The organism is Bacillota bacterium, assembly GCA_013178125.1.
GTDB lineage: Bacteria > Bacillota > SHA-98 > Ch115 > JABLXJ01 > JABLXL01.
Map to the genome: position 1 here is coordinate 1 of JABLXJ010000012.1, position 115,343 is coordinate 115,343.

The 115,343-nt window shown below is 56.7% G+C and carries 116 protein-coding genes, 1 other RNA gene, 1 pseudogene and 1 riboswitch (1 of these 119 running past the window's edge); of the genes and pseudogenes, 20 read left to right on the forward strand and 98 right to left on the reverse strand.

Features of this window, described 5'->3' with window-relative positions; genetic code table 11:
* Positions 1 to 490 precede the first annotated feature (490 nt).
* Entirely contained in the window at positions 491 to 754 is a 264-nt protein-coding gene (locus HPY71_10605) for a metal-sensitive transcriptional regulator (protein ID NPV53960.1), read from the forward strand.
* 237 nt (positions 755 to 991) lie between these two features.
* Here HPY71_10605 and HPY71_10610 read toward each other — a convergent pair whose 3' ends face one another.
* Positions 992 to 1,483 (reverse strand): nitroreductase family protein, encoded by a 492-nt coding sequence (locus HPY71_10610; GenBank protein ID NPV53961.1) that lies wholly within the window; start codon positions 1,481 to 1,483, stop codon positions 992 to 994.
* A 589-nt stretch (positions 1,484 to 2,072) separates the two neighbouring features.
* Here HPY71_10610 and HPY71_10615 point away from each other — a divergent pair.
* Together HPY71_10615 and HPY71_10620 are read left to right on the forward strand one after the other, a co-directional pair.
* Positions 2,073 to 3,137, forward strand: a complete 1,065-nt coding sequence (locus HPY71_10615) for a 3-isopropylmalate dehydrogenase (GenBank protein NPV53962.1) — start codon at positions 2,073 to 2,075, stop codon at positions 3,135 to 3,137.
* Positions 3,138 to 3,299: 162 nt separating this feature from the next.
* Positions 3,300 to 4,298, forward strand: coding sequence for a hypothetical protein (locus HPY71_10620; protein ID NPV53963.1), 999 nt, complete (start codon positions 3,300 to 3,302; stop codon positions 4,296 to 4,298).
* Between the two features lie 295 nt (positions 4,299 to 4,593).
* Here the strand turns inward: HPY71_10620 and cobO are convergent, their stop codons facing one another.
* Entirely contained in the window at positions 4,594 to 5,211 is a 618-nt protein-coding gene (gene cobO / locus HPY71_10625) for a cob(I)yrinic acid a,c-diamide adenosyltransferase (GenBank protein NPV53964.1), read from the reverse strand.
* 425 nt (positions 5,212 to 5,636) lie between these two features.
* On the opposite strand from cobO, the gene HPY71_10630 reads away from it, so the two are divergent.
* From HPY71_10630 to HPY71_10650, 5 genes are all read left to right on the forward strand, one after another.
* Positions 5,637 to 6,293 (forward strand): methyltransferase domain-containing protein, encoded by a 657-nt coding sequence (locus HPY71_10630; protein NPV53965.1) that lies wholly within the window; start codon positions 5,637 to 5,639, stop codon positions 6,291 to 6,293.
* Positions 6,294 to 6,494: 201 nt separating this feature from the next.
* Complete coding sequence (locus tag HPY71_10635; protein ID NPV53966.1) at positions 6,495 to 7,025, forward strand: BON domain-containing protein; 531 nt, start codon at positions 6,495 to 6,497, stop codon at positions 7,023 to 7,025.
* Between the two features lie 169 nt (positions 7,026 to 7,194).
* Positions 7,195 to 7,421: riboswitch (cobalamin riboswitch) on the forward strand.
* 242 nt (positions 7,422 to 7,663) lie between these two features.
* Positions 7,664 to 8,128, forward strand: coding sequence for an ECF transporter S component (locus HPY71_10640; GenBank protein ID NPV53967.1), 465 nt, complete (start codon positions 7,664 to 7,666; stop codon positions 8,126 to 8,128).
* Between the two features lie 134 nt (positions 8,129 to 8,262).
* On the forward strand, positions 8,263 to 9,108 hold the full coding sequence (locus tag HPY71_10645) for a hypothetical protein (protein NPV53968.1): 846 nt from the start codon (positions 8,263 to 8,265) through the stop codon (positions 9,106 to 9,108).
* A gap of 111 nt (positions 9,109 to 9,219) precedes the next feature.
* The gene (locus HPY71_10650; GenBank protein NPV53969.1) at positions 9,220 to 10,212 is read left to right on the forward strand and encodes a fibronectin type III domain-containing protein; all 993 of its coding nucleotides are present in this window, start codon (positions 9,220 to 9,222) and stop codon (positions 10,210 to 10,212) included.
* Positions 10,213 to 10,335: 123 nt separating this feature from the next.
* On the opposite strand, the gene HPY71_10655 is transcribed toward HPY71_10650, so the two are convergent.
* From HPY71_10655 to HPY71_10665, 3 genes are all read right to left on the reverse strand, one after another.
* Positions 10,336 to 11,094 carry a cell wall-active antibiotics response protein gene (locus tag HPY71_10655; GenBank protein ID NPV53970.1) on the reverse strand — a complete coding sequence of 253 codons (759 nt, stop codon included), beginning with the start codon at positions 11,092 to 11,094 and terminating at the stop codon, positions 10,336 to 10,338.
* 144 nt (positions 11,095 to 11,238) lie between these two features.
* A complete protein-coding gene (locus HPY71_10660; protein ID NPV53971.1) occupies positions 11,239 to 12,333 on the reverse strand; it encodes an ABC transporter permease in 1,095 nt (364 codons plus the stop codon).
* A complete protein-coding gene (locus HPY71_10665) occupies positions 12,330 to 13,244 on the reverse strand; it encodes an ABC transporter ATP-binding protein (protein ID NPV53972.1) in 915 nt (304 codons plus the stop codon). Before HPY71_10665 ends, HPY71_10660 begins: the two co-directional genes overlap by 4 nt.
* A 376-nt stretch (positions 13,245 to 13,620) precedes the next feature.
* Here HPY71_10665 and thiD point away from each other — a divergent pair, with 376 nt between their 5' ends.
* Together thiD and HPY71_10675 are read left to right on the forward strand one after the other, a co-directional pair.
* On the forward strand, positions 13,621 to 14,553 hold the full coding sequence (gene thiD / locus HPY71_10670) for a bifunctional hydroxymethylpyrimidine kinase/phosphomethylpyrimidine kinase (protein NPV53973.1): 933 nt from the start codon (positions 13,621 to 13,623) through the stop codon (positions 14,551 to 14,553).
* Positions 14,554 to 14,685: 132 nt separating this feature from the next.
* Positions 14,686 to 16,110: an ATP-binding protein gene (locus HPY71_10675; protein NPV53974.1), complete on the forward strand. Its 1,425-nt coding sequence runs from the start codon at positions 14,686 to 14,688 to the stop codon at positions 16,108 to 16,110.
* Between the two features lie 74 nt (positions 16,111 to 16,184).
* On the opposite strand, the gene ssrA is transcribed toward HPY71_10675, so the two are convergent.
* The 4 genes from ssrA to HPY71_10695 form a co-directional block, all read right to left on the reverse strand.
* Positions 16,185 to 16,538, reverse strand: a transfer-messenger RNA (tmRNA) gene (gene ssrA, locus HPY71_10680).
* Between the two features lie 31 nt (positions 16,539 to 16,569).
* Positions 16,570 to 17,037 (reverse strand): SsrA-binding protein SmpB, encoded by a 468-nt coding sequence (gene smpB / locus HPY71_10685; GenBank protein NPV53975.1) that lies wholly within the window; start codon positions 17,035 to 17,037, stop codon positions 16,570 to 16,572.
* Between the two features lie 61 nt (positions 17,038 to 17,098).
* Positions 17,099 to 17,275 carry a hypothetical protein gene (locus HPY71_10690; protein ID NPV53976.1) on the reverse strand — a complete coding sequence of 59 codons (177 nt, stop codon included), beginning with the start codon at positions 17,273 to 17,275 and terminating at the stop codon, positions 17,099 to 17,101.
* A 20-nt stretch (positions 17,276 to 17,295) separates the two neighbouring features.
* The gene (locus tag HPY71_10695; protein ID NPV53977.1) at positions 17,296 to 17,847 is read right to left on the reverse strand and encodes an HDIG domain-containing protein; all 552 of its coding nucleotides are present in this window, start codon (positions 17,845 to 17,847) and stop codon (positions 17,296 to 17,298) included.
* Positions 17,848 to 18,327: 480 nt separating this feature from the next.
* Between HPY71_10695 and HPY71_10700 the strand changes: the two genes are divergently transcribed.
* From HPY71_10700 to HPY71_10710, 3 genes are read left to right on the forward strand one after another with little or no spacing between them, the layout of a single operon-like run.
* Positions 18,328 to 19,446 (forward strand): LacI family DNA-binding transcriptional regulator, encoded by a 1,119-nt coding sequence (locus HPY71_10700; protein NPV53978.1) that lies wholly within the window; start codon positions 18,328 to 18,330, stop codon positions 19,444 to 19,446.
* A 59-nt stretch (positions 19,447 to 19,505) separates the two neighbouring features.
* Positions 19,506 to 20,432: a sugar phosphate isomerase/epimerase gene (locus HPY71_10705; GenBank protein NPV53979.1), complete on the forward strand. Its 927-nt coding sequence runs from the start codon at positions 19,506 to 19,508 to the stop codon at positions 20,430 to 20,432.
* Positions 20,433 to 20,486: 54 nt separating this feature from the next.
* Complete coding sequence (locus HPY71_10710; GenBank protein NPV53980.1) at positions 20,487 to 21,572, forward strand: Gfo/Idh/MocA family oxidoreductase; 1,086 nt, start codon at positions 20,487 to 20,489, stop codon at positions 21,570 to 21,572.
* Between the two features lie 177 nt (positions 21,573 to 21,749).
* On the opposite strand, the gene HPY71_10715 is transcribed toward HPY71_10710, so the two are convergent.
* From HPY71_10715 to whiA, 9 genes are all read right to left on the reverse strand, one after another.
* Complete coding sequence (locus HPY71_10715; GenBank protein ID NPV53981.1) at positions 21,750 to 23,768, reverse strand: sodium-translocating pyrophosphatase; 2,019 nt, start codon at positions 23,766 to 23,768, stop codon at positions 21,750 to 21,752.
* An 89-nt stretch (positions 23,769 to 23,857) separates the two neighbouring features.
* Positions 23,858 to 24,085 carry a preprotein translocase subunit SecG gene (gene secG, locus HPY71_10720; protein NPV53982.1) on the reverse strand — a complete coding sequence of 76 codons (228 nt, stop codon included), beginning with the start codon at positions 24,083 to 24,085 and terminating at the stop codon, positions 23,858 to 23,860.
* A 266-nt stretch (positions 24,086 to 24,351) separates the two neighbouring features.
* The gene (gene eno, locus HPY71_10725; protein NPV53983.1) at positions 24,352 to 25,638 is read right to left on the reverse strand and encodes a phosphopyruvate hydratase; all 1,287 of its coding nucleotides are present in this window, start codon (positions 25,636 to 25,638) and stop codon (positions 24,352 to 24,354) included.
* A gap of 75 nt (positions 25,639 to 25,713) precedes the next feature.
* Positions 25,714 to 26,484 carry a triose-phosphate isomerase gene (locus HPY71_10730; GenBank protein NPV53984.1) on the reverse strand — a complete coding sequence of 257 codons (771 nt, stop codon included), beginning with the start codon at positions 26,482 to 26,484 and terminating at the stop codon, positions 25,714 to 25,716.
* Between the two features lie 25 nt (positions 26,485 to 26,509).
* Complete coding sequence (locus HPY71_10735) at positions 26,510 to 27,694, reverse strand: phosphoglycerate kinase (GenBank protein ID NPV53985.1); 1,185 nt, start codon at positions 27,692 to 27,694, stop codon at positions 26,510 to 26,512.
* A gap of 111 nt (positions 27,695 to 27,805) precedes the next feature.
* A complete protein-coding gene (locus tag HPY71_10740) occupies positions 27,806 to 28,813 on the reverse strand; it encodes an ArsJ-associated glyceraldehyde-3-phosphate dehydrogenase (protein ID NPV53986.1) in 1,008 nt (335 codons plus the stop codon).
* Positions 28,814 to 28,893: 80 nt separating this feature from the next.
* On the reverse strand, positions 28,894 to 29,952 hold the full coding sequence (locus HPY71_10745) for a hypothetical protein (GenBank protein NPV53987.1): 1,059 nt from the start codon (positions 29,950 to 29,952) through the stop codon (positions 28,894 to 28,896).
* 240 nt (positions 29,953 to 30,192) lie between these two features.
* Positions 30,193 to 31,701, reverse strand: a complete 1,509-nt coding sequence (gene rpoN / locus HPY71_10750) for an RNA polymerase factor sigma-54 (GenBank protein NPV53988.1) — start codon at positions 31,699 to 31,701, stop codon at positions 30,193 to 30,195.
* Between the two features lie 93 nt (positions 31,702 to 31,794).
* The gene (gene whiA / locus HPY71_10755; protein ID NPV53989.1) at positions 31,795 to 32,817 is read right to left on the reverse strand and encodes a DNA-binding protein WhiA; all 1,023 of its coding nucleotides are present in this window, start codon (positions 32,815 to 32,817) and stop codon (positions 31,795 to 31,797) included.
* A 414-nt stretch (positions 32,818 to 33,231) separates the two neighbouring features.
* Between whiA and HPY71_10760 the strand changes: the two genes are divergently transcribed.
* From HPY71_10760 to HPY71_10770, 3 genes are all read left to right on the forward strand, one after another.
* Positions 33,232 to 33,738: a hypothetical protein gene (locus tag HPY71_10760; GenBank protein NPV53990.1), complete on the forward strand. Its 507-nt coding sequence runs from the start codon at positions 33,232 to 33,234 to the stop codon at positions 33,736 to 33,738.
* A gap of 301 nt (positions 33,739 to 34,039) precedes the next feature.
* Positions 34,040 to 34,639, forward strand: a complete 600-nt coding sequence (locus HPY71_10765; GenBank protein ID NPV53991.1) for a spore maturation protein — start codon at positions 34,040 to 34,042, stop codon at positions 34,637 to 34,639.
* 36 nt (positions 34,640 to 34,675) lie between these two features.
* Positions 34,676 to 35,218, forward strand: coding sequence for a spore maturation protein (locus HPY71_10770; GenBank protein NPV53992.1), 543 nt, complete (start codon positions 34,676 to 34,678; stop codon positions 35,216 to 35,218).
* A gap of 31 nt (positions 35,219 to 35,249) precedes the next feature.
* Here the strand turns inward: HPY71_10770 and HPY71_10775 are convergent, their stop codons facing one another.
* From HPY71_10775 to HPY71_10800, 6 genes are all read right to left on the reverse strand, one after another.
* Complete coding sequence (locus HPY71_10775; GenBank protein NPV53993.1) at positions 35,250 to 36,518, reverse strand: YvcK family protein; 1,269 nt, start codon at positions 36,516 to 36,518, stop codon at positions 35,250 to 35,252.
* A complete protein-coding gene (gene rapZ, locus HPY71_10780) occupies positions 36,515 to 37,444 on the reverse strand; it encodes an RNase adapter RapZ (protein ID NPV53994.1) in 930 nt (309 codons plus the stop codon). Before rapZ ends, HPY71_10775 begins: the two co-directional genes overlap by 4 nt.
* A 24-nt stretch (positions 37,445 to 37,468) precedes the next feature.
* Positions 37,469 to 38,236, reverse strand: coding sequence for a PHP domain-containing protein (locus tag HPY71_10785; GenBank protein NPV53995.1), 768 nt, complete (start codon positions 38,234 to 38,236; stop codon positions 37,469 to 37,471).
* Positions 38,220 to 39,440: an N-acetylglucosamine-6-phosphate deacetylase gene (gene nagA / locus HPY71_10790; protein NPV53996.1), complete on the reverse strand. Its 1,221-nt coding sequence runs from the start codon at positions 39,438 to 39,440 to the stop codon at positions 38,220 to 38,222. Before nagA ends, HPY71_10785 begins: the two co-directional genes overlap by 17 nt.
* Positions 39,441 to 39,560: 120 nt before the next feature.
* Positions 39,561 to 40,307 (reverse strand): phosphatase, encoded by a 747-nt coding sequence (locus HPY71_10795; GenBank protein NPV53997.1) that lies wholly within the window; start codon positions 40,305 to 40,307, stop codon positions 39,561 to 39,563.
* Positions 40,308 to 40,573: 266 nt separating this feature from the next.
* Positions 40,574 to 42,379, reverse strand: coding sequence for a DUF1957 domain-containing protein (locus tag HPY71_10800; GenBank protein NPV53998.1), 1,806 nt, complete (start codon positions 42,377 to 42,379; stop codon positions 40,574 to 40,576).
* Between the two features lie 456 nt (positions 42,380 to 42,835).
* Here HPY71_10800 and HPY71_10805 point away from each other — a divergent pair, with 456 nt between their 5' ends.
* A complete protein-coding gene (locus HPY71_10805; protein ID NPV53999.1) occupies positions 42,836 to 43,822 on the forward strand; it encodes a DUF4912 domain-containing protein in 987 nt (328 codons plus the stop codon).
* 120 nt (positions 43,823 to 43,942) lie between these two features.
* Positions 43,943 to 45,541: a DUF1957 domain-containing protein gene (locus HPY71_10810; protein NPV54000.1), complete on the forward strand. Its 1,599-nt coding sequence runs from the start codon at positions 43,943 to 43,945 to the stop codon at positions 45,539 to 45,541.
* 121 nt (positions 45,542 to 45,662) lie between these two features.
* On the opposite strand, the gene HPY71_10815 is transcribed toward HPY71_10810, so the two are convergent.
* Positions 45,663 to 48,176, reverse strand: coding sequence for an NTP transferase domain-containing protein (locus tag HPY71_10815; protein ID NPV54001.1), 2,514 nt, complete (start codon positions 48,174 to 48,176; stop codon positions 45,663 to 45,665).
* A 108-nt stretch (positions 48,177 to 48,284) separates the two neighbouring features.
* Positions 48,285 to 49,595 carry a glycosyltransferase family 4 protein gene (locus HPY71_10820; GenBank protein ID NPV54002.1) on the reverse strand — a complete coding sequence of 437 codons (1,311 nt, stop codon included), beginning with the start codon at positions 49,593 to 49,595 and terminating at the stop codon, positions 48,285 to 48,287.
* A 245-nt stretch (positions 49,596 to 49,840) separates the two neighbouring features.
* Between HPY71_10820 and HPY71_10825 the strand changes: the two genes are divergently transcribed.
* Entirely contained in the window at positions 49,841 to 50,521 is a 681-nt protein-coding gene (locus tag HPY71_10825) for a Crp/Fnr family transcriptional regulator (protein ID NPV54003.1), read from the forward strand.
* A 236-nt stretch (positions 50,522 to 50,757) separates the two neighbouring features.
* On the opposite strand, the gene HPY71_10830 is transcribed toward HPY71_10825, so the two are convergent.
* The 22 genes from HPY71_10830 to nifV all read right to left on the reverse strand — a co-directional run bounded on the left by HPY71_10830 (position 50,758) and on the right by nifV (position 78,879).
* Positions 50,758 to 52,473 carry an IS1634 family transposase gene (locus HPY71_10830; GenBank protein ID NPV54004.1) on the reverse strand — a complete coding sequence of 572 codons (1,716 nt, stop codon included), beginning with the start codon at positions 52,471 to 52,473 and terminating at the stop codon, positions 50,758 to 50,760.
* Between the two features lie 88 nt (positions 52,474 to 52,561).
* Positions 52,562 to 53,569: a DUF362 domain-containing protein gene (locus HPY71_10835; protein ID NPV54005.1), complete on the reverse strand. Its 1,008-nt coding sequence runs from the start codon at positions 53,567 to 53,569 to the stop codon at positions 52,562 to 52,564.
* A 92-nt stretch (positions 53,570 to 53,661) separates the two neighbouring features.
* On the reverse strand, positions 53,662 to 54,723 hold the full coding sequence (locus HPY71_10840) for a bile acid:sodium symporter family protein (protein NPV54006.1): 1,062 nt from the start codon (positions 54,721 to 54,723) through the stop codon (positions 53,662 to 53,664).
* 137 nt (positions 54,724 to 54,860) lie between these two features.
* Positions 54,861 to 56,699 carry a hypothetical protein gene (locus HPY71_10845; protein ID NPV54007.1) on the reverse strand — a complete coding sequence of 613 codons (1,839 nt, stop codon included), beginning with the start codon at positions 56,697 to 56,699 and terminating at the stop codon, positions 54,861 to 54,863.
* Positions 56,700 to 56,754: 55 nt separating this feature from the next.
* Entirely contained in the window at positions 56,755 to 57,984 is a 1,230-nt protein-coding gene (locus HPY71_10850; protein NPV54008.1) for an MFS transporter, read from the reverse strand.
* 212 nt (positions 57,985 to 58,196) lie between these two features.
* Positions 58,197 to 59,141 carry a hypothetical protein gene (locus HPY71_10855; protein NPV54009.1) on the reverse strand — a complete coding sequence of 315 codons (945 nt, stop codon included), beginning with the start codon at positions 59,139 to 59,141 and terminating at the stop codon, positions 58,197 to 58,199.
* 171 nt (positions 59,142 to 59,312) lie between these two features.
* On the reverse strand, positions 59,313 to 60,275 hold the full coding sequence (locus tag HPY71_10860; GenBank protein ID NPV54010.1) for an ROK family glucokinase: 963 nt from the start codon (positions 60,273 to 60,275) through the stop codon (positions 59,313 to 59,315).
* 132 nt (positions 60,276 to 60,407) lie between these two features.
* The gene (locus tag HPY71_10865) at positions 60,408 to 61,484 is read right to left on the reverse strand and encodes a bifunctional phosphoglucose/phosphomannose isomerase (GenBank protein ID NPV54011.1); all 1,077 of its coding nucleotides are present in this window, start codon (positions 61,482 to 61,484) and stop codon (positions 60,408 to 60,410) included.
* Between the two features lie 241 nt (positions 61,485 to 61,725).
* Complete coding sequence (gene ugpC, locus HPY71_10870) at positions 61,726 to 62,826, reverse strand: sn-glycerol-3-phosphate ABC transporter ATP-binding protein UgpC (protein ID NPV54012.1); 1,101 nt, start codon at positions 62,824 to 62,826, stop codon at positions 61,726 to 61,728.
* Between the two features lie 724 nt (positions 62,827 to 63,550).
* On the reverse strand, positions 63,551 to 65,074 hold the full coding sequence (locus tag HPY71_10875) for a hypothetical protein (protein NPV54013.1): 1,524 nt from the start codon (positions 65,072 to 65,074) through the stop codon (positions 63,551 to 63,553).
* Positions 65,075 to 65,306: 232 nt separating this feature from the next.
* Positions 65,307 to 65,474: a hypothetical protein gene (locus HPY71_10880; GenBank protein NPV54014.1), complete on the reverse strand. Its 168-nt coding sequence runs from the start codon at positions 65,472 to 65,474 to the stop codon at positions 65,307 to 65,309.
* Positions 65,475 to 65,573: 99 nt separating this feature from the next.
* Positions 65,574 to 66,767, reverse strand: coding sequence for an aspartate kinase (gene dapG / locus HPY71_10885; protein NPV54015.1), 1,194 nt, complete (start codon positions 66,765 to 66,767; stop codon positions 65,574 to 65,576).
* Between the two features lie 51 nt (positions 66,768 to 66,818).
* Positions 66,819 to 68,207 (reverse strand): argininosuccinate lyase, encoded by a 1,389-nt coding sequence (gene argH / locus HPY71_10890; GenBank protein ID NPV54016.1) that lies wholly within the window; start codon positions 68,205 to 68,207, stop codon positions 66,819 to 66,821.
* 48 nt (positions 68,208 to 68,255) lie between these two features.
* Positions 68,256 to 69,464: an argininosuccinate synthase gene (locus tag HPY71_10895; protein NPV54017.1), complete on the reverse strand. Its 1,209-nt coding sequence runs from the start codon at positions 69,462 to 69,464 to the stop codon at positions 68,256 to 68,258.
* 135 nt (positions 69,465 to 69,599) lie between these two features.
* Complete coding sequence (gene argF / locus HPY71_10900) at positions 69,600 to 70,577, reverse strand: ornithine carbamoyltransferase (GenBank protein NPV54018.1); 978 nt, start codon at positions 70,575 to 70,577, stop codon at positions 69,600 to 69,602.
* A gap of 33 nt (positions 70,578 to 70,610) precedes the next feature.
* Positions 70,611 to 71,822, reverse strand: coding sequence for an acetylornithine transaminase (locus tag HPY71_10905; protein NPV54019.1), 1,212 nt, complete (start codon positions 71,820 to 71,822; stop codon positions 70,611 to 70,613).
* A 90-nt stretch (positions 71,823 to 71,912) separates the two neighbouring features.
* On the reverse strand, positions 71,913 to 72,713 hold the full coding sequence (gene argB, locus HPY71_10910; protein NPV54020.1) for an acetylglutamate kinase: 801 nt from the start codon (positions 72,711 to 72,713) through the stop codon (positions 71,913 to 71,915).
* A 113-nt stretch (positions 72,714 to 72,826) separates the two neighbouring features.
* Positions 72,827 to 74,023 carry a bifunctional glutamate N-acetyltransferase/amino-acid acetyltransferase ArgJ gene (gene argJ, locus HPY71_10915; protein ID NPV54021.1) on the reverse strand — a complete coding sequence of 399 codons (1,197 nt, stop codon included), beginning with the start codon at positions 74,021 to 74,023 and terminating at the stop codon, positions 72,827 to 72,829.
* Positions 74,024 to 74,145: 122 nt separating this feature from the next.
* Positions 74,146 to 75,246, reverse strand: a complete 1,101-nt coding sequence (locus tag HPY71_10920) for an N-acetyl-gamma-glutamyl-phosphate reductase (GenBank protein NPV54022.1) — start codon at positions 75,244 to 75,246, stop codon at positions 74,146 to 74,148.
* A gap of 513 nt (positions 75,247 to 75,759) precedes the next feature.
* A complete protein-coding gene (locus tag HPY71_10925; GenBank protein NPV54023.1) occupies positions 75,760 to 76,275 on the reverse strand; it encodes a 3-isopropylmalate dehydratase small subunit in 516 nt (171 codons plus the stop codon).
* A 141-nt stretch (positions 76,276 to 76,416) separates the two neighbouring features.
* Complete coding sequence (locus HPY71_10930; protein ID NPV54024.1) at positions 76,417 to 77,685, reverse strand: 3-isopropylmalate dehydratase large subunit; 1,269 nt, start codon at positions 77,683 to 77,685, stop codon at positions 76,417 to 76,419.
* Between the two features lie 3 nt (positions 77,686 to 77,688).
* On the reverse strand, positions 77,689 to 78,879 hold the full coding sequence (gene nifV, locus HPY71_10935; GenBank protein ID NPV54025.1) for a homocitrate synthase: 1,191 nt from the start codon (positions 78,877 to 78,879) through the stop codon (positions 77,689 to 77,691).
* Between the two features lie 252 nt (positions 78,880 to 79,131).
* Here nifV and HPY71_10940 point away from each other — a divergent pair, with 252 nt between their 5' ends.
* Entirely contained in the window at positions 79,132 to 80,223 is a 1,092-nt protein-coding gene (locus HPY71_10940; protein NPV54026.1) for a flippase-like domain-containing protein, read from the forward strand.
* Between the two features lie 72 nt (positions 80,224 to 80,295).
* Here HPY71_10940 and amrS read toward each other — a convergent pair whose 3' ends face one another.
* The 50 genes and pseudogenes from amrS to rpoB form a co-directional block, all read right to left on the reverse strand.
* A complete protein-coding gene (gene amrS, locus HPY71_10945; protein NPV54027.1) occupies positions 80,296 to 81,291 on the reverse strand; it encodes an AmmeMemoRadiSam system radical SAM enzyme in 996 nt (331 codons plus the stop codon).
* Between the two features lie 238 nt (positions 81,292 to 81,529).
* Entirely contained in the window at positions 81,530 to 82,951 is a 1,422-nt protein-coding gene (amrA, locus tag HPY71_10950; GenBank protein NPV54028.1) for an AmmeMemoRadiSam system protein A, read from the reverse strand.
* Between the two features lie 110 nt (positions 82,952 to 83,061).
* Positions 83,062 to 84,339 carry a hypothetical protein gene (locus HPY71_10955; GenBank protein ID NPV54029.1) on the reverse strand — a complete coding sequence of 426 codons (1,278 nt, stop codon included), beginning with the start codon at positions 84,337 to 84,339 and terminating at the stop codon, positions 83,062 to 83,064.
* Between the two features lie 138 nt (positions 84,340 to 84,477).
* Positions 84,478 to 85,074, reverse strand: a complete 597-nt coding sequence (locus HPY71_10960) for a class I SAM-dependent methyltransferase (protein ID NPV54030.1) — start codon at positions 85,072 to 85,074, stop codon at positions 84,478 to 84,480.
* On the reverse strand, positions 85,067 to 85,831 hold the full coding sequence (locus HPY71_10965) for a hypothetical protein (protein ID NPV54031.1): 765 nt from the start codon (positions 85,829 to 85,831) through the stop codon (positions 85,067 to 85,069). Before HPY71_10965 ends, HPY71_10960 begins: the two co-directional genes overlap by 8 nt.
* Before the next feature lie 173 nt (positions 85,832 to 86,004).
* Positions 86,005 to 86,400: a 30S ribosomal protein S9 gene (gene rpsI, locus HPY71_10970; GenBank protein ID NPV54032.1), complete on the reverse strand. Its 396-nt coding sequence runs from the start codon at positions 86,398 to 86,400 to the stop codon at positions 86,005 to 86,007.
* Positions 86,401 to 86,419: 19 nt separating this feature from the next.
* Positions 86,420 to 86,866: a 50S ribosomal protein L13 gene (rplM, locus tag HPY71_10975; protein NPV54033.1), complete on the reverse strand. Its 447-nt coding sequence runs from the start codon at positions 86,864 to 86,866 to the stop codon at positions 86,420 to 86,422.
* Positions 86,867 to 86,932: 66 nt separating this feature from the next.
* On the reverse strand, positions 86,933 to 87,670 hold the full coding sequence (gene truA, locus HPY71_10980; protein NPV54034.1) for a tRNA pseudouridine(38-40) synthase TruA: 738 nt from the start codon (positions 87,668 to 87,670) through the stop codon (positions 86,933 to 86,935).
* Between the two features lie 92 nt (positions 87,671 to 87,762).
* Positions 87,763 to 88,554, reverse strand: a complete 792-nt coding sequence (locus tag HPY71_10985) for an energy-coupling factor transporter transmembrane protein EcfT (GenBank protein NPV54035.1) — start codon at positions 88,552 to 88,554, stop codon at positions 87,763 to 87,765.
* Between the two features lie 9 nt (positions 88,555 to 88,563).
* Positions 88,564 to 89,436, reverse strand: a complete 873-nt coding sequence (locus HPY71_10990; GenBank protein NPV54036.1) for an energy-coupling factor transporter ATPase — start codon at positions 89,434 to 89,436, stop codon at positions 88,564 to 88,566.
* Positions 89,436 to 90,299, reverse strand: coding sequence for an energy-coupling factor transporter ATPase (locus HPY71_10995; protein NPV54037.1), 864 nt, complete (start codon positions 90,297 to 90,299; stop codon positions 89,436 to 89,438). Before HPY71_10995 ends, HPY71_10990 begins: the two co-directional genes overlap by 1 nt.
* A 62-nt stretch (positions 90,300 to 90,361) precedes the next feature.
* A complete protein-coding gene (gene rplQ, locus HPY71_11000; protein ID NPV54038.1) occupies positions 90,362 to 90,700 on the reverse strand; it encodes a 50S ribosomal protein L17 in 339 nt (112 codons plus the stop codon).
* Between the two features lie 43 nt (positions 90,701 to 90,743).
* The gene (locus tag HPY71_11005; protein ID NPV54039.1) at positions 90,744 to 91,685 is read right to left on the reverse strand and encodes a DNA-directed RNA polymerase subunit alpha; all 942 of its coding nucleotides are present in this window, start codon (positions 91,683 to 91,685) and stop codon (positions 90,744 to 90,746) included.
* Between the two features lie 65 nt (positions 91,686 to 91,750).
* A complete protein-coding gene (gene rpsD, locus HPY71_11010) occupies positions 91,751 to 92,380 on the reverse strand; it encodes a 30S ribosomal protein S4 (GenBank protein NPV54040.1) in 630 nt (209 codons plus the stop codon).
* Between the two features lie 21 nt (positions 92,381 to 92,401).
* Positions 92,402 to 92,791: a 30S ribosomal protein S11 gene (rpsK, locus tag HPY71_11015; GenBank protein NPV54041.1), complete on the reverse strand. Its 390-nt coding sequence runs from the start codon at positions 92,789 to 92,791 to the stop codon at positions 92,402 to 92,404.
* Between the two features lie 23 nt (positions 92,792 to 92,814).
* Positions 92,815 to 93,186 (reverse strand): 30S ribosomal protein S13, encoded by a 372-nt coding sequence (rpsM, locus tag HPY71_11020; protein NPV54042.1) that lies wholly within the window; start codon positions 93,184 to 93,186, stop codon positions 92,815 to 92,817.
* Positions 93,187 to 93,204: 18 nt separating this feature from the next.
* Complete coding sequence (gene rpmJ, locus HPY71_11025) at positions 93,205 to 93,318, reverse strand: 50S ribosomal protein L36 (protein ID NPV54043.1); 114 nt, start codon at positions 93,316 to 93,318, stop codon at positions 93,205 to 93,207.
* 117 nt (positions 93,319 to 93,435) lie between these two features.
* Positions 93,436 to 93,654, reverse strand: a complete 219-nt coding sequence (gene infA, locus HPY71_11030; GenBank protein NPV54044.1) for a translation initiation factor IF-1 — start codon at positions 93,652 to 93,654, stop codon at positions 93,436 to 93,438.
* Positions 93,655 to 93,721: 67 nt separating this feature from the next.
* A pseudogene (locus HPY71_11035) lies at positions 93,722 to 93,967 on the reverse strand (RNA-binding protein).
* A gap of 49 nt (positions 93,968 to 94,016) precedes the next feature.
* Positions 94,017 to 94,766 carry a type I methionyl aminopeptidase gene (map, locus tag HPY71_11040; protein NPV54045.1) on the reverse strand — a complete coding sequence of 250 codons (750 nt, stop codon included), beginning with the start codon at positions 94,764 to 94,766 and terminating at the stop codon, positions 94,017 to 94,019.
* Positions 94,753 to 95,418 (reverse strand): adenylate kinase, encoded by a 666-nt coding sequence (locus tag HPY71_11045; protein ID NPV54046.1) that lies wholly within the window; start codon positions 95,416 to 95,418, stop codon positions 94,753 to 94,755. Before HPY71_11045 ends, map begins: the two co-directional genes overlap by 14 nt.
* Positions 95,419 to 95,437: 19 nt before the next feature.
* Positions 95,438 to 96,688, reverse strand: coding sequence for a preprotein translocase subunit SecY (gene secY, locus HPY71_11050; protein NPV54047.1), 1,251 nt, complete (start codon positions 96,686 to 96,688; stop codon positions 95,438 to 95,440).
* Positions 96,689 to 97,129 carry a 50S ribosomal protein L15 gene (rplO, locus tag HPY71_11055; protein NPV54048.1) on the reverse strand — a complete coding sequence of 147 codons (441 nt, stop codon included), beginning with the start codon at positions 97,127 to 97,129 and terminating at the stop codon, positions 96,689 to 96,691.
* Between the two features lie 31 nt (positions 97,130 to 97,160).
* Positions 97,161 to 97,484: a 50S ribosomal protein L30 gene (gene rpmD, locus HPY71_11060; GenBank protein NPV54049.1), complete on the reverse strand. Its 324-nt coding sequence runs from the start codon at positions 97,482 to 97,484 to the stop codon at positions 97,161 to 97,163.
* Positions 97,438 to 97,938 (reverse strand): 30S ribosomal protein S5, encoded by a 501-nt coding sequence (gene rpsE, locus HPY71_11065; protein ID NPV54050.1) that lies wholly within the window; start codon positions 97,936 to 97,938, stop codon positions 97,438 to 97,440. Before rpsE ends, rpmD begins: the two co-directional genes overlap by 47 nt.
* Positions 97,939 to 98,012: 74 nt before the next feature.
* Positions 98,013 to 98,381 carry a 50S ribosomal protein L18 gene (locus HPY71_11070; protein NPV54051.1) on the reverse strand — a complete coding sequence of 123 codons (369 nt, stop codon included), beginning with the start codon at positions 98,379 to 98,381 and terminating at the stop codon, positions 98,013 to 98,015.
* A 23-nt stretch (positions 98,382 to 98,404) separates the two neighbouring features.
* On the reverse strand, positions 98,405 to 98,956 hold the full coding sequence (rplF, locus tag HPY71_11075; protein NPV54052.1) for a 50S ribosomal protein L6: 552 nt from the start codon (positions 98,954 to 98,956) through the stop codon (positions 98,405 to 98,407).
* A gap of 36 nt (positions 98,957 to 98,992) precedes the next feature.
* The gene (gene rpsH / locus HPY71_11080) at positions 98,993 to 99,391 is read right to left on the reverse strand and encodes a 30S ribosomal protein S8 (protein ID NPV54053.1); all 399 of its coding nucleotides are present in this window, start codon (positions 99,389 to 99,391) and stop codon (positions 98,993 to 98,995) included.
* A gap of 18 nt (positions 99,392 to 99,409) precedes the next feature.
* The gene (locus tag HPY71_11085) at positions 99,410 to 99,595 is read right to left on the reverse strand and encodes a type Z 30S ribosomal protein S14 (protein ID NPV54054.1); all 186 of its coding nucleotides are present in this window, start codon (positions 99,593 to 99,595) and stop codon (positions 99,410 to 99,412) included.
* Positions 99,596 to 99,731: 136 nt separating this feature from the next.
* Positions 99,732 to 100,274 (reverse strand): 50S ribosomal protein L5, encoded by a 543-nt coding sequence (gene rplE, locus HPY71_11090; protein ID NPV54055.1) that lies wholly within the window; start codon positions 100,272 to 100,274, stop codon positions 99,732 to 99,734.
* A 31-nt stretch (positions 100,275 to 100,305) separates the two neighbouring features.
* Positions 100,306 to 100,635 (reverse strand): 50S ribosomal protein L24, encoded by a 330-nt coding sequence (locus HPY71_11095; GenBank protein NPV54056.1) that lies wholly within the window; start codon positions 100,633 to 100,635, stop codon positions 100,306 to 100,308.
* A gap of 22 nt (positions 100,636 to 100,657) precedes the next feature.
* Positions 100,658 to 101,026 carry a 50S ribosomal protein L14 gene (gene rplN, locus HPY71_11100; GenBank protein NPV54057.1) on the reverse strand — a complete coding sequence of 123 codons (369 nt, stop codon included), beginning with the start codon at positions 101,024 to 101,026 and terminating at the stop codon, positions 100,658 to 100,660.
* Between the two features lie 64 nt (positions 101,027 to 101,090).
* Entirely contained in the window at positions 101,091 to 101,324 is a 234-nt protein-coding gene (gene rpsQ / locus HPY71_11105; protein NPV54058.1) for a 30S ribosomal protein S17, read from the reverse strand.
* Between the two features lie 64 nt (positions 101,325 to 101,388).
* Positions 101,389 to 101,592 (reverse strand): 50S ribosomal protein L29, encoded by a 204-nt coding sequence (gene rpmC / locus HPY71_11110; protein NPV54059.1) that lies wholly within the window; start codon positions 101,590 to 101,592, stop codon positions 101,389 to 101,391.
* Positions 101,582 to 102,016, reverse strand: coding sequence for a 50S ribosomal protein L16 (rplP, locus tag HPY71_11115; GenBank protein NPV54060.1), 435 nt, complete (start codon positions 102,014 to 102,016; stop codon positions 101,582 to 101,584). Before rplP ends, rpmC begins: the two co-directional genes overlap by 11 nt.
* Before the next feature lie 2 nt (positions 102,017 to 102,018).
* Positions 102,019 to 102,678: a 30S ribosomal protein S3 gene (gene rpsC, locus HPY71_11120; GenBank protein ID NPV54061.1), complete on the reverse strand. Its 660-nt coding sequence runs from the start codon at positions 102,676 to 102,678 to the stop codon at positions 102,019 to 102,021.
* 3 nt (positions 102,679 to 102,681) lie between these two features.
* The gene (gene rplV, locus HPY71_11125; GenBank protein ID NPV54062.1) at positions 102,682 to 103,020 is read right to left on the reverse strand and encodes a 50S ribosomal protein L22; all 339 of its coding nucleotides are present in this window, start codon (positions 103,018 to 103,020) and stop codon (positions 102,682 to 102,684) included.
* A 20-nt stretch (positions 103,021 to 103,040) separates the two neighbouring features.
* The gene (rpsS, locus tag HPY71_11130) at positions 103,041 to 103,325 is read right to left on the reverse strand and encodes a 30S ribosomal protein S19 (protein ID NPV54063.1); all 285 of its coding nucleotides are present in this window, start codon (positions 103,323 to 103,325) and stop codon (positions 103,041 to 103,043) included.
* Between the two features lie 51 nt (positions 103,326 to 103,376).
* On the reverse strand, positions 103,377 to 104,204 hold the full coding sequence (gene rplB, locus HPY71_11135) for a 50S ribosomal protein L2 (GenBank protein ID NPV54064.1): 828 nt from the start codon (positions 104,202 to 104,204) through the stop codon (positions 103,377 to 103,379).
* Between the two features lie 75 nt (positions 104,205 to 104,279).
* Positions 104,280 to 104,567, reverse strand: coding sequence for a 50S ribosomal protein L23 (gene rplW / locus HPY71_11140; protein ID NPV54065.1), 288 nt, complete (start codon positions 104,565 to 104,567; stop codon positions 104,280 to 104,282).
* Positions 104,568 to 104,581: 14 nt separating this feature from the next.
* Positions 104,582 to 105,208 (reverse strand): 50S ribosomal protein L4, encoded by a 627-nt coding sequence (gene rplD / locus HPY71_11145; GenBank protein NPV54066.1) that lies wholly within the window; start codon positions 105,206 to 105,208, stop codon positions 104,582 to 104,584.
* Positions 105,209 to 105,222: 14 nt separating this feature from the next.
* The gene (gene rplC / locus HPY71_11150; protein NPV54067.1) at positions 105,223 to 105,861 is read right to left on the reverse strand and encodes a 50S ribosomal protein L3; all 639 of its coding nucleotides are present in this window, start codon (positions 105,859 to 105,861) and stop codon (positions 105,223 to 105,225) included.
* A 28-nt stretch (positions 105,862 to 105,889) separates the two neighbouring features.
* Positions 105,890 to 106,198, reverse strand: coding sequence for a 30S ribosomal protein S10 (gene rpsJ, locus HPY71_11155; GenBank protein NPV54068.1), 309 nt, complete (start codon positions 106,196 to 106,198; stop codon positions 105,890 to 105,892).
* A 128-nt stretch (positions 106,199 to 106,326) separates the two neighbouring features.
* A complete protein-coding gene (tuf, locus tag HPY71_11160; protein ID NPV54069.1) occupies positions 106,327 to 107,532 on the reverse strand; it encodes an elongation factor Tu in 1,206 nt (401 codons plus the stop codon).
* A 121-nt stretch (positions 107,533 to 107,653) separates the two neighbouring features.
* Positions 107,654 to 109,732, reverse strand: a complete 2,079-nt coding sequence (gene fusA, locus HPY71_11165; GenBank protein NPV54070.1) for an elongation factor G — start codon at positions 109,730 to 109,732, stop codon at positions 107,654 to 107,656.
* A 76-nt stretch (positions 109,733 to 109,808) separates the two neighbouring features.
* The gene (gene rpsG / locus HPY71_11170; GenBank protein ID NPV54071.1) at positions 109,809 to 110,279 is read right to left on the reverse strand and encodes a 30S ribosomal protein S7; all 471 of its coding nucleotides are present in this window, start codon (positions 110,277 to 110,279) and stop codon (positions 109,809 to 109,811) included.
* Between the two features lie 33 nt (positions 110,280 to 110,312).
* Entirely contained in the window at positions 110,313 to 110,729 is a 417-nt protein-coding gene (gene rpsL, locus HPY71_11175) for a 30S ribosomal protein S12 (protein NPV54072.1), read from the reverse strand.
* A 142-nt stretch (positions 110,730 to 110,871) separates the two neighbouring features.
* Positions 110,872 to 111,123 (reverse strand): 50S ribosomal protein L7Ae-like protein, encoded by a 252-nt coding sequence (locus HPY71_11180; GenBank protein NPV54073.1) that lies wholly within the window; start codon positions 111,121 to 111,123, stop codon positions 110,872 to 110,874.
* Between the two features lie 95 nt (positions 111,124 to 111,218).
* On the reverse strand, positions 111,219 to 114,902 hold the full coding sequence (rpoC, locus tag HPY71_11185; GenBank protein ID NPV54074.1) for a DNA-directed RNA polymerase subunit beta': 3,684 nt from the start codon (positions 114,900 to 114,902) through the stop codon (positions 111,219 to 111,221).
* Positions 114,903 to 114,956: 54 nt separating this feature from the next.
* Positions 114,957 to 115,343, reverse strand: the 3' end of a protein-coding gene (gene rpoB, locus HPY71_11190; protein ID NPV54075.1) for a DNA-directed RNA polymerase subunit beta. Its footprint extends 3,489 nt past the window's final position; the window shows 387 of its 3,876 coding nt (coding positions 3,490-3,876); the start codon falls outside the window, past its right edge; its stop codon occupies positions 114,957 to 114,959.

Below are 115,343 nucleotides of genomic sequence, written 5' to 3' on the forward strand. Positions count from 1 at the left end.
TCCTTATATGAAGGTTTTCAAGGGAATCTTAGACTATTTTTTGTCCCATTTCAAAGGTAACTCCTACACTCCCAGGAAGACCATGCCTCTCATGCCTTGTCCTTCTTCACTTAAACTTTATGCGCCCGCAGGCCTTGGCCGAGAATTTCCAGGTCAAGCGTCCCAGCTCAGTAACAGGGTTCCTCAATTCCACGGGAATTTCACACCCGGGCTTGACAAGCGAATCGTGAGAGCACTACACTAAAGGTGCACCAGAGATACCCCAGGGAGTAACTTGGTGGAATCAGGTCAACCGATCAAACAACCGATCAAGCAATCGGTCAGTCAAAGGGTTAAATCGGGGTTTTGTTGAAAATAGTTCTCATTATAGATAGTCGTTACAGATAGTTATTATAGAACGTAGGTCGGAGGTTTATAGAAAATCATGATGACCATAGGTGACGCGGACAGGGCACCGGGCACGGTCCCTGAAAACGAGAACGAGCGGAAAATGGACGAACTCCGGGAAAGCCTGATCGCACGTTTGAAGCGGATCGAGGGCCAGGCCAGGGGCATACAGCGAATGATCGAAGAAAAAAGGAGCTGCGACGAGATCATCGTGCAGCTCGCGGCGATAAAGGCGGCCATTGACCAGGTGGCCGTCAATATTCTTGGCCACCATATGGCCGAGTGCATTGAGAAGAACCTCGCCCAGGGCCGGGATGTGCAGGATGCCATCGCGGAGTTTATGCCGATATTCCGCAAGCTCTCGTAGCCCGAGATCCCGTGAGCTCTCGCAGCCTGGGATTCCGCAGGCTCTCACAGCCTGGACCGGCACCGGCCGGAATCTACGTGACGCCACGCCGCGACTAAAGCCCGGTGGCTTGCGGCGGCTGAATTCGGTCAATCCCGCAGCACCATCGATCCCGCATCACCCGAGCGAGCAGGCTACTTACTTGCCACATGGTGCATATATGTATATGCTGCCATATGCATGCATATTGACATCAGCCTAGAACCTCTCATAATGCACCTTGTTCGCCTCATAGCGGGTCCTCGGCTCCTTCTTCTCGGCCGGCCAGCCGATGGGTATCACGCACAGGACCCGTCGATTCGCTGGGATACCGAGGGCGGACCTTATGTGCTCCTCATACCTCGTGGTCGGGTAGATTCCCACCCAGAGCGCACCGAGCCCCATTGCCGAGGCCTGGAGCAGTATATTCTCTGTCGCCGCGCTGGTGTCGGCGATCCAGTGCTTGGAGCTTTCACTGCCGCACACCACAATAACCACGGGGGCTGAAGCGGCCATGCTGGACCAGGTATGAGTCTCCGCTATCTTCTTCCTCAGGGCGGCATCCCTCACTACTATAAAGTCCCACGGCCTTGCATCGTTTCCTGACGGTGCAGCCATCGCAGCCTCAAGCAGCATCTGAACGAGCTCGGGGCTCACATCCTGACTGGTGTAGGACCTTATACTCCTTCGCTTCTTAATCTGCTCGAACATGGTTTTGGCATCAGGCGCTATCTCCATCTTACTCTTATACCTCCTCGATATAATTCATTATAATTCATTTGTGGACTGCGTCTGCAAGCACCTCGAGGGGAGGGTGCCAACTATTCACCTCCTACCCTCTCATGATCATTAATGCTCATAAGGAGGCCTCTCCCGCCGCCCCGCCACTCCGTGAGCTGGATGTTCCACAAACATTCTGAAGCAAACATTCTGAAGCATAGCTCCGCATTATGGCTCCACATCTTAACTCCGCATTATAGAATCCATATTATAGAATTAGAAACTATCCCCGGAAATTCCTGCCGCTGAGATGAAATTCCCGGACTACCTATGAGGCAAAATTCTCGGATCACCTGAAGGATATTTCATTTCCGTATAGAAAATACCCTGGACAAACAAAATAGACCTTGTGAATCAGCCTGTAAACTGGGGTTAAAGGGCCTCGTAGAAGAGTTATTCAGTCGCGGAGACTGAATAACCGCAAGGCTTCATTATCACAAGGATTTACCACCGTAAGGGCAAGGGCTTCAAGGCCCCAATAACTCAATAACTCAATAAAAGGTAAGGGGGTTAATCTAGTTTGAACAAGGCACCATATAAGATCGCGGTCATACCAGGGGATGGAACCGGTCCCGAGGTTATAAGGGAGGGGCTGAAGGTCCTGACGGCCGCAAGTGGGAAGTACAATTTCAAGTTCGAGACGGTGACGTTCGATTTCGGAGGGGACCGATACCTCCGGACGGGGGAGACGCTGCCGGACAGCGCTGTAGAGGAGCTTAAAGGGTTCGACGCCATCTATCTGGGTGCAATCGGTCACCCCGATGTGAAGCCGGGCATACTCGAGCGCGGCATCCTCCTCAGGCTCCGCTTCGCTCTTGACCAGTATATAAACCTTCGACCAGTTAAGCTTTATCCTGGCGTTGACACCCCGCTCAAGGATAAGGTCCCCGAGGATATAGATTTCGTGGTTGTGCGTGAGAATACCGAAGGGCTTTACGCCGGGGCGGGCGGGGTGCTCAAGAAGGGCACACCTGACGAGGTCGCCACCCAGGAGTCCATCAATACCCGCAAGGGTGTAGAGCGATGCATCAGGTTTGCCTTCGAGTATTGCCGCAAACGCAATTGCAGGAAGACGCTCACCCTGTGTGGCAAGACCAACGTGCTCACATACGCCTTCGATCTGTGGGAGCGCACGTTCCACGAGGTGGGAGCGGAATACCCTGATATCAAGCGTGATTACGCGCATGTGGATGCAATATGCATGTGGATGGTTAAGAACCCCGAGTGGTTCGACGTTATCGTCACCGATAACATGTTTGGGGATATAATCACCGACCTCGGTGCAATGATCCAGGGGGGAATGGGCATAGCAGCGGGCGGGAATATAAACCCCGAGGGGGTCTCCATGTTTGAGCCTATCGGAGGGTCGGCGCCCAAGTACACCGGCAAGAACATGATAAACCCGCTTGCGGCCATCTGCGCAGGCGCCATGCTCATTGAAACCCTGGGTGAGACCGAGGCTGCCCAAAAGGTCGAGAATTCCGTGGCCACTGTGTGCAGCCGCTATCTCAAGAGCCTTGCGGCCGGCAAGATGGGCTATACAACGACCGAGGTTGGCGACCTTGTTGTGAACAACCTCCCATAAACTCCCATAAGCGGATCTTCCGGGATCACCAGGGAAGCCTCCCGGGATCACCGTGTAGTTGAAACTTGAGACCATTCCCTCAAAAACTCATGTATGTGAAAGGAGGAGAAGCCGCGATTCCTCTCGCCCCACAAGGGGCGCAGGACCCTGCGCGGCGGCATCATGGCCCGAGTCTCTATCGAAAAGGTCCAGTATCAGGGGTGGCCCAACTGTTACAGAGTGTCCGACGGTGAGGTCGAGCTTATCGCGACGACCGATGTTGGGCCTCGAATCATCAGGTTTGGATTTGTGGGCGAATCAAATGAGTTCTGTGAGTTCGAGGAACAGATGGGGAAAACCGGCGGCGACGAATGGCGGATTTACGGTGGGCACAGGCTCTGGCATAGCCCTGAAAGCAGAGCCCGGAGTTATTACCCCGATAACCGGCCAATCGAGGTGGATGAGATCGATGGCGGTATAAGGTTGCGCCAGTATACCGAGCCTAGCACCGGCATAGCCAAGGTGATGGAGATCCGCCTGAATTCGAACTCGAACGCGGGTATCGCAGGGGCGGTCGGCCCTGGCGACGATGGAGCGGTAGTAACAGTCAGGCACACCATGACCAATAACGGCGTCTGGCCGGTGAATCTCGCGCTCTGGGCCCTGAGCGTGATGGCTCCGGGAGGCGTCGCCGTGGCTCCCCAGACGACCAGGGCCCATCCGGAGGGGCTCCTGCCCAACAGGTGGCTGGCGCTCTGGCCCTATACCGACCTGACGGACAAGCGACTCACGCTGGGCAGGAGGTTCGTGCTCCTGCGGCAGGATACATCGGCCACAGGGCCATGTAAGTTTGGCCTCTCCGTCACGGATGGCTGGGCGGCCTACGCAAACAGGGGCCATCTATTCCTCAAGCGTTTTGACTACTTCGAGGGCGCTACATACCCCGATGGCGGTGCATCTGTCGAGGTCTATACAAATGAGCGCATGCTCGAGCTCGAGACTTTGAGCCCGCTCTTTGAGCTCGAGCCGGGTGATATGGCGGAACATACCGAGACATGGAGGCTTTACCGGAATGTGGGGCTTCCCGGGGATAATAGCGCTGTTACCGAAGATATCGTCGAGGAGAGAATCCTTCCCCTGGTTTCAGCGTCGGGTCGCAAAAGCAGGTGCTGTTGCTGTTAAGTCAGTGTGCATCGTCATGCTGTCATGCTGCGGAGTTCAGCATGTTTTCCCGGAGTATGCTGTAGGGCGCAGCACATTTTTCAAAGACGTGCTGCAGTTGGTAGCATCGTACCCCTCTGATGCTGCAAACTGCAGCATATTTTTCGAAGACATGCAGGAAGCAGCACATTTCTTGAAAATGTGCTGCAACCGGTAGCGTCGTAGCATCAGATAGCACCGGAGAGTACTAGATAGCATCAGAACCAGACAGTACCAGACCCCCCTCGATGCTGACCCGATCTCGATGCTGACCCGGTTAATACTCGATCCCCTTTCTCGCCCCTACACCCTCTTCATAGGGGTGCTTCACGGCCACCATTTCCGTTACAAGATCGGCGGCTTCGACCACCTCACTAGGCATATCCCGGCCGGTCAGCACCAGCTCCACATGATCCGGCTTCTTCTCGATTAGTCGCAGGAGTTCTGCCAGGGTTATCATGCCTTTATTTACCGCATGGCTCACTTCATCAAGGATCACGATGTCATAATCGCCGTTCAAGAAGTCATCCGTGGCCCTCTGGAGTGCCCTACGGGCGAGCTCTTTTTCAACGTCTCCGGGTTCATCTTTCAGGATGAACCTTCCTGTCCCAAACTGTGTTATAGTGACACGTGGCTCCAGAGGCTCAATACCTCTCACCTCGCCTGTAATCCCGCGCCCCTTTATAAACTGGATGATATCAACCTTGAGCCCCCACCCTGCTGCCCGCAGGGCCAGCCCTAGGGCTGCTGTCGTCTTCCCCTTGCCCGCTCCTGTATAGACCTGGATAAGGCCTCGTTCCAGGCGCTTTTCAGAAGCCCCCCTTCCCCTCCCCCCGATGTCAGCAGGTTCAGATTCCCCCTGTGGCCCGCTTGCAGCTGGCCCGGCTGGTCGCATCCTGGTAGGTTTCATGGCTGCTTTGCCCCTCCCTGCTCTTCCCTTTTATTTTTTAAATCATATCATCAAAGCTTGCGGGTTTCAACCCTCTTGGGGTCTGAGGGCCGGAGAGTCAGGGGCCTGAGTGCTGGAAACCGAGGACCGGGGGTTGGAGGCCAGATAGGGTCAATGGAAGGAATCGAGCCGGTGCTCAGAGAATAATATAATATTCATTCAATTTAAAACGGATAAAACGGATCGGGGCTTCAAGATTAATTGGCGCTGCGACCCGCCACGCCAGCACCCACCCGCAATTCCGCCGGGAGACCTCAGTGGTGGACCCTATAATCAGTCTTGATTTTGAATCAGTTTTGAATCGGTATTAAGTCAGTATTGAGCCAGTATTGAAGCAGCGTTGAAACACTATTGAGCCTGAAGCAGAGCCTATGCAGGGGAGTGAATTAATGACTATGCCCGGAGGCGCGGAAGGAAGACGCATCTTTGACAGCGAACGCGCAACATTCTTCGATACACTGGCGCACACATGGGATGAAAGGGTTCCACCCCGCTACGAGTGTTCTGTACGTAGGGTGATGAAGGCTGCCAGAATCGACCAGGACAGCGTCATCCTGGATGTCGGGACCGGGACCGGGCGCCTGATCCCATACGTACTGGACTGCGGGCCAAAGCAGGTCATCGCCTGCGACATCTCAGCGGAGATGCTTCGTTGCGTGCGCAGGAGATTCCAGCATAACGCGATGGTATCTACCCTCCTGGCAGACGCCCGCGACCTGCCCCTGGGCGATCGAAGCATAGATGTAATAATATGCCACGAAGTATATCCCCACTTCGCGGAGAAGACGGCAGCGGTAAGGGAGCTCTTCAGAGTGGCGCGCCCCGGCGGGAGGTTTATCATAAGCCACTTTGGCGGGCGGGACTTCGTAAACCGCGTTCACCTCGGAGTGAGTTACCCGCTGATAAGGAAGGATATTCTCCCACCGGTCAACGATGTGGCTGCGGTGCTTCGCATAGCGGGATTTACAGTAGAAGAGGCCCTGGACGAGGATGATCTCTACCTGATAGCGACTGTAAAGCCGATTTGATCTATGTGATCCGCGCCTTATGCCCGGCCTTATGCCCGGCTTTTTATTACTGTCAGCCTCACACCCATGACTTCAGCCGTGACTAAAGCCGACACTAATCAATCGGTTGCCCTGGCTCCGGCCGGGGTAAACTAAAAACACAGCCAGATGAAGAGCTAAAGGCAACAGGTTGAGCATAGAACGGGGGTTTACAGGACAGGTATGGTCAAAAGAAAGGTGAATGTGAATGATACGGACAGGGATACGACCAGGGACGGGGGTGAGAATAGGGACAGAGATAGGGCGACCCGGGCAGTTCAAGCCGCCATCGAGGCCGATGAGGGAATGCGTCCCTATGGGATCAAGGTGGAGGCCCGCGGTGATGACAAGGTGCGAATCTGGGGGGTCGTGGATACCCTCTCGGAAAAGAACCGGGCCGGGGATATAGCTCGAAGCATCCCGGGCATATCTGAGGTGGAGAATGACCTCGCGATCTCCACGGATGGAGAGATCAGCGACTCCGAGGTGGCTTTTGAAGCGCGGGAGGAGCTGGCCGCGGAGCCAGGGGTGGACCTGCGGGGTGTCGGAGTCCAATCTGGGGGTGGGACGGTTATCCTGAAGGGCGAGGTGGAAAGCGAGGGCGAGCGGGAGGCCGCTATGCGGGCAGTATCAAAGGCGCGCGGGGCGAGGATGGTTGTAAGCCAGTTAAAAGACAAAGGGACCGGGCCCAATAGGGGGAATAACGGGGCATAGACTCAGGTATTCGGTTTCGGTCTATCTGGCCGCGAGTCCATGTGCAGGGAGTCCCTGTATGCCCGGGAAGGAGATTTCAATCTGAGCGGAAGGATTTCAGCGCGATCCGTCGAATTATCTTGTCAAATCAAAAGTCAATATCCAAAATAGGTGCCGCGCAGCTGTGCTGTATTGGAGCACGCTTCATGGTCGTCCAGCGCCTGCGCGGAGAATAGGGAATCAGGTGCGAATCCTGAGCAGTCCCGCTACTGTAATCGGCGAGCAGCCTTGCTCGATGCCACGAAGCCACTGGGAGGAAATCCTGGGAAGGCGCAAGGCGGTGGTGATAAACCAGGGCCCAAACGGCCCAGCGATGACCCGGGAGCCAGGAGACCTGCCTATTTGGAGGCACACACCCTTCGCGAGAAAGGGGGGAGCTCACTGGACGATGGTAAAGTCCCAAGCTCGTAGAGATACCAGCCTGGGGCTTATTTTTATGCACGAACTTGCTTCTGAATATAAGTGATCAAAATCTACGAATCGAGATGTTGTAGGAGATCGAGATATATGAGATTATTGAGGAGGTTTTCTAAATGGAGGCAAGAAAGGATTTGAAAACCAGGGGCAATGATTTGCAGGGCTCCGTGGTGCTCAAGAAGATGATCAGGGTAGCCATATTCATTGCATTGAGCGCGATCGGGGGGTTCATCAAGATACCGAGCCCCACCGGCACCGTAGCTCTTGATTCTATGCCAGGCTACCTCGGCGCCCTCATTTGCGGTGGCAAGGAGGGCGCCATAATAGCCGCCCTAGGCCATATCTTCAGCGCAGCAACCGTCGGCTTCCCGATGACGCTCCCTCTTCATTTATTTGTGGCGATCCAGATGGCGGCATATGCCGCGGTCTTCGGCTACGTGGCAAAGCGCATCAATAGCATCGCAGCCGTGGTAATCGGCATACTCCTCAACGGAGTCATTGCGCCGGCGCTCTTCATCCCCCTACCGGGGTTTGGCACAGCATTTTTTGCTGGAATGCTCCTGCCCCTGATTCTTGGTTCCGCGATCAATGTCATCATAGCGGCCATACTATTCGGTGCGCTCAAGGGCGCCAGGGTGATAAGTTAGTCGAAATGCGATAAGCTGACCAACGCTAGCTGGTCGAGATAAGCTGGCTGAGATAACAGCACGGCAGACAACAAGTCGATGGGGCAGATAACAAGTCCTTGAGCGACCGGGCTCGGGTGGAGGGTCGCAGAGTTATGATAAAATCGGTTGAGAAGTGCAGGGATGTAACCATAATCAAGATGCGGGATGGGTCCACACTCGTGATCGCCTGCGATTCGCTCGGCGGGATCGGCCCAAAGGCGGGTGATGCTGTTAAGGTTCCGGGATATGTAGTGGGCCGCTTCACGGCCCGGGTCCCTCTGATGGAAGTCATGGCTACAGGGGCGACCCCGGTCCTCCTTGTGGATACGCTATCCGTGGAGATGGACCCCCTGGGCCTGGAGATTCTGCGCGGAATCCGTGATGAAGTGGCCGCGGCCGGCCTGGAAGGGGCGCTCGAGATTACGGGCAGCACGGAGGAGAACATCGCCACGGTCCAAACGGCGCTCGGGGTGACCGTAATTGGCTCCGCCCCAAACGCCGGAGAATTGAGGATCGGGACATCCAAGCCCCGCGATGTTGTTGTATGTATAGGCATGCCCAAGGTCGGCTGCGAGGTGAGATTGGGCGACCCGGAGCTGGCCGACCCCGGGCTCATCAGGCAGCTCTTGCAGCTTGACTACATCCATGACATCCTGCCGGTGGGGTCGCGGGGTATTGAGTATGAGGCAAATGTCATGGCCGGGACGGCGGGGCTTGGGTTTCGCCTTCTGGGTCGCCTTCTAGGTCGCGCCCCTGCCCCCGCTATGGGGCACCCCCAACCTATAGATTTGAAGAAGTCCGCAGGCCCGGCGACATGCCTGCTCGTATCCATGCCATGGGAACCATGCGAGAACGAACTATGCAGGAATCTCGCCCGCCTCCGGCAGGCTGTATCCAGGCCCGTAACCCCCCTTGGCTTTCTCATCGTGAGTGAGATGAAATCTCATCCCCGGGCATGAGGTTTTTACAGACTTCGGGCGATTGAACGCCCGCCTGCCCCGGGTTAAGATGGAATCAAAACAAACACCGGCATAAAAAGCATTGGTGTAAAGAGCGAGGAGGGGGATATTATGAAAACTCTTTTTCTCCTGGTCCTGGCCGCCATCATGGCAACGCTCCCGGGGTGTTCGGGGTCCCTGTCAGGCACGCCCCCATCCAGGGCGGGCACGGGGTCTGTAAAGGTGGCAATAGCCCTGCCGCAGCCAGCCTCATCAAGCCGGCAGGTGCTCGCATCAGAGGTGGAGGTCAGCCTCGTAAACGGGTCGACGGTGCTCACGCAAAGGAGCCCAATCGTAAATGGCGTGGCGGAAGCGTCATTCCCGCAGGTTACGGTGGGCGAGTGGACAGTGATGGTCGCGCTTAGGGACGAGGCTGGAGACGCTATTTACATGGGAACAGGCAGGGTAGCTGTATTTAAGGACCTGCAGGCTATGGCAAATATAGTGTTAAAGCCGGGCATGGGGAAACTCGATCTCTATATTGACATAAGTGGTATACCAAACCAGGAATCGATCATCAAGGCTAGGCTCTATAAGGATTCGACGAACCTGAGGAGCCAGGTGGATATACCGAGAGAGCCAGGCTCGACCGTAATACACGACCTGATCGAGAATATCGTCCCGAAGACTTATGATATGATGCTGAAGTTCTACCCCACCGAAGGTAATTTGCTATATGAGAGCCTGTGGATACCGGTAGAGATACGCCCCGGCAAAACCACCGTTGTACACTGGAATTTCCCGTCGGGCAGCGTGAATATAACGACGGCCCTGGATGCGGCCCCGCCCGCCCCAACCGGGCTCACGGCCGGGCGAACGCAGGATGGGGTGCAGCTCTCCTGGCAGGCCGTGGAGACGAGCGAGGGTGATCTCGCGGGCTATGTAATCTATAAAAAGGAACTGCCCGCCGGGCGCTATGAGATAACCGGAACGACAGGCGCAGAGACCGCGTTCCTGGACCCCGAGGTGGAGAGCGGGGCGAGCTATCAATATGCCGTTACCGCCCTTGATCTCGGGGGGAATGAAAGCCCCCGGAGCAATGAGGTCACAACAGGGAGTATATGAGCAAGTATATGAGCGTTAACCCCGGGCAACGCTGGGAGACCCCGGGGCAAGGTGGGGCTCCCTCCCACCTTGTCCGCGGGGTTATCGTCGCGCCCTGAGGCATTGGCCCTGAGGCGTTGCTGCCTAACTCTTAACCTCAACCCCGCCCATAAGCGTCCTGCAACGAATCCGGAGCCTCCGCCGCGAGCCCTCAGCGGCCCCGCCAGCATACCTGGCTATCCTGCTCGCGATTATGCCGCCGCCTTCCTCGCCGAAGAAATTCACGCCACCGAGGATGGCCGTCCCCTCGCACTCAACCTGGAGATCCGGCGGCACCTTAACGTCAACCCCGCCCATTATGGCCGTGAGATCCAGGACGGTCTCTTTCTCGGGAATGTCGGCCACAGTCAGGTCCAGGTCCACCCCTCCCATGATGGCGATGAAGCTACCATCCTGCAGCTTCCACTCCTTATTCTTGAACTCGACCCCGCTCATCACGGCCCAGTGAACGCCCCCGGAGCCCGCCGACGTCGTCGCCCTCAGGAGGCTCCACCCCACCAGGATCAAAATGACCGGCCACAGCACCCTCCAGACGATCGAGAGGTTTAACTGGTAGAGGCCTATATTCCGGCCCAAAATCACAAGGCCTATTATCAGGAGGATCCAGCCGGTGGGGTTGCTGCCCGAGGACCTCCCTCCACTGCGATCATCCTCTCCTCCCGACCAGGTGGATCCGCGGGTCAGGGCGTCTATGCCCCAGATTATCAAGAGAACGGGCCAATAAGTGGAAAATAACTCGCCCATATCTATGCTTGTGATCCCGAGGTTGTTCAAGAGCCAGATGACTCCCACTGCAACAATCAGAAGACCAAACAAAACCGAGCCCCTGCGAGACGAGCTCACATGAGACGCCTCCCTTCCCTTTCTATAATTTTCGCTATTTTGCTTATACCAATCTAACCCAAGAACCAGGTCAGACTAATCCAGGTCAAATTAATCTAAGAATCTATTCTCAGAGAGTCTATTCAAAGCGTATTGAGCCTTCGCTCACTCCCATCTCCAGAATTTGACCGCCAGGATCAAGGTCGCCACGGCCCAGCTACCCAGCACCAGGAGGTCGGTGGAGACGCTGAACGCGGGCGGGGCTCCAACCATGACCTGGCGCAAGAGGTCGCCGAGATACGTTAGGGGCATAGCGTTGATAACCGGTTTAAGGAAAGAGGGCATGATATCGATTGGAAAGAAGATGCCCGAGAGAAACATCATAGGGAACTGGACCACCTGGATTATCCCCTGGCCGCTCTCCTCAGTCCTCGCAAACGACACCAGCATGTACCCCATGCTCACGAAGGTTACAGCCCCGAGCAGCACAATCCCGAACACCGCGAGCCAGTTGCCAACTATATTCACGTCAAATGCAAAGTGCCCGATGACTATTATAGCACAGGTTTGAACCAATGCCATGATTATCCTGACAAGAACCTCCGCAGCCAGGAGGAGGCCTCGCGGGAGGGGCGTTGCCCCGAGGCTCTTGAGGATTTTCTGCTCCCTCAGGCTTACCGCTCTCAGAGAGCCGAAGAGGCCAAGCTGCATTATGGCCATTGCGAGGATGCCGGGGAGGAGATAGTCGATATCCTTGAGCCTGGCGTGCTGGACGGGTTCGGTAACAACATTAAATAACCTCGGCGCGCTGGTTATACCGCGCTCGATCTCATCCAGGACCTGGCGCACAACAGGAAGGAGAATGTGGCTCGCCAGCTGCTGGGTCTTGTCGTAATAGACGAGAATGTCCACATCCTCGCCACTGGTCGCCGCCCCTGCCAGCGCTGTGGCTGGCACATCCGGGATCTTGATTACCACGCTCCTGTTGCCCTTCTTCAATGCCCCCAACTCGTCTTCCTCCGTGCCGGTGTGAACCTTGAATGCAGGGACAGCCTTGAGTCCGGCGGTTATGGCCTGCGAGAGGGGACCGCCGGAATTAGAGACGATGCCGACATCATACGAAGGAGTGCCGCCACCAGAAAAGATCATGCCGAAAAGGAATATGAAGAGGACGGGAAACGCCAGGAACCAGAAAAGGCTCATCTTGTCCCGCACTATGTCCTTGGCGTTTGCCATAACAAGCTGCCAGAATGTTCTCATTCGCGTATCCTCCTGCCGGTAAGCTTCAAGAATACATCCTCCAGGGTTGCACGTCTCACCACAACATCGTCTATGGAAATGCCGCCGCCCCGGACGAGCTCCATGAGCGCCGCGATAGTGCGGGTAACATCCCTTGTATATAGTGTTGCCCTCTCCCCATCAAACTGCGCGCGGCTCACCCCGGGTAACGCTTCAAGTTTCCCACGGTCGTTTGATATGGAATTGGAGAACTCTACTGCCTGTTCCTGGAAGTGCTGGGAAATGAGTTGCGACGGCGAACCGAGCGCTATGACCTTCCCGTGATCCACCACCGCCACTGTATCGCAGAGCCTCTCCGCCTCATCCATGTAGTGCGTGGTGAGGAAAACCGTCTTCCCGCGGGCCTTCATGCTGCGTATTACGTCCCAGAGGCCCCGCCTCGCCTGCGGGTCGAGCCCGGTCGTAGGTTCATCGAGGAAAATCAGGTCCGCATCGTTTACCATGGCAAGAGCTACTGCAAGCCGCTGCGCCTGCCCGCCTGACAGGGATTTGACAATGGTCTTAGCCTTCGCCGTAAGACCGACCTGCTCAATGATTTCGTCCACCGGCAGGGGGTTTTGATAGAAACTCGCGAACAACCCCACAACTTCCCGCACCGTGAGCCTGGGATAAAGCCCGTGGGACTGCAGCTGGACCCCTATCCTCGACTTTATCTCCCTGCCCCGTCTGGCAGGATCATACCCGAGCACCGAGACATCGCCGGAGTCGCGACCCCTCAGGCCTATAAGTATTTCAACAGTCGTGGTCTTGCCGGCTCCATTCGGCCCGAGCATTCCGAAAATCTGGGCGGATTCGACTTCAAGGTCGAGGCCATCCACGGCCCTGACATTCCCGTATGACTTTCGCAAACCAGATACGACAATGGCATCCAAATTCCTCAATCCCTTCACAGGCCCGCACCCGGGCCCTTTATATATGCTTATATACAATTCTAATTATACATTATACCAACACCTCGTCGCAAAACTCTGTTTCCACCGTGTAAACAAAAGGTAAACATAATATGTCAGTCCAGTCATCCCGAGACAGGCGCGGCATGTTATCCCATGGCAAGCAACCAGACAATTGACGCGGGACTTGAGAATGGCTAGAATTCTTCTTGGGGGTATTGGAGGGCAACTGAGCCGAGAGCAAGGGATGGTGGAGCTGAGCTTCCGTGAACCTATTCTTCTGTGAACCTATGGGTGCTATGGGCGGCCCAAAGCGATAACACGCGGAGGCCTCAAAGGGTAAGAGGATTTGAATCGAATGCAATTGGATACATCACCAGAGCGTGAGGATAAAAAGGTCTCAGGACACGAGATAAAGGCGTCAAGATATCATCGATATCAAGAAAAGATATCAAGATATGAAGCGCCATATTATGCGAGAACTGAGCCGGAAGCTGTGCCGGTTGTTTTGACCATTGCCGGCTCTGATAGCGGCGGAGGAGCAGGGATCGAGGCGGATATCAAAACCTTCACGTCCCTAGGCGTGTTCGGCACCGTTGCCCTGACTGCCGTGACCGCGCAGAATACTGCTGGCGTGCCCGGGGTTTATGTTCTGGATCCCGGCTTTGTTGTGGCGCAGGTGGATGCAGTCGCTACCGACTTCACGCTAAGGGCGGCCAAGACGGGCATGCTGGCCAACAGCGCTATCATAGAGGCTGTGGCGGGCGCTGTAAAGCGGCACGCCATACCCAATCTGGTGGTCGACCCGGTGATGGCCAGCAAGAGCCGCGTGCCGCTGATGGAGAAAGAGGCAAGGAGGGCGCTTGTCAACCTTCTCCTGCCGTTGGCGGCTGTGGCTACCCCCAACATCCCCGAGGCTGAGGCGATCCTGGATATGAGCATCACCACCCCGGACGAGGCGAAGCTCGCCGCCCGGAGGCTGAGAGACCTTGGACCAGAGTGGGTCGTGGTGAAGGGGGGGCATCTGACGGCCCAACCCGGGTATGCTGTGGATATTGCCTTTAATGGCGAGGAATTCATCGAGTTATCCGCCAGGAGGTATGAGACTGTGAATACCCATGGCACGGGCTGCACGTTTTCCTCGGCCATAGCAGCCTACCTAGCCCTCGGCCTGGAGATGCAAGAGGCGCTATGCTCGGCCAAGGACTATATAACCTGGGCCATCGCCAACTCGTTATCCCTTGGTCACGGCTGCGGCCCAGTCAACCACTTCTATTTCCGGAGGCCCTAAGCAGGATGCAGCACATCCAGCCCGCCTGGAGGGAGGTGACCGGGGGCTTGATCCGGGATACCGAATAGCTTATAATAAAATAGTCTAACCATGGTTAGACTAATAGTGGGTAGATTAACTTGAGGTGATATAATGTTTTATGACCGCAGGAGAGAGCTTGATATTCTCGATAGACTCTACCAGTCCGAGAAAAGCGAGTGTTTCGTCCTATACGGCCGCCGTCGTGTCGGCAAAACTGAACTTATCAAGAACTTCATCCGGGGAAAGAAACACATTTACTTTATGGCGGACCTTCGCCTGGAACAGGACCTCCTAAGATCTTTCTCGGAACAGATCATTACCTCGGTCGGACAGTCTCAACTCGAAGGCGTAACCTTCCCCAGCTGGGATTCGGCATTTAGTTTTCTGGCACAGACAGCAAGGCAGGAAAGATATGTCGTAGTTCTCGACGAATTTCAATACCTCGCGATGGTAAACCCTGCATTCCCATCAATACTACAACGGCTCTGGGATGAAAAGCTGCAATTTACTAAGATTCTTCTGATTCTCTGCGGGTCCTATGTCAGCTTCATAGAAGAGCATGTTCTCGGGGCCAAAAGTCCGCTTTACGGGCGACGGACGGCTCAATTGCTACTTCAGCCAGTAGGTTTTCCGGATTTATCGGAGTTTTTCCCATCATACACTCCAACAACACTTGTTGAGGTATATGCCGTGCTCGGGGGTATGCCAGGTTATCTGCGACAGTTTGACCCCTCACGAGACCTCCAACAGAATATCCTGGACAATGTCCTTAGCAAGGAGGCATTTCTTTATAATGAAGTCAGATTCACACTGATGCAGGAGTTACGTGATGTCAGGGTTTACTTCTCCATTTTGAAAGCGATAGCCCATGGGAAGACGAAACTCAATGAAATCTACCTGGATTCTGGGTTGAGCGATAGAAATGTAATAAGCCGCTATATCGCCACGCTAGTCGGGCTTGGAGTAATAAGAAGGGAATTCCCTGTCACAGAAAAACACCCAGAGAAGAGTCGTAAAGGTATATACCGAATATCTGACTATTTTATAAGGTTCTGGTTCAGGTTTGTCCTACCCAATCTCAGCCTCCTGGAGGAGGGTTGCCCGGAACTGGTATTGCAACGAAAGATTATTCCTGAATTCGCCACTTTCGTCGGCCCTGTCTTTGAAGATGTCTGTAGAGAGGTGTTGATGAGGGCAAACATCCTGGGGAGGCTTCCCTTCGTATTCGATCGCATCGGCAGGTGGTGGGACTCCAGGGAGGAAGTTGATATCGTTGCTATAGGCCCTAATGTAGTTATCTTTGGCGAATGTAAGTGGAGGCAGAATGAGAGGGTGGGCACAGCTAATCTCGCCGAGCTCAAACGAAAGGCGGCGCACATCCGCCAGGCTTCCCATGGGAGTTGGTCAAAAGAGTATTATGTCCTTTTCTCACGCAATGGGTTCACGAGCGATCTAAGACATCAGGCGAAGGATGATAAGACAGTCCTACTATTTTCGCAGGATGAGCTATCTGATCTTGCGGCAGTCTCTTCATGAAGAAGGTTGGCCTTATTGTGTTTGCCGATGCCATTTGTCGAGTCGATATTGAATACTTGATACCAAATGTTAAATGGTGGAGGCGCCGGGAGTCGAACCCGGGTCCGAAGAGGCAGCTTAAGCGGCTTCTACGAGCGTAGCGTGGGATTTGGCTTTCGCCCCGGAGGCGCCCTCACGCCAGCTCCCCACGCGGGCTATCTCGATAGTCTTAGCCCATCCCTCCGAGAATTGGGACGAGAGCATCCTGGTTTATATGACGCCCGCACCGGTCTCCCAGGCCAAGCCCGGATTGGACGGCCGCTTTAATTAAGCAGCGTAAGCTAGATTATCGTTGGCACTTATCGTGCTTTCCACCGTTTAACGAGCTGGTGGAATCTCGGCTCGCTACCCCTCTCGCCACAGCTCCCCGTCGAAACCGTAACGCCCCCACAAAATCATACAAAAGCATAGGAACCGGGTTCAACCTTTGAGCCTCTCCTTCAAAGCCCGCTCAGCCTCGCGCCTCAAATCGCGCTTCGCTATATCCTCGCGGCGGTCATACAGCTTCTTGCCCTTTGCGAGGGCGACCTCCACCTTGGCGAGCCCGCGTTTGAGATACATCCTGAGAGGGATCAATGTATAACCACGCTCCTGAGTCTTGCCCAGGAGCCGCCTGATCTCATCCTTGTGGAGGAGCAGCTTCCTGACCCTCAAAGGCTCATGGTTGAACCTGTTCCCGTAATCATACGGGCTTATATGCATATTATACACCAAAACCTCGCCGTTTTCCACACGAGCGAAGCTGTCTTTCAGGTTGACCCTCCCCTGGCGCACGGACTGGATCTCCGTCCCGGTGAGCGCGATGCCCGCTTCGTATGTTTCATCAATAGCGTAATCATGATATGCCTTACGATTGGTTGCAACGACTTTTTCCTTCTCATCGGGCACCAGCCATCACCGCTCCCCGGCGGGGGCCCGCCGGACGCACTCTAGCATTCTCCAGTGCGCCCTAGAATGCGCTCTGGCGATCTTGCGACCCGTCCCGCGTTACCTCACCCGCCGCCTGCAGATTTATTATACCCACCCGGCCCTGAAGTGTCAACTCGTCGCAGCGCAGGACTGGCACAGGCTGGTCCTGGCAATGAACACTACGCAGGGCGCGGAGCCGGGGCCGGGCGGGTCTCACCTTTTCCGCGTCTATGTCATCTATAACCCGAGCTCGCCCGTTATCCCCCGCATAGCCTCGAGTCCGATGCCTATAAACTCCTCGAGATCGAGCCCAAGCTCTGAGCAAGACCGGATCTGGTCGCGATCTGCGCCGCGCGCGAAAGATGGCTCCTTGAACCGGTGCATTATGAATGGGACGTCGATCAACGCGAGCTTCTTTGAAGGATGGATGAGTGCGGCCGCGACAATCAGGCCTGTGAGTGGGTCGACGGCGTAGAGCGCCTTATCGAGCCTGCTCACCCTGGGCAGGCCATGATGTTCATTATGCACCTTCACTGCGTGAACTATATCGCCGTCGACTTTTAGCGATTCGAGCATCTCGGCGCCCACAAGGCTGTGTCGGGCGGGCGCGCCCGCAGTCTGCTCGTAATCGACATCATGGAGGAGCCCAGTCAGACCCCAGGTTGACTCGTCCTCGCCAAGTCTGGCGGCAAGAGCCTTCATTATAGCCTCGGTAGCGAGCATGTGCTTTATCAGGTTTTTGTTCTTGACGTATTTCCCAACTATGTCCAGCGCCTCAGAGCGTTCCACTTTAGGTACATACCTCCCATCTGACTGATTCTACCAAATCTTGACGCCCGGCTGGTGTGTGAAACGTAATGAAAGAGATTCTCCGCGCGCTCCCAAACTCCTTTCCCTCGAATCCGAAACCTGGAGACGAATATGCGCCGGTGACCATCGCCAAGTGTATACCTGCCATTAGCATCTGATGACATATTGTCTTGACAGACGCTCGGGCCCGTGCTAGAGTATATCATGGAAGGGCTTCCAAGTCTTTTATATTACTCTGCACATTGAGATTCATCTACCCTGAAAATAATCTTACAGAGGTCATTTTCATTCTCTGGTGGTGCCGCTTATGCGGCATGGGGGGTCTACCCCGAAAATAAATATTACCCCAGCTAAAGCCGTTTTCATTCTCTGATGGTGCCGCCTGGGCGTGGGCGGCATGTGGGTCTATCCACCAAGATTTGAAATTCACGATATTTCTTTCACAACGGGGGGATCCCCTTGGCAACCATATACGATATCGCAGATCGAGCCGGCGTTGGCGTCGGAACTGTATCAAGGGTGCTGAACAACAACCCACACGTCAAACCCGAGACCAGGGACAGGGTTATAAAGGCCATGGAGGAGCTCGGGTACTATCCCGCGGCGATGGCGCGGGGTCTGGCGCGACAAAGGAGCGACATAATCGGCGTGATCGTGCCGTTTTTCACGCGCCCCTTTTTCGTCGAAGTGCTCAGGGGCATCCAGGATGCGGCCCTGGAACACGGCAAAGACATTCTGCTATATAGTGTGTTACAGCGCGGCCAAAAAAATATATACTTCGAACGGATTCCCAGGGAAAGAAAGGTAGACGGCGCGGTAATCGTCACGCTTCGCATACATGACGAATACGTTGAAAATTTCACGCGGCGGGCAATGCCACTCGTGCTGGTCGATACGGAGAATGCCGCGGCCGACTCCCTGGTCGTCGACAACGTGCACGGTGCACAAACCGCGGTGCGGCATCTCTTAGGTCTAGGGCATCGTCGCATTGGCTTCGTAAATGGCCTCTTACGCTATCGGGCCAGCCAGGAGAGGCTGAAGGGCTACCAGGAGGGTCTCCACAGCGCGGCGATTACATATGACCCGGTCCTGGTGGTCGAGGCCGAATATGACCGCGAGTCCGGGCGCGCAGCGATGGCCAAGCTCTGGGAGCGGCTCTGGGAGCGGCGGTGGAGGCAACGCGCCGCGGGCCCCCCAACAGCCATCTTTGCGGCAAGCGATGTCCAGGCCATCGGGGTGATCGAATTCCTCCAAAGCAAAGGTGTCCGGGTCCCTCAGGACATGGCCGTGGTTGGCTACGACGATATCGAGCTCTCCAGATACCTTGGCATCACCACCGTACACCAGCCGATGTATGAGATGGGCCGGCGGGCGATGGATATACTCGTGAGCCGCCTGGATGAGCGCAGGAACCCAAGGTTCCTGCTGCCTTCCCTCTCGCCGGGGCGCCCAGCGCCGGAGCGGACCGTATTCACACCAGAGCTTGTGGTGCGCTATTCCTGCGGAAGCCGCCCTGCGCCAGATGGTGAACCCCGCCACATCCATCTGTTTTCAACGTCTGAGATGAATGGCCACTGAAATGAATAAAGAATATGGCAACCACCGACAAGAAAGGGTAAGAAAGGAGTAAGAGAGCAATGAAGCTCGGGTTTTTAACAGCATGTCTCCCCGGCGTGCCCCTGGAGGACCTGGTGAGGTGGGCGGCCAGCCATGGTTTCGAAGCCCTGGAGGTCGCCGCCTGGCCCATCGACAACGCGCGGGATTACGCGGGCAGCTCCGTCGACGTGGCCAACCTGCCCCCCGGGGGAGGCGAGAGGATTAAACGCCTCTTCGCAGAGAATAACCTCACCATCTCATCCCTAGCCTACTACGACAATAACCTCCACCGCGACCCCGAGGTGCGCGCGCGCTTCCATTCACACCTGAAACGGGTCATCGACGCCGCGAGCATGCTCGGTGTCGACCTGGTCGGCACGTTTGTCGGACGAGACATCGACCGGACTGTCGAGGAAAACCTCGAGGAGTATGAAAAGGTCTTCAGAGAACTCGTTTCCTACGCCGAGGGCAAGGGAGTCCGGCTCATGTTCGAGAATTGCCCCATGGAAGGCTGGCAGAAACCAGGCGTGCCTGGAAACCTCGCTTACTCGCCTGAGCTGTGGCGCGAGCTATTCCGCCTGATGCCCAGGGGCAGCGTCGGGTTGAATCTAGACCCGTCTCACCTGCACTGGCTCGGCATCGATTACCACGCCGTCATCCCCGAGTTTAGGGAATACATCTTTCACACCCATGCAAAGGATACTGAAATCCTGGAGGACGGCATGAACCAGTATGGCATCTACGGGCGGCAGCTTGGCCCCCACATCCACGGCGGGGGCTGGTGGCGCTATCGCATGCCCGGGCTCGGCGAGGTAGACTGGAGGGACTTCGTGGCTACGCTTGTGGAGAACGGGTTCGATGGAACACTGAGCATCGAGCATGAGGACCCCATCTACAGCGGGACGGAGGAGAAGGTAAAGAAGGGCCTTGTGCTTGCGCAGCGCCACCTGGCGCCCCTGATCATTTAGCACATCGGCCGGAGGTTACATACTAACTCGGACGAAAGGAGCCTTGGATGATTTATGGATAGGATTCGGGTCGGGGTCATCGGCACCAGCGGCATCGCCATGGGCGTGCACCTGCCGGCCTATGCCGAGCTCCCCGGCGTAGAGATCATCGCGGTATGCGACATCGATGAGAATAGCCTGCAGCGGGCGGCCCGCCAGTATAATGTGCCATACGCCTTCACGGATTATCGCGAAATGCTCGAGTTAAAGGACCTCGACGCGGTAACCGTGGCGACGCCCAATTACCTCCACGCCCCCATAACCATCGCGGCCTTGAATGCCGGCAAACACGTCCTGTGCGAGAAGCCCCTGGCCACAAACGCCACTGAGGCCCAGGCAATGGCGGACGCTGCCGAGCAGGCCAACAGGATCCTCATGGTGGGGGTCAACAACCGTTTCAGGGATGAAAGCCTCAAACTCAAGCGAGTGATCGATTCGGGAGGGCTCGGGCGCATCTATGCGGGGCGAACCGGCTGGGTCAGGCGGAGGGGCGTCCCATACTGGGGAGCATGGTTCATGGAGAAGGCCAAAGCTGGAGGCGGCCCCCTTATCGACTTGGGCGTCCACATGCTCGACCTCGCATGGTGGCTCATGGGCAAACCGGAGCCTGTATCAGTCGTAGGGGCTACATATCATGAGATCGAGAACTACCACATCGTCGAGTGGGATACGGGAGACCCCGTGCTATCGGGGACGTCAGCCGCCCGGGCGCAGGAGCGAAAGACATACGATGTGGAGGATGCCGCCTTTGCCTTTATACGGTTTTCTAACAACGCAACCCTCTCACTGGCCGTGACATGGGCCTTGAATACGAACAAGGAACACTATTATTGTGACCTCTATGGCAACAAGGCCGGCGCGAGCCTGTGGCCCCTGACCGTCTATGGCGAGCAGGATGGGGCCCTGACTGATACGCACATAAGGGTGGATGAGAAGGTGAAATCCCACAAAGCTGAGGTCGCGCATTTCATCGACTGCATAAGGCACGGCAGGATGCCGATATGCCCCGCATCCGATGGCGTCGCTGTGATGCGCATGTTGGATGCCCTTTATGAATCGGCGGCGACCGGCCGTGAGGTCCGACTAAAGGATGTCATGTAAGTGTAAATCCCGAAGGTTATCGCCACTTTTCCAGGGGTCGCCGGTGTTTGCGTGACGGGGCCTTTGAAATTTGGCAATGCCCTCGCGCCAAATTTCAACGGAGGCGCGCCGCAAGCGCGCCGTCCCCGGAGCGCAACACCGGCAACCCCTGGAGAGTGTGATGGTAAACCGGGTCACCTACGCAAACAACCCGATGAGCCAATTATGCAGGCTGATGATGAGCGGCGCGAGGACCAGCGATACGACCGTCATGAGCTTCAAGAGGATGTTCATGGCCGGGCCCGCTGTATCCTTGAAAGGATCGCCCACCGTATCGCCAATGACGGCTGCCGCATGCACCGGGGTCCCTTTGCCGCCGAGGTTGCCCGCCTCAATGAACTTCTTCGCATTATCCCATGCCCCACCGGCGTTGGCCATTTGCAACGCAAGCGGCACGCCCGTGGCGAGGGCACCCGCGAGGAGACCACCGAGAGCCTCCTTACCAAGGATCGCGCCTGTAGCGACGGGGATGATCACGGCCAGCAGGCCAGGCACCACCATTTCCTTGAGGGCACCGCGCGTGGTTATGTCCACGCACGTCGCATATTCAGCCCTGGCCTTGCCCTCCATCAAGCCCTTGATCTCCCTGAATTGCCGCCTGACCTCCTCAACAACGCTGAACGCCGCGCGCCCGACGGCCTCCATGGCGCCTGCAGCAAAGACGTAGGGCACCATGGCGCCTATGAAGAGCCCCGCGACAACCCTGGCGTCAAGCAAGTCCATAACGGAGAGCCTAGTGGCCTGAACGTAGGCAAAGAAGAGTGCGAGAGCTGTCAACGCGGCCGAGCCAATGGCAAAGCCCTTGGCGATTGCAGCGGTCGTATTGCCCGCAGCGTCGAGGGAATCCGTGATCTTCCGGACATTCGCCGGGAGATGCGCCATCTCGGCGATGCCGCCGGCGTTATCCGAGATCGGACCATAAGCGTCGACAGATACCGTCATGCCAGCGATGGCAAGCATCCCTATGGCAGATATGGCGATGCCGTAGAACCCGGCGAGATAGAAGGCCACGATGATCGATACCGCGATGAGGAGGAGCGGGATAACCACGCTCCGCATACTGAGCGCCATGCCGCTGATAATGTTCGTTGCGGCGCCCGTCTTGCACGTGGTTGCAAGGGCCTCGACCCGCCTTCCCGACGTGTAGAGCTCGGCGATGAGGCCTGTCACCACACCGGAGATGAGGCCCGCCACAGTAGCGTAGAATACATTCAGGTTTCCATAGTAGTATTTGCTGAGAAAGAATCCGCCGACCATCATGAAGATCGCGCTGAAGTAGGTTCCCATCCTGAGCGCTCCACCCGCATCGCCCTTATCGCCGCTCCTGACGAAGAAGGTCCCGAGGAGCGACGCGATAACGCCGATGCCCGCAAGCAGGAGGGCGAATAGTATGCCCTTGATCTTGGCCTCAGGAGTCGTAAACACTGCGGCTGCTATGACCATCGCCGACACGATAGACCCGACGTACGACTCATACAGGTCCGCGCCCATGCCTGCCACGTCCCCGACGTTATCGCCGACGAGGTCCGCGATAACTGCGGGGTTCCTCGGGTCATCCTCGGGGATGTTGGACTCGACCTTGCCGACCAGGTCGGCGCCGACATCTGCTGCCTTGGTGTAGATACCACCGCCGACCCTTGCAAATAGGGCCACGAAGCTGGCGCCCATGCTGAAGCCTGCGATGATACCCGTTGCTTTAACAGGGTCTGACATGTTCGAAAAGATGATATAAAGGAGGGAAAGGGCGAAGAGCCCTATGCTTACCACCGTCATGCCCATTACAGCCCCACCCGGGAAGGCCACGGCCAGCGCCTGACCGAAGCCCTTTGTGGCTGCCTGTGCCGTGCGCGTATTGGCCCGCGTGGATATCTGCATGCCGACAAAGCCCGCTGAGATCGAACAAACAGCACCGACTATAAATGCGATAGCTGTATAGATGCTAATACCGGCGGCAAGAATAATAGCAACTATGATGAGAATAATAGATATAACGCTGTACTCGCGCCTCAGGAAGGCCATGGCCCCCTCGTGGATCGCCTCGGAGATCTCCACCATCTTGGGATTTCCAGGTTCTTTCTTCAGCACACTGCTTGCAAGGTATACAACAAATAGCAGGCCGACCACGCCTGCAATCATTGACCACAAGACAGGTGACATACTCCCACTCCCCACTTTTTATATTCTGCGTCTTATTCTATATTCTGGATATATTTTTTCTATAGATCTTTACCCGCGTTACTGCGTAACTAACCCAGGCTAACCACGCTCAGCATTATAGACGACAAGAGGAAGAAGATCGCAGCCACAGTTGTGACCTTGCTGAGCAGGTCGTCCCATCCTTTATTCTTCGCAAAGAACAGCTGGGCCCCGCCGCCTATGGACCCCAGTCCCTCGCCCTTGCTCGACTGGAGGACAACCGCGACGATAAGAACGATTGACACCAGGAATTGGAAGACTATGAGCGCCGTCCTCACTGGCACACCTCCCCCCGGATGCTAGATGTAACTCCATCAAACCTATTCTGTTCCCGAACCTAGCGAACCTGGGCTTTGAACCCCTGCTATTCCGGCCAGTCCAGGTCAACCAAGGTTGATTTTATCACATCCGCCAGGGTCCCGCAAGTATCTTCGAAGCTGTAGAAGCTGTACAGACCGCGTCCCTGGCTCCATCCATGGAGCACCCATAAAGCATCGATAAAGAGTCCCGCCTTGATGAAGCCAGGGGCCTTCGGGACTTCCGCCTATCCCCTCAAGCTGCGGAAAGCCTTCTTGCCTGCATACTGGGCCACGTCTCCCAGCGAATCCTCGATCCTGAGGAGCTCGTTATACTTTGCAACGCGGTCGGTTCTCGACGGCGCGCCGGTCTTGATCTGGCCCGCATTGGTAGCCACCACGATGTGGGTTATCGTCGTATCCTCGGTCTCGCCGGACCTGTGGGATACAACGGCGGTGTACCCCGCCCGTTTGGCCATCTCCATGGCCTCGAGGGTCTCCGTGAGCGTGCCGATCTGGTTCACCTTGATGAGAACCGAGTTGGTAACACCCATCTCGATGCCCTTAGCTATACGCTCAGTGTTGGTAACAAAGAGGTCGTCCCCGACGAGCTGCACCCGCTTCCCGATGCGGTCAGTTAGCTTCTTCCAGCCGTCCCATTCGTCCTCGGCAAGGGCGTCCTCTATGGATATGATGGGGTACTTCTCAACGAGGCCCTCATAGAAGTCCACCATCTCATCGACCGTCCTGCTGACACCCTCGCCCGCGAACTCGTACTTGCCATCCTTGAGGAACTCGCTGCTGGCAGGGTCGAGGGCGATGAATATATCCTCCCCCGGCCTGTACCCCGCCTTCTCGATCGCCTCGATAATCACGGCTATAGCATCCTCATTCGACTTCAGGTCGGGCGCGATCCCGCCTTCATCGCCCACCGCCGTGCTCATGCCGCGCTTCTTGACAACACTCCTGAGGGTATGAAATACCTCGGCGCCCATCCGCAGGGCCTCAGCGAAGGAATCCGCCCCCGCTGGGACGATCATGAACTCCTGGATGTCGACGTTATTGTCCGCGTGCTTCCCGCCATTCAGGATGTTCATCATAGGAACTGGGAGGACCCTGGCATTCGTGCCACCGATGTAGCGATACAGCGGGAGCCCCAGGGATTCGGCCGCCGCCTTTGCACACGCGAGGGAGACCCCCAGGATGGCATTGGCCCCGAGCTTTCCCTTGTTGGGCGTGCCGTCGAGTTCGATCATCATGCGGTCGATCAGGACCTGGTCGGTGGCGTCCATGCCGACGAGCTCGCCGGCTATCGTCTCGTTCACGTTCTCAACGGCCTTGAGCACGCCCTTCCCGAGGTACCTCTTCCCATCCTTATCGCGAAGCTCTACAGCTTCATAGGCACCGGTCGACGCGCCAGACGGGACAGCCGCCCGTCCCACGCTGCCATCGGCCAGGGTGACCTCCACCTCAACAGTTGGGTTCCCCCGGGAATCAAGGATCTCCCGGGCGTAAATATCCTCAATAATCGTCATATATGCGCATCTCTCCTTTCAATCAATGCCTCACTTGGCCCTGTCAATGCTCACCTTAACCCCATTAAATAACACTCACTTGACCCCGCCTGCCGCGCTCTGGCAGATCTTGTAGAAAGTCTCGGCGTCCAGGCTCGCACCGCCCACAAGGGCGCCGTCGATATCGGGCTGCTCGAGGAACTCCGAAGTATTCTGAGGCTTGACGCTCCCGCCATACTGTATCCGTATCTCCTGGGCGATGCGCTCATTGAAGACCTCTGCCAGCGTCTGGCGGATCAACCTCGCTACCTTGTTGGCGTCCTCGCCCGTAGCGGCCCGGCCCGTGCCGATCGCCCAGATTGGCTCGTAGGCGACCACGATGTCCGCCGCGCCTGTCGTCTTAATGCCATCCATGGCCCCGAGGACCTGGCGCCGGATGAGCTCCTCGGTCTTGCCGGCCTCTCGCTCCTCTATACTCTCCCCGACGCACACGATCGGCATGAGGCCGTTCGCCATAGCCGATTTGATCTTCCTGTTCACGTCTTTATCGGTCTCTCCAAAATATTTGCGCCTCTCCGAATGCCCTATGATCACATAAGAGCATCCCAGGCTCTTCAACATGGTCGGTGAGACCTCGCCGGTGAAGGCCCCCTCCTCCTCCCAGAAGAGGTTCTGGGCCCCGAGCTCGATGTTGCTTCCCCTGAGGACCTCCTTCACAGGGTATAGCGCTGTAAATGGTGGACACACGAGGATATCTATATCACGCATCTCTGCGACGAGCCTCTTTAACTCCTCGACGAGCGCCAGAGCCTCGGGAACAGTCTTATACATTTTCCAGTTTCCGGCTATTATTCGCCTTCGCGCCACCGCATGGCACCCCCTGTTAATATACTTACTTATCCTTCAAAATCGCCACGCCAGGAAGCTCCCTGCCCTCGAGGAACTCCAGCGAGGCCCCGCCGCCCGTGGAAACATGGGTCATCTTGTCAGCGAAGCCCATCTGCTCGATGGCTGCAGCCGAATCGCCGCCGCCCACTATCGTGGTGGCCCCGGATTCCGCGAGGGCGGCCGCTATCTCCCGCGTGCCTTTGGCAAACCGCTCCATCTCGAATACGCCCATCGGGCCGTTCCAGACCACGGTGCGCGCCCCCTTGATGGCGCCCTTGAATAACTCAAGGGTCCTCGGCCCTATATCAACACCTTGCCAGTCAGGGGGAATCTCATCCACGGATACGATCCTGGCCCCGGCGTCCGGAGCGAAGCGGTCCGCCACAACCACGTCAACCGGCAGGAGAAATGTCACGCCCTTCGCCTTGGCTTTATCTATAAGCCCCAGGGCGAGTTCGAGCTTATCCGCCTCAAGCAGAGATTGGCCGATCTCCTTGCCCTGAGCCTTAAGGAATGTATAGGCCATGCCCCCTCCAACGATCAGCGTATCGACCTTGGTCAGGAGGTTCTCGATCACGCCTATCTTGTCCGAGACCTTCGCGCCGCCGAGTATAGCCACGAAAGGCCGGTCGGGGTTTGCCAGGGCCTTGCCCATTACCTCGATCTCCTTTTGCATGAGGAACCCTGCGACAGCCGGCAGGAACCTGGCGACGCCCGCAGTGGAAGCGTGAGCCCTGTGCGCCGTGCCAAAGGCGTCATTCACGAAAACGTCAGCCAGCTCGGCCAGGGACTTCGCAAACCCCTCGTCGTTCGCCTCTTCCTGCTTATAGAACCTCACGTTCTCGAGCAGAACCACATCGCCGGGCTTCATCTTTGAGAGCGCGGCCTTTGGCAGCTCGCCTATGCAATCATCCACCTTTGTTACAGGCTTCCCGAGGAGCTGGGAGAGCCTCTCTGCTACAGGATCCATGCGAAACTCGTCGACCGGCTTGCCCTTTGGCCGGCCGAGGTGGGAAACGAGGATCACCTTGGCGCCCTGGTCGATAAGGTATCTTATCGTCGGCAGGGTTGCGGCGATCCGCCTGTCGTCAGTGATCTCACGTTTTTCATTCATCGGGACGTTGAAATCAACCCTCACCAGGACGCGCTTGCCTGCAAGATCCACGTCCTTTATGGTCGCCTTAGCCATCGTTGTCCCTCCCCTTCATTCTCGAAGCTTGGCTTTTGCTTTCCATGCCAATAAGCCGGGCGGGGCGCTAGTGGGGGACAGGGGCCCACCCGGCTCGGAGATGATATCGCATTACAACCCCTTGCTGGCTATATAGACAACGAGGTCGACAACGCGGTTAGAGTAGCCCCACTCGTTGTCATACCAAGAGATGACCTTCACGAGGTTGCCCTCGATGACCATCGTTGAAAGTGCGTCGACAATCGAGGATCGCGGGTCATCATTGAAGTCCTTGGAGACGAGAGGCTCCTCCGTGTAGCCGAGAATGCCCTTGAGCTCTCCCTCGGCCGCCGCCTTCAAGGCCGCGTTGACCTCCTCGACACTGGTGGACTTCTCGGTCTCAGCGACCAGGTCTACAACGGATACGTTGGGGGTTGGCACGCGCATAGCAAACCCGTTCAATTTGCCCTTCAGCTCGGGGAGAACCAGGCCGACAGCCTTCGCTGCGCCAGTGGTGGTGGGGATGATGGACATTGCGCCGGCGCGGGCCCGCCTGAGATCCTTGTGGACCAGGTCCAGGATCCTCTGGTCATTGGTGTAGGAGTGAACCGTCGTCATCAGGCCCTTCTTGATAACGAACTTCTCGTGGAGGACCTTTGCCACAGGCGCGAGGCAGTTCGTGGTGCACGAGGCGTTCGAAACCACATGGTGTTTTGCCGGGTCGTAGGTCTTCTCATTTACGCCCATGACGAATGTGGCGTCCTCGTTCTTAGCGGGCGCAGTTATAACGACCTTCTTGGCGCCGGCCTTAAGGTGAGCGGCAGCCTTTGTAGCATCTGTGAATATGCCCGTCGACTCGATGACGATATCGACGCCCAGGTCCTTCCATGGCAGGCTGGCGGGATCCTTTTCGGCCAGTATCTTTACGCTCTTCCCGTTGACAACGATGGAATCATCTTGGGCCTCAACCTGCGCATCAAGCGTACCGTGAACCGAGTCGTATTTGAGAAGGTGCGCATTGGTCCTGGCATCCGCCAGGTCGTTTGCAGCCACTATGTCGATATTTGGATTTTTCATGGCCGCCCGGAATACTATCCTTCCTATCCTCCCGAAACCGTTAATTCCAACTCTTACAGACATTCCTATCTCCTCCCTTTAATCTCCGCATGAACTCCCCATGTTGGCTACCGGTATATCCGGTATATAATGCATCATCGGGTCTAAGCCCCGTTGGGGACGCTTACCTGAGACTGCGACCGTCTCAGGATTTCCAGGACCATCCTGGCCGTTCCCTCGTCGCAGATGAGGCCCTCCCGCGGCCGGTTGGCCATAACAGCGATAATGGCCTCCGCCTTACTCGCGCCGGCCGCCACGGCGATAACCTCCTTGCCGGCCATATCCTCCGGCCTCAAGCCCATACTCGGCGTGAGATGGACAATCTCACCAAATCTGTTGAAGTAGTAGCCAAAGGTCTCACCCACTGCGCGGCCGGACCGCAGGGTCTTCAGCTCCTCCTTGCTAAGGTTGCGCCGCCGCACCATTTCCTCGATTGTCCCGACGCCGTGCATCACGATCCGCGCCTTCTTGATCATATCCAGGATCTCGCGGATCCGCGGGTCGTCGGAGATCATGGACAGCGTCTCGGCGGGCAGGTCATCGGGGACGTTCAGGAGCCGGTAGACGCCTCCCATCCGCTTCGCCATGGTGGCTGCGATGGTATCCGCCTGTTTCTCCACATCCTCCCCGAGCCCGCCGCGAGCCGGCACGATCGTCACATCATGCCTGGGCCAGGGCGCAGGCACTGCTTCGGCAACTGCAGCCATGGTCGTGCCGCCCCCGACCGCTATGATATCGCCGTCGCGCACAATATCCCGGAGGAGCCTGGCAGCGGCCCTGCCAACCTCCTTTTTTACCGTGGAGTCCTCATCTGCATCACCTGGCACGACAACCACCTTCGCCAGCCCGAGCGCCCGAGCCAGCTCGTCCTCAAGGTGGGCAAACCCGCGCAGCAACCTGACATAATCGCCAAGCTTCCAGAGAATATCCTCCCCTTCCCTGGTCACCTTCACTCCTGTAACATCCACCGCCAGCAGGCCCCGGTCCTTAAGGAAATCAATCTCGTTGCGTATCGTGCGCTCGGGGGCTCGCAAGCGACTAGCAAGCACCCGCCTGCCGACGGGCTGAGAGAAGTAAACGTGGCGCAAGATCGCATATCGCCGTTCAATTACCTCTCCGAGCTCAGGAGCGATCTTTTGCTGCAGGGCGATAATATTCTCCACGAGCAAAGCCTCCAAATACTCACGGGGCATAGCCTCCACATGCTCACGATGAGCTGGTAACGGCTGGATATTGGGACGCCTAACGTCCCAGAACCCCTACCTCCGTCCCGCTATGCGCACAAAATATTCTTCTATCGTCGCCCATAGTGTATTCTCCGAAGCGCCAAAAAATCCTCCCCCGAAGTTAAAAAATATATTTCGTAATCACCCTACTATCTACTACTACGTTGGCCTGGTGACTCAGTAACGCCGCCGTTTAGATGATGCAGGGATCATCAGCTCTTCCCGGTATTTCGCGACAGTGCGCCTCGAGATGATCACACCACGCTCCTTGAGCAAGCCCGTAATTGCCTGGTCGCTCAAGGGCTTTCTCGAGTCTTCATTCTTGATGAGCTCTGTGATGAAGTGCTTCACGCTTTCCGAAGAGGTCTCGCTGCCGCCGCTGGTCGAGACGCCACTTGAGAAGAAGAAGCGAAACTCAAACGTTCCTCGCGGGGTCTGGACATACTTGCCGGCGGTCGCGCGGCTGACCGTCGACTCGTGCACCCCGATAGCCCCTGCGACATCCCTTAACGTCAAAGGCTTCAGGTAATTCACGCCTTTATCAAGAAAATCCCGCTGGAACCGGACAATGCATTCACTGATCCTGTAAAGCGTAAACCTGCGCTGTTCTATGCTCTTGATAAGCCATAACGCTGCATTTAACTTGGATTTGAGGAAATTGAGCGCCGGTGCCTCGATGTTCTCTGCGTCGCGCAACATGCGCCGGTACTCGGGGTTTATCCGGAGACGCGGGACACTCGCATCGTTAACAATTATTGCATAGTTGATCTCTCCGCTTCTCCCGTTCTTCCCGGTCCTCTCTATGATGACATCCGGTGTTATGTAACCAACGTCATCGCTCGGTCTCCAGAACTGGCGGCCGGGCTTCGGGTCGAGCGTCTTTATTATATCGCACAGCCGCTGGACATCCTCAACGCTCATGCCGAGGGCACTGGCGATCCTGGGGAGCTTGCCGCCGGCAACATCCTCGAGATGGTTCCCGATTATCACCTTCGCAAGCTCGCGATCTGCCGGCGGGATATCAATGGAATCCAGTTGAATCGTAAGGCACTCTGCGAGGGTCCGGGAGCCAACCCCGGGGGGCTCAAATGTCTGGACCAGCTTGAGGACCTCCTCTGCATCCTCGATGCTGCACCCGGCTATGGAGGCAACCTCACTTAGGGGTGCGCGCAGGTACCCATCCTCATCCAGGCACCCGATAAGAACCTCCCCGATTTCCACATCCCTCCGGCACAGGGAATTCAGCCGGAGTTGAAAGAGCAGCGCATCGCGCAGGGATTGTTCCGTCCTGAGCCAGGATTCATATGATACCGTTTCAGGGCTATCGTGGGAGGAGCCCTCCGAGCGAGGGGCGTAACCAAGGTCGCTGCTATCCTCGAAGTAGTCCCGCCATTCGAGGTCTGGCCCCCTCTCCTCAGAGTCTCTACGCTCCTTGTCCCTGCGTTCTTCCTCAGGCGCAGCCTCAAGCAACCTGCCAGGACCAGCATCCCCGTCGCCGTCATCATCGCTGTCGCCATCGCCATCGCCGTCGCACAGCTCGAGCAGTGGATTATCACAGAGCTGCCCCTCAATATACTCCTGCAGCTCTAAAATGGGCAACTGCAACACGGTGATTGCCTGCCTGAGTTCAGGCGTCACGATGAGTTTCTGAACTTGCCGCATGCTCAGATCATATCCAATTTGCATATCCGGATAACTCCCCGCATGCTTTCGTTAATGCTTGTAATGCTCTGCTGCAACCGTCTCCGTCTCCACTCTATGTTTCCAGTCTATTATATTCTACCTGGGACCACTATTTCCTTTTCCTCTTCCTCTCACTGGGCTCACCGCTACCACCCTGGCCTCACCGACGCGTTGCGCGAGCTTCATTATCCTCCGCATCCGGTGATTCACAGCCGACTTGCTTGCCGGGGGCTTGAGCAGCCTCCCTAGCTCCTCGAGGGTCAAATCGGGGTTTGACCTCCGCACATCAGCAATGTCCCTGAGTGCCTGGGGCAAGTTCAATATCCCGATGGTCCGGTCGATCAAGTCGATCGCCCTCACCTGCTTCATTGCCGTCTTCGCCGTCCTCGCCAGGTTGGCAGTCTCAAAGTTTACAATGCGATTAACCCTGTTGCGCAGGCCCTTCACTATCCTGAGATTTTCGAGGTGAAGCAGGGCCATGTTTGCGCCCATCACGCGAAGCGCCTGCGCCACCGCCTCCCCATCCCTGGAATAAACCACATATTTGCCTTTATGTCTAGTAACCCCGGCGTCGATCGAAAAGGAAGAGAGCAGCCGGCGGGTGTCTTCCGCGAGGCCTGGAGTATCTACAGTCAGCTCCAGGGCATATGCCTTTTCAGGATCAGAAATGTACCCGCACATGAGAAACAAGGCCCTCAAGTAAGCCCGGGAGCAACAGTCCGAGCCCAGGATAGGCGAGGGCACCCCGTCCACCCTCCGGCCATCACGGGTAATCAATCCACTCTCGACCGCGGCACCTCGGGCCGCGCTATTAAGGGTGATCCTGAGGGTGTAAATGGTATCCCTCTTAGGCCTCGGCCATCTCTGGACGATCACCTCCGAGCTGGCGCCCAGCACCTTCTTTATCGTTGCGAAAACCCTCCGAGCTATAGCCGCATCCCGGATCGATAGCTTCAGGATGGGCTCCCCCTCCCCGGTCGTCGGGACCATGTCCGCCCCGGCCGCGATAAAGGCCATCAACTCTGCGAGCTGGCAGCATTCCTTCGTGTTTGCTACCCGCGCAAGTTCGCTCGTGGTCTGGAGGAAGAAAACCATGTGCCTGTCTCGCCTCACTCTCATCCTACACTGTTATTTTAGCATACTTCCCCCCAAACGCATAATGGTCCTGTAATCCCCTATACCCTCTCGGTGGCATCGCCAGGCTCTGGTTAACCTGGCATTCCATAGCATAGCCGTCCTAATCGAAGCATAGCGGTATATTCCAGAGCAGGACAACTACCGCCTGAAGCCTTTCATCGCTGGCAGGAGATATCCCCTCTATGCCAACCCTCCGCGTCCCTGACAAAAATAGCGGCCTCGGCTATAATGAATGCCAGCCATAACAGGTCAATAGCGAGAATGGGCCGCCTTTTCCCCTTGACCAGCGTGCCTATCAAGGCATCGCCCAGGCCAGGGACTCCGGATCCCCATATTTCTACATTTTGGAATCTGGAGCCCTACCTGAGATAGAACCAAGGAAGGAGCGTTGGTAGTATGTTTCGATCCAGAGGAACGGCCCACACTGCCATCATGTTAGTTATAATCCTAATATCCGCTCTGGCAATTGTCGCGGAGCCAATCGCACCGGGTCAGAAGGCATACGCTGCCCTGAGCACCAGCCAGCCCTGGGGCGGCGACCGGAACAGCGGCTGGGCCTACCTGTGGCTGATAGCCCAGTTGATCCACGCCGAGGCCACCAACGAACCCTACGCCGGCAAGGTCGCCGTGGGGGCTGTGGTTCTCAACAGGGTTGCCAGCCCCAAGTTCCCCAACACAGTGCCCGGTGTGATATATGAACCGTATGCATTCACCCCCGTATATGACGGCCGCATAAACCTCCCTCCTGACAGCGAATCAATCCGCGCAGCGCAGGATGCCCTATCGGGCTGGGACCCATCCTACGGGGCACTTTATTTCTACAATCCTGCGAAGTCCACATCCTGGTGGGTATTCACCAGGACCATTACAACAAGAATAGGGAACCACATCTTCGCCAGGTGAGTTGGATCGCCTGCGCTAGATGAAGAGGGGGAAAGGCGAGTCAACGGGGTCGCAGTAATGCGACCCTCTTCTATTTACCCCGCTACCCCACTATGACTTATACCTTAGCACTTTACACCTTCACCCTTGCGCCTTCATAACTTCATAACACCTTTGCACCTTCATGCCTCTCCTGTCATATCCCACGGCGAGGCCCGAATACATTTTAGATAACGGGTGCAAAAGGCTGGCGGCGGGTGGGGATAAACAGGCAGGCCGGCACCCGGCGCGTAGACCAGTATCCAGCGGAGGTTATCGACACATGGTCAACCTGGTATGGTTCCTACTCATCGCAGCCGGTGTTATCACCGGGGCCCTATCGGGCAGGAACGAGGCCGTTACCCATGCAGCCCTATCGGGGGCCCATGCAGCAGTAACCCTGGTTTTAGGCCTGGTCGGCGTAATCACCATGTGGTCAGGCGTTATGAAAATCGCAGAGGAAGCGGGTCTCACGGAGATGATCGGCCGCCTCGTGAGGCCCGTGGCGGCCCGCATCTTCCCGAGCATCCCGGAGGATCACCCCGCCATGACCGCCATAGTCATGAACGTAATTGCCAACATCCTCGGCATGGGCAACGCTGCGACCCCCCTGGGTTTGAAGGCCATGGAGGAGATGCAGAGGCTCAACAGGAAAAAGGATGAGGCCTCGGATGCGATGTGCACCTTTCTGGTCCTCAATCTCTCCATAGTGGTCCTGGTCCCGACGACCGTCATAGCTATAAGGGCCCAGCATGGATCGGCGAATCCCACCGAGACCGTCGGTCCGACCATCATCCTCACAACATGCTGCATGATCCTCACCCTGGTCGCAGACAGGGTAATAAGGGGGCTATCCATCTCGAAGCACCCGCGCCGGAGATGAGCGCGAGCTGAGCGAGAGACGAGCGAGGTAAACGCCATGTTTATGAGCATCATCAAGATCCTCTCCAGTGCCGCAATCCCCTTTACAATCCTATTCATCTGCCTTATCGGCTACGTGCGCGGGGTCAAGATATATGACGCCTTCATCGATGGCGCAAAGGAGGGGCTCGCCACGGCGGTGAGGATCCTCCCTTTCCTGGTCGCCATGTTCGTGGCCATAGGGATATTCCGCGCATCGGGGGCGATGAGCATATTCACCAGCCTGCTCTCGCCAATCGCCCGGCTCATGGGCATATCCGGGGACCTGCTGCCCCTCGCAATCGTACGGCCCCTGTCCGGGACCGGCTCCATGGAGGTCCTGTCGGATATCCTGAAGGTTCACGGCCCTGATTCCCTCACGGGGCGAATGGCCTCGGTGATGCAGGCGAGTTGCGAGACGACTTTCTACATCATCACAGTATACTTCGGCGCCGTGGGCATAAAGAAAATCCGCCATACCCTCGTTATCGGATTGATGGCGGATGCCTTAGCCTTTATCGGCGCCATCCTCATCTGCCGGGCTCTATTCGGCAGCGCTTGAGCTGGCGCATGGTAAGCGTGGCGGTCGGCAGCTACAACATCCTCATTATAGCCCTGGCGAGCTTGCCCGGGTCATGCCGGGCGAAGTCCGTCTCGCAGATGAGGTCCCCCTCCAACACCTTCAGGCCCAGCCTTTCGATGTCCTCGATATCGGCCGCCACCTGCTCGGCCCCTTCTCTCAAGTACCTCTCCAGCAGGGCCCCGGGCACGGCCCCATGGTTGACAAGGACGCAGTCGATCACTCCTTCCCCCACATGTCCCAAGATGGCCCTGACATGGTCGGCCGCGGTGAATCCATCCGTCTCCCCCGGCTGGGTCATGACATTACACGCATATACCTTGATTGCTCGAGACCTCCTGATCTCATCGGCGATCCCCTTCACTAGCAGATTCGGCAGGACGCTCGTAAAGAGGCTCCCGGGGCCCAGCACGATGATGTCGGCGTTTCTTATCGCCTCGATCGCCTCAACAACCGGCTCCACATGCTCAGGCCGGATGAATACGCGGCGTATCCGGGACTTGCTCTTTGATATATTGCTCTCACCATGGACTATCGTCCCATCTTCGAGCTCGGCATGCAGGGAAACATCCTCCAGCGTGGAGGGGAGGACCTGCCCCCTCACGGCCAGTATCTTGCTGGATTCCTTGATCGCCCGCTCGAAGTCCCCGGCTATCTCCGACATGGTCGCGATAAACAAGTTTCCAAAACTGTGCCCCACAAGCTCCGGTGGGTCGCCGCTCTTGAATCTGTACTGGAATAGTCGCTGCATCAAAGGCTCCGCATCGGCCAGCGCCACAAGGCAGTTGCGGATGTCGCCGGGAGGCAGGACGCCCATCTCGCGCCTGAGTTGCCCGGAGCTGCCCCCATCATCTGCGACCGTGACGATCGCAGTTATGTTGCTCGTGAACCCCTTAATCCCTCTAAGCAGTGTCGATAGGCCTGTGCCGCCGCCTACGGCCACGATCTTTGGTCCGCGCCTCAACTGGCGTCTCTCGTGCACTATGCTCACTATCTTGCCGTTATCAATATCGCCCTCGGGGAGCAGCGCAGATGTCACGGATTGCATAACCTGGCGGAACCCGAAGGTGATCGCCAGAGCGCCGGCAACGATGGCAATGAAGCTCCAAAGCAGGGGATTCTCTACGTTGCGAAGCTCGCGGCCAAGCGCGCCGAAAAACCCCTGGTTTGCCTGGTTTATAAATATAGAAAAGCCAATGGCGACGACAGCCACCCCTGCAATAAATATCAAGAGCCACCGTTTGACCCTCATACCGGGATACAGCCATTTCAAGACATTCACACCTGTCTCAGCTCCCCCGGGTTTTTCTCTAGATCGCGCTGAACCCTTTCAACCCCGAGATCCCTGTCCCTGTGTTCAACTGAAACGCGAAACCCCCGGCTCCTTAGGAGTTCAGCCAGTTTGTTGGCAATGGCCACCGACCGGTGTCTCCCACCCGTGCAGCCTATGCCGATAACGATCTGAGCCTTGCCTTCTTTAATATAATGCGGGATCAGGAAGGAAATCATGTCAAATAACTTATCCAGGAATCGCCGCGTCACAGGCCACCGCAATACGTATTCCCTTACGGGCTCGTCATCTCCGGTCAGGGGGCGGAGGCCCTCGACGTAATGGGGGTTGGGCAGGAACCGAACATCAAACATGAGATCTACATCAAGGGGCACGCCATATTTGAACCCAAACGAAACTATAACTATGCTCAGCTTATTCCTCGTATCGGTATCGCCAAAGAGGTCCATGATCTTCTCGCGAAGCTGGCGCGAGGTCAGATTGGATGTATCTATCACCCTGGTGGCCCGCGTCCTGAGCTCCTCCAGGCGCCCGCGCTCGTTTATGATCCCGTCGAGGATGCTCCCCCCCGCGGCTAGCGGGTGCCTCCGCCGGGTCTCCTTAAATCGCCTCACAAGGGTATCATTGGATGCATCAAGAAAGAGAATCTCATAGTCTATGCCCATTTCACCTAGATTCGCTAAGGCATCGAAGACGCTGTCAAAGAATTTCCCACCTCTTATGTCTACCACCAGTGCTATTTTATTGACTTTCCCCTCCGATTGTGCAACGAGGTCGGCAAACTTGGGGATGAGGGTCGGGGGCAGGTTATCGACGCAAAAGAAACCGAGGTCCTCGAATGACCGGATCGCCTCGCTTTTCCCTGCCCCCGAGAGGCCCGTGATTATGACAAACCTGGCATCCTTCCGCGTATCCATATCCCCCATTGAAAATGACCTACCTTACATTACATTCCTTACATTCAGAATCATGTCCGGCCCGAGCCCCGCACACCTCGCGATCTCCAGGGCAGGACCCAACCTTCCCACATCCTCGGGACGATGCGCGTCACTGCTCAGGACGAACTTCGCCCCCTCGCCGGCGGCGACCCTGACGAAGTCAAGGCTCTCCCCGGCATGCTTTGCATTGATCTCCAAGGCCGTGCCCATCTGCACACACGCACGCGCAAGCTCCCTCGTATCAATCGAGACCTCCAGCCCGGGGTGCGTAACAATGTCTATCCTTCGAGCCGTCACAGCCCTGACGAGGGCATCGGTGTTGGCGATGCGCGCCCTCCTGGGGAGATCGGCGCAGAGGTGCTGAAGGCGGCGAGGACAAAGCCTGATGACGACGTTTCGCCCCACGATCCCCCAGGCATCCCCAGGGGTCTTCCCACGCACAAGCAGGTGATGCCCGGCCAGCACCTTATCCAGCCCCTCCAGGATCGCGTCAGGAACATCCAGGCTCCCATCCAGCCCCACGATATTGGCCTCGACGCCCAGGAGCACCTTAATATGAGGGTACCTGGCCCTACAAGCCTCCACATCCCTGCGTATCGCCTCAAAGGCCCCGAGTCCCCGCATGCCTATACTGAATATATTGGCAGGTCCATGATCCGTTATAGCGACCTCTTCCAGCCCGGCCTCTATCGCGGCAATGACGTTATCCTCGACCGTGCCCGTCCCGTGGCTGTACACGGTATGGGTATGGTAATCAGCAAATGGCTTCATCCCTGTGATCTTCATAGCCCCGGCCTGTATGGGCGACCCGGCCACCAGTGAGGGTCAGGAGCACGTTCCCCTCTTCGTCCATGATGATAACGTCCGCATCCTTCCCCGCTTCGAGGCTCCCCTTCCGGTCGTCGATCCCTATAACGCGCGCGGGATTTAGCGTCGCAAATCTCACGGCATCGTAAAGCGATACCCCCAAGAACTCTACCATATTCCGCACGGCCCTGTCCAGGGTCAATGTGCTCCCGGCCAGTGCCCCGCCCTCGAGGCGGGCTGCCCCTCCCGCCACTTTTACCTTCTGACCTCCAAGCTCGTAGTCCCCATCGGGCATGCCCGCGGCCATCATAGAATCCGTGACCAGAACCAGCCTGTCCATCCCCTTGCACCTCAGCATGATCTTCAAGACCTGGGGGTGGAGGTGAAAACCATCAACAATCGCCTCGGCCGTCAGCCTGTCACATGTCAACGCAGCGCCGACGACGCCGGGCTCCCTATGATGAAGCGGGGGCATGGTATTGAAAACGTGCGTGCAATGGGAGAGGCCAGCCTGGACCGCGCATAGCATGGTTTCATACGATGCCGCCGAGTGGCCGGCTGAAGCCGTGATTCCCATGGCTGCGAGTAAGCGTATAATGTCTATACACCCCTCGACCTCAGGGGCCAGGGTTACCAGCCTCACCGCGCCTATTGAGCCATCAAGCCACCTATTGAGCTCTGCTCGAGAGGGCCGTCTTATCCAGGCTTCATTCTGCGCGCCCTTCTTTCCAGGATTTATCCAGGGGCCCTCACAATGGAGGCCAATGATATTGGCGGGGTATCCCCCCTGCCGCACCGCCTCGCCCACGACGTGCGCGCATTCAACAAGGACATCCTCAGGGGCCGTCATCGCCGTCGGCAGGAACGAGGTGGTGCCGTGGGCGGCGTGATGGGCCGCCATGCTCCAGAGGGCGCCAGGGGTAGCCTCGAGCGTGTCATGCCCGCCCGCACCGTGTGTGTGTATATCAATATAGCCGGGGGCTACGACCATACCGCGCGCGTCTATGATGCGGCTATCTCCGGTATTGTAGGTCCTGAACTCGCCGTAAGATCCTATATGGGCTATCCTGCCATCCCTAATGACTACAAACCCATCTGTGATGATCCCTGACGGAGTAAATATATCGCCGCCCCTGATTATAAGGGACGGCCTCGCCTCAGTATCCATAGCCACCCTCCCTCACAACCCTTCCACCCGCCCGTCCATGCCAGTTCATCCCAGTACCTACCGATTCACGCCAGTGTCTACCGCTTTCGCCCGGCCCCCCGGTCTCCATCAGAATCTCGATCAGAATCTCGGGGTCAACCTGCGGCCCTTGAGCTTGCCCCTGCCTTTGAGGAAATCCCTGACGCGGTCCACCGATGCATTGATGATGAGGTCCTCAGTCAACCCGGCCCCCTCGGCTAGCTCGATGGCGGCATCAAACAGCCCCACGCGCATGGAGATATGAGCATCGCTCCCTATCGCAACCCTTGCCCCGTGGCGCGCCGCAAGCCGGGCAAACTTGCAACAATTCTCCTCACTGTGCTTCCTTGTAATGGTAAGGGAGCTATTGTTTATTTCAAGCAACACCCCAAGATCCTTTGCAGCCTTCACGACCTTCTCTATATCTACCTGGTACTCGGGGTTGCCCGGGTGAGCGATGGCATCCACATATGGGTTATGCATCGCGGCGATCATTGCGCGGGTATTTTCCTCCACCGCGCCGCCGTCATAACCCGTCCGGACGTGAAACCCCGCCAACACGAAGTCGAGCGTGGAAAGGATCCGCTCAGGGATATCAAGCTCGCCTTCCAGGTTTATTATGTTGGCCTCCACACCGTTCAGGATTTCAACGCCGAACATCGTTTCGGGGATGACCCTGAGGTTCCCGAAATAATACAGGTGCGGCCCCCCCGGAAGATTGGGGCCATGTTCAGTAAAGGCTATCATTTCAAGCCCCTTCCCAGACGCGGCCCGAGCCGTCTCCTCAATAGTGCTGTACGCGTGTCCACTTGCGATGGTATGAACGTGCAAATCCGCTACGAGCTTCATCTACTACTGCCTTCTCCCCTATCACATGTCTTATGTTATGTCTATATATCCACACTGACTAACTTAGCGCTAAGTGTAACTTCGAGATTACCGCCGTTTTTCCAGAGGTTGCCGGTACTTGCGTGACGGGGCCTTTGAAATTTGGCAGGGCCCTCGCGCCAAATTTCAACGGAGGCGCGCCGCAAGCACGCCGTCCCCGGAACGCAACACCGGCAACCTCTAGGACGTGCTGGTAAACTGGCACAAATTAAGGAACCTACACTTAGTCATGGACTTATATGACCCTGATGGCTTTTCTTCGACAAAGATTGAGGAGTTCCTCCTGGCTTCAGACCAAGAAACGCCATCGGATCAATATCAGGGAACAGCACGTCTGTCTCGGGCCCCGGTCCCAATTCCCCCAATTCCACCCCCAATTCGAACTCTCCTCCCAGTCCCAGTCCTGATTCCACCATGCCCGCCAGCTTCCAAAACCTCTCCCGGTGCTCTATAAACCTCTTCGTGGCGTATTCCCTCGCACCCTGAGTTGTGATCAAGAACGGCCAGTCGCTGCTCTGGAGGAGTAAAGCCTCGCGGGCTGCCTGGCGCAATAGATCCATCCCCGCCGGCGCCACGGTGGAGGACACCTCAGCGAACATCCTGGCCAGATCCCTCATCTTCTCCTCAATCGCGTGTATGTCACGCCACATCCATTCCGTGTCCGAATTTGCCCAGATATAGTGCTTGCCGCCCAACCCCCAGGAGCTTTCGTGTAACTCTATGGCCTGGTCCGGCGGATGAGTGCTCAGGTAACCCCCGGTAGTAGTCAGCTCTATGGCGGGATTCTGAGCCATCTTCTCGAGCACCCTTCCAAGCCACTCAACTCCCTCAAACCACCAGTGACCGAAAAGTTCAATATCATACGGGGCAACAAGTATCCCATGTCTTCCGGTCTCCCGGTGAAACTCCGCCAGCAACTGCTCAACAAGCCATGTGAAATGACTTGAATGCTCCTCTACCCTTCCCCAGGCACCCTCAACATTATAGAGCTCCTTACCATCCAGGTCAACGAGGTGGCTTGTCACCTTCCAGTACTGGAACCCCGACTCGGGATCCCGCCTGTGAAACTCCCTGTAATTTCCATCCCCCGGGTACCCCCATTCACTCGACCAGACCTGCAGCCCCGTCCGCTCGTTACGTCCAAACGCAACAACCGTGCTCCCTTCAAGGTAATAAGGGAGAAACGTTGTCTTGCCGGTGCGTTCTCGCTCTTGTTGTGTTTCGTCACCCATATCCTCGGCAAGATCAACGGGCCCTACCTTCGTGTACTGGCTAAACGCCCTGCCACCCTCGATAGCGTGGGAATCCACGAAGAAATATTCTATACCGAGCTCCTCCAGGAATGACTCGATCCCGCGTTTAAACTCCGGCCGGGGCTGTGACTCGAGGTGAGGCTGCGACTGGAGCTGGGACTGGGTCCGCGACTGAGGCTGAGGCTGGGGCCGGCGGGGGCGATAGGCGCATTCCGGAAGCCAGGCGCCCCTGGGCCGTCTCCCGAAGTGTCGCACATACGAGTCAATGCCCATCTTGAGCTGGGCATAAATGGACTCCTCGGTGGAGAGAAGGGGAAGATAGGCGTGGGTTGCGGCGCTTGTTATAATCTCGATCTCCCCCGAATCTTGCAGGTCTTTGAACGCGCCGACAACGTCCCGCCCGTACCTTTCCGTAAAGCTCCTCTTTATACCCGTGTAATAATCCCTGTAAAATCGGGCAAGCTCCTCCATCTTAAACTCATTCAATTCGGCGAATCTCCCAATATCGCCCTCGGCCCTTTTAATCTTATCATCCAGGTATTGTTCAAACCGCCCCAGCATATAAGGATCGGCAAGCTGCTCCACCAGGACGGGCGTGAGGCCCACCGTAATCCTTACAGGCAGGCCTCTGGCCTTGAGGTCGTTTAGCACATTCAAGACCGGCAAATACGTTTCCGCCAGGGCCTCCATCACCCACTCCTCTCCGAAGGGCCAGACCCCCGCTTTTCGACAATATGGCAGGTGGCTGTGTAAAACAAAATTAAAGGAACCAATAACCATCGCTTGATCCCCCGGGATAATTTCCAGATATCTACGTGGGTTCCACGTATCTACGCGGATTCCACACGCTTTGCTCCTACACTATTTATGTCCGTTTTCCTTTCCCTCTAATCCGCGGGTTAATCCACGAAAACCCAGCTGTGAACGCGACCCCCGGATCCCCGAATTTAAAATTATAGATCAGTCTTGAATCATAAAATGAGCCGTCCGGCGCAATACTATAAGTTAGCATTGGGTAGATAAACTATGGTTTTCTCTGCCATGCAACTTCACCGCCCGGCATATTTCGCCAGGGCATCGGGGCGCTATGCTAAATCCTGGCGTCAAATCCTATAACAAATGATAGGCTTATGACTTGATGTGGCATGCCATGTTATATGACATGGTTATGATAAAATAGTTACGATAGATCTGTAACAGGAATGTAACAGGAACAGGCAACAGGGGGTAGCAGTTTTGGCAGGCCGTTTGGATGAAGACCTGAAGAACCAGGAAAAGCAGGAAAAGGACGTTGAGGAAATCTGTCTTCCCGCTGAGGTTGCGGAGCTAACTACAATTGAAACTAGGGAGATAAATCTTGCCCAGGACGCAGGGCGTGGCGAGGTTTATCCCAGGTTTATGATGGAGGCGGAATATGAGCTCCCGGCCGGTTACGGCGAGACCAAACTGGTTCTCCAGGTTAGAGACCCGTACTGGATGCATGCCTACTGGGAGGTATCAGAGGAGACTATCCGGGATATCCAGGGGGTGCTGGGCCCCCTCGCCTGGGAGGAGGCCCAGCGAACCCTGAGGGTCCACGATATCACGGATATAGACTTCGATGGTACAAACTCCCTCTACTCCTTTGAAATCCCCATCAATAATGTGGCAAACAACTGGTATATAAACGTCGAACGCCCCAACCGGCGCTACTGTGTGGACCTGGGTGTCAAAAACGAAACAGGGGATTTCATCCTGATCACCAGATCAAACCCTGTCCATACGCCAAGGGATGGGGTCTCGGAGATCGTGGATGAGGAGTGGATGACGCTCGAGGCCATCGAACGGGCCTACCCGGTGCCGTCGCCGCGGGGACCGAGCTCGCCCGAATTTGTCCGGAGCCAGGAACTTCAAATGCAACGCGAGTACGAAGAAGTAGGCTCCGGCGCTTTGGGCCTTATAAGCAGTCCAGGCGCCATAAGCAGCCCGGGCCCGGGCATAGCCTACCCGCATAAAAGGGGTTTCTGGCTCACAGCTGATGTTGAGATCATAATCTACGGCGCCACCGAGCGGGACGCATCTGTGACCATCCAGGGGATGCCTGTAAAGCTGCGACCCGACGGGACATTCACGGTGCGGTTTGCACTCCCCGTGGGCGAGCAGGTTATCCCCGTAGAAGCCGTATCCGCTGATGGCAAGGATCGCCGCCGGATCACAACGACCATCAGCAGGAGGACCACCTGAAACCTGAGACTCAGCGAAAACCAGGCAGTATAAAAGCGTAAGTCAGTATATTAGTATATCAGTATAGTTAGTATAGTTAACATGATTAATGTAACTTAGCACGCCATTGGAGGGAAAATCGTGGAAAAAGGCTACCTGGCGCTTGTTCTCCATGCGCATCTTCCCTATATCCGGCACCCCGAGCATGATGAATTCCTCGAGGAAACCTGGCTTTATGAAGCTATCACGGAAAGCTATATCCCCCTCCTGAGGATATTAAACGGCCTTATGGATGATGGTGTTGACTTCCGGCTTACAGTATCATTTACACCAACCCTTGTCTCGATGCTCAATGACCCCCTGCTGCAGGAGCGATATGTCCGCCACATCGGGAAATTAATCGAACTGAGCGAAAAAGAGGTTGAAAGAACCAGGTGGCAGCCGGTATTCAACGAAAATGCCCGGATGTACAGGGACAGATTCTACGAGGCGAGACACCTATTCGAGGATGAGTATGGGCGCAATATCCTCGCGGGCTTTAAAAGGCTGCAGGATGCGGGACGCCTCGAGATCATCACGTCGGCCGCGACCCACGGCTACCTGCCGCTCATGGAGCTTTACAGGGATGCCGTGAGGGCACAGATCAAGGTGGCGCTCCAGCTCTATGAGAAGGTCTTCGGGAGAAGACCCGTTGGATTCTGGCTTCCAGAATGCGGCTACAACCCAGGTGACGATGCCGTCCTCCTAGAGGAAGGGATCCGTTACTTTTTTACGGATGCACACGGGGTTCTAAACGCCTCCCCGCGACCCCGGTACGGGGTCTTCGCCCCCATATATTGCCCCTCGGGTGTGGCTGCCTTCGGGCGTGACATGGAATCATCCAAACAGGTATGGAGCGCGAGGGAGGGCTACCCCGGGGATTACGACTACAGAGAATTCTATCGGGATATAGGCTATGACCTTGAATATGACTATATCCGCCCATACATACACAAGAGCGGGATACGGATAAATACAGGGATCAAGTATTACCGCGTCACGGGGAAAACCCCCGCTAAAGAACCCTACATCCGCCGCAATGCCATAGAAAAGGCAGCCATCCACGCAGGGAACTTCATGTTCAACCGCGAGCGGCAGATTGAATACCTGTATAGCGTGATGGATAGAAAACCCGTGGTAGTTGCCCCATATGATGCAGAGCTCTTCGGTCACTGGTGGTTCGAGGGGCCTGAATGGCTCAATTTCCTGATTCGAAAAATCGCCTATGACCAGAACATAATCAAGCTCATAACCCCGGGCGACTACCTCAATATCTATAAGCGAAACCAGGTATCAACGCCCTCGCTTTCGAGCTGGGGCTACAAAGGCTATAACGAGGTATGGCTCGAGGGGAGCAACGACTGGATATACCGGCACCTGCATAAAGCTGCTGAGAGGATGAGAGAGCTCGCAAGGGCATACCCCAGTGCGGGTGGAGTGCTGAGGCGCGCCCTGAACCAGGCCGCGCGGGAGCTGTTGCTGGCCCAGAGCAGCGACTGGGCGTTTATAATGAAAACGGGAACGATGACCCAGTATGCGATCAAGCGCACGAAAGACCACATCGGGAGGTTTACCAGGCTTTACGAGAATATCAGGCGCAACTCCATAGACGAGGCCTGGCTGGGTGATATAGAATACAAGGATAATATCTTCCCCGATATCGACTACCGCGTGTACTTCACTACGCCCGCACAGGCATGATCGGCGCAGGCACAAGGCATAACCAGCGAAGGCATAACGGAAGGATACTGGTATGAAATTGACACAGGCAGCCCAGGCATAGTTGATGTTGGATCAATACTCTGGATCAATACTACTGAAGCTAATGCTGCCGAAGCTCATTTATCTTGGCCGCATATATCTCCCGGAGGGCCTCTGCATCCCGCGGCGTTGAAGCCTCTGCGTAGATATGAAAGAGTGGTTCGTCAGAGTCCGGCAGGATCAAAGCCCAGCCCGTCTGGTGAAAAACCTTGACGCCGTCTATGAGCTCCACCTCTTGCTGCTGGGTCTCCTCGATCAGGGTTCGCATAACCCTCCCCTTAACCTCCCACGGGCAGTCGACCGAACACCTGCTCACGTAGAACTGGGGCACCCGGCGGAGGAGATCCGATAGCCTGAGCCCCTCGCGAGCCATGAACTCCAGGATCTTCCCCAGGGCAACAAGGGCATCCGATACCGGCTGGAGCTGCGGCAGGCTCTTCTCGCCGATGAAGATCTTCTCCTCGATCACCTTTTCCATGACCGACCGGGGATTGGCTTTCGTCCACACGACCGTGCCGTTATACTGCCTGGCTATATCGCTGATCACATGTGGCGCGGTGACAGGCACAGCGACCTTGGAGGCTGTGCCCGAGGCGAGGGTTATAAGAGACAGGAGCGCGAGAAATGCATCATCCGAAACGGCATTACCCTGGTCATCTATGAGCAACAGCTTCTCGGCATTGCTGTCGACAATTATCCCGAGATCAGCGCCCTGATCTATTACAAGCCTGGTTACAGCCGGGAGTATATCAAGGATGTTGAAGCGCAGGCCATCCCCTGAGCCCGAAGAGCCATACCCCGCCCGCCCAGTTTCAGCGCTCGCCGTGATCACATCACAACCAAACCTGTCGAAGAGGGAAGGCAGAACCAGCGCCAGGTTGCCGGGGTCATAGCTGGCCACTATCTTGAACCTCCTGGAGCTTATAGCCCCGGCGTCTATGGATTTCAAGAGCCCTTCGAGGTACTGGTCAGCCACGCGCGGGAGGAATGCAACTTCACCCACATCTTCCCCGCAGGCGCGTTTAAAATCCTCGCTGAAGAATGCGTTCTCGATCTTGCGCTCGAGCCCCTTATCTACATTGATCCCCCTCTCGTCGAGGAATTCAACCAGGACGATATTGGAATCGTACGAGGAGAGCCTCACGTGGATCCCACCCTTGACGCCCAGCGTAGCCACGGCATACCGGGTCACAGGCGTCGTCAATCTCCCGAGGTCGTAGACACTAACGCCTGATGAAAGGATGCCTGAGGTTATGGCCCGCTTGATCATGCGCGATGCACGGTGGATATCCGAGCTTATCACGATTGCGGCCGGCCGCGCGCCGCCGCTGACGCACGACCCGTATGCCGCGCCCAGCCTGGCCGCGAACTCGGGCGTCACCTCCACATTCACAAGGCCCGAAACGCCATAAGCGCCAAAGAGCCTCTTTGACCAGCGCGCCCCCCAGACCAGGCTCGCGGATATGATAGTCCCGGCATCAACGGTCTTGTCGGGCCAGATTTTTACATTCGGCTTGATTATCGATCGCTCGCCTATCGAGCAGTTGGCGCCGATGACCGCGCCCTCGAAGATGGCGCTTTTGGACTTGATGCTCGAGCGACTGCATATAATCGCGCCACGCAGCTCGGTCTGCTTGCCCAGATAGGTGTTGTCCCATATTATACTCTTCTTTATGGATGCCTCCTCATTGATGACGTTCTGGTTCCCGATCACGGTAAACCCTTCTATTAAGGCGTTCTTCTTGATCCGCGTGCCGTTCCCGATAACGATAGGGGGCACCAGATGGGCATTCGGGTGAATATCGACATCCTCCCCAACAAACACCCCCTCCCTCACCTCGGCTCCCGGCATATCCACCCGGGCCCTGCCAGCGAGAATATCATAATGAGTCTGCAGGTATTGATCCAGCGTCCCCACGTCGCACCAATAACCGCCGGCTACATAGCCAAAAAGCGGGTCACCCCTCTTGAGGAGCAGGGGGAAGAGGTTCTTGCTGAAGTCGAATTCCTGTCCTGCATCGAAGCGCTCCAGCACATCCGGCTCGAGGATGTAGATGCCCGTGTTGACTGTATCGCTAAAAACCTCGCTCCAGCTGGGCTTTTCGAGGAATCTGCGTATACGGCCATCGGGATCCGTAATAACCACCCCGTATTCCAGGGGCGTCAGGACACGGGTGAGGACGATAGTTGCGATCGCGCCTTTCTCCTTATGAAATTCTATAGCCTCGCGGATGTCTATATCAGTCATGGCATCGCCGCTCATGACGAGAAACGTCGCATCCAGGCGGCTCTGCCTTTCGACGTTCTTGACGCTTCCAGCGGTCCCAAGGGGGACATCCTCGATAACATAGGACATATTCGTGCCCCATGCGGCCCCGTCGCCGAAGTAATCCTGGATGATCTCGGGCAGGTAACACAGGGTTACGATGATGTCGGTGAAGCCGTTCCTCGCCAGAAGGCGGACGATATGCTCCATGATCGGGCGGTTTATGATCGGCACCATGGGTTTGGGCCTGTTACATGTTAAAGGGCGAAGGCGAGTCCCCTTGCCCCCGGCCATTATCACGACCTTCAAAGGCTGCTCACCAACCTTATGTCTTCATGATGTCTTCATATCTTCCATCTCTCCTTCCCCCGCCCTCCTTATCCTCCTTCCCCCGTCGCTACCGGGTCTACCGGGTCACTAGAGAGGAATCTCGTAGCGCCGTGGAGCTCCGGCCATCCGGTGGACGGGGTCATCACCGCGGTTATTGAATAGCCGCGGCGGCTCAGCATATACCTGGGGCCACGGCCTGGTCCTCCCCCAGGGGCTCTCCTGGTAGTTCCCGACAACTTCCTCATAGAGTTTAGCCGTATCGTTTGCGATCCTGGACCAATTATACCGTGTAGTCACTTCCCTATAGGCGTTCTCTTTCAGTTTGGATGCAAGGTCAGGCCTGTGAATGAGATGGAGAATCCCATCTGCAAGGGAATTGGGGTTCCCTGCATATGATTTCCACCCGGTTATCCCGTGCCTCACTACCTCGCCGAGCCCGCCAACATCAGATACGACTACAGGCGTGCCTGCAGCCATCGCCTCAAGCGCTGTTATGCCAAAAGGCTCGTAGAGGCTCGGCACGACCGCGACATCGGCGCATTTGTATAACCTGTTACGGGTGTCATCGTCGATGTAGCCGGTGAAATAGATGCGGTTGTAAACACCCAGGCTGTGTGCCCTATCCTTCAGGTAAGCATCAGCCGGGCCCTTGCCGGCAACGACGACCTTGCTCTTATCCCAATAATGAAGAATCTTAGGCACGGCCTCAATGAGGACGTGAGCCCCCTTTTCATGGACAAGGCGGCCGACGAAGAATATGAGCTTCTCGTCAGGGGCGGCGTAATTCCTCCTGAAGCTTGCTAGATCATCGCCGGCCTTGATCTGGAACTCCTCCGGGTCAACGCCATTAGGTAAAACTCGTATCTTGTCGCCCGGGAGCTGGAAGATAGTCTGCAACTCGCGGCGCATGTATTCACTGCAACAGATAACCCTCCACGCCTCGAAACAGAGCCACCATTCAATATTGCTTATATAGCGTTGAAGATCATTGTGCAACCCCCAGTTCCGGCCCCATTCGGTGGCGTGGATGGTTGCCACGAGCGGAGCTCTCTGGCTGTGTTTTAGGGCCTTGGCAGCATATGCGACCAGCCAGTCATGGGCATGCACTATATCATACGGCCCTCCGGCCACGATGTTTTCGTAGGCCTTCTCCAGCATGTTAAGGTTGAGTTGCATTACCCACGTTAAAAAATCAGGCGGTGCGGGGTTGTTCATGGCGATGCGGTGGATGCGAACACCCCTATCATCTTCCACGTCAGCCGCTCCGTGGGTCCCGCATGTCACGACCTCGACATCTATGCCCGCCACGACAAGGGCTCGCGAAAGCTGCTGCACGTGCCTGGCGAGCCCTCCCACGACGCGCGGCGGATATTCCCACGAAAGCATCAAAACCCTCATAAGATTGGACAACTCCCTCCAGCGCCGGGCCTGCCCGCCCCCTTGGAATTGCGCCCGAACTAGCGCTGCATCTGAATTGGAAGTGCGCATTGATAAAATTATGATCTGCAAAAGGAGGGCAAATTATGCTATCATAAAATTATGTCCAACCACGCTCGCATGGCATCCACCTGCATGGCCAGAATCCTATTCCTGCACGCTGACTCGGGATAGCGATGGCAGGGGAGCAATAGGAGGGGTATATCGTGGGAGATTTAGCATGCATAAGGAGTCTCGATCTTTTCAGCGATCTTACAGACTCGCAGTTTGCCCAGGTAACATCCTGTCTCGAAAACAGGTCTTACAGCAAGGACGAGTTCCTCTTTCACGAGGGAGACCGCGCGAGCCGCATCTTCGTGTTGAAATCCGGGAGGATAAAGCTGTTCAAGAACTCGTGGGATGGCAAGGAGCTAATCCTGGCGTTCCTGACGCCCGACAGCATCTTCGGGGAGGATGCCGTCTTCAGCGGCGAGACATATTCCGCGAGCGCCATGGCGGTGGAGGACTCCTGTGCGTTAGTCTTTACGCGTTCAAATATCGAACGCATCCTTCTAGAGAACCCCGGCATTGCGGTGAAGGTCATAGAGAACCTGAGCAGGCGGCTCTATAAGTCGACCAACCAGGTAAGCGATATAGCCTTTCGCGATGCGCGCGGCCGGCTCGCGAGCGCCCTGCTCAGGCTCTCCTCGGAATATGGGCGGCCCAGCCAGGGAGGGACGCTCATCGACCTGAATCTGACCCATCAGGATATCGCAAACATAGTGAGCCTGTCGCGGACCACCGTGACAAATCTCCTCCTGGATCTCAGGGATAATGAGCTCATCGCGATAAGAAATCACAGGATCATCCTGAAAGACCAGGCCCGCCTCGCCGACTGGGCGCGCTAATTTAACTATTCCACCTCAACCAGGTCGTAACTATCGTTCCCGAGCCCTTCGTCCTTTAAGAGCGCGATCTGGACGAAGGGATCCTTTGCGTGGATCTTTTCAAAGAGGTGCTTGCCTTCCCCGAGCGTGCGCCCGGCCGGGAGACTGCCTTCTATGAATTTTTCCGCCTTGATCCTACATTTCGCACCCTTACCCCTGATGTTTCTTGTTTTTCCCCGGAATCATTTTTTATCTCTTCACTCACGCTGGTACGGGCTCGGACGGACGACTACGTATATGTCCTGAGTAAAACCTGCAAGCCTTAGTATCCTTTCCAGCGGCTCTTCGTTCGGGATCTCTTGAATTACCCGGTACTCCCGATCTCCCTCCTTGGCACATAATACCTGATACGGAGCCAGGAGCTCCAGTATCCGGTTCCCGGTGGGTGCCGTAGTCTTCACTCCCCCAGCTACCACTATGTGACTACCCTCAGTTTCTAAGGCCTTCCGTACCCTTCGTTGCAATATCCGGTGTATCAAGAGCGCCATGAGTAGAACATATGCCAGCGCCTCTATCCTGCTCTCCTTCTTCAGATAAATCGCATCAAGATATGTCGGGTCCTTCAGGAACTTGAACGACGTCTCTACCCCTATCTGCTCCTTATACTCCCGTAACACATCGGGAGGCTCCATCAGCAAATCATTCGTTATCAGCACAAAGCAGTTATTGCGTTCCCTTGCCCGCTTTACCGCAGACTCGCTGAGTGCCCCGATGACTGGCCGAATCCTATAGACCGTTTCCAGTTCCACAACTTCGTCTTTCTTGGGCCGTCCCTTTTTGGCACGCTTCTTCGGCCGGGTTTCTTCGATAACTTCAGCTGACATTGGGTAGAAGTCATTAGCATGCTTGGCCAGAAACTCTTCTAAAGCCACACTGGCATCTGGTTTACACGCAAACTCCTTCGCCTGTATCTCTTTGGCTGCTGTGGTTAGATCCTTATGGAGCTCTTCAATGCGTCTATCCAGGGCTTTGACCTTTCTCTTGTCTAATGCTGTTGAATAGACTACTACAAAGTTGTAAAGGCGCCCATAGAGCTCCCTCGTGAATGCTTGAACCTTGTATGACGCCGCCTTTCTGTAAGCCGCTCCATCCCTTGCGCTACACAGCTTTCCAACCTCAATCCATTCGTTCTTCTCCCACGCCAGTTCCTTAAGCTCGCCTTCGAGGGTAAAGGTCGCAGGGAATCGCGATACCACAAGAAGCCTCTGCTTGGCGATCTCCTCCAGGTTATCTTTTGTCACCACACTTGAGTCAGCCACGTAAATTACCTTGGTAAGGTCAACCTTGTCCAAGTGGGCGGCCATCGTCTTGATGAAGTCGTTGTTCCATGTCTTGTCGTCCACATTCCCACTTAGAGGCTCGCCGATTACAGGGATACCATCCTGGGTTACTCCAAGCCCCACCTTGAGCTGGAGAAGGTCTGGACGGTGATCTTTGCTATGTCCCCTGAGAAGGCGGATAAAGGGGCTAGAGTCCTCTTCTTCCTCATCGTGCTGGTATTCGCCATAGACCGAGATGGAGGTTGTGTCGGCGTGAATCCGGTTCAGCACGATGTCCTCTATTGCAAGAGCGGTTAGCATGATTGTTGAGGTAACCTTCTTGGGGTTAGCTTCAACAAGCATATCCAAAGCCCTGGCAAGACAATCATCATTTAGGTCTTCACAAGTTACGCCCTGGCCCAGGAGGTTCTCCGTATCCTGGAACTTGAAGAACCGTTCAACGTTGTAGAGTGGCGTTTTGCCGGCAAGGATGTTTATCACAAGAGCCTTAATACGTATAGATGGAGGCAGCTTACACTGAGTCTCGTCCCAGGCAAGGACAGAATCCAGAGTCTTACTGATCCCAAGGGCATCGAACAATGCCGAGATAAGAGGAGCGGGCCCAGCGTGAAATATCTTCAAGGATGGGACCATAGGAAACACCCCCGCCTCCATTGTACATAAAAGCGGGGAAAGTACAAGTAAATATATACCAGATAACCCTATAAGTGTATAATTGTCACTAAAATGTTTCATCTTTACATGCGACCTCAAAAAATGTCACCGCGCGCCCATGAGGGGTGCGAAATGTACGCTTGATCGCGTCTAGGCTCGCCTTTTCTATGGCGACTATATCGGGCGACGCCATGATCCCCACGTCCGGGACGAGCGGCCTCGTCGAGAAGCCCCAGCAGTCGCACAGGAGCGTTATGTTGGTAAGCATGTTAATAAAGAATATCCTGCCCGGCTCAAACGTATCGAGCACCTCTCTTGTGCAGATCGCCATGCCCCTCTGGAAATCCTTGAATTTAGTCTTGTCTATGGTTATAGCTCCAGTTGGGCATGAATTCGCACAGTGCTGGCAGTAGGTGCAGTGGTGGAAGAAAATCTCATATTCCCCTTTTTCGTTGAATTTATTGGCACCATAGCGGCACGAACGTATACAGATCTCGCAATGCTCGCACTTTTCGGCATCCCATGTAAGGCCTCCCTCAAGGCTGTGGATATCCGACCTCGTCTTAGATGTAACACAGCCCATCGCGATATTCTTGCAGGCCCCGCCGTAAGCGCACGCCCCGTGGCCCTTCACGTGAGAAAAGCAGATAAAGGCGTCGGCATCGTGAATATGCCCCGCCACCTGTATCTCCTTCAAGCTCTGGAAATCCACGGGCCTGGTATAGTAATACTTGTCAAAGATACCCGTGGCCGCAACTATGGGGGCACCTATGACCTCTTCGGTGTAGCCCCGGTCCTTGGCGCCGGCGATGGCGAAGAAGCTATCGGTGACAAAAACGTTACCCCCGGCATCCTTCAGGGCCTTTACCAGGATGCGGACAAACAGGGGGTGGATCGTGGTGTACCCCAGCTTGTTCCCGAGGTGCATCTTCAGCGCGACGTTCTTGTCCTTCACGATATCTTCGAGGGACAGCCGCGCAAGGAGTCGTTCGAATTTGGCTGGCAGGGATGATGTAACCTCAAGCCGATCGACATCGGCAGAAGCGAAATAGACAGTGGAATTCGCTGGACCCATTGATATATCCGGCCTCCTTATCCTTGGCTCCCGGCCTGGAAGCCTGGGTGAGTATACAAAAAAATCATAACACGCGTGGGAGGCTAGCACTGTTAACTGGATAACATTTTGGGGGTGGGAAACTCATGCGGGCGAGCTCTCTGCCGTGCCAGTATGAAAGAGGCTATTAGAGACGCGAGGGTCTGCTGCAGCAAGATGCTTACCGCTGAGGGGAAGGCTACGAGCGGGGGGAAATACGCCAGCGCCACGGCTATCCCGGCCCCATCGTTCCTCATCCCGTTCACGAAAAGCCCGGCGACTACCTGTCCATCCCTGGCCTTGAGGCCGATCTTGAAGACAATGTAGGCAAGGGCGTAAGCAATCAGCGCCTGCACCAGGACGGCGACGATAATGGAAACCGCGGTCGATTTCAGATTGCGTAGATAGGGAACGTTAGCCGCGGCATTGACGGCCATGACCGTAAAGATGCTGATCTTTACGGCTATCCCCAGGTGCGGACGGGCTGGATCGAGGCGCGGCCCATAGCGTTCGTTTAGGAATATCCCAAGCGCCGCCGGGATGGCAACCGCCTTCACGAGGGTGAGGATCAGGCCTGTAGCATCAAAAGAGCCCATTCTACCGGTAAAGAGGCTCAATATAACCGGAAGCGCTCCAACACTCAGGAATGTCGTCATGGTCATCAGCGCTACGCCCAGCGCAAGCTCACCAGCACACAGGCTGATCCACACCCCTGAGGTTATAGCGCTCGGCAGGATGGCCAGGAGTATGTGCCCAATCCCGAGAAGTGGCTCGCCCGGATAGAATAACCGCCCCACGGCATAACCGACTCCAGGCATCACCAGGTAAAATATGAGGGCGGTTGCCACGAAGTATACAGGCTTCCGCAGGGTCTCCTTGAAGCTTGACAGGGTGCAATTCACGGCGCTCCCGAGCATCATCGTGGCAAGGAAGAACGGCACAAGCCCTACAATCTTCGCCGCCCGCTCCCTGAAAACGATGCCGATGATACCGCACACGATCATAAGCCAGAAGATATTTGAAGATAACCAGTCATTCAACTTCCTGGCGACCTGGCCGCGCTGCAGGATCCGGTCGCGGCCTCCTGGACCGGGCCACGGTTTGCACGCCGGGCCCGGTTTCATCTCCGGCTTCATTTCCGGTTTCATTTCTGTAGATATCAGCTCCGGCGAGGTGAATTCGATGGATTTATGGATTCATTTATAAATTCACGGATTTATGGTTATCATATGTCATCCGGCCGCTGGAAGTCAAGCCTTTCACCCCATCGCCCTCAGAGAATGACCGAACGATAGAAATACTCTGAATCCACCTGGCTCCCGTCCTTGATCCTGATGGAGAAGTCATATCTTCCGGGCATTACGGGGCGCCTGAAGCGGCATGAGATGAGGAGCGGCCCCCACTCATCCCCATCCTCAAATTCCCACGTCATGAGGCAGAAGCCCGGATCCAGCGAAGGCGGGTAGCCATTTATATTCATCACAAGCGTCGCGGGGTCAAGATACTTCGGCAGGCCCTTGGAAGCGCGGTCGCTCTCTGAAATACCGGGGAACACGCGGAAATTGAGCTCACGCGCCCTCATGATCAAATCGCGCAATATTTCCATCTCTGTCTTCATCTCCATCTCTACCCCTATCTCCCCTCCATCCTCACCATCTTCATCTTCGCTTCCCGCGTCTCCCGCGGCCCACCTGTGCCCGGCCCATGCCGCCCCCGGTTCAAGGAGTATAACCGGTCTCAGGTTCTTCTTAAAATCCAGCCTGGCCTCTTGAATGCTGCCACCGGCCAGGAGCAGGGTGGAGAGGAACCCCATCAGGGCGTTATATGCGCTTCGCGAAGAAGCCCCGACTGTTACGCGGCCCAGCTGCCTCAGGGTTGATGAGATAAATTTATCGATTCTTGGCTTTACCCAGTGCATCCATATAAAGCGACGCAGCCACCTCACGCTCATAAGCCAGCCGGCCGGGCCAACACCCCTCAAGAGCAGGAGGGGATCTCGTATTATCTCAAGGACCCGCCTCAGGGCCTCATCCCGGTCGATCCCATAGCCCTCCAGACCCCCGTACCCGGGGATGACAAGGGAGCTCGCAAGGTTATAAGCCACCTCAAAGATCGGCGTACCGGGCTGCGAAACTAGGGCGCCGCCGATCGGCCCGATTGGGCTCCGGGGGTTGCGGAATACCCTGTTCCGGCGGGCGAGCTCGCTGATCTCATCGAAGCTCCTCCTGAAGAGGTGCTCGACGACTCTATCAGCGGCCAGTTCAATGTACTCCCGGTCCACAATGGACGAGATATCGCGGCACAGCGACGGGCACCTCACCCGGGCAAGCTCAATCAGAATTCGCAAGCCCGCAATGACGAGATTCATATCCCGCTCGAGGGGCTCTACATCCTCGGGCGGGATTCTGGCCTGGCGGCCGAACTTCTCGGAGGCCGCGGTCAGGAGGTTTGGGTGCGGCGGTCGCCTCGATCCAAACAGCTCAACTCGGGGATTCTCCAGCATGCCTGTGGAATCCCCGTCGAGCATCAATATATCAATGAAGAATTCAAGCAGGCCGTGATCTACAACACGATACCTCTGCAAAAACGGGACCGGGTAATCGGCGCCAAAGATCCTGTGGGAATTCGAGTATCCCGGGAAGGTGGTGACTCCGTCCGCCCCCTCATCCTCATCATCATACCGCCCGCAGCGCCTGCCATCGCGATTCACGCATACATAATGCGAGTACCAGTCCGCTATCTGGTGCGAAACCCAGCCACACGCAATGGCGAAATCCCTGATGTAATCCTCCCTGGAGAGCCACCTCCCCTCATTCCCGGCGCCAGGCCGGCACTCATCAACCAGGCTATAGCCGAAGTTTGGGATGCCCGTTACATCATCGGGGTTGTTGTTATGCGCATAGTCATACGCGAAGAACTGGCGATTGATGATGTGATACGTGGATATCACGTCGGCGCTGTTGCCGGCATAGATGAAAAGCCTCTCAATATCCCTGCCGGAGGTCAGCATCTCGAGGAGCGCCCTGTTGAGCCCCGGGTCGCCACCCCGGGCGAGTCTCTTTGCGCGATCGAGCGCCCGCATGTTTATATAGGGATGTGTAAATGGTCCCATGAATCCCTCCACCTCCAAGGCGCAGCATGCCACATAGTAAATTATATGCGGCTAATTATATGCGGCGCCCGGATGGGGCTGGACCATCCTCATACTCGCACTCGCCGGGACCCCTTGAGGCGATGATAGAGCACCCCGAAGCAACCAGCATGCCGGCCACGCCAAGGAGCACACCGCTCCCGTAGAATGAGCTTGCAAGGCCGAACCTCTCCCCGAGGAATCCCCCCATGAGCGGGCCCACTACAGCGCCCACCGCGGTGACGCTGTTCAAAACGCCATAAGCCCTGCCACGCGCCTCCTTGGGGCTCGCGTAGGCGATAAGCACGTTGGCCGTCACAGAGATGGCCGCGTTAACGAAACCGAAGAGGAACCTGAGGAGGCCCAGGGTAAGAGCCGACCTAGTGAAAGCCTGGAGAGCAGTGAGGACCCCGCCTGCTATGAGGGCTCCTTCGAGAGCCGCGGGGTACCTCGCGTGGGGCATGCGCGAAGCCAGCGGAGCGCCTATGGCTGTCGATATGCCCACCAGGGAAAAGATAACCCCAGTTATCATCTCCACATTGTTTGTTACCATCTGGTCAATGAAGAGCGGGAGCGTGGGCTGTATCGCAAGGATTCCCGCCTGCACAAGGAAGAGAACCGCGTAAAGAAGCCTCAGCGCCGGGTTTTCCAGCGTTGACTTGATATCAGTCATCACGGTAGAACGCACCGTGGATCGCGTCACATTCTCCGAGGCCATAAAAAAGCCAAGGAACGACGCGATCGCCAGCAGGGCCGCGGCAAAGAAAAAGGTCCCCCTTATGCCTATGAGCTGGGCGATAGCCCCGCCGACTACAGGGCCGCAGATTAGCCCCACGGCATTCGCCGTCTGCACCATCCCCAGAGCAAACCCGAGGTCGTCCTCGGGCGTGGTGGTCGCAACGAGGGCTATGGCGGCCGGGATGTAGCCGGATACCAGGCCGTTCACGCCACGAAGCACAAATAGCTGGATATGGTCACGGGCGATGCCCATCAGGATATAGGTGGCCGCTATCCCCAGGCCCGAGCGCATGAGCATGATCCGCTTGCCATACCGGTCCGAGAGCGAGCCCCAGATCGGAGCCATCACACCGAAAGTCAGAAAATTTATAGAAAACATGAGCCCCGACCATATCGATATATTCCGGGCCAGGCCGAGCTCGGAAAGGTACATGGGGAGAAATGGCATCGTGAGAGAGAAAGCTATCTGGGCGATCAGGGTCCCGGCAGAGAGCACCCAGACGTTGCGCCGCCATTGCATCCATTGCATTATTCTAACTACACCTCGTATGCTGCCGCGACTAAAGGGATCTCCTGCAATACCCGATAATACCCTGGTAATACACTGATCTTCCCGCGCCGGCCCCGCGACCGGGGCGGGTCCAGTCTATCCGGACTATGCTATCCGGACTATAAAGTTATTATACAACCAGAAGGTGGCAAATACAAGCTAACGGCTGAGCCATGCCACAACATGCCGCGTTATGCTGCACGGCGATGCCGCCACCACCACATGAATGCCGCGAGCGCTACCGCTGCGACCAGGGCGACCACGGCGCCGACGGTCTCCATACCCCCGCCGATCCCAGATTCCGATACAGGGTGGATCGTGGCCAGGGTCCCGCGAGCGAGGTTATACGAGCTGAGCATCGCCTCTTGGGAATACCTCCCCCGGGCCAGCGCCAGCATGTCTATAACATTCGGGTCGAAGTCGAGATCGCTCCCGCCCCCGAAGACCCAGCTCCCGGGCTTCTCCATGACCGGGCGGTAATCGTCGATCCCAAAGGCGTCCTGGGAACCTATGAGTACATAGTAACGCCAGCGTGACGTCGGCTCGCCCAGAATGGCTCTTGGGACCGCCACCCTTATAGTCTTGCTCTGCGGGAGGACCTCCGCCCTGACTCCTTCAGAGACCCCTTTGCTTTCGGCCGTATCCCGCGCAGTAAATACCCTGCTGCCGCCCCATCCCAGCACTTTGACCTGAAAATCCCACGCATATCTCTTGTCAAAGGCCACCTGGGCGCCGGGCTTTAAGGTCTGGGTCCTACCCTCCCCGCTTACGCTATCAATGTAGATGTTGATCAGCTGGTGGCTGAAGCCCTCGGGCGCATTCCAGGGGTTGGTTATCTCCTTGAAGGTCGAGTCGAAGTACACATACTCTGAATTATAGCTGACAGAGAAATGGATGAGGTCAAACAGGCCATCGTGCTGAAATACCTTGTGCAGCGGGTAGACGTATGAACCTGGACCGTGATCATCGCCCTCGGGGTCGTCCATGTCGAAAACGACTCTCGCCTGGCCCTGTGCCTGCAGCTGCCCCTCGAGGTAGGTCCCAAAGAGGATAAATAAAAAAAGTGCTAGTGCCAGCGTCAGGAGAACAATGATAAGCGACCGTGCAATATTAAGCTGTTGCCGGCCCCTCGACATCAGAAACCCCTCCCCGGTCTCCGGTCTTCTTTATATTTTATATGCCTCCATTTCCTCCTCACCATACGGTGATAACGCTAACACTAGATTATTCGCCAGCCCTCAAAGTATTCCTGGGGCATGGGGCCACGGGGGTGGCGAGCCCTCCACCCCCGTCAATGTCCCTGTCAATCACGCCGGCGCAAGCTTGAGGGCCAGCGTCGCCGCTCCCACGATCCCGGCGTCCGACCCCAGCTGGGCTGGCACTATCCTCACAGCCTCCCGGGCCCCCTCAACGGCCCGCTCCCTCACAGTTGTACGCACGGTATCAAACAACATATCCCCTATCCTCGAAACCCCGCCGCCTATGACCACAACCTCGGGGTTCAGTATGTTTACCAGGTTGGTAACCCCGAGGCCCAGATAGGTGGCTGCCTCGCGGATGATGGCCAGCGCCACGCCATCGCCGGCCAAAGTAGCCCTGGCCACGACCTCTGCGTTGACGCCTGCATCCCCCCCGGCGATCTCCCGGATCATCGTCTTCTCGCCCGCGGCTATGGCTTCACGAGCCATGCGCGCTATCGCCGTCCCAGAGGCCATGGCCTCGAGGCAGCCATACTGCCCACACCCGCATTGCGGGCCATCAGGCTTTATTATCGTATGGCCAACCTCTCCGGCCACGAATGTAGATCCGCTGTAGACATCACCATTGATTATAATCCCACCGCCAATGCCGGTGCTCACGGTTATGTAGATCATGTTCTTCGCGCCCTGCCCCGCGCCGAACCTCAGCTCACCTAGGGCTGCGAGATTCGCGTCGTTTTCGAGGTAGACCGGGATGCCAAGCTCAGCTTCGACCATGTCCTTAACAGGGACATTATGCCACTTGAGGTTGGGAGCGAAAATCACCACTCCGCTTACCGGATTCAACGGGCCTGGGCTCCCGATACCGATCCCTCTAACGTCGCCCGCAGCTATGCCGAGCGTCGCCATAACCTCCGTGATCCCGCCAGAAATCCGGGATATGACGGGGCCCACCCCCTCGCCTGGCAGGGTCGGCCTGGTGAGCCGCGCCGCTATGTTTCCCTCGGCATCCATGACGCCAAAGGCGATCTTCGTGCCCCCCAGGTCAACCCCGATAACCCATCTCTTCATTGCTGACCCCCATCTCCATCTCCATCTCAACTTCTCCGTCTCTATCCCCGTCTCCGTCTCTATCTCCTTTTTTAGCTCTATTCCCATCCCGAATACCGAATATTCATGCTCGAGGGGCTTGCGACCCGCCGCCTACTTGACCTTCGCGAGCTCGCCCTTGAGATAGTCGATGGCAGCTACCGGCGTGGGATCCACGCCATAAAGGAATGCCAGATATGCGCTGGCGAAATCTCCCACATAGATGAGGGACAAGAGCCGTGCCAGCTCTGACCCGCCCGTGCTCCACACCTCATCGATGCCTGAAGCATTGGCCATCAAGGACTTTGTTATCTCCATCCGCTTCTGGACCCTCGGATGATCTCCCTTATCGCGAAGGAGGACGACATAGAGCTGACCTGCTATGCCCCTGGGCGCGCCCCAGCCCACCGTCTCATTATGGTTCATTTCGGGGAAAATATTAGAGACGGCATAGGTCTTGCTATTTTCGTTGATCTGGCACTTCCAGCGGAGGGCCGCCGTGCCCGGCCACCCGGACGATCCATAGATAACTGGAATCTTATCCAACATCCTCGCGGCAAGCCTCTTGCTCTGATTGACAGACCCCGGAGATTCGGGTCCGAGAACCTTTCGAAGCTCAATGAGGACATCGACTGCTTCCGCGAGATCCCCTGACTTGTCCGCAATGAGGCCAAGTTTTCCCAGGACGGCCAGCGTCGGAATGAAGAGGTAACCCAGAGCGGCCCTGGGAACAAGCGTTCCCGGTATCCTTATCACCGGCACCCCGTCACCTGCAGCCAGCTCCGCGAGCTTCCCTCCCGATGTGATACAGAGAATCTTCGCGTTCCTCGCTCTAGCCGCCTGATATGAGCTTATGGTCTCTTCCGTGTTCCCTGAATAGCTCGAGGCAATAACCAGCGAATCCCTATCAACAAACCCCGGCAGGTCGTAATCCCGGCTCACGACAACAGGAATGTTGAGTTCAGGTCCGGCCAGGGTCCTCAGGAGATCCCCGCCGATGGCCGAGCCGCCGAGCCCCGCCACAACGATATTGCGAGCCGCTGCAAAATCGCCGGGGATGTCCACCCTGGATGCCATCTCCCACGCCTCCCGGCACTGCTCGGGCAGGCCCTGTATGAATCCCATCATCCCGCGCGGATCAGCCTTCTTCATAGTCTCGACATCGTCCAGATTTATATTTGCCTGTGTCATCTCGTCGGATAAACCCCCTTATCTCATCCTTATCTCACGGTCTCATGGTCCTATGCCGTAATCTAACGCCTAATGCCGCAATCTAACGCGGAGAAAACACCGCAATGCGCTATAAAGGGATAGTCAGGAATATAATTCCCAACTATCCCTTGCCCAAACGCGTCAAGCCGGTTTTCTAGGTTGCAAGATTACACCTCGTCACCGGATTACGCCTCTGCGCGGCCTTCCGGCCTTCCGCTACCTACCTGATAGCCCTCTCGGTCTTCTTATCGAACAAGTGGGCCTGATCGGTGTTGAAGACAACCTGGATATCAGCACCGTCAGTGGCGCGCGTCTTTGCATCGACCCTCGCGACAAAGGACTGCGGGCCATTCGACAGATACAGGTAAGCCTCCGAACCCATCGGCTCCATGACATCCACCGTGGCCTTGACGATCCTGTCAGCCACAGGATTGGGGACAAGATCCTTATCGTCGATATGCTCAGGCCGGATCCCGAAGATCACTTCCTTGCCCACATACTCCCCGATCCGCTCGAACCTGTTTGCGGGGAGCTTCACCTTGAAGCTCTCGCAGTCGGCGTAATAATCGTCACCCTCCTTGGTAATCCTGGCATCCAAGAAGTTCATTGCGGGACTGCCGATGAACCCGGCGACGAAAACGTTATCCGGGTGGGAGTATATCTGAAGCGGCGCGCCAACCTGCTGTATGAAACCATCCTTCATGACCACGATCCGGTCGCCCATCGTCATGGCCTCGGTCTGGTCGTGGGTTACATAGATGATGGTCGTCTGCAGCCTGTTGTGCAGCTTGCTGAGCTCAGATCTCATCTGCACCCTGAGCTTTGCATCAAGGTTTGAAAGCGGCTCATCCATCAAGAATACCTTTGGCTCGCGGACTATAGCGCGTCCTAGGGCAACCCTCTGTCGCTGGCCGCCAGACAGCTCCTTGGGCTTCCGGTTGAGAAGGTTCTCGATGCCCAGGATCCGGGCCGCCTCCTTCACCCGCTTGTCGATCTCGGCTTTGGGGAACCTGCGCAGTTTGAGACCAAACGCCATGTTATTATATACATCCATGTGGGGATATAGCGCGTAGTTCTGGAAGACCATTGCGATATCCCGGTCCTTGGGGGGCACATCATTTACCACGTTATCCCCGATATAGATGCTTCCGCTCGTGATTTCCTCGAGGCCGGCAACCATCCTCAAGGTTGTGGACTTGCCGCACCCGGAGGGACCTACCAGCACAAGAAATTCCTTGTCCTTTATTTCCAAAGTAGCGTCATTAACCGCAATGACGTTACCGAATGCTTTAGTAACATGGTCGAGAAATACTCTCGCCATCCTCATGCCTCCTTAAATCGACGTTAAAATAAGCGTAACGTCTACGCGTGATTTGAATCATCCAGTTGAGAATTGACTAAGAAATCACGTGATTCAATTTCGACCTGATCCCCGGCGACACACCGCCGCCCGGGTTCCCCGCCACCTCTGGCGAGAGCTCCTGTAAAAAGCCCCAGCTCCAGGGAGCATGCTACGCCTGGCTTCTCACTCGCGACGAAAGGCTATAGTAGACCAAGCTTCAGTCAAGCTCTTTACGCCGGGTCATTATTCGGATATATTGTCATTAATACATTTTTGAATGATCTATTTAAATTCAGGAATGAGATCTCCCCCCTCCAATCCCCCTTTCATAACGCATATCCCACGCAATTCATGTCAAACCGAGATATCTTCAGGTGTTTCTGCGGTTTCAGGAGCCGGACTGTATAACACACCTGAGAACCCCTGGTAACGGCCCTGTCCCCCATTAAGGCCATTTCTGATATTACTTATTCAACAAAAGTTTCACATATCCTCCTTAGATTTGAGGATTTTTTGTGTTTTAAGGGCTAATCCAGGTCAAATCAACACCACAATAATTATATCATATTTGAAAGTCCCCGGGGCATCAACCCCGGGGACTCGTGTGCAAGGAGGGTATCCTCCTGCAAGAAGGGAGGAGGTTTTAGTATTATGTTGTATGCTGTATTATGTGCTGCGTTACATGCTACGTATGTTTCGGTGACTAGAACTCGATCTTGAGGCCTGCAGTGGCCGAGAGGCCGTCAACTATGTCGTCATCGTAGCCCTTGTCGTAATTCACCGCGAATTTGATCCCGTTGGGCGCGGTGTAAGCCACGCTGCCGAGGTAGCTGCGGTCGTCGCCCTGCACCTTCGCCTTGCCCGTCAGCTCAACGGCGTTGAGTATGGGCACGGGCACCGTCGTGCTGGCCTCGACCTTGTGCTCAGCCGGGGCGTTGCTCTTCATGGTCAGGTCGTATTTAGCGTCTACACTAAGTGGCCCGACTGGGAGAGCCCGCTCCGCCCCGAACGTGATGGTTGTGAGCTCGTCAGGATCGCCCTGGTGTATCGCGCCCTGGGCCAGCTCATAGCCACCCTTGAGTTTGAAGCCCTCGAACATGGTCTCAGCCTTCACGCCGTAGACCGTCTTGTCGCCCTCGGGCCGCTCGTATACCACATCAACCGGGGCCTGCTCGTACTTGTCGACGCTCCCGGTGAGGGTCACGCCCTGGATATCCATAGTGGCCTCGGCCTTGACGCCCTTCTGCCCGACATTTGCGCCGACCACGTTGGTGGCCACGCCATCGTCATCAACGGACCTGTCGCGATAGATGGGGTTGAATGCCGCGTCGAAGTTCCTGTACCCGACCTTGACTCCCAGACCGGGGATCATGGAGTTGGCATCGAGTGCAGCCTCAACCTTCGTCGCGGATGCGTTTGATGCCTCATCGTGAGCATATACCCCGCTGAGGCTGATGGCCTGGATCGGCGAGAACGCCAGGCTGCCGACATATGCGAGCTTGTCATTGGCGTTCACCATGGCGCCCTTGACATCGAAGCCCTCGACATTGGCGGCAAACGACGCGCCGCTTGCGACGAACCTTGTTCCATTCGTCTCAGGTAGCCCGGAACCGACCTCGTGCTTGAAGTCCTCATCATCCTGGGCCATGCCCGAAGGATTGATCGGTTCACGCGTGCCGGGGTCCCAGCCGTAAAACACGTTCACGGTCGCGGGCCCGAGCTTGATCCCGTCAACTGAGGCGCCCTCTATCACGGCATCGGTCTCGCTCGCCGCGAGGATGTAAGGCGAGTAGTCGAGGGTGAGGTCGCCCAACCTGGTGGTGACCTCTTGGCCACCCGGTAGGTAGGGGCCTACCGCCTGGACGTATGCCTTCTCGATCGTGAGGCCGTTGGGCCCTAGGACTGTTACGGGGGTCAGGCTCCCGAGGGTGCCCGCTGCTGGCTTATCACCAGACTGAAGCGGAGCACCCTGCTGTCCGCTTTCGGGCTTCCAAAACGGCGCCCACTCGACCGGCTTGAAGCCGATGAACGCCTTGATGCGGTCGCCCTCATCAAATGAGATCCCCAGGTTCAGCCTGAGATCCCCGGTCCCCTTGAAGCTCTCCTGGTCGCTCAGGGTGAGCTTGCTCTCAAGGGACCCGTTAACCTGCACCTTGGGCGCTGCCATAACTGGTAATGCCATTGCTACGACCAAGGCTGCAACCAGTGCTATAGTCAGTTTTCTCATGTTTCGAATCCCCCTTGGTTAGTTGCTGCGATTTAGTGCTATGACTGTGTTCGATTGTATCTGTGCTGCGTCTTGTGCTGCGACGGGGGAACATCAGATAGAGTATCCTTGTTTCCTCTTCATCCGTTCCCGTGAGCGCTTAGTGTGCTGCGTCTCTATCAACCCCCCGGTCTCCGCGCAAACCTCGGGGTTCACCTCCTTTCATGCTGCGTTTCCGGAGGGATGATATTCGTTAAATTTGACCATTGCTGGTTTCTAAACAAAATATTCTCCGCCTTTCTTTTGATTCCTTCTTTTTAATCGCTATTGCTGCTATGTAAGTAATGGAATGTGCGCCGTAATATCCCTGGTCTTCCACCATGAATGAAAATGAGGAAGGTATTTCTACCTTCCTCCTCATTATATCAGCCCGGCGTAAGCCATGCGCGCACTGGGAGGTGAGTAAGTAGGTCCGCGAGCTCAGGGGTCAATTCGCTCGCAGACCTACTTACTTACCTCATCATGACAGGCCGAACTCAGCGAAAAGCGCCCGCACCGCCAGCGGAGCATCCTCCTCCTTGATCAAGCACGAAATCGTGATCTCCGAATCCACCGTCTGCATTATAGAGATCCCCTCGCGGTAAAGCGCCTCCACGACACGGGCGACTATGCCGGGTACCTCCTGCATCCCGGCTCCCACCACCGACACCTTGGCGCAGCCTCGCAGGCACTCACACTGGAAATCCTCGCGCGCCAGGGCCTCGATGGCCTGATCCGCAAGCTGGTCTTTAACTGTAAAGATGATGCTGCCGGGGCTCATGTTGACGAAGTCGATGCTGATCCTCGCCTCGCTCATAGCCTTGAAGACGCGAACCTTTGCCGCCGCCTCATCATCGCTCCGCGGGACGCATACGGTGATCCTGGCCAACCCCCCGCTGTGGGTAACCCCCGTAATCACACGTGTGGGCTTCCCGCCCGTGATCAAGGTCCCTTTCGCATCCGAGAACGTATTTCTCACGCGGACGGGAATGCCTGCATCCCTTGCTATCTCAACCGCCCGCGGATGGACGACCTTTGCCCCATTGTGCGCGAGCTCGCATATCTCGTCATACGTCATGGTCTCGAGGACCCGGGCCCCGCCCGTGACCCTCGGATCCACGCTCATAACCCCATCCACATCTGTATAGATCTCAACCAGCTCGGCCTTTAGCGCTGCCCCCAGCGCAGTGGCGGTCGTATCGCTGCCACCCCTGCCCAGGGTGGTCACGTCGCCCGCGAGCGTCATCCCCTGGAAGCCCGCGATTATGGGTATCCGCCCGTCTTTCACATGGGTAAGTATCCGGTCCGGCCCGATGCCCAGTATGCGAGCCTCCTGGAAGTTATCATCCGTCACGATGCCCGCCTGGCCGCCGGTCATGGCAACCGCATCAAGCCCCGCCTTTCGCAGGGTTTGAACCATCACCACCGTGGAGATGATCTCACCGCAGGAAACCAGGAGGTCGAATTCGCGCGGCCTGATCTCATGATGGACATTCTTCGCAAGGTCGATCAGGGTATCGGTTGCGTAGGGATCCCCCCTCCTCCCCATAGCCGATACCACGACCACCGGCGCATAGCCCCCAGCCTTTGCCTGCATGATTTTTGCCACAGCCTGTTCACGGGCGTGCGCCGTAGCCACCGATGTGCCCCCAAATTTCTGGACAACTATCCTCAGGTTTGCCGCCATATCGCATCTCTCTCCCACTTTATGCCGTTCTTCCTCCGATCAGCTCTTATCCTGTATCCTGGAAAGGGCCTGCCTCGCCCGGGCTATGGCCTCCTCCACCCTCTCGCGGGCCGTCCCGCCCGGCACTGCCCTGGCGGCCACCGACGCCTCGGCGGAGACCGCACCCTTTATGTCTTCATCAAACAACCCAGAGAATGACCTCCACTCTTCCAGGGACAGCTCCTCCAGGTTCTTCCCTTCTCTTGTGCAATAAAGTACTATCCTGCCCACGATCTCGTGGGCGCTCCTAAACGGGATGCCCTTTCGGGCGAGGTAGTCGGCGACGTCGGTGGCTGTCATAAAGCCCGCCCCGGTCGCCGCCATAAGCCTCTCCTTATTGATCTTCATCGAGCGGAGCATGGGCCGGATGACCGACAGGCACGCCTTGAGCGTATCAACCCCATCGAAGAGCGCCTCCTTGTCCTCCTGCATATCCTTATTGTAGGCGAGGGGCAGCCCCTTCATAACGACGAGGATGGATACCAGGCCGCCGTAAACCCTCCCCGTCTTGCCTCTGATCAACTCCGCGATATCGGGATTCTTCTTCTGCGGCATTATGCTGCTCCCTGTGGCGTAAGCGTCGTCGAGCTCGATATACGCAAATTCCGAGCTCGACCAGAGCACTATCTCCTCGGAGAGCCGGCTCAGGTGCATCATGGTGATAGCGCAGGCCGAGAGGGTTTCGATCACGAAATCCCTATCGGATACCGCATCGAGGCTGTTTCTGGTAATTCCATCAAAACCGAGCAGGGACGCGAGGCGTTCCCTGTCCACCGGGAAGGTCGTGCCGGCCAGGGCGCCCGAGCCCAGCGGCAGGATATTTGCGCGCCTTGCGCAGTCCCGGAACCTCTCCGCGTCCCTCTCGAGCATCTCGAAATACGCCATGAGATGATGAGATAGCAGCACGGGCTGGGCCCGTTGGAGGTGCGTATAGCCGGGCATGATGCAATCCAGGTTCTCGCTGGCGATCTCCACAAGCGCCCGCTGGAGGGACCTGATCAGGCCTGTAATCGAGGCGATCTCCCTGCGCACATAGAGCCGGGTGTCGGTCGCCACCTGGTCATTCCGGCTGCGGCCCGTGTGAAGCTTCCTGGCAACCTCGCCGACCTTCGCCTCCAGGAGGCGCTCGATATTAGTATGGATATCCTCGGACTCCAGCGAGAACTCCACGGAGCCGGCTTCTATATCCTCAAGGATCGCCTTCAGGCCCTCGACAAGCGCGCCAGCCTCATCTTGATCTATGATCCCGCACTCCCCCAGCATCCTGGCATAGGCGATGCTTCCTTCGATATCCTCACGATAGAGGCGCTTGTCAAAGGAGATCGAGGCGGCGAATTTATCGACGATACCCTCGGTTGGCTTTGTAAAGCGCCCGGACCACAGTTTCAAAAAACATCTCTCCCTGTGACTCAGACTCTATAGCTCAGACTCTATGACTCAGACCTTGGAGCCCCTCCTGACCCTGGCTGCTACCCTTGTGGGGAGGCCCCAGATATCAATGAAGCCCTTCGATGCCCTGTGATCAAACATATCGCCCTTATCGTAGGTGGCAAGGGAGTGGCTGTAGAGGGAGTAAGGCGACTTCCTGCCGACGACAGTTGCGCTGCCCTTGAAGAGCTTGACCCTCACCGTGCCGGTGACATTCTCCTGTGTCTTGTCGATAAACGCATCGAGGGCCTCACGCAACGGCGAGAACCAGAGGCCGAAATAGATCATCTCAGCGTATTTCTGGTCTATGATGGGCTTGAAGTGATACGTCTCGCGCGGCAGCGTCAGGCTCTCGAGGTCCTTGTGGGCCTGGATCAGCACAACGGCGGCCGGAGCTTCGTAGATCTCGCGCGACTTTATGCCGACAAGGCGGTTCTCGACCTGGTCGATCCTGCCCACCCCGTTCGCGCCGGCGATCTCATGCAACCTCGAGACAAGGTCCACGGGGTTGAGCCCCTTGCCATCCAGCGCCACGGGGATGCCCTTTTCAAAGGATATCTCGATATGGGTCGGAGAATCAGGCGCCGAAGCTGGGGATTTCGTCCAGCCGAATGCATCCTCCGGCGGCTCGACCCATGGATCCTCGAGAACGCCGCACTCTATGCTCCGGCCCCAGAGATTATCATCGAGGCTATAAGGGCTATCCACTGTTATGGGAACGGGTATGCCGTTGGCCTTAGCATACTCTATCTCCTCTTCGCGGGACATGGGCCATTCGCGGACCGGCGCGATCACCTCGAGGTCCGGGTTCAATGCGGCAATCGACACGTCGAATCGCACCTGGTCGTTCCCCTTGCCCGTGCACCCGTGAGCCACGGCGTCGGCCCCCTCCTTCTCGGCTATATCAACCAAAATCTTACATATCAAGGGCCTGGAAAGGGCGGCGCTGAGCGGGTACCTCCCCTCATAAAGGGCGTTTGCCCGCAGGCTGGCAAAGGCGTATCCCCTCAGGAATTCATCGCGCGCATCTACGACATAGCTCTTGGAGGCCCCGATCTTGAGGGCCTTTTCTTTGATGAAATCCAGGTCCTTGTTGGCTCCGACGTCTACGGCGACGGCGATAACCTCGGCCCCATATTTCTCCTGGAGCCACTTGATTGCGACCGAGGTATCGAGACCGCCGGAATAGGCGAGGACTATCTTCTTTATCCCTTCCATCGGTTGATTCTCCCCTCTCGATATTTGTCAACTCCATAACTTATCAGGCGGAACACTTGTTAGGCAGCGATTCACCAATCATCGATCACTGATCAAGCACCGATCATCGATCAAGCATCGGTCACCGGTCATCAATCACCCGCTGGTACTGGACATCAGCAAGGCCATTATAGCCTTCTGCACATGCAGCCTGTTCTCCGCCTGGTCGAATACTATCGAATGGGCCCCCTCGATAACCCCATCAGTGATCTCCTCGCCGCGGTGGGCCGGCAGGCAATGCATGACGAGCACATCCTCCCTCGCCGCGCCCACCAGGCGCTCATTCACCTGGTAAGCCTGAAACGCCCTCACGCGGGCGTCGTGCTCAGCCTCCTGCCCCATGCTGGCCCAGACGTCCGTGTAGATTACATCCGCATCCTTGACGGCTGCAAACGGGTCATGGGTGATCTCGATCTCACACCCCCACCCCACCGCAGCAGCGTCTGACCTGGCCAGCTTCACCACATCCTCCGCTGGCTCATAGCCCTTGGGCGTTGCGACCGAGATATTCACCCCAACCTTGGCCGCTCCAAAGAGAAGAGAGTGGGCCATGTTATTACCATCCCCCACATAGGCCAGCTTCAGCCCGCGCAGCCTGCCCCTCCTCTCGAGGATCGTATAGTAGTCCGCCAGCGCCTGGCAGGGGTGCAGGAGATCCGTAAGGCCGTTTATCACGGGCACGGTGGCGCACCTGGCGAGCTCGAGGACGTCGTCGTGGGCATAGGTGCGGATCATGATCCCGTCCACATATCGCGAGAGCACCCGCGCCGTGTCCGCGATGGTCTCCCCGCGCCTCAATTGCAGGTCCTGCGCGCTGAGGTAGAGCGCATGCCCGCCCAGCTGACACATGCCAACCTCGAATGAAACGCGAGTCCGCGTCGAGGCCTTGGTAAAGATCATTGCGAGCGTCTTCCCTTCGAGTATCCTGCGAGCCTCCCCCGCGGGCACCTGGGTCTTTAGAAGGCGCGCGACATCAAAGATCTTCCCCACCTGGCTGGCCTCGAGGTCGTGAATTGAAATGAGGTCCTTACCCCGCAGGCTGCGGGCTGCGTGATCATCCAGGAAACTCAGCATCTCAGTCACACCATCACCCCTCCCTCCGCTATGCTATGCGCCGGTGAATACACGCTTCAGCGCAAGCGCCAGGATCGACAAGCCCTCATCTATATCCTCCCGCGTCACGATGAGGGGCGGCACGAGTCGCAATGTATTATCGCCGCAAGCAGTGGTCAGGAGGCCGTTTTTCATAGCCTCTGCGACCACATCGCGAGCCCGCCCGGCGAGCCCGATCCCAACCATGAGACCCACGCCGCGCACCTCGGTGATCTCCGGAACACCCGTGGCCAGCTTCTTCAGTCCATCCCGCAGGTAATCCCCCATCACCCGGGCGTTTTCGATTATGTTCTCATCCCTCAGGGCCTCGAGCACCGCGATGGCAGCCGCCGTGGCCAGGGGATTCCCGCCGAAGGTGGAGGCGTGGCTCCCCGGTCCAAACGCCCCCGCAACCTCATCCCGGGCCAGGACCGCCCCTATCGGCACGCCCCCCGCGAGCGACTTGGCAAGCGTTATGATGTCGGGCTCGATCCCATAGTGCTCATAGGCAAACATCTTCCCCGTGCGGCCAAGCCCCGTCTGGACCTCGTCTATTATAAGGAGGCACCCGACTTTCTTACATATTTCCCACGCGCCCCTCAGGTACTCCGGAGTCGCGGGGCGAACCCCGCTCTCGCCCTGGATCGCCTCGAGCATGACCGCGCATGTCTTGTCGGAGCATGCGGCCTCGAGCGCCGCAAGATCGTTATACGGCACGTGCTCGAAGCCGGGCACGAGGGGTTCGAACCCCTTCTGGTATTTGGGCTGGCCTGTAGCGCTGATCGCTGCGAGGGTCCGGCCATGAAAGGAATCATGGGCTGATATGATCTTGAACCTCCCCTCGCCGGACTTCATACTGGTGTACCTGCGCGCGAGCTTGATCGCGGCCTCATTGGCCTCCGCGCCGCTGTTGCAGAAGAAGGCCTTGCCGAAGTGGGTCCCGCTGACCAGCAACCTGGCCAGGTGGGCCTGCGGCTCTATATAATAGAGATTTGAACAGTGAATCAGGGTCTCGGCCTGTCGCTTTATGGCCTCAACCACCCGCGGGTGGCAGTGACCCAGGGAGTTCACGGCTATACCTGCGACGAAGTCCAGGTATTCCCCTCCCTCGGAATCCACGACCCTGACGCCGCTCCCCTTCACCAGGGCCACAGGGAAGCGCGAATAGGTATTCATGACATATTCCCTTGTCAAATCCATGATGCGGCCCGCCCTGCTCGTGCCCATGCCTACGCTGGTCCCCGCAACATTATTCCCCGCAACACTACTATCGCCATTACCGTCACCAATATTACAGGTGTTACAGGTCACAGAATATCACTGCCCCTTTACAACCATAGTCCCGATTCCCTTATTCGTAAATATCTCGAGCAGGAGCGAGTGGACAACCCTCCCATCGATTATGTGGGCCCGGCTCACCCCAGCCTCGAGCGCGTTCACGCATGCTTCCAGCTTGGGGATCATCCCACCCGAGATGCACCCGTCATGAATCATATCCCGGACGTCCTCGGCGCCTATCAAGGAGATCAGGGATGTCCTGTCCTCGGGGTCCGCGAAAACCCCCTCGACATCCGTTAGGAGGATGAGTTTATCAGCCTTCAACGCGGCCGCGATATGACCGGCTACGTGATCAGCATTGATATTATACGGTCGCCCTTCCGCGTCGCTTGCAATCGGGGCTATTATGGGGATGAAACCCTCCCTGCTCAGGACATGGAGGATATCCGGGTTGACAGTCTCTACATCTCCGACAAGGCCGAGGTCGGAGCTATGCTGCCGCGCCATGAGGAGATTCCCGTCGCGTCCCGAGAGGCCGACACCCTTCCCCCCACTCTTGTTTATCAGGGCGACTATCTCCTTGTTTATCCGCCCGGCGAGGACCATCTCCACGATATCCATCGTCTCCTGGTCGGTCACCCTGAGGCCGTTGATGAACTGGGGCTTCTTCCCAAGCCTATCCATCATCTGGGAGACCTCGGGCCCGCCACCGTGAACGACCACAGTGTTTATACCAATATATTTTAATAGCACTATATCCTTGGTGACCGCCTCTTTGAGGCCGGGGTCGGTCATCGCGCTCCCGCCGTACTTGATGACGACCGTCTTACCGCAGAACATCCGGATGTAGGGCAGTGCCTCGATCAGGATCCTGGCCTTCTCAGCTACCTTTTCCACCGAGCCCCTCCCCCTTTCCCGCTAACCTTATCCTGAAACCTAATAAACCTAACTACCTAACTCCTGTAACTTGCATTGATCTTCACGTAATCGTATGTCAGATCGCACGTCCAGGCCGTGGCTGTCTGATCGCCGCTCCTGAGATCGATTGTCAAAACAACATCGCGCTTGCGCAGCTCGTTCCTGGCCTCCTCTTCATTGAAGGGAACGGCCGCCCCGCCCCCGGCTGTCTTGACATTGCCTATGAAGATGTCAACCTTCCCCGGGTCGAATTCTGTACCCGAATAACCAACTGCCGCGATAATCCTCCCCCAGTTTGGGTCCTCGCCGAATATGGCCGCCTTGACGAGGTTCGAGGACGCGACAGCCCTGGCCGCCAGCCTCGCATCTGTGACCGTGGGCGCGCCCAGGACTCTGACCTCGACAAACTTGGTGGCGCCCTCCCCGTCGCCGGCGATCATCCTCGCAAGCTGCATAGTGGCACCATCGAGCGCAGCCTTGAATTCCATGAAATCCCGCCCCGGGACCGTCACCTTGGGATTGTCCGCCAGGCCGTTGGCGAGGATGGCCACCATATCGTTGGTGCTGGTGTCGCCATCTACAGTTACCATATTGAACGACTTTTCAACAGATTCCCGGAGGGCCGTTTTTAAGAGGCCCGGGTCGATGGCGGCGTCCGTGGTGAGGAACGCCAGCATGGTCGCCATATTGGGGTGAATCATTCCCGACCCCTTGGCCATGCCTCCGATCCACACCCTTGATGGGCCGAGCGTGAAGTCGACGGCGACCTCCTTGGTCCGGGTGTCGGTGGTCAGTATCGCCTCTGCAGCCTCCTGTGAGCCTTCGCGGCTGAGCCGGCCTGCAGCCTCGCGGATCCCAGCCTCGATCTCATTGATCGGGAGCTTGACCCCTATGACGCCCGTGGACGCAACCACCACCCTGTCGGGAGCGATCCTCAGTTCGCTGGCGGCGACCTCCGCCATGCGCGAGGCGTCTCTCATGCCGGCCTCGCCCGTACAGGCGTTGGCGTTGCCGCTATTCGCCACGATAGCCTGGGCCCTGCCCGCAGCGATATTCCTGAGCGTCAGGAGAACCGGCGCCGCCTTTACCTTATTAGTCGTGAAGAGGCCCGCGGCGCTGGCCTCAACCTCCGAGCATATGAGGGCAAGATCCTTCCCGCCCTGCTTTTTCACGCCGCAGTGCACACCTGCGGCCATATATCCCCTGGGAGCCGTGACACCGTTCTGGCTCATCCTCTACCCCCCCTGTCTGGCAACCCCCTGTTTGGCTATACCGGCTATGCCGTCCGGCCTCGACCCGCAATCCGCGGGTTGGCCCGCAACCCACAGTTCGACCCACAACCCGCAGGTCACGGTCACGGGAAGAGCGGGGGGCGGTCGAGGCCGCAGCCCTCATCAATGCCAAACATTATATTCATATTCTGGACAGCCTGGCCCGCCGCCCCCTTCACCAGGTTGTCGATTGCCGCCATGATGACGACCCTTCCAACCCTTTCATCGAGCCGCAGCCCTATATCGCAGAAGTTCGACCCCCAGACGGCCTTGGTCTGGGGCAGGCGCCCGCCATCCAAAATGCGGACGAAACGTTCGCCGCGATAGAAGTCCCTGTAAAGCTGGATCAGTGAGTCTATGCTGATCCCACCGCCGGCCGCCTGGACCGGGGCGAGGTTCGCATAAACTGTGGTCAGGATTCCCCGGGTGATGGGAACTAGGTGGGGCGAGAATGAAACCCTTATGTCCCCCCCACGCAAGAGGGAAAGCTCCTGCTCGATCTCGGGCGTGTGACGGTGGCCCGGGATGCCGTAAGGCCTGGCATTTTCGTTGCATTCCGGGAAATGATAGCTCTGCGACGGGGAGCGCCCCGCCCCCGAGACCCCTGACATCGAATCAATAATGATGCTGGAAGGATCGACGAAGCCTGTTCTCATGAGGGGCGCCAGTGCCAGGATCGCGCTCGTGGGGTAACAGCCTGGATTCCCGACGATGCGCGCCCCTCTTATAGACTCCCGGTGCAATTCGGGCAACCCGTAGACGGCCTCTACAAGGAGAGCCGGGGCATCGTGTTTCCTTTTGTACCAGGCTTCGTATACGCCCGCATCGCGGAAGCGAAAGTCCGCCCCGAGGTCGATCAGTTTGACACCCGCGCCACCCGCGCCGACCCCGGCGCTCTTCCCCATGACGCTCCTTGCTATCTCCATCGCAACCCCGTGGGGAGCGGCCGTGAATATAACGTCAGATCGCTCCGCAACCTCGACGGGAGCCAGGCCCTCACACACCAGTTCCGTGCCCCGGGGACCGGCCAGCCCGAGCAGGTTGGGGAAAATGTGGCCGAGCGGCTGACCTGCATAAGTCCGAGATGAAACACATGTTATCTCAACCCCAGGGTGCCCAAGCAGAATCCGCGCCAGCTCCCCGCCTGTGTACCCAGAGGCGCCTATTATGCCAACCCTTATCATCTTTCCCTCCACTGCATTCCCGAGATTCCCTTGATCTATCATATCGCATCGCACTTAAACATCTCGCTTATACACTCCACGTCTATATCATATATCACGCCTATATCGCGCCTGCACATCACGCCTGCCGCCTGCCATATCCCACCTACGCGCTCCACTTATACACTCTCCTGGTCCTTCGGTTTAGAGCCATGATTCCCACCGAGGTCCTCCGACGACGCGCAGAGGACATGCAGCGCATGCAATATTTGTCGTATGCAATATTTATACAGCATATTCGCATAAATATTCATTCCATAAAGCCCCTGAAACTAAAAAACCCACTCTAACCTCGATTCCACCCGGCCTCCAGGTTAAAAGGGCGCCCGTGTCCACATGTGCACACCTGCAAACACGGTCCCGGGCTATCCGCCACCCTATCCCTAATCCTGCCCTATCCTGGCCCGAGGACTGGACCTGGATCGGATAGCCCGGTAAAATGCCGCCAATCATAACCAGTCATAAATCGCCGATTTACAGGTTAAACGTCCCGTACTTCTTGAAGTGTTCCACGAGCCCGCCGTCAGACAGGATTTTGAGCATGACAGGGGGCAGTGGTTTCGCCTGGATCTCTATCCCCTTGGTTATATTCCGCACCACCCCCCTGCCGAGATCAACCTCGAGCTCGTCACCGCTATCAATCTGGCTCGTATCACACTCAACCACCGGCAGACCCTTATTGATAGCATTCCTGTAGAAGATCCTCGCAAATGATTGCGCAATAACCGCGCCAATATGCGCATGTTTTATGGCGAGCGGCGCTTGCTCCCGCGATGAGCCGCAGCCGAAGTTCCTCCCGGCGACTATGAAATCCCCTTCCCTGACCTTATTGTAAAACTCGGGATCGAGGTCCTCCATTACGTGCTTCGCAAGCTCATTCATATCAAGGGTCTTGAATTTATACTTCCCGGATATTATATAATCCGTATTAATGTTATCGCCAAATCTATGAGCCCTTCCAGTCAACCCGGCCCCTCCCCCACAGATCATAAGTCATCAATCAATAAACCCGGCATGTGCTCCACTCTCGCATCCGGGCCACCTTCCCACGCTCGTTCCCGCGCTCGTAGCGGCGTGCCCCGCACCCCTATTCATACACCCATGCATCCAGAACGCACATTCATACAGAACTCATACAAACTCCCGGGGATCAGCGATCTCGCCACACAGGCTCGACGCCGCCACCGTAGCCGGGGATGCGAGGTATATCTCGGCCTTATTGTTCCCCATCCTGCCCTTGAAGTTCCGGTTGGCCGTGGATATAACCGTCTCGCCATCGGCCGGCACCCCATTATGAGTACCAACGCACGGCCCGCAACCCGGCGTCACAACCGCAGCGCCAGCCTCGATAAGGTCCTGCAATATACCCTCCCGGATCGCATCGAGATACACGCGCTTTGAAGCCGGGGCCACGATGAGCCTGACCCTTGGGTGGGCCTTCTTGCCCCTGAGAATCCCGGCGGCGATGCGCAGGTCCTCGAGCCTGCCGTTGGTGCATGTGCCGATCACAGCCTGGTCAATCTTAATGCCCCGCACCTCTGAGACCGGGGCGACATTATCCACGGTATGGGGCCTGGAAACCTGGGGCGGTAGGTCGGAAACATCATATTCGAGAACCCGCGCGTAATTCGCATCCTCATCGGCGTAAATAGGCCTTGGCTCCCTGCTGGAGTGGGTCCTGACCCACCTCATGACCTTTTCATCAACGTTCATGAGGCCCGCCTTGGCGCCCATCTCGATGGCCATGTTGGAGATTGTAAACCTGCTCTCGACGCTCAACTCGGAAATGGCCTCACCTGTATATTCCGCAGCCATATATGTCGCACCGTCCGCCGTAACCTGGCCGATCAGGTAGAGTATCAAATCCTTGGAATATACCCCTTGGGGCAGCCGGCCATGGCAGACGAACTTTATCGTCTCCGGAACCTTGAACCAGAGGCGGCCGGATATCATGGCCGCTGCCAGGTCCGTGGAGCCCACCCCTGTCGAAAAGGCCCCTAGAGCTCCATAGGTGCAGGTGTGAGAATCAGCGCCCACCACGAGGTCGCCCGGCACCACGTGGCCGCGCTCGGGCATGAGCTGGTGGCAAACACCCTCACCTATATCATAGAGCTTGACATTGTGCAGCGAGGCGAACTCCCGCATCATCCGGTGGAGGTTGGATACCCCCTCGTTGGGGCTCGGAGCCGAATGATCGATCACGAGGGCAACCTTGCTATCATCAAACACATGATGCCCGTTCATCTCGTTGAACGCCTTTATAGCCAGGGGAGAGGTCCCATCCTGACCCATCACGAAATCAACCCTGGCCACGACAAGGTCGTTTGCATAAGCGTCCTGGCCGCAGTGATTGCTGAGAATCTTCTCCGCGATCGTTTTACCCAAACATGTCCCCTCCATCACCTAGGCTTGCGTCCGATTTTTTTCCCGGACATAGTCATCATAAATGTAAACCAGCTCCTTGTCAAACAGGCATCTCTTCAGATTTACAGCGGCTGCCCGCACCCTGGCAAGGATTTCGTTGGCTGCCTGGCTATCGAGGGTTATTCCATATTCCTCGAACTTCGCGATGATAGCCCTGGTCCCCGAGTGTTTCCCGATCACGATCTGTCGCTGCAGCCCGACTTCCTCGGGGGCGAATACCTCGTAGGTTGATGTATGCTTCAGCACCCCGTCGGCGTGTATGCCGGCCTCGTGAGCGAACATGTTGGTGCCAACGATTGGCTTCCACGCCGGCAATTCCCTCGCCGATGCCCTTGCCACGTATTCCGATAACTCCCTGAACCTCTCCGTCTTGATGCCCAGGTCGATACCGTGCAGATGCTTCAAGGCCATTACAACCTCCTCGAAAGCCGCGTTGCCCGCTCGCTCGCCAAGGCCGTTTACTGTAACGCCGACATACCCGGCCCCCGCGCGGAGCCCGGCCAGGGCGTTGGCTGTGGCCATCCCGAAGTCATTGTGGGTATGCATTTCGATGTCGATGCCGACGGTATCTATGATGGTCTTAATGCGCTCATATATCGTGAATGGATCCATGACGCCGACGGTGTCGCAGTATCGCAGCCTGTCAGCCCCGGCGTTTTTTGCAGCGGTGGCGAACTCAATGAGGAACTCCATATCCGATCTCGAAGCGTCTTCCGCATTGACCGAGACATACAAGTCGTGCTTCTTGGCATATTCCGTCGCCTTCACCATGCTGTCCAGAACCCATTGCCTGTCGGCCTTGAGTTTATACTGGATATGTATGTCCGATGTCGAGATGGAGATCGCCACGGCATCGACCCCGCATTCGATGGAAGCATCTATGTCCGCGATAACCGCGCGGTTCCAGCCCATTATGCTCGCGTTCAGCCCGGCGTTCACTATTGCCTTGATCGCTTCCTTTTCGTCGCCACCCATAACGGGGATCCCGGCCTCAATCTGGTGAACTCCGATTTCATCAAGGATCTTTGCGATCCGGAACTTCTCAGAGTTGGCAAATACCACGCCTGCAGTCTGCTCCCCGTCGCGAAGCGTTGTATCCACGATCTTTATGTCCTTGCGTAGCCCTGCGCTATTCGAGGAAGGCGCAGCAGCATTCACTGTCGCTCCCATCCAGCTCCTCTCCTTTCGGGGCCTCAGGCCCAGATATAGCTCCAATGTCTCTTCCCGCGTTTCCATTACTATATACCAGGAGGGCTAATCTTGTCAAGAGCGAATTTGTATATTTATTCATCTGCCACATACGCAGCCAAATAGCTTTGCCTGCCTTGACATAAACCTCGCTCAGCCGGATAATATAGTGGGAGAGTCCAGAGTTGCTGAGAGCCAAGGAAAACAACACGGAGGCCGGGGAGGTATCCGCTGGTGATGGAGAGTGCTGGCCGCGCGCGTAATAGCAGTAATAGGCCTCGCAATAACAATAATACACTTAGAAACGCCGCGGGTGCTATTCTCCTGAGCCTGATCAGCCTCATAGTCATCCTCCGCATCACCAGGGGTTCTGTCTTCCTGCCAGATCTCTTCCGGATAGATCCCCTCTTCATGAGCGCAGCAGCTGCCCTCGTCCTGGTTGGGTGGCTACTTGACGCCATAAGGCTTATTATCCTGCTCAGGGCCCTGGGGGGCAGGATCGGCCTCTTGAGGTGCCTCTCCATCACCCTTACCGGGGCCTTCATCTCAGGCATCACGCCCTTCGATACCGGCGGGGAACCCCTCCAGATATACCTCCTGCACCAGAGCGGTATAACCCTGGGGGAATCCACGGCGGTCATAGCCATGAAAATCCTCCTGAGCTCCCTTGCCAGGCTCTTTCTCGGGAGCATAATCCCGGTATGGCTATTCTTCAGTAAGAAGACATGGGATATCCCGCCAAGCATGGGTATAGTGATCACTGTAGGGTTACTGCTCTACGCTCTTGCTTTCGGCATCGGCATACTCTTTCTCATCCGACCGGAGCTTGCAAACTCGTTACTGCCGCTTATTCTCCGCAATCGGGTCATGTCCCGCCTGATCTCTCCATCCACGACGGAGGCGATTATTGAGAGGGTTCGCACAGGGGTTCTCGAATTCAGGGGCGCCATAGCGCGATTTATGCAGGAGGGCCGCTGGGCCCTGGCTGCCGCCATAATCACAAGCCTCCTGGGGTGGGCTGTGCTCTTCTCCATACCTGTGCTGCTGCTGCGCGGGCTCGGCATCGACCCGCCATATGCGGAGGTTTTCGGCATCATAGGCCTCTTCTACCTGGCTGCAGCGTACGCGCCCACGCCCGGCTCAAGCGGCGCCATGGAGGTTGGCTTCGCCGTTCTGCTGGGGAGGTTCGTCCCCTTCCAGCTGATCGGCATCTTCGTGGCCGCGTGGCGGTTCATAACCTATTACCTGACGCTCTTCATCGGGGGTTTCCTGTTTGCTATGGGGATAAGGCGCGGCTGGGGACAAAAGCGAGGGCCGGAGGATTGAGAATCGAGGGCTATATCGAGGGCGATGTTGAGGACCAGGGGTTCATGTTGCCCGGTCATTGGCCCGGCCCGGTCATTCCTCTACGAGGTGAATCTTGGCCCCGCAATTATCGCACTCCCCGTTTTCCATGTGATACCCGACAACCGCAAACCCCCGGCGCTCTATAACCTTCTGGCCGCAATTATAGCAATACGTGTCATTGCCATCCCCGCCCGGCACGTTACCGATATAAACATACTTCAACTTCTCCCGGGCGATGTCCATCGCACGCCTGAGCGTAGAGATGGGAGTGGGGGGAATATCCAGCTTATACTGCGGGAAATACCGCGAAAAGTGGAGCGGTATCTCGGTCCCGACAGAGGCAACCCAGTCCACCAGGTTGCTTATCTCGTCGGGGGAGTCGTTGAGGGTCGGTATTATTAGATTTGTGAGCTCTATATGGCATTTGCCGTGCGCCCGTTCCACCGTCCTTAGGACCGGTTCGAGTTCACCGCCGCATATCCTCCGGTAGAACTCAGCTGTAAATCCCTTAACGTCTATGTTCATTGCATCAATATACGGAAGGAGTTCGGCGAGGGGCTCCTCATTTATCTCGCCGTTCGTCACGATAACGTTCTTCATTCCGGCCTCGCGCGCGAGCCTGGCCGTGTCAAACACAAACTCATACCACACCAGAGGCTCTGAATAAGTATACGCAATCCCGATGCATCCCATGTCACCGGCATGCTTCCTGGCCATACCCACCAGGGTCCCGGGCTCGATGCGGCGCGTCGGGGGGTCTCCCTGGCTTATCTCCCAGTTCTGGCAGAAACGACACAGCAGGTTACAGCCGCGCGTGCCAATTGAGAGGATAGTTGACCCGGGGAAGAAGTGGTAAAGGGGCTTCTTCTCGATGGGATCGAGCGCGAGCGAGGTGTATTCCCCATAGCCTATTGCATAGAGGGTTCCATCGACGTTCTTCCTGGTGCGGCAAACCCCGACCGTCCCCGGCTTGATCCTGCACCGCCTGGGGCAGAGCAGGCAGCGGGTGGCATCGTCGAGTTTCTCGTAAAAGCGCGCCTCAATCAAGCCTATAACCTCCCGACACCTATGCATGATAACATAGTACCTGGCCGCCCTGGCGGGATAAAGGTGTACCGTCCCTTACATACCATATAGCAGAGGGTCCCGTGTTTGAGGTGAGCAAGTAAGTCTGCGAGCGAATTGACCCCTGAGCGAGCAGACTACTTGCTCACCTCCTCCCGCAGGATACCCTGCTAGGTGCTACGTGAAAGGCGGTGCATTCTATCCCCCAGACGGCCTAGTACTAGAAATAGCGCACGACCTCGAATCTCTCCAACTCCACGTCCTCATCAGCCCGTATCCCCGCCTTGCGTTTCGCAATCTCGACCTGCTGAGCGACGGTCTCGATACCTTCCAAGTCCGGGAGGAGCAACCCGCTCCGGCCGCCCCGCCTTACAATAACCCCGTATCTCCTGGGGTCGAGCTCGCCCGGCCCGGATATCTTCTCCGGCGGGGTGAGTATATCGACAGAATAAACGAGATCGTCAAGCTCATACGGCTCGACAGGGGTAAAGCGCGGGTCCTCTGTCGCTGCCGCTATGGCATTGTGGATAACCTCCTCCGCGATGCCGGCACGGGTCGGGGTTACCGTCCCGATACACCCCCTCAGCTGCCCATGCTTCTTGATGGAGCAGAACACACCGGCACGGCCCGAGAATTCCGGCGGGAGGTCACCAGGCGCGCGGAGAATCTCGCCATGCCTGACATACTCCTCCACAGCAGCCCGGGCCAGCCGGACTATGGGGCTCTCCTTCCTGCGCCTCTCCTCAACCTCTGCAAGCTGCCTCGCATTCATCTTGCGCAAGAACTCCCGCTCGCTGCGTGGACTCCCGGGTTTAAAGACCGCCACCCCATATCCCACCCCAAAAGGGCCCTCGTATGATAACACCTCACCTGTAGCCTCAAGCCCGTCAAGCGTCCCAAGCAGGCTTATGATGGGCCGGTACCCACACTCCCCGGCTCGCTCCACAAGCGATTCATCCAGCCCGAGGATGCCATCGACATCGACCTCGCGCAATAGTGAGATAATCCTCTCATCGAAGACCGCCCCCCGGGGGTCATACCCGGCAGGGGCCGCGGGGATCAACCGGTGGGAGAGGTCACCGCTCGCTATAATGACGGCCCTCACATCCTCGCCCTCTATCGCCTCTCTGAGGCTCCTGCCAAACCTGTAAACATCCGGGAGGCTCAGAAAGGTGGTTCCCATCGCAACGAGGCTGGCAGTTACCCCTGCCTCCCTCAGGTAGTACATTGGAACGAGAACGCCGTGATCCAGCGAGGTATACTCCCTATAACGGTAACGCGTCCGGCCACCCGCCTGCTGCTCGTCCAGCCTGAATATCTTGATCCCCTGCCGCGTCGCCCTTTCTTCAATGGCCGATACCAGCTTCAGGTTATTCTCGAACGAGAGGGCCACCTCATGCGCCCCGAAGGCGCCAAAATCACCCTGTAAAGTCCCGGCACCGTAAATGGCTACCGCATTCTGGAAAACAAGCGCATGTGGGCTTATCACAACAACAGTATCGGGCCCGGCCTCCTTGACCATTGACGCCAGCTTCTTCATGGCGCTCTCGGTCTTCGCAACACGAGCGAGCTCTCCCCCGCCCACTTCCGGGATCAGGAGCGGTGGGTGAGGCGAAAGCGCACATAGCAACATCGAACCCATTTCTAACACCTCCTGGTGCATGCTCCCAACATCCCGACTTCATCCTGGCTTTATCACCCTCGAAGTATTACCTGGAAGTATCCCCCCAAAAAGTACTTCCTCAAAAGAAATCATTTCCTCGCCTCAATAAGGCCTTCATCCCTCTCGAAAGGGGTATCAAGGATTATGTGACCTGCTACCGTGGAGCCTTTCCTGCCTTCAATGAGAATCTGCACCTTTTTTATATCCGGGAGCTCCGTGAGGCTATTCACGATCGAGTAGACTGTAAGCTCCTCCGACCGGCTGCCCCCCCAGTGATTCTTTGAAAGCTCAGAACTGAAATCGACATGAGCGACCCCGTCAGGGGCGATCCAGAGCTCCCGTAACGATGTGCCCTTTGGGATGGTGGGCGAGAGGACGCTCTCCCCCGCGGGCCCGCTTATCAGCTCCTTTATGATGTATGTCGCCTTCCTCCGCACATCCGCCCCGGGGTAATCCCCGGGGGCCTTTCTTATCTCCGGCATTAAGAAATCATCAAAATTGGTGGGGCCGCCGAAATAGAGGATCATCTCGCCGGGCTCGGCCCTGAGCGTAAGATCTGTCGTCTTCAAAGAAGCCCCGCCCGTCGCCACCTCCCCGGGCGTCTTCGACCCCGGTTGCCTTGAAGATTTTTCAGACTTGTACTTCTCAACAAGATAATCTACCGTCCCGTGAAATATCGCCTCGGCCATCCTCTGCCGGTACTCGGGGTCGCCGAGCATGGCCTCCTCCCTCGGGTTAGATAGGAATCCGACCTCAACGATGACAGCGGGAATCGTCGTGGTTCTCAGGATGTAATAGGAATCACCCGGCTTGATTTTGCGAAGATTTGGACCAAGCCTCGCAACGATCTGCTTCTGGATGGCGGAGGCAAGGTGCTTGCTGTCACCGGACCTCGAGTGGTAGAAGGTCTGCGAGCCCGACCACATGGGCTCAGGGAAGCTATTCGCATGTATGCTTATAAATAAATCCGCATGCGCCTTGCGCGCAGCCTCGACCCTTTTATCTAAGTCTTCCCGCTTCCAGTAGGCGATATCCGCATCCTGGCTACCGGCGAGCGTCCGGTCATCCTCGCGCGTGAGGATCGTGTATATCGCCACCCTGTTCATGAGCGCAGCGAGCCGCCTCGCTATGTCCAGCACGAGGTCCTTCTCCGCCAGTCCGCCGCGCCCTATGGCTCCCGGGTCCGTCCCACCGTGGCCCGGGTCTATGGCAATGACCTTACCGCACACAGCATCGGCAAGCGAGGAGGTGGCCTCGAAAGATGTCCGAAGAAGGGCCACGGCCAGCAGGCCGGAGATCACGATGAAAGCCAGAGCAGGGAATACAAACGCCTTGTTGAACCATAACACCATGAGAATCCTTGACACAGGGCGTCCCCCCACACTCAGATTTTGGGATGGACCTTCATAGACCTTCATAGCCGGGCTTTGTCCTTTTAGCCCTTCTACAACCTATGCGGGGAACGCCCCAAAGATGTTCCTAAATATATTCCAGAGATGTCATATTCATTTCTCGGTGCAAATCACCCGGTACCCCCCGCCCTTTTCGACCTCCCGGGCATTCCCGAAGACTTCTTGAATCCTGGCGCGCAGGCTCCTGGCCCCCTGTTTCGTCCTGGCAACCATCCACATCGTCCCTCCGGGCCTGAGATGCTCCCGCGCCTCCTCGATCATACCGTAGACAACGGCTTTCCCGGCGCGGATGGGCGGATTCGAGAGGATCGCATCGAACTCTATGCCGTCGACGGCCGAGAGCCCCTCCCCGCACCGGACCTCGGCGTTCAAGATCCCGTTCCTCCCGATATTCCTGCGAGCGAGCTCGCACGCCCGCTCGTTGACGTCCACGAGATACACCCGGCCATGACTGGCCAGGTTGGCCGCAACGATGCCTATAGGCCCATACCCGCACCCCAAATCGAGGACCACATCGTGAGGGAGTATGGTCATGGCCTCGATCAGGAGCTCCGTGCCTGGATCGATCCTCGATTTCGAGAATACTCCGGAATCCGTGATGAAGGTATATTCCCTCCCACGGAGCGTGCAGCGGATCTCGCGCTCGCGCCGTGGGGCCGCAGGCTCCCGGCTGTAATAATGCTCAACCACCAGGTTTTACCTCGCTTGATATAGGAGGCTCCCCCTTTATCGATTTTACAAGCTCCACCACGGCCTCCATGTCCTTGTCCTCGCCCTCGACGACGAAGCTGCAAGCCCCCTCGCACCCATCGACTCCGCCGGATGCTACATGAGTCGCGCAAGCGTTTCCAAGGATGGCGAACGCCTCGACCTCCGTGACTATAGTCCCATTAACAACAGGGATCATACCGCACGGGGTCCCTGTGACGTAACCGAACTTGTCGAGGCCCATAAGCCTGGCTGCATCTATAACCGATGGCACGAGCTTCTCGAGGCCCACAGGCATGATGAGGTGAGCCCCCTTAGCGCTTATCACGGGGAGCGCGGTGCCAATAGTACCGCCCGAGGCGCCTCCGACCAGGATGCCAGCATTGCCTTCCATATCGATGGCGTTTGCACCCTTTATAAAAACATCATCCGGCCCAAACTCCTTGAGCAGGCTCTCCCATGGCCCCTCCACCGGCCTGCCGCCCTTCAAGGCAAACACGGGAAGCCTGTGCTCCACAGGGGTTATAGCGAGCCTCCCTTTCGTTATAACGCCAGCAGTATACCGCCCCTTCTCCAACTTCACCCCGAGGAGCTCCTCAGCAACGAAGGCATTTGTGGTCCCGCCCGCTATGATGACCCTCCCGCTTTCAAAGGCCTCCCTGACCTCGGGCATCCTGGCAACCGCCCTGGCTATGAGCCTCTTCGACTCTGCGGGAGTCAGGGTAAAAAGACACCTCATGAAATCATGCACCTCCAGGGTACATCACTTCGAGAAGCTTTGCCCATTTCCTGCTGGCCCTTCCCGCCGCGCCAGCCTTTTCTATAATAAACAACAAAAGGGCCTGTTAAGCCCTTTTGCCTGAGCCTCCCACTCTGCTACCAGCCGTCATCCCGCATCAACGCATAACGCCATTAACGCTTGGAGAACTGAGGCGCCTTGCGAGCCTTTTTGAGGCCGTACTTCCGTCTCTCTTTCATACGTGGATCCCTCGTCAGGAGCCCCGCCCTCTTCAGCGGCGAGCGCAACTCTTGACCGACGTTGAGCAAGGCCCTTGCAATCCCATGTCTCACAGCACCGGCCTGCCCCGTGGTGCCTCCTCCCTCGACGCTGGCGGTAACATCATACCGGTCCAGCATACCCGCCAGGCGCAGGGGCTCCTTGACAACGATCTCCAGGATCTTGCGACCAAAATATTCAGAAAGGGGCTTCCCGTTTATGGTTATATTCCCGCTACCCGGGGTGAGCCAGACCCGGGCAACAGCGCACTTGCGTCTTCCCGTCCCGTAATATCGAAGCTGTGCTTCCATTCCTCTGTCCCCCCTTCAACTAGCCTTCTATCTCGAGCTTTTCAGGTCTCTGCGCCTCATGAGGGTGTTCCGGTCCCTTGTAAACCCTGAGCTTCCTGATCATCTTGCGACCCAACCTGTTGTGCGGCAGCATGCCCCTCACCGCATGCTCAATCACCCGTTCCGGCTTGGTTTTCAAAAGGTCAATGAGGCGGATGGCCTTGAGCCCGCCAGGATACAATGAATGAGTGTAGTATATCTTCTTATTTAATTTGTCACCCGTTACTGCCACCTTTTCGGCGTTCACGACGATGACGTGATCTCCAATATCCATATGCGGAGTGTAAATCGGCTTGTGCTTCCCCCGCAGCACGCGGGCAACCTGGGTGGCAAGCCTCCCCAAGGTCTTGCCCGTGGCATCAACCACGTACCATTTCTTCTCTATTTCCCCGGCCTTGACACTATAGGTAGCAGAAATCTTATTCATGAAACTTTTTCCCCCTTGACACGCTCACACAAAGCTATTTTATACATAAAAAACAGGAATGTCAACTTAGTACCTAACACACACGAGATATAAACCCCTCGCCGGCGCGGTTGGCCCGGCAACGCGCCGGTCCCTCGCATCAAGGACGCCCTTTACCCACTCAGGAGCCTCCCTGCCTGAGCCAACCCTGAGCACTGTTCCGACTATGATCCGCACCATATTATAAAGGAACCCATCGGCTTCGATTGTCATTGTGATAATCCGGCCATCCCTGGCCCACTCAAGTATCCTGACCTCACGCTCGAAGGTCTTCGCCCCACCGCCTGACGCCGCGAACGACCTGAAATCATGCCGGCCTACCAGGCATTCGCTTGCGGCGCGCATCCTGTCCAGGTCAAGCTCCAGGGGAACATGGTAGGCATAGTTCCTCAAGAACGCCGATGCATGGGGGCCTATTTGAATCTTGTAACAGTATACCTTGCTCTTCGCATCGTACCTGGCGTGAAACCCGACATCCACCTCGCTGGCGTCTATTATGCGTATATCCGGCGGGAGGATGCTGTTCAACGCCAGAGGGAACTTATCTACCGGTATCCGGCTCGATGTCCTGAAGTTCACAACCTGGCCGAGCGCGTGCACGCCCGCATCGGTCCGTCCGGCCCCGGTCACCCTGACAGGTTCTTTGAGGATGCTCAGGAGGGCCTTTTCGAGCTCACCCTGGATCGTCCGGACGCCAGCCTGTAGCTGGAAGCCGGAATATGCAGCGCCATCATACTCCATGACCAGCCTGATATTACGCTCCATCGCCCCATCCGCCCCGCCGGACCCCGGCAATAATCCCGGGCCTCATCGCGCGGTTCCTAAGTGACTCACACGCTTCCCAATCCCCAATCGACTCACAGTAATACCGCAATCGCCACAACAAACAAAACAGTAACCAAGCCCGCAACATAATCATTCAGCGTGGCCTTGAGCTGGCGCATCCGGGTCCGCCCCTCCCCACCACGGTAGCACCGCGCCTCCATGGCTATGGCAAGCTCATCAGCGCGGCGAAATGCGATCACAAAAAGGGGGACCAGGAGCGGCACCAGGCTCCTCGCCCTCTGAAATACATTCCCGCTCTCGAAATCTGCGCCCCGGGCCATCTGGGCCTTCATTATCTTATCGGTCTCCTCGAGGAGCGTCGGGATAAATCTCAGAGCTATAGTCATCATCATGGCGAGCTCATGGGCAGGCACGCCAACCCGTCTTGCCGGCCTCAGGATGGCCTCCATCCCGTCTGTGAGCTGGATGGGTGAGGTCGTCAGGGTCAACATGGATGTGGCCACGACAAGAAGGACTAGACGGCCAACCATGAGCACGCCCTTATAAGCGCCTGCATAAGTAGCAATCAACGGTCCCAGCTCAAAGAGCTCCCTTCCCGGGTTCATAAAGAGGTGCAACAAGAAGGTCAGCACCAGGATTATGATAAGCGGCCTCAAGCCCCGCACGATATACCCCGGGGGTATGCGCGACAGCGCCACTACTGAGCCCACGAAAAGGAAAAACAGTACATAACCCCAGAGTTCCTCGACAAAGAAAATGCCCACGACCACCGCGAGCGTCAGGAGTATCTTCGTCCGGGGGTCCAGCCGGTGCACTATCGAATCGCCCGGTATATGCTGGCCTATTGTAATATTGCTGAATATGGGCATCGTCTACGCCTCCGGAGCGCCCTTCCCGGGCACGAGCCATGGTAAAAGCTCGTCCTTCGCTTCATCCACGGTCAGAACATCAGTCCGCACATGCCATCCCCTTCGCGCCAGCTCCCGCATGAGCTCGGTGACCTGAGGAATGCCCAGGCCCATTCCCCGCAATTCCTCGGCCCTCTTGAACACCTCCCGGGTCGGCCCGTCAATGGCTATTTTGCCCCTCTTCATTACGATCAGCCTGCCAACAAGCTCGGCGACATCCTCCATGTTATGCGAGACCAGCACGATAGTCAATTCAAGCTCAGTATGAAGCCTTTTTATCTGCCCAAGGATATCATCCCTGCCCCTTGGGTCGAGGCCCGCCGCAGGCTCATCAAGGACGAGCGTCTTCGGCTGCATCGCCAGGACCCCAGCGATGGCGACCCGCCGCATCTGGCCACCGCTCAACTCAAAGGGCGACCTATCCTTCACCTCTTCATAATCCAGGCCAACGATCCCGAGCGACCATCTGACCCGACTCTCCACCTCATCCTCAGAGAGGCCGAGATTCCTGGGCCCAAATGCCACATCCCCGTAAACGGTCTCTTCAAAGAGCTGGTGCTCGGGGTATTGAAAAACAAGGCCGACCTTGCGCCGGATATCTTTCATCTTTGTATCCCGGGAGCTCAGGTCGATATCGTCGATATAAACCTTCCCCCGCGTAGGCTTCAGGAGACCGTTAAAGTGCTGGACCAGCGTGGATTTGCCGGACCCGGTCTCCCCGATAAGGCCTACAAACTCCCCATCCTCTATGCTCACGCTTACATCATCAAGCGCTACAGCCTCAAAAGGGGTCCCCGGCATGTAGATATGAGAGACATTCTCAACCTTTATCGACATTATACATCACCTGAAGCGGCGACCCGGCGCGGCCCGTACATCTCATCCACATAAATGGCCATATCACTGACCTTGAAGATATCCTGGGGCAACCTCGCGCCAGCCTTGTTCAGCTCATATGCCAGCTCGGTCACCTGGGGGACATCGAGGTGCAACCCCCTAATCGTCTCCACCTGGCTGAAGATCTTCGCAGGCGTATCATCCATGACTATACTGCCGCCCTCCATGACGACAACCCTGCTGCCAAGGACCGCCTCGTTCATGAAGTGGGTAATGTGGACGACGGTCATGCCCCTCTCGGAATTCAGCTTGCAGATGGTGCGCATGACCTCCTCGCGGCCGGCCGGGTCCAGCATGGCGGTGGGCTCATCCAGCACTATGGACTCAGGCCGCATGGCAAGCACCCCTGCAATCGCCACCCGCTGCTTCTGGCCCCCTGAAAGCAGGTGCGGGGCGTGACGCTTATAATCCACCATATCCACAACCTCGAGCGCCCAATCAACCCTCTCGCGGATTTCAGCGGGCGGAACCCCAAGATTCTCGGGCCCAAAAGCAACATCCTCTTCTACTGTGGTCGCCACGATCTGGTTATCGGGATTCTGGAACACCATTCCAACGATCTGCCTTATCTTCCACAGGTTTTTGGGGTCCCTCGTGTCCATGTCCTTAACCAGGACCCTCCCCGAAGTCGGGATGAGAAGCGCGTTCAGGTGCTTCGCCAGCGTCGACTTGCCCGAGCCATTATGCCCCACAACCACGATAAACTCGCCCTTGTCAATGGCGAGATCGATCCCCGCCAGGGCGCCGACCTCATTATCCTGCCCCGACCCGTAAGCGAAGGAGACTCCCTCCAACCTGAACATCTCTTTCAAGCCCGACCCCCCCTGTTTCCAGCCCCTGGCTCCCTCTGGCTTCCTCCGCCCCCCTACACAAGCTCGACGATGACAAGCGGTGCGCTGTCACCCCTGCGTGTCTCGAGTTTGATGATCCGCGTATAGCCGCCAGATTTATCCTTATACTTCGGCCCTATATCGGAAAAAAGCTTCTTAAGAGCATCCTTGCTCGCGATATAGCTGGCAACCTGCCTCCTCGAATGAAGATCCTCCCGCCCGGCGAGGCTGATAAGCCTTTCGGCGATCGGCCGCATCTCCTTCGCCTTGGCCTCCGTGGTCCGAATTCTATCATGCAAAACCAGGGCCGTGACCATGCTCCTGAATGTCGCCTTCCTGTGCCCTGATGTGCGCCCAAGTTTCCTTTGCCCCATCTTCGTGCCTCCTTCCCCTGCTCCAGCTGAGCGAGATCCTTCGTTAGTCCTCCGATGGCTTGAGCGATAGCCCCAGATTCGCAAGCTTCGCCTTGACCTCTTCAAGGGACTTCTTCCCGAGATTTCTTACCTTCATCATGTCTTCCTCTGTCCTCTTCGTCAACTCCTCGACGGTGTTTATCCCGGCGCGCTTTAGGCAGTTGTACGACCTGACCGAGAGGTCGAGTTCCTCTATGGTCATCTCCATGGCCTTATCCTTGCCCTCTTCCTCGCGCTCAACCATGATCTCGACCCCACCCGGGGATTCCGTCAGGTTCACAAAAAGGGTAAGGTGCTCCCTTAGGATCCTGGCCGCGAGGCTGATGGCCTCCTTAGGAGATATGCTCCCATCTGTCCAGATCTCCAGGATCAACCTGTCATAGTCCGTAACCTGGCCGACCCTGGTATTCTCAACAGCATAATTGGCCTTGACGACAGGGGAATAGATCGAATCCACGGGGATGACCCCGATAGCCTGACCAAGCTTCCTCCGCTCGGCCGGCACATAGCCCCTCCCCTTATCAACCGTTATCTCCATAAACAGGCGGCCATCCTTCTCGAGCGTCGCGATGTGAAGGTCAGGATTCAGTATCTCAACATCCGGGTCGGCTATGATATCCGCCGCCGTAACCTCGCCCTCACCTTCGGCCTCCACCCTGATGACCTTAGGCTCATCGACATAAAGCCTTAACAGGAGCTCCTTGAGGTTCAGGATAATATCCGTCGTATCCTCGACCACCCCGGGTATGGTGGAGAATTCGTGCAAAACCCCATCTATCTTAACGGAGGTCACAGCGGCCCCTGGCAAGGAGGAGAGAAGCACCCTGCGAAGCGAGTTCCCGAGCGTAATGCCGTAACCCCTCTCCAAAGGTTCTATAACGAACTTACCATGTTTGTCGTCGTCGGTAGGGACGCATTCGATCCTCGGCTTCTCAATCTCTAACATTAAATGACCTGCCCTCCTTCATTTGCGATATCACGCCGAATTACGCTACGCTGACCCCCCAGGTTTTACCGCGAGTACAACTCGACAATCATATGCTCCTGGACCGGCACATCTATTTGATCCCTTGTCGGCAGGTTTAGAACCCTGCCAGATAGCTCGCCCGCGTTGAGCTCAAGCCACGGCGGCGGGGTCGCCCTGTCAGCAAGCGACTCGGCAAGGGCCTTGAATTTCGGAAGCTCCCTGCTCCCCTCGCGAACCGAGATAACATCCCCGGGATTCACAAGGTAGGAAGGGATATCTACCTTCTTCCCGTTCACGGCTATATGGCCGTGCATCACCGTTTGCCTCGCTTCATTCCGTGAACCTGCGAGGCCCAGCCGGTAGACAACATTATCAAGCCTACTCTCGAGGATCTGGAGCAGGGCCTCACCGGTGATTCCCTTCTTCCTCGCCGCCATCTCAAAATAGCGCTCAAACTGCCGCTCGAGAACTCCGTATATCCTCCGGAGCTTCTGCTTCTCTCTTAGCTGTATCGCATACTCGGATAGCTTCTTTCGCCCCTGGCCGTGCTGCCCCGGAGCATATCCTCGCCTGTCAATCGCGCACTTATCTGTAAAACACCTCTCGCCCTTGAGAAAAAGCTTCATGCCCTCTCTCCTGCAAAGCCTGCATACAGGCCCTGTATACCTTGCCATGCAATCAACCTCCCTTAGACCTTAGACTCTCCTGCGTTTAGGTGGCCTGCAACCATTATGAGGGATGGGAGTTACGTCCTTTATCATGTTTACCTCCAGGCCAGCAGCCTGCAGGGACCTGATCGCTGCCTCTCTCCCGGCCCCCGGTCCCTTCACATAGACCTCTATCTGCCTCATCCCATGCTCCATCGCGACTTTAGCCGCCGCCTCCGCAGCCATCTGGGCTGCAAACGGAGTGCCTTTTCTCGATCCCTTGAACCCCTGGTTGCCCGCGCTTGACCAGGAGACCAGATTGCCATGTGGGTCAGTTATGGTAATTATAGTATTATTGAACGTCGACCGAATATGTGCGGCGCCGGATTCAACGTGTTTTCGCTCTCTCCTCTTTGTCCTGGTGCCTTTCTTAGGCATCGCCCCATACCCCTCCTCCTATATTACTTGGATCTCCTTACCCCTACCGTCTTCCGCGGGCCTTTCCGGGTCCTGGCGTTGGTCCTGGTCCGCTGCCCTCTGACGGGAAGCCCGCGCCTGTGTCGCAGGCCCCGGTAGGTCCCTATATCAATAAGCCGCTTGATGTTGGCCGCCTCTTCCGCCCTGAGGTCGCCCTCGACCTTATACTCCTTATCAATAGCCTCTCTAAGCCTTGTTATCTCCTCTTCTGTGAGATCGTTAACCCTAGTATCCGGGTTGACCCCCGTCCTACCAAGGATATCCCTGGACCTGGTGAGCCCGATGCCGTAAATATACGTCAATGCAATTTCAACCCTCTTGTCCCTGGGCAGGTCGACTCCGGCAATCCTGGCCATTCTCCTTTCACCTCCACCCTAGCCTTGTTTCTGCTTGTGCTTGGGATTCTCACAGATAACCATAACGCGCCCTTTGCGCTTGATTATCTTGCATTTCTCACATATCTTCTTAACCGATGGGCGCACCTTCATAATTCAAACCCTCCCGGTTTGCCTCATTATTATTCAGATCCATGCTCAATGGCCATGTCCATGCTCAATGGTCACGCTCAATGCCCTGCTCTATTTAAACCCGCTCTACTTAAAGCCCTATTTAAAGCGGTAGATGATTCGCCCGCGCGTCAAATCATAGGGCGAAAGCTCCACGGTTACCCTATCGCCCGGCAGTATCCTGATGAAATTCACCCTCATCTTCCCAGATACATGGGCCAGGACCCTGTGCCCATTCTGCAGCTCAACGCGGAACATGGCATTGGGCAACGCCTCAATCACTGTCCCCTCAACCTCTATGGCGTCGCGCTTGGACATAGGGTCATTGCCCCCCTTTATCATTTATATCACTCATATCATTGCCTGAATCATTGCCTAGATTTCTCAAGGCCTCTCGGACCTCCTCGTCGCTGACCTCCTGACCTGCCAGGAGCTTAGACTCTATATCACGCGCAACCTTCGAAAGCACGGTGAGGTGGCAAATGTTCTTCCTTTTAAAATTCCCCTGTCTGCGAACCCTGCCGTCTATGAGCTCCACATATCTTCCATCAACGACCCTGGCAATAAGATAAAGCCGCCCACGATCTCTCCCCGCGCGCGAGATAACAAGCTGCCCGGGACGCAATTCCATATCAAATCACCTGCCACCCAAAGATTGGTGCGTCGGTCAGGGGGCCAGGCTAAAGTCGGGTCAATATCTCAGGTTCCCCGGCGGTAATAGCGACTGTATGCTCGAAATGAGCCGACAGCGACGAATCTCTGGTTACCACGGTCCACTTATCTTCTTTTACGACAACCTCGTGATCTCCAGCGTTCACCATGGGCTCGATAGCCAGGACCATGCCAGGTTTAAGGAGAGGACTCGATGATCCCTGGACAACAAAATTGGGAACCTGAGGATCCTCATGCATATTCCGCCCTATGCCATGTCCAACGAAACTACGAACCACGGAGAAACCATGGGATTCAACATGCGACTGTATAGCATGAGATATATCCATCACGCGACGGCCTGCCCTCGCCGCATCTATTCCCCTGTAAAGCGCCTCCTCGGTCACCTCCAGCAGCCGCTTGGCCTCCTCGCTGATCTCCCCAACAGGAAAGGTCATGGCAGCATCGCCATGGAAGCCGCCAACAATCGCCCCTACATCGATGCTGATTATATCGCCTTCTATAAGGCGCCTCTTGCCCGGAATGCCGTGGACCACTTCCTCATTTACCGATGCGCACACACTCCTGGGGAACCCGTGAAACCCTTTGAAAGACGGGGCCCCACCGAGTTTCCGAATACAATCCTCAGCGATGGCATCAATCTCCAGGGTGGTTACGCCGGGCCTCACCGTCTCTCTAATCCTTTCAAGAGTCTGCGCAACAACCCTCCCGGCCTGTCGCATGGCCCTGATCTCTTCATCGGATTTACGCACGATCATGAGCTGTCGCTTCCTCTAGCGCATCACGAATATCCTCGTAGACCTCCTCGATATCCTGTTCGCCATTAACCACGCGCAGCAAGCCCTGTGCGCGATAATAATCCACAAGGGGGCTGGTTTCGGCGGCATATACTTCCAGCCGCTTCCTCACGGTTTCCTCCTTGTCATCATCGCGCTGGTATAACTCTCCCCCGCAGGCCGGGCACTTACCCGGGTCCGGCGGCGGGTTGAATATGACATGGTAGGTGGCCCCGCACCGCCTGCAGGTCCGCCGCCCGGTCAGCCTGGCAACCAAGGTCTCGGCGCTCGCCTCAATGCTGACAACTGCATCAAGCCTCGAGCCGATCTGAGCCAGCACTCCATCAAGCGCCCTGGCCTGGGTCAGGTTTCGGGGGAAGCCATCGAGCACAAACCCGTTGCGGCAATCATCCGCCGAAAGCCGCTCCCGCACTAGCCCGATTGTGACCTCATCAGGGACAAGACGTCCTGATCTCATATATTCCTGGGCAGTCCTCCCGAGCTCGGTCCCTCGCTTAACCGCGTCGCGAAACATGTCGCCTGTCGAAACATGAGGTATGCCGTTGCCCTGCGCTATCCTATCAGCTTGCGTGCCCTTCCCGACCCCAGGGGGTCCCAGTAAAACCAGCCTCATCATTGGTAGGCCCCGCCTCCTATTTGATGAAGCCCTCATACTGCCTCATGAGCAGCTGGGCCTCTATCTGTTTCATCGTGTCGAGCGCCACCCCAACTACAATCAACAATGCCGTGCCGCCAAAGTATATACTCTGTATCTTCGTCAGCGCCGTCATGATGTTTGGAAGCACCGCCACTACTGCAAGGAATATAGCCCCCGCCAGGGTTATCCTCGTGAGAACCCTGTCCAGGTATTCAACGGTGGGTCTACCGGGCCTCAGGCCGGGTATGAATCCCCCATACTTCTTCATGTTGTTGGCGACTTCCACAACGTTAAAGGTAACGGCCGTGTAGAAGTAGGTGAAGAATACCACCAACACCGCATAGGCAATTATATAACTCAGGCTCCCAGACGCGACCCAGTTGCGGAGAAAATCAAACCTCGGCACAAACTGCGCGATCGTCATCGGGAATGCCAGGACCGACGATGCAAAGATGACCGGTATCACGCCCGCCTGGTTGACCCGCAGGGGTATGTGCGTAGTCTGCCCACCATACATCCTCCGGCCGACCACACGTTTCGCATACTGCACGGGCACCCGTCGCTGGCCCTCCTGAATCCAGATAACCCCTACAACAGAGGCGACAGCGAGTATGAGAAAGAGAATCACGTTGAACGGGTTGATCCCGCCCTTGCCGATTGTAAGCACCGTCATGTGGGCATAGGCGGGGACCCTCGCCACAATACCCGCGAATATAATCAGCGATATCCCGTTACCGATGCCGTGCTCGGATATGAGCTCGCCGAGCCACATGAGAAATACGGTCCCCGCGGTCAGGGTCGTCACGATCAACGCAATGGGGAGGAAGCCCGGCGTCTCCACAGCGCCCCGTATGGCCATCGTAATGCCAAGTGCTTGGATCACGCCCAGGACGACGGTCCCGTACCGGGTGTACTGGGCTATCTTCTTGCGTCCGTCCACCCCCTCCTTGGCGAGCCTCTCCAGGCTGGGGACCACGATCGTCAAGAGCTGGATTATAATCGAAGCCGTGATATACGGGTTAACCCCCATGGCAAAGACTGTAAACTTCTTCAGGGCTCCCCCCGCGAACATGTCAAGGAGGCTGAAGAGGCCACCCTCCCCGAAGGTCTCGACCAGCTTCGCGGCATTCACCCCTGGAACCGGGATGTAGGCGCCGATCCTGAAGACCGCCAGGAGGAGCGCCGTGTATATCAACTTGTTTCGCAGGTCCTTCACCCTGACTGCGGCGCTTAAAGAACGCAGCACCTAAATCACCTCGACCTTCCCACCGGCTGCTTTGATCTTCTCCTCCGCTGACCGGCTGAAGCTGTGTGCCCTGACTGTGAGGGATCTGGTCAATTCCCCATCGCCAAGGACCTTGAGGCCATCTTTCACCCTTTTCACCATGCCCGAGCCGACAAGCACATCGGGGGTGACTTCCGTGCCTTCATCGAACCGGTTAAGATCCCCTACCTTGATGATTGCATACTCCTTTTTGAATATATTAGTGAACCCCCTTTTCGGGAGCCGGCGCTGAAGCGGTGTCTGGCCACCCTCAAACCCGGGCCCCTTGCCGCCGCCGGATCGCGCTAACTGTCCCTTGTGGCCTTTGCCGGCGGTCTTTCCAAGCCCTGACCCTATACCCCGCCCCTTTCTCTTGGGCGCTTGCTTAGCTCCGGCGGGCGGCATAAGCTCATGTAGCCTCACCAGTCGCACCTCCTTCTTCTCACTGGTTTCCTCACTTGCTGATTTCATCCACATCCAAAAGATGCCCTATTTTCCGGATCATCCCGCGGACCTGCGGGGTGTCCTCATGCACAACAGTCTGATTTAGTTTTGAAATCCCGAGCGCCTTGATCGTCGCCTTCTGGTCCTCTGGCGCTCCTATTCCGCTCCTGCGGAGGGTGATCCTCAATTTACGCGATCCTGGCCCTGCCTTGGATGCCTTAGATTCCGTGGACAAGTTGCCTTCCCCCTCAACCAAGCAATTCCTCACCAGGCAATTCCTCAATTCCTCAACCGAGCAACTCTTCAACGGTCTTGCCGCGGAGCTTTGCAACATCCTCAGGGCGCTTAAGGGACTTCAAACCCCGGACCGTGGCACCGACCACGTTCAGCGGATTGGAAGAACCTAAAGACTTTGTGAGGATATCCCTTATCCCCGCGGATTCAACAACTGCTCTCACGGGCCCGCCCGCGATAACGCCGGTGCCTTCACCCGCCGGCTTCAGCAAGACCTTCCCCGCACCGAAGCGACCTACTACTTCGTGCGGTATCGTCGTTCCAATAACCGGGACCTCGAAGATGCTCTTCTTGGCGTCCTCCACGCCCTTCCTTATAGCCTCCGAGACCTCCCCCGCCTTGCCGAGGCCCACGCCTACGTGCCCATTGCCGTCGCCGACGACTACCAGGGCGCGAAAGCTCCGTGTCCGGCCGCCCTTCGTAGTCTTGGCAACAGGATCAATGCTTACAACCTTCTCCTTAAGCTCGAGGCCTTCATAATCAACCCTCTTCATCTACTCCTGCTTCCCTCCCTTTACCCCTGATTTCTTTCGGCCAGCACCATGACTTTCGCCAGTTCTGCCAGGAGTCAAAACTCAAGGCCTCCCTCTCGCGCGCCATCCGCAAACGCCGCGACCCTGCCGTGGTAGATGTTGCCACCACGATCAAAGATAACGCTCTTTATCCCCTTTTCAAGGGCGCGCTTCGCGAGCAGCTTGCCAACCGCCCTCGCGGCCTCCACATTACTGCCTCGCCCGACTTCCTTCCTCACCTCGGGCTCCACGGTGGATACCGATACCAGCGTATGACCGGCCTGGTCGTCTATAATCTGCGCGCTGATGTGCTTGAGGCTCCTGAATACGCTCAATCTCGGGCGCTCCAAGGTCCCAGCAACCCTTTTTCGCACCCTCAGATGCCTGCGTTCCCTCGCCGACCTTCTATCAAATGAGTTAAACATCCATCACCGCACCCCTCACACCGTTACTTCTTACCGGCCGCCTTGCCGGCCTTGCCAGCCTTCCTGCGTATCCGCTCATCAGCATACTTGATACCCTTACCTTTATACGGCTCCGGCTCACGTACGGCGCGGATATCCGCCGCTACCTGGCCGACACGCTCCTTGTCAATCCCCCTGACCACGATCTTCGTGGGCTGGGGCACCTCTATCTCAATACCCTCCTCGGGCTCGATCTCGACCGGGTGCGAATAGCCGACAGTGAGAACCAGCTTCTTCCCCTGCTTCGCCGCCTTGTATCCCACACCCGCAATCTCCAGGGATTTCTCGTAGCCATCGGTGACGCCCTTGACCATGTTTGCCACGAGCCCGCGAGTCAGGCCATGCAGCGCCTTATGCTCCTTGCTGTCGGTGGGGCGCTTTACAAGCACCCTGCCATCCTCCACCAATATCTGCATATCACCGTGAATCTTCTTTGAAAGGGTCCCTCTCGGCCCCTTGACTGTTACGACATTTCCGTCGACCGCCACTTCGACGTTCTGAGGCAACGCTACCGGCATCCTTCCAATACGAGACACCTGTATCCCTCCTTCCACACGGGAACCCTCACGGCCTCACCATACGTAGCAGATTACCTCGCCGCCCACGTTCTCCTTGCGTGCCCTCTTATCAGCCATGATGCCCTTCGAGGTTGACAAGATCGCAACCCCGAGCCCGCCCAGGACCCTGGGCAGCTCATCCTTGCCGGCATAGACACGAAGCCCCGGCTTGCTGATCCGCTTCAAGCCGGTGATCACTTTCTGCTTATTAGGCCCATACCTCAGATACAGCCTGAGAATCCCCTGCTTCCCATCGTCAATAACCTCGTAATCCCTGATGAAGCCCTCCTCCTTGAAGACCCGGGCAATCTCCCTCTTGATCTTGGAGGCCGGGACATCAACCACCTCATGATTCGCCGTGCTTGCATTTCGAATTCTTGTCAGCATATCGGCAATCGGATCCGTTGATACCACGCCAGACGACCCCCCTTCTCACCAGCTCGCCTTGGTCACACCCGGTATTTCACCCTTGTGCGCCAACCTCCTGAAACAGATCCTACACATATCAAACTTTCTCATGTATGCCCTGGGACGCCCACAAATCCGGCACCGGTGATATGCACGCACCCTAAACTTGGGCGGCCTCTTCTGCTTTTCAATAAGAGACTTCTTTGCCAAGCTGTTCCCTCCTTCCCTCTTCCTATCTCCTTTTTCAAGTGAATCCCGGCTACTTACAACCCTTACGATATTACGACACAATCCTGCAATCCTGCAATTATGCAATTATGCTCTACTGTCTTACCTCATATATCTCTTAATCCGTCCTAAAGGGCATGCCCATAGCCTTGAGGAGCTCATAGGATTCCTCATCTGTTTTCGCGGTAGTGACGAGCGTTATATCCATTCCGCGTATCTTATCGATCTTATCATATACTATCTCGGGGAAGATCAACTGCTCTTTAACCCCAAGGGTGTAATTACCCCTGCCGTCGAACCCCTTTGGAGAAACCCCACGGAAATCCCGGATTCTGGGGAGAGCTGCATTAAATAGCTTATCAAGAAAATAGTACATCCGCTCACCCCGGAGAGTCACCTTACACCCGATGGGGACACCCTTCCGGAGCTTGAACGCGGCTATGGACTTCTTTGCCCGCATTACTGCCGGCTTCTGGCCCGTTACAGTCTTTAGATCCTCCATTGCTGCATCAAGGGCTTTGGGTTCTGATACCGCATCGCTTACCCCCATATTGACTACAACCTTTTCTATCCTGGGAATCTCCATGACGCTCTTGTAGTTGAATCTCTGCTTCAGCAATGGAGCGACTTCCTTCTCATATTTTTCTCTGAGACGCGACATTAACCACCCTCCTTCCGCTTCGAAGGCTGTCTCACTTTCCTATCTCAGCGCCACACCGCTTGCAGACTCTGATATAGTCCCCATCCTCCGCCAGCACCTGCCCCACCCGGGTTGGCTTATTGCATTTACTGCATACGACCATAACCTTGCCTACAGGCATGGGCCCCGGCTTTTCAATAACCCCGCCCTGAGGCATTGTGCGTGTCGGCTTCGTATGACGTTTCAAGATGTTGATGCCTTCGACGCTTACCTTTCCATCCTTAGGGAACACCCGCAAAACCTTCCCCTTCTTGCCTTTATCCTTTCCCGAAAGAATCAGGACCGTATCGCCCTTTTTGACCTTCAACCTTGCCTGGGCCAACTCCAGTGCGCCCCCTTTCAGACTAAAGCACCTCTGGCGCAAGCGAGACTATCTTCATGAAATTCTTCTCCCTCAACTCACGCGCCACGGGCCCAAAGATCCTCGTCCCCCTGGGATTATTCTGGTCATTTATAATTACGGCCGCGTTCTCGTCAAATCTTATATATGAACCGTCAGGTCTCGGGAGATTCTTCCGCATCCTGACGATAACAGCCCTCACAACGTCGCCCTTCTTCACCATGCCGCCCGGGGCTGCCTCTTTCACCGAGGCCATTATGACATCCCCGATCCCGGCGTAACGCCTGTTGGAGCCACCGAGGACGCGTATACACATAATCTTCCTTCCCCCGGTATTATCGGCTACGTTGAGAATAGTCTGCGGCTGGATCATCGCCCACCCTCCTTTCGAAACCATTCCTGCAGAAACCGCCCTGGCTCATAGACCCGACCTGCCTCTACCTGGCCTTTTCTATAATGCCGACGACCCTCCATCTCTTATCCCTGCTGAGAGGCCTCGTCTCCATAATCCTTACCTTATCGCCAATATGGCACACATTCCCCTCATCATGGGCCTTGAGCTTCGTAGTCCGGCGAATAATCCGGCCATAAAGCGAGTGCCTTACCATTCTCTCAATGGCCACCACGACCGTCTTATCCATAGCATCGCTAACAACCGTGCCAACCCGCATCTTGCGGACCCCGCGTTCCGCCGTCGCCACAGGACCCCCTCCTTCCGCACCTGGTCTAGACTAGCTAGGCCTGATTAATCCTCAGCTCTCGCTCATGCAAAATTGTATTAACTCGCGCAATTGAACGCTTAACTTCTCGCAGCCTCATCACGTTCTCAAGCTGGCCGGTGGCAAGCTGGAACCTGAGATTGAAGAGCTCTTCCTTGAGGTTCCGGAGGTTTCTTTCCAGTTCCTCGTTCGTCAGATCCCTTATCTCCTTAGCCTTCATTTGCCTCACCACCCACTTCCTCGCGCTTGATAAACTTGCTCTTGACAGGGAGCTTATAGGCAGCGAGCCGCATTGCCTCCCTCGCCACATCCTCGGGCACCCCTGCAATTTCAAAAAGCACGCGCCCGGGCTTTACGACCGCAACCCAGTATTCAGGGTTGCCCTTCCCGCTTCCCATACGGGTCTCTGCGGGTTTGGCCGTAACGGGCTTATCCGGGAAAATCTTAATCCAGACCTTCCCACCCCTCTTAATATAGCGGGTCATGGCAATTCGAGCCGCCTCGATCTGGCGCTCAGTGACCCACCCCGGCTCGAGCGCCTGCAGTCCAAACTCGCCGAGGAAAAGCTCCGATCCTCGCGAGGCGGTGCCCTTCATCCTGCCGCGCTGGACCTTTCGATACTTTACTCTCTTGGGTTGTAACACTCTTACTCGCCTCCCTGTGCCGCCGCTTTCGGCTTCTCCGGAAGCACCTCGCCCTTATATATCCACACCTTGACCCCTATACGGCCATAGGTGGTATAAGCCTCTGCGAAGCCATAGTCGATGTCAGCCCTCAGCGTATGAAGGGGAACCTTGCCCTCATTATAACCCTCACTCCGGGCGATTTCCGCACCGCCAAGGCGCCCGCTGCACGACATCTTTACCCCCTGAGCACCGAGCTTCATCGCCCGAGCCAGAGCCTGTTTCATAGCTCGCCTGAATGAAATCCTCTTTTCAATCTGCTGCGCAATGTTCTCGGCCACCAGCTGCGCATCAAGCTCGGGAATCCTGACCTCCACGATATTTACGCTCACCTGTTTACCCGTTAGGCTCTCAAGCTGGCGTCTGAGGCTCTCGACCTCCTGGCCGCCTTTCCCTATAACCATACCAGGCCGCGCCGTGTGAATGGTCAGCCTGACCCTGTTGGCTGCCCTCTCGATCTCGACCCTCGAGATGCCAGCCGCGTAAAGCCTCCCCTTGATGAACTTCCGGATTTCGAGGTCCTCGTGCAGGAGCTCTGAATAGTTCTTCTTGCTATACCATCTCGATGCCCAGTCCTTTATTACCCCGAGCCTCAGTCCAAGTGGGTGTACCTTCTGGCCCACAAATCAACCCTCCTTCTCTCTGAGAATAACCGTCACATGACTCGTCCGCTTCCTTATTCTCGCCGGAATGCCACGCATCCGGGCGCGCCATCTCTTCAAGGTTGGACCCTGATCCACATGAGCCACTGCAACATAGAGGTCTTCCCTGTTAAGGTCCAGATTATGCTCGGCGTTTGCCACGGCCGACTTAACAACCTTCGCCACAACCTCCGAAGCCCCTTTGGGGGTATGCTTCAACAGCGCCAGTGCCTCGTTGGCGGTCTTGCCCCTGATAATATCGACAACCTGCCGGACCTTCCGCGGCGAGATTCTCACGTAACGTGCTACTGCCCTGGCCTCCATATCTCGCACCAACCCCCTTCCTACTTCAGAGCCGTCGATCGCTCCGTATGCGCGCCATGGCCCCTGAATGTCCTCGTCACTGCGAACTCACCCAATTTATGGCCCACCATATCCTCGGTGATGTATATCGGGACGTGTCTCCTGCCATCGTGAACCGCGATGGTATGTCCCACCATGTCTGGAAATACTGTTGAATCCCTGGACCAGGTCTTGATGACCTCTTTCACGCCCTTTTCATTCATGGCCTTTATCTTCGCCAGGAGCCTTGCTTCTACATAGGGCCCCTTCTTCAGCGATCTTGACACGCGCCTACCTCCTTCCATGAAAACGCACCTCAATGAGACTGGCAAGATTGCCTAGCTCGTGCGCCTCTTGAGGATCATCTTATCGGATAGCTTTCGCTTGCGAGTCTTATAGCCCAGCGTGGGCTTGCCCCATGGAGTGACCGGGCTCTTTCGCCCAACAGGTGCGCGGCCCTCTCCACCACCGTGAGGGTGATCCACCGGGTTCATGACCACCCCGCGGACCTTTGGTTTCCGGCCAAGCCACCTCGAGCGACCCGCTTTGCCGACGGAGATATTCTCCCACTCGACATTTCCAACCTGGCCGACGGTAGCCTTGCAGTCGAGGCGAAGCAGCCGCACCTCGCCTGATGGAAGGCGAACGTGGGCGAAATCCCCCTCCTTGGCGATGAGCTGGGCCCCTATGCCTGCCGCCCTCACCAGCTGGCCACCCTTACCCGCTACGAGCTCAATGTTATGGATAATGGTGCCAACAGGGATATTGCGCAGCGGGAGGGCGTTGCCCGGCTTTATATCAGCACCCGGGCCGGACATCAACACATCCCCGGTCTTGACCCCCAGCGGAGCGATGATATAGCGCTTCTCGCCATCGGCGTAGTTCAAGAGTGCAATACGAGCGCTCCTGTTGGGATCGTATTCAATGGCTGCGACCCTGGCCGGCACGCCGTCCTTGTCCCTCCGGAAATCTATAACCCTGTAAAGCCTCTTGTGGCCGCCGCCACGGAACCTAGCCGTGATCCTGCCATAGACATTGCGCCCCGCGGACTTTTTCAACGGCCTGAGCAACGAACGCTCAGGTTTTTCCTTCGTAATCTCGTCAAAGGCGGATACCGTCATAAAACGCCTACCCGCCGTTATGGGCTTGAACTTTCTTATCGCCACCTTGTGCTTTCCCTCCCTTGTTACGGGATCACCCGGCCAGACGCCCTCGAACTAAACCTCGGACCAAACCTCGAACTAAACGCCCTCGAAGATCGGGATCGAGTAGTTTTTCTCGAGGGTGACTATAGCCTTTTTCCGTTCGGGCGTTCTCCCCTGGAACCGCCCTACCCTCTTGATCTTACCGTAGATGCGGGTGGTGGCGACATCCTTGACCTTTACCTTAAAGATCGCCTCCACCGCCTCCTTGATCTGGGTCTTGTTGGCGCGGAGATCGACAATGAACGTGTACTTATTCTGCTCAAGCATCCTGGTGCTTTTCTCCGTCACCATGGGCCGTATGATTATATCTCGCGGATCCCCCATTGCCCCCATTGCACTCACTGCGCCAGCACCTCCTCCAGCTTGGCGACGGCATCCCTGGTCATGAGGAGCTTCTTGTGAGCCAGGATATCGTAGACATTGAGCTTCTCGACAGGGATAGTCGTAACGCCAGGGATATTATTGGCCGACCTGGTGATATTGGCATCAAGCTCCGCCGTCACAACCAGGGCGGAGTCGCCCGCATCCAGCCCATTGAGGATCCCCAGCATCGTCTTGGTCTTCGGTGCTTCAAGGCTGAGATCATCGAGGATCACCAACTCGCCCGCCTCAGTCTTGGCGGAGAGGGCCGATTTGAGTGCAAGCCTTCTCGCCTTCTTCGGTAGCCGGTAGCCATAATCCCTCGGCTGGGGCCCAAAGAGAGTCGCGCCGCCAGGCCATAGCGGCGATCGCCTGCTCCCATGCCTTGCGCGTCCCGTTCCCTTTTGCCTCCAGGGCTTCACCCCGCCGCCGGAAACATATCCAATAGTCTTCGTAGCAGCCGTCCCCTGGCGTCTGGACGCAAGCTGCATAACCACGGCCTCGTGTAGGAGGCCCTTATGCACGGGGACCCCGAAAACCCCGTCTGATAAATTCAACTCCCCGACTTTTTCTCCACGAACGTTATAGAGAGGCGCCGTGGGCATGACCGTTCCCCCCTTTACTTGGCGCTCCGTTTCTTAATGCTTTCCTTCACGATGAGAAGGCCTCCCCTCCGGCCTGGGACCGCGCCGCGAACCAGCAATAGATTCCGGTCAGCGTCGACCTTGACCACCTTGAGGTTCTGAATGGTAACTCGTTCCCCTCCGAGGCGCCCCGGGAGCCTTCTACCCTTGAAGACACGCGCAGGGTCAGTTGCACCCAGAGAACCGACCCTCCTGTGGTACATCGATCCATGGGACATTGGCCCGCGCCGGAAGTTCCAGCGTTTCACGACGCCGCTGAAGCCCTTACCGAGGGAAGTCCCCGTGATGTCCACGGAATCCCCTTCCTTGAATATGTCAGCCTTTACCTCCTGGCCGACCTGGAACTGCTCAGCATCATCCGTCCTTATCTCTTTGAGGTAGCGGGTCGGCTTTAGCCCGGCCTTTTTGAAATGTCCCCGCACGGCCCTGGTAAAAAGCCTCTCTCTCTTCTCCCCCATGCCGAGCTGGATGGCGTTATAGCCATCGGTCTCCCTGGTTTTCTTTTGAACAATAATGCATGGCCCCGCCTCGACCACGGTCACTGGCACAGCATTCCCATCTGAATCAAAAACTCGAGTCATCCCAAGCTTCCTGGCGAGTATACCCTTGGGCACGACCGACACCCCCTCTCTGGGTCGAAGCTCAGAGTTTGATCTCTATATCCACCCCAGCCGGCAGGTCGAGCCTCATCAGGTCTTCAACCGTCTTCGGGGTGGGATCAAGAATATCTATTAACCTCTTGTGCGTGCGCATCTCGAACTGCTCCCTCGAGTCCTTGTCAACATGGACCGAGCGCAAAACGGTATAGACGCTCTTCTCCGTCGGCAACGGGATCGGCCCCGAGATCTGCGCCCCGCTCCGCCTGGCCGTATCCACGATCTTTTCACAGGACTGGTCCAGGAGCTTATGATCGAACGCCTTGAGCTTTATCCTTATCTTCTGGCTGGTCATATCAATACCTCACTATCGGCGAATTTGCCGCGGTCGCCCGGGCCGGGGCCATGCGGTCGCCCGCCATCCCTATTTACAGGTTCAAGGCTTCCAGCGGGCCGGCCCGGGAACAGCAGCATTAGATAGCGTTACTCGATGATCGAGGTTACGACGCCCTTCCCGACAGTCCTGCCACCCTCACGGATTGCGAAGCGCAGCCCCTCCTCCATGGCGATGGGTGTTATAAGGCTTATCGTCATCTTGATGTTATCACCGGGCATGACCATTTCCACGCCGTCCGGCAGCTTGACATCGCCGGTAACGTCCGTTGTCCGGAAGTAGAACTGCGGCCTGTAACCATTGAAGAATGGGGTGTGCCGCCCTCCCTCTTCCTTGGACAGGACATAGACCTCGGCATGGAACTTGGTATGGGGCGTGATCGATCCTGGTTTCGCCAGGACCTGCCCCCTCTCGACCTCATCCTTTTCAATGCCCCTGAGGAGGACGCCGATGTTATCGCCGGCCACGCCCATATCCAGAGTCTTCCGGAACATCTCGACGCCGGTCACGACGGACTTCTTGGTCTCAGTGCTCAGGCCCACGATAACGACCTCGTCCCCGACCTTCACCGCGCCCCGCTCAACCCTGCCGGTTGCAACCGTGCCACGGCCCGTGATGCTGAATACGTCCTCAACGGGCATGAGGAATGGCTTATCGGTATCGCGCTGCGGGGTCGGGATATAGTTATCGACCGCGTCCATGAGCTCCAGTATGCCGCCGCACCACTTGCACTCGCGCTGCCCGCAGCCGCACTCCAGGGCCTTGAGAGCCGAGCCCCTGACAAAGGGTATCTCATCGCCCGGGAACTCGTTCTTGGAGAGGATATCCCTGACCTCCATCTCCACCAGGTCAACCAGTTCGGACTCTCCCTCCATCCTATCGACCTTATTGAGGAAGACGACTATATACGGCACGCCTACCTGCCTTGCAAGAAGCACGTGCTCACGCGTCTGGGGCATCGGGCCATCTTCCGCCGACACGACGAGTATGGCGCCATCCATCTGGGCCGCGCCGGTGATCATGTTCTTGACATAATCAGCATGCCCGGGGCAGTCGACGTGGGCATAGTGTCTCTTATCGGTCTCGTATTCCACATGCGCTGTCGCGATGGTGATACCGCGCTCCCTCTCCTCCGGGGCGTTGTCAATCTCATCGAACTTCTTGTATGTCGCCTTGCCCTGCTTGGAGAGAACAAGCGTGATAGCCGACGTGAGAGTCGTCTTGCCATGGTCGATATGTCCTATGGTTCCAACGTTGACATGTGGCTTCGTCCTCTCATACTTTTGCTTAGCCATACATCCTTCCTCCTTGACCTCGTCATTTGATCTTGGCTATAACATTTCTTATTGTGAAGCCGCGCCGGAGGGCGGGCAGCCTCCGCCGCGACCTGACACCTAATCTGGCTCCCGCCCGTGTTTAACTCGCCGCGCCGCGCGCCGTTAAACGTTCGGCGATGCTGGCGGGGACCTCCTCGTACCCGAGTAGCTTCATCATATAAGTTCCCCGCCCCTGGGTCACGGACCTGAGGTCTGTTGCGTATCCGAACATCTCGGCCAGCGGGACATTTGCACGGACGATTTGCATATCGCCGCGAGCCTGCGTCCCCTCGACCCTACCCCTACGTGAAGCGATATTGGCTATGACGTCACCCATGAATTCCTGCGGGACTACCACCTCAACGTCCATGATGGGCTCCAGTAATACAGGATGCGCCCTCCTCGCACCATCCTTGAATGCCATCGATGCCGCTATCTTGAATGCTATTTCCGAGGAGTCGACCTCGTGGTAGGATCCGTCCACAAGAGTCGCCTTTACATCGACCACCGGGTATCCAGCTATGACGCCGCTCTCCATGGCCTCCCTGACGCCAGCCTCGACGGCAGGGATATACTCCCTGGGGACGGCGCCGCCCACGATCTTGTTGGTGAATTCGAACCCCTTGCCCGGTTCATTGGGCTCCAGCTCGAGCCATACGTGGCCATACTGGCCACGCCCTCCCGTCTGCCGGACGAACCTGCCCTCGCTCTTGATCCTTCCTCTGATGGTCTCCCTGTAGGCAACCTGCGGTTTTCCCACATTGGCCTCAACCTTGAACTCGCGCAACAGCCTGTCAACAATTATCTCCAGGTGGAGCTCGCCCATGCCGGATATAATGGTCTGGCCGGTCTCCGCATCCGTGCGCACCTTGAAGGTTGGATCTTCCTCAGCAAGGCGCATGAGCGATATGCCAAGCTTATCCTCATCGGCCTTGGTCTTCGGCTCAACAGCGACCGACATAACAGGCTCGGGGAACTCCATGGCCTCGAGCACGATCGGGTGCTTTTCGTCACACAGCGTATCGCCTGTGAAGGTATCCTTGAGGCCAACCGCAGCAACGATATCGCCGCTTGCCGCCATCTCAGCCTCCTCACGGTGATTCGCGTGCATCCGCAAAATGCGCGCAACCCGCTCCTTCTTGCGCTTCAAGGGGTTATAAACATACGACCCCGCTGATATCTTCCCCGAGTAGACCCTGAAGTAGGCCAGTCTCCCCACATAGGGGTCCGCAACTATCTTGAAGGCCAGCGCCGCAAAGGGTTCATCCACGCTCGGGTGCCGCTGTTCCTTCTCCTGGGTATCGGGGTTGATGCCCTCAACTGGCGGCAGGTCGGTCGGTGCCGGGAGATAATCAACAATCGCGTCAAGCAGGGGCTGTACGCCTTTATTCCTGAAGGCCGAGCCACACAGGACCGGGACGAGTTTGCCTGCAAGGGTTCCCTTCCGCAGGGCCTGCTTGATCTCGTCCTCACTTATCTCTTGGCCCTCGACATATTTGAGCATGAGCTCATCATCCACTTCCGCGACGGCCTCGAGAAGGGCTTCGCGCTTTCCGGCCGCCTCCTGCTCCACCTCGGGTGGTATTGGGGCAACCTCGAGCTCCATCCCGAGATCATCCTTGTAGATGATGGCCTTTTGCGCTATCAGGTCGACAACCCCTGTAAACGCCGCCTCGGCACCCAAAGGGATCTGAATCGGCACCGGGTTAGCCCCGAGCTTCTGTTTCATCTCGCCGACAACACGGTCGAAGTCAGCGCCGACTCTGTCCATTTTGTTGACAAAAGCCATCCGGGGAACATTATACCTATCCGCCTGGCGCCATACGGTCTCCGATTGAGGTTCCACGCCTCCAACTGCGCAAAACACTGCTACCGCTCCATCCAGGACCCTCAACGACCGCTCGACCTCTACTGTAAAGTCCACGTGCCCGGGTGTATCTATAATGTTAATACGATGATCCCGCCAGTGGCAGGTGGTAGCCGCCGAGGTAATGGTAATTCCCCTCTCCTGCTCCTGGACCATCCAGTCCATGGTAGCTGACCCCTCGTCGACCTCGCCGATTCTGTGAACCCGGCCAGTGTAGAAGAGGATTCGCTCAGTCGTTGTAGTCTTGCCAGCGTCGATGTGAGCCATTATACCTATGTTTCGCGTCTTTTCCAGTGGAAAGCTTTTACCCATGCCGATTCCCTCCCTTCCATTGGCCGACTTCGCATACACTTCGCATACTAAGCATGCTAAACCCGCTTCACCCGGCCTACCACCTGTAATGTGCGAAGGCCTTGTTAGCCTCGGCCATCCTGTGGGTGTCTTCTCGTTTCTTCACTGAGCCGCCAACTCCCTGTGCGGCATCCATAATCTCTCCTGCAAGCTTTTCAGCCATGCTCTTCTCGGATCTTTCCCTTGCGAACTGGACCATCCATCGCAAGCCAAGAGCGGTTCTCCTATCTGGCCTGACCTCAATAGGCACCTGATAGGTGGCACCACCGACTCTTCGAGGCTTGACCTCGAGAACCGGCATAACGTTTTTGAGGGCGCGATCAAATATCTCGAGAGGATCTTTGCCGGTCTTCTCGCGAATGATATCCATGGCCCTGTAGAAAATACCTTCCGCAATCCCCCTCTTGCCTCTCATGAGGAGCCTGTTGATCATCGCGGTAGCTAATTTGCTCTGATATACAGGATCCGGGATTAGTTCGCGCCTCCCAACTTTACCACGCCTCGGCATTTGCCCACCTCCATTTCAACCTTGTGTTGCGTGTTATGACTTGGGTCTCTTCGCTCCGTATTTGGATCTCCCCTGGCGCCTGTTCTGGACCCCGGCTGCATCCAGCGTGCCGCGAATGATATGGTACCTCACGCCCGGGAGGTCCTTGACCCTGCCGCCCCTTATCAATACAACCGAGTGCTCCTGCAGGTTATGGCCTATGCCTGGTATATATGCCGTGACCTCAAGGCCGTTGGTGAGGCGGACCCTAGCGATCTTCCGCAATGCAGAATTCGGCTTTTTGGGCGTGGTGGTCCTCACGACCGTGCAGACGCCCCGCTTCTGCGGTGAACCCTCGGCGTAGCTGGTCTTGCGCGTATAAGAATTGTAAAGCCAGCGCAAAGCAGGTGCCGCAGACTTCTTCTCGACCTTCTCTCTACCCTTGCGAATAAGCTGACTGATCGTCGGCATCCATTACACCTCCTCTCTCAAATCCTCAAAAAATCTCTGACTATATATCTTTGACTATCTCACGAATCACTGCCCCAAGACACAATCTTGCCCCTTGCACCAGGCGGTGGAAGGGGCAAGTCTCATGCCGGTATCCTCTCTGTCAGTCCTGCAGTATTGCAGCGGCTGCTGCCCCAACCTCTATCCCACAAGCCTTACCAAGCTGTGTCATAGTGTCAATGTTCACAATGGGAACACCCTTAGTCTTACACAGGTTCCTGATATTCCTCACAACATGTTCTTCGGCGTCGTCTGCCACGAATACCGTCTTTACGTCTCCCCGTTCGAGAGCCTTGAGGGTCTCCTTCGTGCCCACGGCCTTCCTTCTCGCAGCTCTTAGCTCATCACTGGACATATCGCTCTCTCCTCCCCCAAATACGTTCACTTCGTAATTTAGAGGGATCTTTCAAGGGAAACTCCGCCGTCAGACACTTTGGTATTATAGCATCTCTAATATCCAGTGTCAAGTGAAACCGGCACCACGTCCACGCCAGCCTCGGCCGCCTGCTCGGCAACTTCCTCGGTGGCAACATCCTCCACATCGGGCTCATCCTTCTCCTCATCGCCGCCCACAGGCGCGACCCTGATATTGCGATACCTTGACATCCCTGTCCCACCCGGGATGAGCTTCCCGATTATAACATTCTCCTTGAGGCCCAATAATGGGTCTGTCTTCCCCTTGATTGATGCATCTGTCAACACCCGGGTGGTCTCCTGGAAGGATGCCGCCGAGAGAAAGCTCTCCGTCGCAAGGGATGCCTTCGTAATCCCCAGCAAGACCGGCCTGCCTATCGCCGGCTCCCCGCCCTGCTCCTCTGCCTTTCTGTTGGCCTCTTCAAATTCGAAGATATCGACAAGGCCACCGGTCAGAAGGTCGGTGTCACCGGGCTGGTCAACCCTCCACTTGCGCATCATCTGCCTCACGACGACCTCGATATGCTTATCGTTTATCTCCACGCCCTGTGAGCGGTATACACTCTGAACCTCGCGGAGGAGGTAATGCTGGACAGCTCGCATACCCTTTATCCTGAGGATGTCGTGGGGGTTGACCGAGCCTTCTGTCAACTGATCCCCCGCAGCGACGCGTGCCCCATCCTTGACTTCCAGCCGCGCGCCATAAGGGACGGCATAAACCTTCTCATCACCGTGATCCGTCTGGACCACTATCCTCCTTGTACCCTTCGTCTCACTGATGCGGACCGTGCCGTCGACCTCGCTTATGATAGCCTGGCCCTTGGGCTTCCTGGCCTCAAAGAGCTCCTCGACGCGGGGCAAGCCCCTGGTTATATCGTCGCCTGCAACGCCGCCCGTGTGGAATGTTCTCATCGTCAGCTGGGTGCCAGGCTCACCAATGGATTGCGCAGCGATTATGCCGACAGCCTCGCCCACCTCAACAGGCCTTCCCGTGGCGAGGTTGCGACCATAGCACTTGGAGCACACCCCGTACCTGGTGCGGCAGGTCAGGACGGATCTTATCTTCACCGACGTAATGCCCACACGCTCTATCATACGAGCGTGGTCCTCATTGATCTCCTGATTTTTCTCGACTATAACCTCGCCAGTAGCCGGGTTTATAATATCCTCCAGGGCCAGCCTGCCGACGACCCTATCGCGCAGTGATTCTATAGCCTCGTCTCCCTCGGTTATGGCGCTCACCTCGATGCCATCCTCTGTCCCGCAATCCTCCTCACGGACGATGACGTCCTGGGCGACGTCCACAAGCCTGCGCGTCAGATACCCGGAGTCGGCCGTCCTGAGGGCGGTGTCAGCAAGGCCTTTACGTGTGCCATGGGTCGATATGAAATACTCAAGGACGGTGAGGCCTTCCCGGAAATTCGCCTTGATCGGTAGGTCAATCGTCCGCCCCGACGGGTCAGCAACGAGGCCCCGCATTCCCGCGAGCTGCCTCAACTGCTGCACATTGCCTCGCGCACCGGATGTCGCCATCATATAGACAGGATTGAACTTATCCAAGTGACCCAGCATCGCCTTCTGAACCCTATCAGTTGCCTCCGTCCAGGCATCGATCACAAGCTGGTACTGTTCCTCGCTCGTGATAAGCCCCCTCCTGTGCTGCTGCTCGATCTCATCGACCTTCTTCTCGGTTTCGGCGAGGATATCCTGTTTTTCAGGCGGTATAACGATATCCTCGATTGCAACCGTTGTGCCGGATTTCGTGGCATGTCTGAAACCAGTTGTCTTGATATTATCCAGGATCTCTGCGGTCTTTACATTGCCGTATTTCCGCTGGCACATAGCCACAATCTTGCCGAGGAATCCCTTGGTCACCGGGTGTCGCTCCGGTAACTCCTTGATGATCTCTGCTATAGGTTTCTCGCGATTCCTTATGATATCCTCGAGAATCCCGCCCTCCTCAATGGCGCTATCCGTTGCGTCGTTAATGTACGGGAAATCCTCCGGGAAGATCGAGTTAAAGATGATCCGGCCGACCGTGGTCACCAGGAGCGCATTTTTGAACTCCTCCCTGCGCAGGTTGACCTTCTCGCCACCTGTTCGGACGGCAATCCGCGCGTGGAGCTCGACCACGCCCTGGTCGTAAGCCAGCAACGCCTCGTTGAAGCTTGAAAAGATCTTGCCCTCGCCCCTGGCACCATTCTTCTCCAGGGTGAGGTAGTAAGACCCGAGCACCAGGTCCTGGCCCGGGACGGCTATCGGGCGCCCGTGGGCGGGAGACAGGATGTTATTCACGGATAACATCAGCAGCCTCGCCTCGGCCTGAGCTTCAGCCGACAGCGGGACATGGGCAGCCATCTGGTCCCCGTCAAAGTCCGCATTATACGCCGGGCACACGAAGGGATGAATCTTTATTGCGCGTCCCTCGACAAGCACCGGCTCAAATGCCTGGATGCCCAGCCTGTGCAAGGTTGGGGCGCGGTTCAAGAGCACAGGGTGTTCCCTGATTACCTCCTCGAGGACGTCCCAGACCTCATCCCGCACCCGTTCCACCATCCTCTTTGCGCTCTTGATATTGTGCGCGTAGCCCCGGTCGACGAGCTTCTTCATGACAAATGGCTTGAAGAGCTCAAGAGCCATCTCCTTAGGCAAGCCACACTGGTGCAGCTTCAACTCTGGACCCACGACGATAACCGAGCGGCCCGAGTAATCCACGCGCTTGCCAAGGAGGTTCTGTCTAAACCTCCCCTGCTTCCCCTTCAGCATGTCAGAGAGGGACTTCAACGGCCTGTTGCCCGGTCCGGTTACAGGCCTCCCCCGCCGCCCATTGTCGATAAGCGCATCCACGGCTTCCTGGAGCATGCGCTTCTCGTTTCTAACGATAATATCCGGCGCTCCCAGCTCCAGGAGACGCTTTAACCTGTTATTCCGGTTGATAACCCTCCGGTAGAGATCATTCAGATCCGATGTCGCAAAGCGTCCCCCATCCAGCTGGACCATGGGCCTCAAGTCCGGCGGTATAACCGGGATTACATCCAGTATCATGTATTCGGGCCGATTCTGTGACCTACGAAAGGCCTCTGCGACCTCCAGGCGCCTTATGGCTCGTATTCTCTTCTGCCCGCTCGTTTCCTTGATCTCCTTGCGCAGCTCCCGAGAAAGCTGGTCCAGGTCGATCTCCTTGAGAAGCTCCTTTATCGCCTCGGCCCCCATCCCGGCCTTAAACGCCTGCCCGTATCTCTCGCGATACTCCCGGTATTCATTCTCGGACAACAGCTGCTTCTTACTCAAAGGCGTATCGCCCGGCTCGATCACAATATATGAAGCGAAGTATAATACCTTCTCGAGCGACCTCGGAGACATGTCGAGGAGCAGGCCCATACGGCTCGGGATCCCCTTGAAATACCAGATGTGAGATACAGGGGCAGCGAGCTCAATATGGCCGAGCCGTTCCCTTCGAACCTTGGACCTGGTAACCTCCACCCCGCACTTATCGCAAACGATGCCTTTGTACCTTACCCTCTTGTATTTACCGCAATGGCACTCCCAGTCCCTCGTTGGGCCAAAGATCTTCTCACAGAAGAGGCCCTCCCGTTCCGGCTTGAGAGTCCGGTAGTTTATAGTCTCTGGTTTCTTGACCTCCCCACTTGACCAGGCACGGATCTGCTCAGGGGACGCCAGGCCGATCCTCATCTTGTCAAAATTGTTCACATCCAACAACGGCCTCTCCTCCTCTCTTGAGCTTCCCCTCTGTAACCTTTACAGGCTGCAGGGCTAGACATCTTCATCTTCTTCCTCATCTTCCTCATTATCCTCAATGTCATACCCTTCATCGTTGCCTTCATAATACCCGTACTCGTCGTCACCGGCTTCATCTACAATATCGTCGTCTGCAGTATCATCATCTGTGCTATCATCATCGAGGTCGCTGTCGTAGAGCTCATCTTCCTCTTCCCCGATGTCAAGCCCATCTTCCTCTGTGAGCTCTTCTCCACTGAAGCCTTCCTCTTCGCCCGTTATAACCACGCTCCGGGCATTCCCGGTATTAACCTCGCCCTCGTCATAGATACCCTGGGGCTCCTGGTCTTCATCCAAACCAGCATCAACATCTACATCGATATCTTCCTCTATATCTCCAGCTTCTGTATCCCCTGTATCCTC

Coding starts and splice junctions, on each gene's coding strand:
- HPY71_10995 (NPV54037.1), bottom strand. CDS start 90,299: ATGTTCAGGTTGGAGGGAGTCTCCTTCGCTTACGGGTCGGGGCAGGAT.
- HPY71_10905 (NPV54019.1), bottom strand. CDS start 71,822: ATGGGCACGAGCAGGGCGGGCCGCATCATGGATTTGACAAGGGAATAT.
- rpsQ (NPV54058.1), bottom strand. CDS start 101,324: ATGCGGGTTGGCACGGTTGTTAGCGATGCTATGGATAAGACGGTCGTG.
- rpoN (NPV53988.1), bottom strand. CDS start 31,701: ATGCAAATTGGATATGATCTGAGCATGCGGCAAGTTCAGAAACTCATC.
- rpsG (NPV54071.1), bottom strand. CDS start 110,279: ATGCCGAGGCGTGGTAAAGTTGGGAGGCGCGAACTAATCCCGGATCCT.
- rpmD (NPV54049.1), bottom strand. CDS start 97,484: ATGTTGCAAAGCTCCGCGGCAAGACCGTTGAAGAGTTGCTCGGTTGAG.
- HPY71_10860 (NPV54010.1), bottom strand. CDS start 60,275: ATGAAGAGATGGGTTATCGGGGTTGACCTGGGGGGCACGAAGATCGCC.
- rapZ (NPV53994.1), bottom strand. CDS start 37,444: ATGGATACGCGGAAGGATGCCAGGTTTGTCATAATCACGGGCCTCTCG.
- rpsJ (NPV54068.1), bottom strand. CDS start 106,198: ATGACCAGCCAGAAGATAAGGATAAAGCTCAAGGCGTTCGATCATAAG.
- HPY71_10660 (NPV53971.1), bottom strand. CDS start 12,333: ATGAGAACATTCTGGCAGCTTGTTATGGCAAACGCCAAGGACATAGTG.
- HPY71_10855 (NPV54009.1), bottom strand. CDS start 59,141: ATGTCGAGGGGCCGGCAACAGCTTAATATTGCACGGTCGCTTATCATT.
- fusA (NPV54070.1), bottom strand. CDS start 109,732: ATGGGTAAAAGCTTTCCACTGGAAAAGACGCGAAACATAGGTATAATG.
- HPY71_10835 (NPV54005.1), bottom strand. CDS start 53,569: ATGGGTCCAGCGAATTCCACTGTCTATTTCGCTTCTGCCGATGTCGAT.
- truA (NPV54034.1), bottom strand. CDS start 87,670: ATGGAGCGTAATATCAGGCTGGTCATGGAGTATGATGGCGCTGCATAT.
- infA (NPV54044.1), bottom strand. CDS start 93,654: ATGTCCAAGCGCGACGCCATAGAGGTTGAGGGGACAGTGATTGAGGCG.
- HPY71_11180 (NPV54073.1), bottom strand. CDS start 111,123: ATGTCCAGTGATGAGCTAAGAGCTGCGAGAAGGAAGGCCGTGGGCACG.
- HPY71_10880 (NPV54014.1), bottom strand. CDS start 65,474: ATGAGGAGGAAGGTAGAAATACCTTCCTCATTTTCATTCATGGTGGAA.
- rpsI (NPV54032.1), bottom strand. CDS start 86,400: ATGGAAGCACAGCTTCGATATTACGGGACGGGAAGACGCAAGTGCGCT.
- map (NPV54045.1), bottom strand. CDS start 94,766: ATGATCGTGCGTAAATCCGATGAAGAGATCAGGGCCATGCGACAGGCC.
- rpmJ (NPV54043.1), bottom strand. CDS start 93,318: ATGAAGGTGCGCCCATCGGTTAAGAAGATATGTGAGAAATGCAAGATA.
- HPY71_10845 (NPV54007.1), bottom strand. CDS start 56,699: ATGGGACCATTTACACATCCCTATATAAACATGCGGGCGCTCGATCGC.
- HPY71_10735 (NPV53985.1), bottom strand. CDS start 27,694: ATGGCTAAGGCGACCATAAAGGACGTGGATCTTGCAGGCAAGCGCGTC.
- rpmC (NPV54059.1), bottom strand. CDS start 101,592: ATGAAGGCTAAGGAGATAAGGGATCTGACGAACGAGGAACTGGAAAGA.
- HPY71_10610 (NPV53961.1), bottom strand. CDS start 1,483: ATGTTCGAGCAGATTAAGAAGCGAAGGAGTATAAGGTCCTACACCAGT.
- HPY71_10640 (NPV53967.1), top strand. CDS start 7,664: ATGATCAGGGTAGCCATATTCATTGCATTGAGCGCGATCGGGGGGTTC.
- HPY71_10930 (NPV54024.1), bottom strand. CDS start 77,685: ATGGAGGGGACATGTTTGGGTAAAACGATCGCGGAGAAGATTCTCAGC.
- rplM (NPV54033.1), bottom strand. CDS start 86,866: ATGAATAAGATTTCTGCTACCTATAGTGTCAAGGCCGGGGAAATAGAG.
- HPY71_10965 (NPV54031.1), bottom strand. CDS start 85,831: ATGAGGTGTCTTTTTACCCTGACTCCCGCAGAGTCGAAGAGGCTCATA.
- HPY71_11005 (NPV54039.1), bottom strand. CDS start 91,685: ATGTTAGAGATTGAGAAGCCGAGGATCGAATGCGTCCCTACCGACGAC.
- nifV (NPV54025.1), bottom strand. CDS start 78,879: ATGGGAGCGACAGTGAATGCTGCTGCGCCTTCCTCGAATAGCGCAGGG.
- rplV (NPV54062.1), bottom strand. CDS start 103,020: ATGGAGGCCAGGGCAGTAGCACGTTACGTGAGAATCTCGCCGCGGAAG.
- eno (NPV53983.1), bottom strand. CDS start 25,638: ATGACGATTATTGAGGATATTTACGCCCGGGAGATCCTTGATTCCCGG.
- HPY71_10705 (NPV53979.1), top strand. CDS start 19,506: ATGAAGCTCGGGTTTTTAACAGCATGTCTCCCCGGCGTGCCCCTGGAG.
- whiA (NPV53989.1), bottom strand. CDS start 32,817: ATGAGAGTGAGGCGAGACAGGCACATGGTTTTCTTCCTCCAGACCACG.
- argJ (NPV54021.1), bottom strand. CDS start 74,023: ATGAGCCAGAACGGTGTCACGGCTCCCAGGGGATATATGGCCGCAGGT.
- HPY71_10785 (NPV53995.1), bottom strand. CDS start 38,236: ATGAAGCCATTTGCTGATTACCATACCCATACCGTGTACAGCCACGGG.
- HPY71_10820 (NPV54002.1), bottom strand. CDS start 49,595: ATGAGGGTTTTGATGCTTTCGTGGGAATATCCGCCGCGCGTCGTGGGA.
- rplE (NPV54055.1), bottom strand. CDS start 100,274: ATGTCGCGTCTCAGAGAAAAATATGAGAAGGAAGTCGCTCCATTGCTG.
- HPY71_10710 (NPV53980.1), top strand. CDS start 20,487: ATGGATAGGATTCGGGTCGGGGTCATCGGCACCAGCGGCATCGCCATG.
- HPY71_10740 (NPV53986.1), bottom strand. CDS start 28,813: ATGTCTGTAAGAGTTGGAATTAACGGTTTCGGGAGGATAGGAAGGATA.
- HPY71_10920 (NPV54022.1), bottom strand. CDS start 75,246: ATGATAAGGGTTGGCATAATAGGCGCCTCTGGGTACACAGGCGGGGAG.
- HPY71_10605 (NPV53960.1), top strand. CDS start 491: ATGGACGAACTCCGGGAAAGCCTGATCGCACGTTTGAAGCGGATCGAG.
- HPY71_10650 (NPV53969.1), top strand. CDS start 9,220: ATGAAAACTCTTTTTCTCCTGGTCCTGGCCGCCATCATGGCAACGCTC.
- amrA (NPV54028.1), bottom strand. CDS start 82,951: ATGGGTTCGATGTTGCTATGTGCGCTTTCGCCTCACCCACCGCTCCTG.
- HPY71_10990 (NPV54036.1), bottom strand. CDS start 89,436: ATGTCGATAAAGGTTGAGAATGTCTCTCATATCTACATGCCGGGGACC.
- HPY71_10895 (NPV54017.1), bottom strand. CDS start 69,464: ATGGAAGGGATAAAGAAGATAGTCCTCGCCTATTCCGGCGGTCTCGAT.
- rpsD (NPV54040.1), bottom strand. CDS start 92,380: ATGGCAAGGTATACAGGGCCTGTATGCAGGCTTTGCAGGAGAGAGGGC.
- rpsL (NPV54072.1), bottom strand. CDS start 110,729: ATGCCGACGATCAGTCAGCTTATTCGCAAGGGTAGAGAGAAGGTCGAG.
- HPY71_10620 (NPV53963.1), top strand. CDS start 3,300: ATGGCCCGAGTCTCTATCGAAAAGGTCCAGTATCAGGGGTGGCCCAAC.
- HPY71_10630 (NPV53965.1), top strand. CDS start 5,637: ATGCAGGGGAGTGAATTAATGACTATGCCCGGAGGCGCGGAAGGAAGA.
- rpsM (NPV54042.1), bottom strand. CDS start 93,186: ATGGCCAGGATTGCCGGAGTCGACCTGCCCAGGGACAAGAGGGTTGAA.
- HPY71_10925 (NPV54023.1), bottom strand. CDS start 76,275: ATGATCTGTGGGGGAGGGGCCGGGTTGACTGGAAGGGCTCATAGATTT.
- argF (NPV54018.1), bottom strand. CDS start 70,577: ATGCTGAGTTTCCTGGATGATCACGCAGCCCGCAGCCTGCGGGGTAAG.
- rplQ (NPV54038.1), bottom strand. CDS start 90,700: ATGGGGCAAAGGAAACTTGGGCGCACATCAGGGCACAGGAAGGCGACA.
- HPY71_10645 (NPV53968.1), top strand. CDS start 8,263: ATGATAAAATCGGTTGAGAAGTGCAGGGATGTAACCATAATCAAGATG.
- rpsE (NPV54050.1), bottom strand. CDS start 97,938: ATGAAGAGGGTTGATTATGAAGGCCTCGAGCTTAAGGAGAAGGTTGTA.
- HPY71_10760 (NPV53990.1), top strand. CDS start 33,232: ATGTTTCGATCCAGAGGAACGGCCCACACTGCCATCATGTTAGTTATA.
- HPY71_10865 (NPV54011.1), bottom strand. CDS start 61,484: ATGACACAGGCAAATATAAATCTGGACGATGTCGAGACTATGAAGAAG.
- HPY71_11045 (NPV54046.1), bottom strand. CDS start 95,418: ATGAGGCTGGTTTTACTGGGACCCCCTGGGGTCGGGAAGGGCACGCAA.
- HPY71_10850 (NPV54008.1), bottom strand. CDS start 57,984: ATGCAATGGATGCAATGGCGGCGCAACGTCTGGGTGCTCTCTGCCGGG.
- argB (NPV54020.1), bottom strand. CDS start 72,713: ATGTTCTGCGGTAAGACGGTCGTCATCAAGTACGGCGGGAGCGCGATG.
- HPY71_10765 (NPV53991.1), top strand. CDS start 34,040: ATGGTCAACCTGGTATGGTTCCTACTCATCGCAGCCGGTGTTATCACC.
- HPY71_10875 (NPV54013.1), bottom strand. CDS start 65,074: ATGAGAAAACTGACTATAGCACTGGTTGCAGCCTTGGTCGTAGCAATG.
- HPY71_11070 (NPV54051.1), bottom strand. CDS start 98,381: ATGTTTAACTCATTTGATAGAAGGTCGGCGAGGGAACGCAGGCATCTG.
- ugpC (NPV54012.1), bottom strand. CDS start 62,826: ATGGCGAGAGTATTTCTCGACCATGTTACTAAAGCATTCGGTAACGTC.
- nagA (NPV53996.1), bottom strand. CDS start 39,440: ATGGATACTGAGGCGAGGCCGTCCCTTATAATCAGGGGCGGCGATATA.
- rplD (NPV54066.1), bottom strand. CDS start 105,208: ATGCCCACGGCGCCTCTCTATAACGTTCGTGGAGAAAAAGTCGGGGAG.
- HPY71_10635 (NPV53966.1), top strand. CDS start 6,495: ATGGTCAAAAGAAAGGTGAATGTGAATGATACGGACAGGGATACGACC.
- HPY71_10675 (NPV53974.1), top strand. CDS start 14,686: ATGTTTTATGACCGCAGGAGAGAGCTTGATATTCTCGATAGACTCTAC.
- HPY71_10770 (NPV53992.1), top strand. CDS start 34,676: ATGTTTATGAGCATCATCAAGATCCTCTCCAGTGCCGCAATCCCCTTT.
- cobO (NPV53964.1), bottom strand. CDS start 5,211: ATGCGACCAGCCGGGCCAGCTGCAAGCGGGCCACAGGGGGAATCTGAA.
- tuf (NPV54069.1), bottom strand. CDS start 107,532: ATGGCTAAGCAAAAGTATGAGAGGACGAAGCCACATGTCAACGTTGGA.
- rplW (NPV54065.1), bottom strand. CDS start 104,567: ATGGGGGATCCGCGAGATATAATCATACGGCCCATGGTGACGGAGAAA.
- HPY71_10840 (NPV54006.1), bottom strand. CDS start 54,723: ATGAAGCCGGAGATGAAACCGGGCCCGGCGTGCAAACCGTGGCCCGGT.
- rplN (NPV54057.1), bottom strand. CDS start 101,026: ATGATCCAGCCGCAGACTATTCTCAACGTAGCCGATAATACCGGGGGA.
- rpsK (NPV54041.1), bottom strand. CDS start 92,791: ATGCCTAAGAAAGGCACCAGGACAAAGAGGAGAGAGCGAAAACACGTT.
- thiD (NPV53973.1), top strand. CDS start 13,621: ATGCAATTGGATACATCACCAGAGCGTGAGGATAAAAAGGTCTCAGGA.
- HPY71_10715 (NPV53981.1), bottom strand. CDS start 23,768: ATGTCACCTGTCTTGTGGTCAATGATTGCAGGCGTGGTCGGCCTGCTA.
- HPY71_10795 (NPV53997.1), bottom strand. CDS start 40,307: ATGAAGCTCGTAGCGGATTTGCACGTTCATACCATCGCAAGTGGACAC.
- HPY71_10800 (NPV53998.1), bottom strand. CDS start 42,379: ATGGTTATTGGTTCCTTTAATTTTGTTTTACACAGCCACCTGCCATAT.
- HPY71_10830 (NPV54004.1), bottom strand. CDS start 52,473: ATGGTCCCATCCTTGAAGATATTTCACGCTGGGCCCGCTCCTCTTATC.